The following is a 115343-nucleotide window of genomic DNA, read 5'->3' on the forward strand; positions in this document are numbered from 1 at the left end:
TCAATGAATTCTGATTTTTGATATTCACCTAATAAAAGATGAGATATCGAATTGACTGTGCTGCAACAAGTAAACTTGTTGCTGTTGGTCACTCACTTTCCATTTAAGGAAAAAACATTGAGACTCTAAATTTGTTTGCGTCCCTACCGAAGTAGTTCTGCTGTTAGAACTCAACCTGTACGAGTGCCCACACAGATGATTGCTTCATATTTTTAAAGAACGTTTCGAAATGCTTTCGCGTTTCGAGGGATGTGCATTCTAAGCATTCCCTATTTTTTGTCAACACTTAATTTTTAAGTTTCTTGAGAAGCTTTAAAGTTAAGTTTTACTCGACCCTGACTCAGTTCGATTTGCTTAAGTTGCTTGGCGCTCCGTGTCAGTGGGGTCGCATTATAGGGCGGCGAATAAAAAGCGCAAGCCCTTTTTAAAGGATTTTTGAAGAAAAGTGATAAAAACAGACTGTTCGGACAAAATATATACTAAAACGCCAATAATCTTAAACTTCCCTCTTACTTTACTAATCTCAGCACAAAAAATGCCGCTATATAATAGCGGCATTTATTTATCGGAATGAATTTACACTTTGTATTTTGCAACAGCGTCTCGTAAGACTTTAGCCTGCTCCGCAACTTCCTCACTGCTTTGCGCGTTTGAATTAGCATGTTGAGATGCCACTTGTGCGATATCTCTAATACGAACCACATTTTGATTTACTTCACTTGCTACCTGATTCTGTTCATCTATTGCTGTAGCAATATGCGTACTCATATCCATTATAGTTTGTACGTCTTCTGTTATCATGCTCAGTAACTCTCCAGCTTTCTCCGCCTGCGCAACACTTTCAGCTCCCTGATCACGACACTGCTGCATAATATTGACAACTTCTCTGGTTCTTTGTTGTAAAGTCGAAATAATACTTTCAATCTCTTGTGTTGAGTCCTGAGTGCGCTGTGCAAGTGATCGAACTTCATCAGCTACCACAGCAAAACCACGACCTTGTTCCCCAGCTCGGGCTGCTTCTATTGCAGCATTCAAAGCAAGCAAATTAGTTTGCTCCGCTATGCCTCTAATTACATCAAGAACTGAACCGATGGTTTCACCGTCTTTTTCTAACTGTGATACAACATCAGATGCCCCGCTTAATGATTCTGATAGTGCTATTATATGCTTGATCGTAGCATCAACCTCATTACGACCCTGCTGTGCATTGCCATTGGTTGACTCTGCTTTTTGAGACGCTGCTTCTGTATTGTGCGAGATGTCTTGTATCGTCGCTTGCATTTCGGTGGCCGCAGTAGCAACCATATCAGCCTCATGAAGCTGCTCGTTCATACCTGCGCTTGTCTGGGCTGTAGACTCTGTTAAATGGGAAGTGGCATCATTAATAGTACTTAAAGCACTATTTACCTCCGAAATTAATATTCTAAAGTCATTTATAAGGCTATTAAAATCTCTTGTCATAATAGTAATTTCGTCATTACCACTTTGCTCTATCGTCAGCCCTAAGTTATTTTCTCTACGTATTCTCTCAATTGTAAGGTAAACACGCTCTACAGGTCTGATAATTGAGTTACTGGTAGATAAAACGAGTACCATAACGAACACTGCAGCTACACCAAAGATAATGAAGGCAATGTATTGAACGCTGCTCGAGCTTTCTTCAATTGCACGTTTTGTAAGCTCAACGACGTCGAGTACTAACTTTTCACTCGCCTCAACACTTTTCTTCATTTTGCCTAGTGCACCATCATCAAGATGTAAACCAAGTTTAACTTGAGCATCAACGAGTGCTTTAAACTTCCCCTGATATTCAGACAATAATCGCAGTAAGTCCGATTCATAATTAGCTGGAAAGCCAGCCGCTTTAATTTGCTTTGAAAATGTACTCACTAAATCAGTAAACTTAGATAGGTATTTCAAGTCAAGACGAAGCATAAAGTCTTTCTCAGCCCGACGAAGCTGCAGCATAGTGGCCAGCAGCTCATAATTTTCCCGCTCTTTGAGTAACGTTTCAACTTCATGTACTGCGCTTCTTAACTCACCATACAATGCATCTTTTGGATGTATACCAATTGCTTTTTGTAATTCAACAACATTTTGAAAATCAGCATTGTACTGTTCAGCTAGACGTTTGAACTCAATAAGTTTCTTTTTATCAATATCAAAATCATCAAAGATTTGCTCCAGCTGCCCAACAGTTGCTTGCAATGCATCGTACTCATGCTCAAATTGCTCTATAGCAGTTTCTTCTTTGTAGAATAAGAAGTTCTTTTCATGTTTTCGCATTGTCAGCTCATGGGCATCTAACTCTTTCGAATACTGAATGCCATTATTGAGCTGAAGCATAGTTCTCGCTTCATAAATAATTACAACTAACATTACAATTAATGCAACCCCAACAACCAATGCGTTGAGTTGTAGTCGCCGTTTGATAGTGAGATTTTCTAACAAAGCCATACCTTTACCTAGTTATTGCTAATCTAGGGCAAAGTATAGCTGAGATGTTTCTTTGTCGCTTCTGTTAAAATTGCACTAAATGGAATTTACCGAAAAAACGAACAATCTTATCATGGTTACGCTGCATTGAATGAAGTGTGGCCTACTGACCACCATAACTGATTATGTAAAGATTCAATATCATGCCACTGGCGATTTATAAGCCAATGAACCAAAGGGGCCGGATCAGCTGGGAAATGCACAACACCAGCCATTGGCAACTCCAGAAATTCCTCTAGTGCGTTAGAGCTCAAATAATGCATCACTTTTGCTCTGCCCATATTCTCTAATGTTATTGCATTTGTAAGTTGTTCGAATTGACCACTGAGCGGCTTTAGTAAGAGTTTCTTACCGAATTTCATTGCTTCGCTGGATAGTTCAAAACCAGCATTGGCGACTATTCCACTGGTATTTGCTAGGTCTTTTATAAAACTAGTTCGACTAGGCGCTCGTAAATGTACATTTGACAACGACTGGTCCTGAGCATCTGGGTGGTAACAATAGAATTCCTTATCAGGGAAGTCTCTGAGCAAATCAATAACCTTTGACAGCTCCTCAAAAGGAAGGTAAACGAGTATTTTATTCGCAATGGACTGACATTGAGTATCAGGGGCTTCGTATGGAATAAAAGGTGGGATGATATTTTTAGCAAAAGGCTGCCAATGAACCCCCAAATGGATATCCGCAGGCGCAAATTGCTTCAGTAAACGACGAGTAAAAAATCCCCCTCCTTCTAACGGAACTTCCGGGAATAAAAACGACGCTTGGTGGCTCATTGCGATAACAGGTACCTTTGCGAGTTTAGCCGCCCACGCTGTGATGGGCTCAAAATCATTAAACACAAGATCATATTTAGATAGATTTAGCTGTCTGATATCTTTGAATAGATTACTCAATTTGAGTTGTTTGAGTGTTTCCCACTTATCAATCTGTCCACTTTGAGAAGCAAAACTCAATCCATTCCTGCTTTGATAATTACCAAACACACCCATATCAAAATACTTGTCTCGTGCTCGCCCTGAGAAAAAATAATCTACCTCAACGCCAAGCTCCGCAAAACATGTTGCCATGATACGTGCCCGTGTTGTATGACCATTTCCAGTTCCCTGCACACCATACAATATTTTCATAGCGTTCCTACTATACCAATCGCCAAACTTGCACATCCCACTCCCATCAATGCACCAACAATTACATCTAATGGGTAATGCACACCTACAACAACACGAGATAACGACACGCCAATTGCCCACATAACTAGCGGAATCGATAGAATCGGCAAATGCTCAGATAGACACGTAGCGAATAACCATGCACCCGCGCTGTGCCCTGATGGCAAACTAAATTTATCGCTGGGAGTTAGTAATGCTTTTTGTGCAAAACAATCACATGGACGTACTCTGGCAATACGGTTTTTTACGTAAAAGTAAATTGGCCGCTCCATTGCGAACGCTAGCACCGTCGTTAAAGCAAATAACTGTCCTAATTGCTCTAGAAAGACTGCACATAACAACGCCAAGAGGACATATAATCCGCCATTGCCGCTTTTTGATAATCCTAGTGCTATGATCCTCCACCAATGCGTTGGACTTGGGGTAAAAACTGCAAAATATAACGCCGTATCAAGCTGAGCCAGCTTACTCTTCATAACATTTTACTCACATGCTGCGTATTAACTCAGAATAGAAGAGCTAAATAACAAAACCGTGACAATTTTAAGACACTAATATGTAAGTTACTGTTTACCATTGCTAAGGCGTCATATGCGAGTATACTGGCCTGACTTAATGTTATTTTCAGAGGATAATAGTTATGGATTACAGCACTTCCGACTTATGTGATCACTTTGCCGATGTGGTTGATGTGCTCGAACCTATGTTCATCAACTTTGGGGGACAACCAGCTTTTAGTGGCCGCATTAAAACCGTTAAGTGTTTTGAAAATAACGAGCTTATCCAGAGCATGTTGGAGCAAGATGGAACCGACTGCGTCTTATTAATTGACGGTGGTGGCTCCACACGACGCGCACTGATAGACATTGATCTCGCTGAGCTCGCTGTCGACAATAATTGGCAAGGCATTGTTGTGTATGGCGCTGTGCGTCATGTTGATGAACTGGAAGAATGTGATATAGGCATTCAGGCCATTGCTTCGATTCCTGTTGCAGCTGACAGCGAAGGCTCGGGTGAGCAAGGTATTCCAGTCAACTTTGCTGGCGTATCATTCTTTGAGGATGATTTCTTATATGCTGATAGCACTGGCATTATCATATCTGCTGAAGAATTATTATTAGAACCTGAAGAACAAGAATAACCTCGTATGGCTAGTTGGTTACATGTTTACAGTGAGGCTGATATCACCAGCCTCACTAGCACCCGCGCAAATGAACAACGTTTTTGGCAAGCACTAACTTTTTTGGATCCAAATTCACAATTAGAATCCGCGCTCAAAGATGCAGCTGCGTTTGGTATTAAGTATGTTTTATTGGGTATAAACGAAGACTTTGGTCCTAGAGCAAACTGTGGAAAGGGTGGCGCAACCCTTGGATGGCAAGCATTCTTACAACGTTTTTTAAACCTCCCATGTAATGACTTTCTGACACCAAATAATGTGCTCCTACTAGGTGAAATAGATTGTGATGATCTCCAACAACTTAGCGACCAACTGGACAACTCAAATCCCGAGCAATTAAGTGCTTTAAGAAACTTGTGTGAACAATTAGACTCCCGAGTGTCACAAGTTTTAGCCATGATATTTTCAGCAGGGCTTGAGCCTATTATTATTGGTGGAGGCCACAATAACTGCTATGGCATATTAAAAGCACTTTCTCAAACCACTGGTGTACCATGTAACGCGATTAACTTTGACCCTCATGCTGATTTTCGAGCGCTTGAAGGTAGACATAGCGGTAATGGATTCCACTATGCGTACAAACAATCATTCTTAGGTGATTATCATGTTGTAGGCCTACACGAGCAGAAAAATAATCAAGCTATCGTAACCGCACTTAGGAAGGCAAATTTCAGCTTTATCAGCTATCAGGAAATTCTGGTAAGTCGCAAGTACTCGCTCACCAAAGCCTGTGAGATAGGTTTAAAACGGTTCGCAAATAAAGTACCGTTAGGAATTGAAGTCGACGTTGATAGTATCAGCTATATGCCAGTTAGCGCTTTCACAAACTGCGGATTTAGCGTCAGCGATGCCGAACATTTTGTTTATCTGGGGGCGCAACAGGCCAGCTCACGTTACTTACACTTATGTGAAGCAGCTCCAAGCAATCACCCTCATGGGTTAAGCCAAGGAATGCTGGAAGCGGGTCAGGTTTTAAGTGGCCTCGTATGTAGTTATTTAAAAGGTAAGGCAGCTTAGTTAACGATTACGTTGCAAATGCCACTGGTGCAACCAACTCATCAAATTCTTAGTGTTCATAGGTGAAGCTAAGTGATGTCCTTGTATTGCATCGCAATTCAACTTTTTGGCAAGTACTAACTGTTGTTCGCTTTCCACTCCTTTGCAAATCACTTTAACACCGCGTAGCTGCTGCATAGCTATCATGTCAATAAGAACTTTGTCGCACCCTTGTGGCTGTGGAAGCTGAGTTAAAATCGGCGATAATTTAATATAATCAATTTGCAAGTTCGCCAGCCTATTAAAGGTGATAGGATACTCTCCGAATTTATCAATACCTACATCAACCCCAAGCTGACGTAATTCCTCAATACGACTTTGGCTTTTCTTATCCATATGTTCAAGTAAAGCTGATGGGTATTCTAAATAAATTTCACCTGCCTGAAGGTAATGCTCTAATAATACATGTTCCATAAAATCTAAGAAGCCATCACGAAACATTTCAGGTCCAAATACATTAACCGTCAAAGGCACCTGAATATCTTCCATTTTTAATGCCATCGCTATTTCAGCGGCCCGCTCTATAACAAAGTGGGCGACAGACATTGCTAACCCAGCCAAGCGGACATCATCAATAAACTGGTCCGCATTTAAGAGCCCATGCTTAGGATGTGGCCAACGTAGCAGCAACTCCAAATAGGCAATTTCTCCACTAGGATGGTTGAATGCAGGTTGAAAATATACCTCAAATGCCTCATTTATTGCGATATCAGCAAGCTCTCTGAGTCTCATTTGCTGATCAATTTGAGAAATTTGCATACTTTGTTGATAGGCACAAATGGAGCTTCCAGGCATTTTGTCTAATGCTAAATAAGCACACGCTATGAGACTATCAAATTGGCCTAATTCCTCATCACAATGCACATAGCTAGCCCTTGCTGAGATCTCTAGTGTACAGCTACCAACAAAAAAGGGCTGTAAAGTACATTGCAATATATCATCGATAAGCTGTTCATGAAGGTGCTCATAACGAGCGAGACGGCACACAAACGCAAAGTGAAGCCCTCCTAAATGAGCCAACCTGGATACTGAATTTCCATTTGGAATAGGAAAGATATCATTACTGTGCAACTGTTGCTTGATGCGATTAGCGGACTCTGACAATAAATTATCACCAAATTCACGTCCTAACTGTCGATTAATCTGCTCTACCCCTTCAAGGAATATCACTACCAATATTGCAGGCCCTGGATCCAACTTGCGCTGAGTTTCATATGATTGACGTAAGCTAGCCCTATCAGGCAAGCCAAGATCACTCCCAAGGTTGCCTTTTTCTTGTTCACTATCGTTAAGCTGCGTAATGTTACTATCATCACTTAACGTATACATAAGGCCAAAATAAATAGGAAATAAAGCTATTGCTGTTAGCGTTATGGGCCACTGAGCAAGCAAGTAACCACACAGTAATACCGCATATATGCATGTACATATTGCAATAAGTCGTGCAGGCCAAGGAGATGAGAAAGACAAAGAATAAATAAAATAAACAGCAAATACGATAGCGAGTAAATATATTGCCAGTGGGATATTCAATGACAGAAGCAACAAAGTGATGCTACAAAGGGCTGCATGCAACCCTTTCAATAGCGCTTCTTTTGCTACTATAGTAAGCATAATGCCCGCAGTGCCGATCCCTCCTAGCAACATAGCCTCAAGTAGCGAAACCAAGCCAAGGTTCACATTACTAAAAGTTGGGGCCAACCAAGTCGAAATTAGTACAAACACCCACTTACCATAATAATAATCTATGAGTAATTAGTAAGTTTACCCGAGATCCACAAATTTGACAGGTCGCTGACACCAAATTGATAACTAAGCTGAGCAGGATGATCCACTTGCCACGCCGCGATGTCTGCACGCTTACCTACTTTTAGCACACCACGATCGTTCAACCCCAGTGCTTTTGCAGCATTAACCGTTACTCCTTGCAACGTTTCTAGCGGTGTCATTTTAAATAGTGTACAAGCCATATTAAGCATCAGTCTAAGTGAACATAAAGGTGCTGTACCTGGATTAAAGTCACTTGCTATTGCCATTGGTACTTGATGCTTTCGCAGTAATTCTATTGGCGGCAGTTGCGTTTCGCGTAGAAAATAAAATGCCCCTGGTAATACGACCGCCGTCGTACCGGCTTTTGCCATTGCAATAATTCCAGGCTCATCTAAGTACTCTATGTGATCAGCTGATAATCCAGAAAACTCAGCTACCAGCTCACTACCATGTTGATTTGATAATTGCTCTGCATGACATTTTATCTTCAGACCTAACTCTTTTGCCTTAGTAAACACTCTTTTAGTTTGCTCATAGCTAAATCCTACATTTTCACAAAATACATCAACGGCAACGGCGAGTTGTTGTTTTGCAACCTGTGGCATCATTTCTTCACAAACGAGAGTTATATAATCATCTGCTCGGCCTTTATACTCAGGTGGTAATGCGTGCGCTCCTAAAAATGTACTCTGCACATCAACTGGATGGTGCTCATTGAGCAATTGATTGACTTTTAACAGTTTAATTTCGTTATCACAATCAAGCCCATATCCAGATTTACTCTCAACCGTAGTCACTCCTTCACGCAATAAGCTATTTAGTCGTTCTTTGCCTAGAACAAAGAGCGTTTCAACATCAGCTTCACGGGTCGCTCGAACCGTACTTGCAATCCCTCCTCCTTGTTGAGCTATTTGTTGATAAGAGACACCATTCAAGCGTTGTTCGAACTCGGCAGCACGATTTCCTGAGAACAGAATATGTGTATGGCAGTCAATCAAACCAGGAGTTAAAAGCTGTCCCTTTGCATCATGAAGTGGAGTTGCCAAAGCATCAAACTTAGGCATATCTTGCATGGTACCAAGCCAGACAATATTTCCATCCTTAATCATCACAGCCCCTTGCTTTATCAAACCATAAGGTGCAGGTATATCGGCATCCATTGTTGCCAAAGTGGCGTTGGTGATCACTAAATCTACATCAAGCATAATAGTCTCTGAAAAAATCAAGTTGCTAGCAGTGTAGCAAGCTTACTTGTATATACAATATAAGTGTGCCATCTTTATTTTATAATTATGAAGCATAAGTACCTATGGTATTGGACGCACAACCTAAATTTGCCCAAATAAAACAGTATATAATTGATGAGATCCGCGCAGGTGCTTGGCAAGAAAACCAGCGAGTTCCCTCGGAAAATGAACTTGCTGAACAATTTAAAGTCAGCCGCATGACCGCTCGCAGAGCGCTGAGTGAATTAACCGATACTGGTATTCTAACCCGCAGCCAGGGCCTTGGAACGTTTGTTGCGAGTTTTAAATCGCAATCGTCATTACTCGAGATAAAGAACATCGCGGATGAAGTACAACTAAGAAATGGCCATTATTCATGTACAGTTTTATCGTTGGAATCCATTGCCGCAGTTGCCCCTATCGCAATAGCACTGGGTGTAGAGATCGACAGCCAAGTGTATCGCAGTGTGTTGATCCATAATGAAAACGAAACACCGCTGCAAGTTGAAGAGCGTTTTGTAAACCCAACCTTAGCCAGTGACTATTTGCAACAAGACTTTAGCGATTTTACACCCCACGAATATTTATCTCGAGTCGCCCCTTTAACCGAAGTTCGACATACCGTAGAAGCAATTATGCCCAGCAACGAAGTTTGTGAATGGTTAGGCTTGTTTAATGAGGAGCCTTGTTTGCAAGTAATTCGTCGAACTTGGAGTTCTGCTGGAATAGTAAGTTTCGCTCGCCTCATTTCACCGGGTAGCAAATACCGCCTAGGTGGTCACTTAACCTTTAAGAAAAAATAGAGATAACGAGGAAGGTAAAAACCTCCTCGTATAGTTCATTAATATCAAGGTTGTTTATATTTCATGTTGGTAATGAAAACCTAGCTGACAAATTGCCGCCCCATTTATCACCCGCTCTACTTTCTCATCACTTGCAAAGGTCGGAGTAGCAGTACCTAACTGATGACATTTTTGCTGATAATACGCTTGGCGGCTCGGGTGAGATGGGTGGCAAATATTATAGATATTCTTCGCTTCACTCCAACTGTTAAGTACGGTGAATATAGCATTGATAACATCTTGCTGATGGACCATATTGACGCTACCTTGGGACGAGCTTCGCAACTGCTTGCCTGAAACAAATCGTCCAGGTTCCCTGCCCTCTCCAACTAAACCTGCAAGTCTGAGCACCTTTCCACTTTGGTTCAAAACCTGCTGCTCAGCGTTGACCAGTATACGCTGTCTTGATGAGGCAATGCTTGTCTCGTTCTGTTCACTGTAACACCCGCTGTCATCACTATAAACGCCCGTACTTGAACATAACAAAAAACCTTTACAGTCAAGTTGTTTACTTAACAGCAAAGACTTTTCAAGCGTTTCTAAATAAGTACTTTCTTCACTGCGAGCTCTTGGTGGGATCGCGCATACCCACCATGCATCACGAAGTGTAATACTATGCTGTATAACCCCTGCGTTTAGATGCAACTTTCGCTCAAATCCACTTTCCTGAACAGGTTGCGTCCGCGTACCTTCCACCTGCCATCCTCGAGCTATCGCTTGCAAGCATAACGGCTTACCTAACCAACCAGCCCCAAGTACTACTAGTTTGTTCATAGAAATGCTTTAACCTTAATTAGTTTTTTGTAGTAGGTAACACAACTTCAGCACTTAAACCGCCTTCAGCTCTGTTTCTTAAGCGAACTTTACCGCCATGAGTGGTTACGATACGCTTAATTATTGCTAGACCCAGACCGCTTCCCTCACTGCCTCGCGCTTGATCCCCTTGCTTAAAAGGTTCAAATACACTTTCAAGCTCTGACTCAGGGATACCCGGACCTCTGTCTTTAACTTTGATTGTCACTTCCTTATCCTTAGTACTGTAGTGCGTACTAACTTCTATTGCGGCATCAGAATAACGAATAGCATTTTCTATCATATTGGTCACCACGCGCTTGAGAGCTACCGTATTCATAAGCACAGGAGGTACACTGTCAGCTTGAGTAAACCTTATTGTGCGTTTGTGTTTTTTCTCAGCCTGAACAACATCTTCAATCAGCGCATTAATATCTTCAGCGGTCATTTGCCCACTATGATGATGACGTAGATACTCAATGAACTGGTCAATGATGGCGTTCATATCTTCTATGTCTGCGATGATCCCTTCTTTTAAATAATCTTCTTCATCGGCCATCATCTCAGTAGCTAAGCGAATACGGGTAAGCGGCGTACGCAGATCATGAGAGACACCAGCCATTAGGAGTCTGCGATCGTTCTCTAATTCTGCAATTCCCTTAGACATTTGATTAAATGCCCTTGTAACTTCAATAACTTCTGTGGAACCGTCTTCAACTAAACGGGTTGAGAAATCCCCTACACCTACACGGCCTGCTGCCGTTTGTAAGGCTTTGAGCGGCCTATTCAAGTGACGCGCAAACCACCAGCCACCGAGCACACTTAGAAAACCAATACTGGAGAGGTAAAACACCAAAAACTCCAATTTGGTTTCACTTAGACCCGTTAACGGTACTCTAACCCAGTAGCCAGGTGCTTGTGGTGCTTCAACCCAATATACAATTGGATCACCTTGACTGATCCTCACTCTCGCCGAACCATTCAACTGCTCCGACATACTCTTGGAAAGCAAGCTATACTCTTTCGCTCGATCCAAACCATTTATATAGGCTTGGCGCTGAGTCATCACCTCTATACCAGTGATTTCAAAGAATTTATTTGAAAGGTCATCGTTAACTTCAACCCCATCCTCCCAATCAATAAACACTGTTTTAACTTGCTTGGCGAGCATTAAATTAACTTGCTCAAAAGTGGGCTTAAAAACATACAGAGTGACTGTAATATAAGACACTATCTGGTTTAAGAGCAGTAGTGCCCCGACAAAAAACACCGTTTGCCCAAAGGCACTTCTAGGAAATAGACTCATAGCCAATAACTATTTTTGACCATCTGGAACGAATACATAACCCAGACCCCATACTGTTTGTATGTAGCGTGGATTGGCTGCATCTTCTTCAATCATGCGACGAAGCCTAGACACTTGCACATCAATACTACGTTCAAGCGCACTGTAGTCTCTTCCTCGTGCCAGATTCATTAACTTGTCTCGACTTAAAGGCTCTCTAGGGTGGCTAACCAAGGCTTTTAAAACTGCAAATTCACCGCTGGTCAAGGACAGTACTTCATCTGCCTTATGCATCTCGCGCGTGGCTAAGTTTAATTTAAATATGCCAAACGCAACTTCATTCTCTTCAGCAGAAGGGGCACCGGGCACTTCTTTGGCTCGGCGACGCAATATAGCTTTGATCCGAGCTAATAGCTCTCTAGGATTGAATGGCTTAGGGATATAATCATCTGCACCTAATTCTAACCCGATGATACGATCTACTTCGTCTCCTTTAGCGGTCAGCATCACAATAGGAATGTCATTCTCTTTTTGTCTTAAACGACGACAAATCGACAACCCATCTTCTCCGGGTAACATTAGATCAAGAACCATCAAATGAAAATTTTCACGCTCCAACAACCTATCCATCTGCTCGCTATTTGCTGCAGTACGCACGATAAACCCTTGTTCTACAAGGTAACGTTCTAAAAGACTGCGTAAACGCATATCGTCATCAACAACCAGCACCTTGGTAGTTTCATTTCCCATACTATGTTCTTCTTGTTATTAAACACCTTGGCTTAATATAATTGAAAAATGCCTAACTAGACACCATACCTTATAAGAACTTTTGTTACCGAACGTTACAAGTTGAATAATGGCTGTCATTAACTAAGCGCCTTAAGTACAATTTGGCCTGTATTTTACGTTCACCAACCTGATAAATAGCAGAATATGAAAACCAACCTGATCACCCCTGAGGGCTATCGACAACTTCAACAAGAACATGATCATCTGTGGCATGAAAAAAGACCTGAAATAACTAAGATAGTTTCGTGGGCTGCCAGTTTAGGAGATCGCTCTGAAAATGCCGATTATACGTTTAACAAGCGCTTGCTCAGGCAAATAGACCGTCGTGTACGCTACTTGCGTAAGCGTTTACCTGACTTGAAAATTGTTGAGTATTGTGAGCAACAAGCAGGTAAGGTCTATTTTGGCGCTTGGGTTGAAATAGAGAATGAACAGGGTGACATTAAGCGCTTTAGAATCGTTGGTCCTGACGAGATATACGAACGTAAAGACTATATTTCCATTGATGCCCCAATGTCACGCGCCTTACTTGGAAAACAGGTGGACGATGAATTTAGTGTCCATACTCCAGAGGGAGAAAAAACCTGGTTTATAAACAGTATTGAATATTGTATCTAAGCTTCTTATTCAATGTGGCTATGGTATGATTTGATTTATTTGCGCTTACGCCTGCTGGCAACGCGTATGTAACTGAACTTTATAAGGATTTTGCATGAGCAACATCTCGGCTCGTTTAGCACAAGAGCTAAACGCCAAAGAGCATCAGGTTATCGCGGCAACCGCGTTACTTGACGAAGGAGCAACGGTCCCCTTTATCGCACGTTATCGTAAAGAGGTCACTGGTGGACTTGATGATACCCAATTACGTCTACTTGAACAGCGACTAAGCTATCTACGCGAATTAGAAGAGCGCCGCAGCTTTATACTCAATACCATTGCTGAGCAGGGGAAATTGACGGATTCATTAACTGCTGATATCAACGAAGCTCAAAGTAAAACTGAGTTGGAAGATCTATACCTTCCCTATAAGCCTAAGCGCAGAACAAAGGGACAGATTGCGATTGAAGCAGGCTTAGAGCCTCTTGCTGATGCGTTATTTAACGATCACACGTTAGACCCCCAAAACGAAGCTCAACAGTTTATAAATAAAGAGCAAGGTATAGAAGATACCAAAGCGGCCCTTGATGGCGCAAAATTTATTCTGATGGAACGATTTGCCGAAGATGCTAAGCTGCTCGCTAAGTTTCGTCGCCACATCAAACAAAATGGTCAGCTTGAAGCTAAAGTAATCGCAGGCAAAGAAGAAGCAGGCAGTAAATACCGTGATTATTTCGAGCATAGTGAAAAGTTACTGAAAGTCCCTTCGCATAGAGCACTTGCCATGCTCAGAGCACGTAACGAAGGCGTACTTCAATTATCCATAAACCCAGAGCCAGAAGTGGAAGACGCGCAACAGTTCTGTGCACAAATGATTGCGGATCATTACCAACTCAATGTACGTGATGCCAGCGCAAGTCAATGGCTCATGAACGTTGTACAATGGGCTTGGAAAGTAAAACTCGCTCTGCACTTAGAAAACGAATTTTTAGGTTCATTGCGTGAAAGTGCTGAAACAGACGCCATTGATGTCTTTGCTAAAAATCTAAAAGACCTACTTATGGCTGCTCCCGCAGGTCCCCGTGTCACCATGGGTATTGACCCTGGCTTACGTACAGGTTGTAAAGTCGCGGTAGTTGATGCTACAGGAAAACTGTTAGCAACGAGTACCATCTACCCACACGCCCCACAAAACCATTGGGATAAGTCTTTACGTACATTAGAACAAGTATGCCGTCAGCACAAAGTTCAACTCATTGCGATTGGTAACGGTACAGCTTCTAGGGAAACAGATAAACTTGTCGCAGAACTGCTTAAGAGTGCAGCTGAGTTGAAACTTAGCAAAATCATGGTCAGCGAAGCTGGGGCATCGGTGTATTCAGCTTCAGAGTTCGCTGCAAATGAATTTCCAGATTTAGATGTCTCATTACGTGGAGCGGTCTCTATTGCACGTCGCTTACAAGATCCTCTTGCTGAATTGGTAAAAATTGAGCCCAAGTCAATCGGTGTTGGCCAATACCAACATGATGTTTCGCAAAGCCAATTGGGCCAAAGTCTAACTACAGTAGTTGAGGACTGTGTAAACTCGGTAGGTGTGGATGTAAATACCGCCTCAGTTCCTTTGCTCACTCGAGTGTCTGGGTTAAATAGAACACTTGCAACTAACATCGTAAAATATCGTGATGAAAATGGCTCATTCACCAGCCGCAGTCAGCTCAAAAAAGTCGAGCGCCTTGGGCCTAAAGCATTTGAGCAAGCCGCAGGCTTTTTACGCATCTTAAATGGTAAAGATCCACTGGATAGCTCAGCAGTACACCCAGAGGCATATCCGGTTGTAAAGCAAATTTGCGAAGCAAAGCAAATTCCTGTCACAACATTGATCGGTAATACGGAGTTACTTAACTCTCTAGTTGCAAACGACTTTACTAGCGACACATTTGGTTTACCAACAGTAACTGACATTATTAAAGAGTTAGATAAGCCCGGACGAGACCCGCGTCCCGAGTTTAAAACCGCTACTTTTAAAGCAGGTGTCGAGACCATTAACGATTTGGAAGTTGGCATGATCTTGGAGGGAGTCGTTTCTAATGTTGCTAATTTTGGCGCATTTGTTGACGTGGGCGTACATCAAGATGGCCTCGTCCACATCTCCGCTATCACCAATAAATTTATCTCCGATCCAAGAGAAGTGGTGAAAGCTGGTGATATTGTGAAAGTAAAAGTCATTGAGGTAGATGCTCCTCGAAAACGCATTAGCTTTACCATGCGCTTAGATGATGATGTTCACAATACTCAAAAAGCAGCTCAACAGAATGCTCCGCAGAAGAAAGCAACACATACTAAAGCGGCCAACAAGCCAAAGCCCAAGCGTGACGCAGGTAATGCAGCGATGGGTAATGCTTTTGCAGAAGCCTTCGCTAAGTTGAAAAAATAAATAAAAAAAGCCGCATCTCATGATGCGGCTTTTTTAGTTTAGAAGCTATACCCGAAGCGACAACGAAGCTGGCGTATCAGGTGATGCTATATGTTGATAAAAATTGTTTATCCGAAGTGCTCTAGCTTGAATCTGTGGATCTCGTTCAATTGGTAACGCAACCGCATATGGATCCGCATCATCTCTGAGCGCTGCTCGTTCGCGTTGGACTGGAGTGTCCTCTTCATCCTCATCTTTCAGACGTCTGGTTTGATACGTTCCAATGCCATTCGCAGAATCTTGTTCACCATCGTCGCCACTGATCTGTTGTTTAGCGAGCTCGGCTTGTGCGGCAGATATTTTCTGAGTTGCATCAGCCGCGATAGCTCGGTCAGCGCCAGATGGTTCTGCAGGTGCTAATGCCGCAGCCCTAACCGTTTGCATTTTGTCGATAGTTTGCTTTGGATCCCCAGGAACCTCAGCAACATCAATCATCACCTCACCACCAACGGCATAGTTATTACCATCAGGACCACGCTGATACTCATAGTTTGGTGAACCAGCATACTGACCACCAACACGAGCATGTGCTTGCTCATGCAAGCGGACCTCTTGGTCTCTCGATTTAAGCTCTTGGATCTCTTGTTGCTGCGCTTTTTCCTCACTCTCTGAGCGAGAATCTTGCTTCTCTTCCTTGTCGCTACCCTGCTGCTGACCTTGCTGTTGTCCTTGTTGCTCTTTCTCTTCTATGGTTTTGTTTTTAGCCAACTGACCGTTATTTGTGTACAAAGAAGATTCGTCAGGCGAATTTGCCTTAGTTTTGTCACCTTCATTAGCAGGCTTGTTCTCTGTAAAACTAGCTGCAGAAGGAGGAGCTTTAGGAATTATTTCACGCAGCTGATTGTCACGCTTAACCGTCTCGGTATAAACGTTTGCTGTGTTGAGGTTCATCGCCGGTGGAGGCGTTACTATGTTCATAACATATCTAGGGCTACTAAACTTTAATATCTACCAAAGTACCTAATACTTCATCTGCTGTACGAATCGTCTGAGTATTTGCTTTCGCGTTAAACTCTTCTACCTTAAGGTTCACTAATGACTCATTTAGTTTTGCAGGCTGAGATACGGGCGCTGTAGCGGCTTCATCACTTCCAGCTGCCTGTAATTGACGTTGCTGCGCTTGCTGCTCATCCGTTTGTGTTTGGACAGTAGCACGGTTTATCTCAGCCGTGGCCCGCTCAACCCCTTGACTTGCTCGGTTGAACCCTTCTAAACCTGTGTTTAACACATCACCTATTGGCATACGCAACTCTCGATTCAAATACACATGGTTAATTATTGCGCAAAAAACAGTAAAAATAAAGTATGATTAAATAAAACTTCCACCATCCTAAAGCGCTATTTTTAAAGTATTGATTTTAGGTAAGATATAAATTCTGCTCGGTGTGAGATAAAAGGAGCATGTGATGCTTTTTGGACAACTTCATACTTAAAATTAGAATTCAATCGCGCCATTTTGCTGCCCACGTTCTTAGGAACTAACGCATCCAAACGACCAAAGAAGCCATAAACGGGCTGCCTCAACTGGCTAAATATTTGTCTTAAGTCTTGATTTTTTAGCATGTCTAAACCCGCATTTAAGGCTACCTCATTTGCCTGCGGTTGCTGTCTCAGTAAAGCTTTGAGTTGCTTGATATCTTCTTTAGCATGTTCACTTCCCATTGCTTGAATAGCCAGAAATCGTTCTATTGTCTTTGCACTATCCAGGCTAAGCTGCTGCTTGAAATCATCCAGAACATGCGCTTTTATACCCGCCCAATCAGTACTTTCGACAAAGTATGGCGAAGATGCCAACATAACTAATTTTGATACTTTTTCAGGAAAGTGTTTTGCCAAGTATAGTGCAACTAGTCCACCCAAAGACCATGCAACTAAAATGCTGTTTGGTTGAATCTGTTTTGCTAACATGCTTGCTACAGACGCTAAAGTATACTCACCCTCTGGGATATCAGCTCCACCAAACCCGGGGAGGTTTAAACATTGGATATCTCCGTCATAATGAGTACTGAGCTCCTCAGCACATACCTGCCAGACCGCTTTATTCATTCCCCAGCCATGTAAAAACACCAAGGTATTTTGCATTTCTATACTTCCTAAACCAAACTTCGGAATATGATAACGCCTAAATAAGATAAAGTAACGAAGGGACTCGGTATGGTTATGGAGTGGCTATTTCCCCCTCAGTGTGTCTGCTGTCAAAATTTCACGTCTAATGGGACAAAAATATGTGAGTTTTGCCTTATCGACTTCCCATTCTTTGCATTGAGTCAGAATAATCTATTAATGCGACCAGATATTGCTCGACTGGTGAATTTACCTCATTGCAACGGATTAATGGCCTGTAGCTGGTATCAAGGGGCATTAAAAGTTTGGCTCAGTGAATATAAATTTCATGGCAAAGTACATCACAAAAGCGTTTTACAACAGCTGATCTCTCACCAAATACAACAGTTTTGCCAAACCAGTCACTTCGTACCAGATTTGTGTCTTATTATGCCACTGGCTTACAGAAGGTATTTTTGGCGCGGATATAACCAAGTTACCCAAACGTGGATGACAGCTTTAAAAAACATTGCACCAATAAGTAGCTCTTTAAAGCGCCTAAGAACAACCAAACCACAAAGCAAATTAAATCGAAAACAAAGACGTACCAATATAAAAGGCGCATTCTACGTAGCGCAAAGTCTTCAGGGAAAAAAAGTCGTTATTGTAGATGATGTTATAACGACGGGTAGTACAATGGATGAAGCAGCACAAGCTTGCATACAAGCCGGTGCTGCAGAAGTATGGGCGTTTGTAACAGCCTTAACCCCCTTATTCAGTAAGTAAGCCACCAAAAAACAATGCGTTTGTGACCACTTTGCTGGTTCCATACCAATAGCCCCTAAACACAGGATTGTCTGTCATCGCAATCACTGTTCCCCGGCCCAATCGATGGGCGATGACACTCGCATTGTTTGCAATTTTAGTAACATTCTCAGGTGCTGTATATCCCGCTAATTGTGGACTATCTGCATAACGTCCAACGGTTAGGAATGGCCGCTCTGTAGGCTTAAGCAACCAAGTACTGTTTTTGAAAACTGGTAATAGTTCCCTTTGCAAGCCAAAACTTAAAGGGTGAGATAAATCCATTTGAGTTGCAAAAATAGCGCCGGCAATACGCTGCTTCGCAGATAAATGGTCTCGGTCTTTATAGAGCAACTGTTTAGTATCAAATTGCTCTGACATTTCTTGTCTTGAAATGCTCTGAGCTTTTAGTAGTTGATTATCCACCAGCCACTTCGCTCCACGCTTGTGCCCCCAGATCACCCCTCCTTTTTTGATCCAGTTGTTTAACTTATTTTTCAGCAGCTCAGTGAACTGTGAATAATTACCATCTACCAAGATAATATGACTATAGTCCTCTAGAGAGATCTGCGATATGCGCGCTTGTTCAACTACGCTCGGAGCAAGTTCTAAGTGCCTATCCAAGTGATACCACATTTCTCCTAACTCATACTGGCTTACTCCTTCACCGCCCACCAGCAACACTTGTGGTGACTGCACAGGACGCATAAAGCGCGATCCAAGATCAATTCCGTTACTCGTAAGGCCACTTTGAATAGAGTGGACGTCAATCTCAAACCTACTTTGCGCCTGATTTAATAGTTCTAACCACTTTTCGTTCTTTTGCAAACCTGCAGGAATAACAATACTACCCGCTTTGAATTGAAGCACTCCTGCTGTAGTACTAGCACTGAACTCCTCCAGTGCAACCCGCGCTTCAACGTCATTTTTTAATAAAAAGTTGAGCATTTTAGGCGCATTAAACTGCTGCCACGAAAAGCCAAAGGCGTAGCCGTTCACTAACTCGCTTTTCGACGCTCGCGATGGTTTTTGCCACACATCAGCTCCAAGCTTTAATGCTCGCGTATTTTTAAGTGGTTCGAAAGGTAAATTAAAAGCATGGGGTAGTGTCCACCCAGATACGTCATAAAATGTATTATCTTTGAAGTTCTTTTGCTCAGAAAAAGCGGCTTTCAAAAGACGATATTGTGGCTGCTTTAGAGGAATAAATACATCACCGGCTTTAAAGGTCTTGTAATCACTTTTTAAAGGATAGGCATCAATTTGATGCTGCTTTAGCAAGATTAAAAATTCAGCGAATTTTTGCTCGTCACCATCTGCGGCCACGAGATAACCCGAAAAATCTTCTTTTGCCGCTAACTTTTCAGCCTCACCGTAGAAACTTTGTTGATAGGCTAACAATTGTGCTTTATGTTCTACCACCCCCGAAAAAGTGGACAAGCTCGTTGTTAGCTGATTCTTTATTGTTTGAGCAAAATGCAAAGTGCCATTGATAGTCTCCTGAACATGCCCACGACTGCTGGCCTGTTCAAACAAAATACCCACGGACCCATTTATGTCCGGATAGGTAGAACCTTTACCATAATAGAAGTCATCAAAACTTTCTTGAGTAAAGTACAATTGATTTTCGTCATCTAATGCCTTGGCATGAAAATTTGCCAACATATTCGTGAGCTTGACATTGCCATTTGGAGTTAACGGATGAGTTCGTGACGGGATCCCAGGTTGAAAAAAGTAACTGCTATTTGGCCCCATCTCATGAAAGTCAGTAAGTACATTGGGTTTCCATTCATGGAACTTTGCTATGCGAGCTCTCGATTCAGGGTGTTGCAACAACAACCAATCGCGGTTTAAATCAAATAAATAATGGTTAGTACGTCCCGAAGGCCATGCTTCAACATGCTCCCTATGTTGTGAATCAGCAGACAATGCCATTCCACGGTTACTATTTACCCATTGAGCAAAGCGTGCAAGGCCATCAGGATTCAAAGACGGGTCTAACAGAATAACTGTATTATCAAGTAAGTGCTCTATCTCAGCCCCTTGAGCCGCAGCTAGATAGTAAGCAACTAACATTGCAGCATTACTGCCTGATGGCTCATTCCCATGGACACTGTAGCCCATCCATAACACCGCTGGCCCACCGTTATCTTTAGAAGAATTACTTAAACGGGCCAAATGTTGCTTGCGTATGTTTTCTATATTATCTAACTGGCTTTTGTTAGAAATGGTTAGCAATATTAGCGGGCGTTGCTCGTGGCTGTATCCGATAGTTTCTATATTTATACGCTCACTTTGTTCAGCAAGCACTCGTAAATACTGTACCAATTGGTCATGACGTACATGCCACTGACCTACTTCGTAGCCCAATACTTCACTGGGCTTAGCAATGTTTGGATTAAATGTAATTGAATCTGGAAAGTAATAATCAAGTGGCTTTGCTGTTGCAAAAAACAAGCTTTGCACAAACAGTATTACCAGAGCCAATGAATAGCGCATAAAATTAAACCTTTTTCTTCGTTGGATAGCCACACGCTAGCAGGTGTCATCAAACCCTGCCAAATTTTTACGCTCAACACTGGCGACAATACGACGAGGGGAGTATCATAGGCATTAACCGAGTAATTTAGTCAAGTATAGTCAGAGTTATGATCACAATTTCAGAATCAGCCCAAACGCATTTTGCTAAACTGCTTTCAGATCAAGCTGAAGGCACTAACATTCGAGTATTTGTAGTAAACCCAGGTACATCTCAAGCGGAGTGTGGTGTTTCATACTGCCCGGCTGATGCGGTGGAAGAAACTGATATTCGTTTACCATTCAATGGCTTTGATGCCGTAGTAGATCAAGAAAGCGCACCATTTTTAGAAGACGCTGAAATTGACTTCGTCACCGACAATATGGGTACACAGTTAACCTTAAAAGCGCCAAACGCTAAAGCGAAAAAGTTAAGTGAGAATGCCTCATTGCATGAGCAAGTCGAACACATGCTAACAACCGAAGTAAACCCGCAATTGGCTAACCATGGTGGTCAAGTGAGTCTGGTAGAGATCACAGCTGATGGTGTTGCAGTGGTGCAGTTTGGCGGTGGGTGTAACGGTTGTTCCATGATTGATGTAACGCTAAAAGAAGGTATTGAAAAGGAAATGATCGCCAAGTTTGAGGAGATCACTGGCGTGAGAGATATCACAGAACATCAATCTGGTGAGCACTCATATTATTAAATCATGCTTAAACAGTACATCTATCGTCTAGGGCAACAACCGAAAGTTAGCCTTAAACGTTTTTTAATAGGCATTATTTTGTTTGGCTGCGCTGTCGCAGCCATTGCCTATGGCTACTACTACCAGCCTGTTGTGCAACTAGTTGGTTTGATAATTATGATCCCCGCATTATTCTTTGCGCTTTGGGGTTATCTGGGGATTTTTGCAAATCGCTTCTCTCAGGTTATTGTAACAATGTACCCTGGCGACAAAGTTGATGATAACGATAGACCAAAGTAGCTCCTCTCAATGCCATAAAGCAACTCATGGCAAACCACAAACCATGATTTTGCCATGACATAGTCAGTACAAATGGTAGAAAAAAGCCCAAACCTGCTGAGAATAACATACTATTTCTCATGGCCTTGGCCCTTGTTAAACCGACAAACACACCATCAAAGATGAAGCACCCCATTGCTACGACTGGCAAGAGAGTCAACCAAGGCAAATACATCTGCGCATGGGCCACCACTTCTGGTATATCTGTGAGCAACTGAATAAGTTGCGTCCCAACAGTGGCAAAAAATAATGCGTACAGCAGCGCAAATATGCCCCCCCAAAACACACTGATCCGTACCCAAAGTCGCAAAATTCTCTCATTCTGTTCTCCTTTCGCGTGCCCGACTTTAGCTTCTGCAGCATAAGCGATACCATCTAGCGCAAAACTAACAAGCATTAAGAAATTTAATAGTACTGCATTGGCTGCCAATGTTATTTCACCAAGACGCGCGCCATAAAATGTCATGAAACTAAAACACAGTTGTAGTAACAATGAGCGTATAAAAATATCTCTGTTTAAGCTCAATAATTGGCTAGTTTCTGCCATCGTCGGTAACTTCCAATGCCAGCCTATCTGGTGTTTGATAAATAGCTTACGCACCAAACATAGCGCCAATCCCAAAGCACTATAATCAGCAATCAGTGACGCCCAAGCAGCTCCCGCTACCCCCCACTCAAACACAACAACAAACAAGATATCGAGCACGATATTGACTATATTGGTAAACAACACCAGATAAAATGGGCCTTTACCGTAGTGCATTCCTAGCATAAAGCCCAATAACACCAAATTACATAATGCTGCCGGCGCGCTATAAATTCTAATTGAAAAGTATAATTGCGCTTGATTAACAACTTGTTCGGATGCGCCCGACAATTTGGCTATCGCAGTCAACAATAATGGCTGTAGTAAAATTAACGTAATAGCAAAGCTCACAGCCAAAAAAACGCTACTTTGAAACAGCATTCTTAGCCTGTTAGTATCTTTACAACCAAGAGCTTGTGCTATCACGCCAGTTGTACTCATTCTGAGAAAGCTGGCCAGCCAGAACAATACCGCAATGCTACTTGCGCCCAGCGCAATACCAGCAAGATAATGCGCGGATGATAAGTGACCAATGACGGCGGTATCAACCAAACCTAGCAGGGGAACAGAGATGTTTGATAAAATCATTGGCCCAGCCAAAAACAATAAACTCAGGTGGTAAGATTTATAATGGCTAAAAAAATTCTTCATTTATTGTCCGCGTTGCTGTTGATAAATATGAAATGTGTTTCAGCGGCGGTGATCTTACAGTATCACCATGTGAGCGAAAAGCTGCCTGCTGTTACTTCTTTAAGTGCCGAGCAATTTAGAGCACATTTAAGCTACCTAAGAGACTCTCAGTTCAAGGTGATACCTCTAGACGAACTAGTTGAGTCTCTACGCAAAGGCGATACCTTACCAGCAAAGACGGTTGCCATCACCTTTGATGACGGATATGACAATAACATCGAACAAGCGGCGCCAATTTTGGCAGAGTTTAGCTTCCCCTACACCATTTTTGTGAATCCGAAGCTGATTGACGAGCAACAAAGCTACGTTATGACCTGGTCGCAACTGAAACAATTAGCATCCAAAGGCGCGCTCATCGCCAATCATAGTGCCAAACATGACTATCTGCATAAAAGGCAACCAAACGAAAGTTTAGAACAGTGGAAAGCAAGGGTTAGTCAGGATATCTCTTGGTCGGAGCAACGAATAAAAGAAGAAATAGGTCACCATGCAAAACTACTGGCATACCCGTATGGTGAATTTAATAATGAATTAAGAATGCTGGTTAAATCGCTCGGGTTTATTGGCATTGGCCAACATTCTGGCGCAGTAGGCATAGACTCTGATTTCACACGTATTCCTCGTTTTCCCGCATCTGGCGTTTACAGTAAACTCGACACGCTGAAAGTAAAACTAAATTCTCAACCTTTTGCCATAGCAGAGCTTAGCTATGACGATTCGGTGACGGGCAATCAGCAGCCGACATTACTTATCAATTTTAAAAAGGTTAACTTCAACTCTAAGCTGTTTACGTGCTATGTATCAGGGCAAGGACAAGGTGATGTTAAGTGGTTAAGTGACAAACAAGTGCGCATCACAGCGGTAAAAAGTTTACCTAAAGGGCGCTCACGATATAATTGTACCGCACCAGTAGAAGGACAACCTGGAAAATTCTTTTGGTTCTCTCAGCCTTGGGTAATTAACTGATCCACTACTTTTTGCAAGCATTCAACAGAGCGTGAGTTATCTCATGAAGAGGGGCTATATGCTTGACCGCTTTCAACTCTATCGCGGCTTTTGGCATTCCCCAAACGACCGATGTGCTCTCGTCCTGTGCGACTGTATATGCCCCAGCCTGAAGCAACCGCAACATGGCTTTTGCACCGTCACTTCCCATTCCAGTCAGAAGCGCAGCGTATACAGATTTACCTAAAGGAACGAGTGAATCAAACAATACATCTACAGCAGGCTTGTGGCGGTTAACAGGCTCTGTATCTTCCAGCTCACATAACAGCTTTCCTGCTTTTTTAACTATTTTCAGATGCTGATCACCTGGTGCAATAAACACATGTCCAGCTACCAATTCATCACCCGTTTGTGCCTCTTTCACCTTAACTGAGCAACAGCGGTCCATTCTCAAAGCAAAGGAGGTACTAAAAACTGGCGGTATATGCTGTGTTACAACCACTGGCGGTGAATTAACCGGTAATCGCACAAGGACTTCTTTAATAGCCTCAGTCCCCCCCGTAGAAGCACCTATTGCCAAAACAGCATCATTTCTAAATTGCATACGCAAATTATGACTTTTTGGTGAGTTAACCTGACTTGCCTGTACTTTATATGAACGTACCCGTGCGTGTGCTGCAATTCGCACTTTTTCATGCACCGCTTGGGTATAACTCTTGAGTTGCGATACAACATTCGCAGCAGGTTTGGCTATAAAATCAACCGCGCCAATTTCTAAAGCTTCCAGTGTAGCTGGCGAGCCTTGTTGTGTTAACGTAGAAATCATCACCACTGGCATTGGCCTAAGACGCATCAAGTTGCGCAAAAAACTAATACCGTCCATTTTAGGCATTTCGATATCCAGCGTTAACACATCTGGGTTTAACGATTTTATCATCTCTCTCGCTTGGTAGGGATCTGCCGCAGCCCCAACCACTTTTATATCGGGTGCTTGATTGAGGATCTCTGTTAGCAAGCCACGGATCAGCGGGGAATCATCAACAATCAGTACTGTGATCATAGCTACCTCTAAAACAGCTCAATATCAGTATTGGCATCTTGAGATTCAATGTCATGAAGGTAACGCACCTCACGTTTTTCAATCGTATCATTATGCATTTCCCTGAGTTTTTTAACTTGTGCTTTACCTGTTTGCGGGTGGAATAATACCTTTCTAGGCCATGGTCCACCAACATCGTGAGAAACAAGCTGTAACCCTTCTTCTTGTACATAAGCATTTGCAAAACGAATATTGCCAATTCCAATATCTGTCATAGCGCGAATGATCTTGCCACCACCAAACAACTTAACTTTTAAATTACTGCGAGAAGCTCCATTTTTAATCACTTCATTAATTAGAAACTCCATTGCCCAGTTTCCATAGCGACAGTTTAAATCATCAGCATGAATATCTTTAATATTTTTCGCTCCAGGCAGCATAAAGTGATTCATACCTCCTATGCCGCGAACATCATCATAAATACAAGCAGCTATACACGAACCCAATACCGTGGAAATATACTCATCACTTTTTGACACGTAAAATTCACCAGGTAAGACTTTGGCAATCACTGCTGAGCGTCCAGAGTCCCAAAAACGTTTTACATGTTCAAAGCCACTTAGTACTGGTCCCATATGACTATTCATAGGCCGCCTTTTGATACATAGTCTTACCTAAGTTGGTAAACTCAACGTGTTCTTTTCCCATTGTTTCTGAATGGCCTATAAACAAGTGTCCCTTAGGTGCGAGCAACTTATAATAACCGGCAAACAATTGATCTTTAGTTTCTTTATCAAAGTAAATAAGTACGTTTCTACAAAAAATAAGATCGAAAGGCCCTTTCATTGGCCAACTCTCTAATAAATTAAGTCGCTTAAAAGAAATGAGCGCCTGTAAAGCGGGTTTTACTTTATAAGACTCCCCATTTGGACTTTTTAAAAACCATTTTTTTAACTCTGACTCCTCTACTCCGGTAATATTTCGAGCACTATAGACACCAGTTTGCGCCTTTAACAGTACGTTCGAGTCCAAATCAGTTGCCAGTATTTTTACATCCCAACCAGAGGGAAACCGACCAAGAATCGTCATCGCGATACTGTATGGTTCCTCTCCCGTCGAGCAACCTGCCGACCAAATCCTCACTCTTTTAGATGCGCTATTACGCTCTAGAAGCAAAGGAATGACCACATTCGACAAATAGTCAAAGTGATGTTTTTCTCGAAAAAAAGAAGTTAAATTCGTCGTAATAGCATTTATAAAGTGGCTGAACTCGTCGGTATCATTGCTATCCACCATTTCAATATATTGCTTAAACGAAGTGAGGTTGTTAGCCCTGATCCTACGTGCTATTCGAGAATAAACCATTTCCTTCTTATGTGGCCCAAGAACGATACCACACGCTTTGTACACGCGCTTCGACAATCCATCGAAGTCATCATCCGTAAAGGTAAACTCTCGCATGCTTCCACCTTACACTCATTCTCCAAGCGAGGGCCGAAACAACATTCAGCCCGCAGCTTCGAAACCAGACTAGAATTCCTCCCACTCCTCAGAGCTATCAGAAAACTTATTACCAGCTGGCATCGACTTGTGCTCTAGCTTGTTGTCACTACTTTTTGTCTTTGGTCCCATGCCGACAGCAGGAGCCGCTGAAGACTGTGTTGGTAACATAGAGTGTTCCTTATTATCTATCACAAAAAAGTGTAATAGCTTACGCATATCATTCGCTTGCTCCGCCATTGACTCACCAGCGGCAGATGCTTGTTCAACTAAAGCAGCGTTCTGTTGTGTCATTTCGTCCATTTGGGCAACCGCTTTATTGACTTGCTCAATACCAGAACTTTGCTCAACTGACGCTTCTGCGATATCTGAAATCATTTCAGTAACGCGCTTCACCGAAGCAACTATATCTTTCAAGGTTGCACCAGACTCATTTACCAATAATGTACCATCTTCAACTTTGCCAACACTGTCACGGATCAAATCTTTGATCTCTTTTGCTGCACCGGCAGAGCGCTGTGCCAAATTACGTACCTCACCTGCAACCACCGCAAAACCTCGACCTTGCTCTCCAGCTCTAGCGGCCTCCACCGCCGCATTCAAGGCTAATAGGTTGGTTTGGAAAGCTATTTCATCAATCACGCCGATAATATCAGCAATCTTTTTGCTTGATTCATTAATGGCTGACATACTCTCAACCGCTCTGCTTACAACTTCACCACCTTGGATGGCCTTATCACAAGTTTCTTCAGCAAGCCCATTTGCCACTTTTGCGTTATCTGCATTTTGTTTCACTGTACTTGTCATTTGCTCCATACTTGAAGCCGTTTCTTCTAGTGATGACGCCTGCTCTTCTGTACGTTGACTTAAGTCAGCATTACCTTGTGAAATCTCCTCAGCTCCACTGGCAACAAGACCTGCAGAGGAGCTAATCTTGTTAATAACTTCAGTGAGTTTGTCCGCTGTGCTATTCGCATCACGCTTTAATTTCTCAAATGCCCCTTGATACTCACCTGTAATGCGACGAGTTAGATTACCATTGGCTAAGGCATCAAGCATTTGAGCGGTATCTGAGACAGCATCATCAACTATGCTGACCAACTGGTTTAAGCCTTTTGTTAGACGTAAATAGAACCCTTCTTTTCCGTGTTCATCAAGACGAACTCCTAGATCTCCACCTCCCGCAGATGCAACCAAATCATTCACTTCTTGTTCAATTGCAACTTCATCGGTTCTATCATCCCATTCCACAACAGTACCAATTCGCTCGCCGTCACTGATTATAGGGTTCGCCACTAAACCAAAGGTTCTACCACCAACTACTATTTCTGTGCTGTAGGCTGATGTTAATTTAGCAAGCATACCTCTTTGGTGTGCTGGATTTTTGTGGAACACATCTATGTTGGCACCGATAAGGTTATTTGCATCAAATTGAGGTAAGTCTTTGCGGATATCACGCTCCGCATTACGCATCATTCCTAATACGGCTTTGTTCATATAGACGATGTCATGATTGTGATTTGCAATCATGGTATTTGTAGCAACATTATCAAGCGCTCGTTTGACTCTCAGGTTTTCATATGCGTTTTCGCGCTCTTCTTGCTCCCTGATAAGTCTTTGTGTTTTGTCTTCCCACTCAACAACTGTACCTAAACGATTATTTTCCTCATCGAACACTGGTGTTGCAATGAGCCCAAACGTAAACCCTGCCACTTCTATATCTGTATTGTATGTATTGGTTAAGCCTTCTAGCATTTTACGCTGATGACTTGGATTGGCATGAAATACATCTATACATTCACCAATAAGCTTCTTAGCATCAAAGTTAGGTAAAGCCTCACGAAGCTGAGCCTGATTATCACTTAGCATTTTCAAAACTGAATGATTGGCATAAACAATATTGCAATCCCCATCTGCGAGCATGACATTTGCTTGGCAGACATCCAACGCACTCGTGATCCTCGCATTATTTGCAGCGAGCGTGGCTTGCTTCTGCTCAAAAGCCAGTTTCTCAGTAACATCTTTCCATTCTACCAATGTAGCAATACGTTCATTGTCAGAGTTAAATACAGGAGTTGCAATCAAGTCAAATGTCAAACCAGCAACATTTATTTGCGTGGTATACACACGGTTAAGCGTTGCCAAAATACTTCTTTGATGGGCTGGGTTATGGTGAAATTCGTCGATGTTAGTGCCCACCAAACTATCAACATTAAATTGGGGTAAACTCTCTTGTAATTTACTTTCGTTAGCCTTGAGCATCTTTTTAACAGATTCATTCAAGTAAGTAATATTTAAGTTTGTGTCTGCCATCATAATATTTGCTTGGCAGGTATGAAGTGCATTCAACAAGCTCTCGATATGATCTTTATCCTCAGTATGACCCGTGTCTACCGTATTAACTCGAGCAAGCTCAGGTAAAGCACTTAAATCTAGCCTCGACACCATATCTGGCTCGGTGAGCTGCAAATAAGGTAATGCAGCATTCAAACATGCTAGCTTATTTGTTGCTGTATCAAGTACTCGCTTCAAGTACAGTATAGCGACCAACACTGCAACAACAGGAAAACTGATAATTAAGCCGTTTTCAGCATTAATCGTTACGCCTAAAAATTGAAAAGTACCGATGATGACGGCCACCAGCACTACCCCAACAATTAACAACTTATTATTGATATCACTTTGCATGCTTTCACCTTTTCCGTTATTCCTAACTTTGCGCGACTTGTTTTGAGTTTAGGTCTAGTACTTTTGCTAAGTTAAGCAACACAACCATTTTTTCACCTACATTAACGAGTCCATCTACATATTGCCCGTTATCTGAATCTTGAAAATCCGGCACATCTTTTGCCTTCTCTTGCGAAATGCTATACACATCTGATACGGCATCAACTACCAATCCCATAACCTTTTGCTGTTCCCTGATTTGTACTGAAACAACAATTACAACCGTCAATGGACCATAGCTAATACTCTGTATTCCGAATCTCAACCTTAAATCTATGATTGGCACGATCGTGCCGCGTAAATTGATTGCCCCCTTAACAAAGTTAGGGGAGTTTGGGATGGCTGTTACATCTTCCCAGCCCCGAATTTCTTGCACAGCCAAAATATCTAAACCATATTCTTCATCAGCCATCATGAATGTTAGATATTGATTCTCATCTTGCTGCTTTCTCAAATTTAGCTGATGATTTAAATCCTTTTGTTCACTCATTAAGCCACCTCATTACTATGTTGTTCCACTAGCAACTCTTGTGACCCTGGACGTTTTAATCCACTTAGTTTTATTAAGCCTGATATATCAACTATCAATGAGACTCGGCCATCACCCAATATCGTGGCACCCGATATACCATCAACTTTTTGATAGTTGGCTTCTAGGCTTTTAATCACAACCTGCTGTTGTGCTAGTAAATCATCCACCAATAAACCGACTTTGTGATTATCACTTTCAACCACCACCAGCAGTGTTTTATCCAACTCCTCTATCGCGCCCTGATGATTCAAGATCTCATATAAACGGAGGATCGGAATATACTCATCTCGCAGTCTAAGTACATCAAGATCTTTACCGACTCGACTCACTTTGCTGATATCTATTTGCAGCGATTCAACAATAGATATCAGTGGAATGATATAGGTATGCTGTGCAACTTGGACAAGCTGACCGTCAAGGATAGCCAACGTCAGCGGCAATCGAATAGTGAAAGTAGATCCAACTCCACGCGCTGACGACACTTCAACAGATCCGTTCAAGGCTTGAATATTTCGTCTGACAACATCCATGCCTACACCACGTCCTGAAATATCGCTTACTTCATCTGCCGTAGAAAAACCTGGCATGAATATCAGTTCATTTATTTCATCGCTACTGAGTTCTTCATGCGCTTGTATGAGTCCATTATCAATAGCCTTTTGTCGGATCTTCTCTGTATTTAGACCCTGACCATCATCCATAATTTCAATCACAATATTCCCCCCTTGATGGAACGCATTAAGCGTCACAGTACCCACAGGGTCTTTTCCCGCTGCAATTCGCTGCTCGGGTATTTCTAAGCCATGATCTAGAGAATTTCGAACTAAATGAACCATAGGATCGGATATCTTCTCCATGACTGTTTTGTCTAACTCTGTTTGCTCACCAAGTAACTTCAGCTCCACCTGCTTGTTAAGTTTTTGCGAAATATCTCTTACAAGACGTGGAAATCGACTGAACACAAAGCTAATTGGTAACATTCTGATCCGCATTACATTCTCTTGTAAATCGCGGGTATTATGGGCCAACTGCGCAAGCCCTTCTTGTAAGGCTGTAATTGTCGACTCGGTAATTTCTTGCTCACCTATCTGACTCAACATGGCCTGTGTGATTACCAATTCACCTACCATGTTGATCAATGAATCAACTTTATCTATCCCAACTCGGATAGAATTAGATGTGGAAGAGTCGCTACTCTTTTTACTTTCTGCTTTTTTTACGAGCTCTTTGTTAGTAGCGGGCGATGATCCAGTTGCAGCTGTTGGAGTTGGAGTTTTATGCACTGACTGCTGTTCACTTTCTTCAGATACAGCCCCTCTCTCACCTTCAAAAATACCGCCACACACTCCAATGGTGATTTCGGCATCATCTTCTACCCACTCGAATATTTCCTCAATGGCCCTTTGCTCTTTATCCGTTGTTAAAAAAAAGCGCCAACTTAAAAAACACTCATCAGGGTGCAATTGGTGAATATCCGGCACAGCATCATAAAATGCTTTTGTTTCAATATCTCCAAGCTCTCCTAGCTCACTGATCATAAACAGCGGCTCATTTCCTGTTTTAAAAAGATGAGGCTTAGGTTTGAAATCAATTTGATACGTATTAAGTGTTACTTCTGCTGCTGCACTCGAGGAGTCATCTGATACTGAAGCACTTTGCATACCAAGAATGGCCTCAAATTTCCCCCGTAATGCATCAGCTTCTTCCAGATCTGGGGTTTCTTCAGCTTGCAGTGCTCTGAGCAATGTTCGTAAACAATCAACTGATTTAAGCAATAAATTTACATACTCGGTAGTCAGATCCCGTTGCCCATCGCGGATTTGATCCAAAAGAGTTTCAAGTACATGAGTAAAATCAGAAACAGATGTAAAGCCAAACGTACCACTGCCCCCTTTAATTGAATGGGCTGCCCTAAAAATAGTGTTTATTGTCTCTTTATCTTCAGTGCCTGGTTCTAAATTTAAAAGCTCAGACTCCATTGCGTCCAAACCTTCAAAACTTTCTTCAAAAAAAACCTCAAAAAACTGGCTCAGATCGATACTCATAAACCCAGCTCCTCAGTTTAGCGAATTACTTTTTTTAACACCGCTAATAACTGCTCGGGATTAAACGGCTTTACTATCCAACCTGTAGCACCAGCGGCTTTGCCCTCTGTTTTTTTGTCTAGGCCAGATTCAGTAGTAAGCATTAGTAAAGGAGTAAATTTATAGTTAGGTAAGTTGCGCAACTCTCTAATCAAAGTGATACCATCCATGACTGGCATGTTCACATCTGAGATCACAGCATCAAAGCCCTGTTGTTTTGCAATACTGAGCGCTTCGCTACCATCGCGAGCTTCGGTTACATCAAACCCCGCCTTCTTAAGTGTAAAGCCAACCATTTGTCTCATTGATGCTGAATCATCTACTGCCAAAATTTTCTTCATACCAACCCCTTAATTTGTACCATCCAGAGCTAAAAATTCCGTTAAACCAAGTTCTTCCACTGCATGAGAGAGGGCTTGACTCTGTCCATGCCATAGTATTTTGTGGCTGACTGTAAAAAGGTGCTTTTGCAATGCGCAAAGCAACTGGATTGATGCTGTATCAATACGGCTTACATCAGATACATCGACACATACATCCTGATCAGTCTCTAATTCCTGAAGTAGTTGCTGATGCAGTTCTTCGACCTGACTAACAGCTAATTCTGAAGGAAGTTTTAACATATGTGGGCACAGTTCTGATTTATATACTCATAAATTTAGCTTAGACGCTGATCACGAAAAAGCCATAAAACTTGCGACAAGAAAGACAAATTAATGAAGGTGTTAGGAAAAGTATGTGGTGGCAATGCGCCACCATCAATTACTCAGCATATTGCGAGGCAACTATTTTGAAATCCTCAACTATTAAATCACTATTAATCAATGGGACTTCATTAGGCAAAAACTGTGCTTTAAAGATAGCACTTAACGCTCCACTTGGATTTATCAAGGCAACTGATGCACTATGGTCTACATAATAGTCTTTACTATCACTATTATTAATAGCGTAGATTAATCCCATATTTCTTACTAATGGAAACAGTTGAACATGGTCATTACTCAATGCTTTGAAATCACCATTAAAATAATCGATATACGCTTTGCGCTTTTGAACATCATCTCTTTTGGGATCGACCGAAATAAACCAGACATCGATAGGATAAAAGCTTTTCAGTTGTTCATAGACATTTGTAAGTTTTGCCAGTGTCATAGGGCAAATATCTGGACAATGGGTATACCCTAAAAAGACTAAAGTCCACTGTCCCATTAAAGCTTGCTCTGTGACCAAGTTGCTGTTTTGATCATATAACTCGAAATTGGAAAGTACTTTTGCTTGTTGATAATGAAGTGTATGCTCAGACACCTCGACAGGCTCTGAGCATGATACCAAAAACATTAATATAGCAGCCCAACAAGCCCTCATTACATCCACCATTTATCAATAAATAACGCTACGAATAGTATCAGTAAATAACTGATAGAAAAACGAAAAAGCGCCATAGCCCGTTGCTCACATTGATGCAAATACAGGTTAATACTTTTGCCGACAAATAAGACATTAAGTACCACAGCGGACAGCAAATAAATCCACCCTGACATACCAATTAAGTAGGGCAGCATACATACTATCGCCAATAAAACGCTATAGGCGATAATGCAAAGCTTTGTAAATGCTACACCGTGGGTAACTGGCAACATGGGAATGTTAGCTCTTTGATAGTCATTCTTTCTAGCTATTGCTAATGCCCAAAAGTGTGGAGGTGTCCATGTAAAAATTATCATCACCAACAACCATGGTGGCGCACTTAAACTCCCTGTCTCGCTGACCCAGCCTAATAACGGTGGCATAGCACCAGCTAAGCCCCCAATCACAATATTTTGCGGTGTGGCCCGTTTAAGGAATAGGGTATATACCACCGCATATCCAACCAGCGCCCCAAGTGTTAATAAAGTACACAGCAAATTACTCCAAATCAGCAGTAATGCACAACCAATCACCGCAATAATAAAGGCAAATATCAATGCTGAACCAATGCTGAGCTGTGAGGTTGCAATTGGGCGGTGGCGTGTACGTGCCATTTTTTTATCAATTTCTCTATCTACGACATGATTCACCGCAGCAGCAGAGGCTGAAAGCAAACCAATTCCCAATAAGCTCATCATCTGTGCGAGCCAACCACGCTGCATATCTGGAGCCAAAGCGATGCCAATCCATGCTGTTAGTACCAGCATAAGCACAACTTTGATCTTACAGATTTCTAAATAGTTACTTAGAGTCAGTTTAGAGGCCAAGTGCCACTTTTGAGATAATTCTAATACAGTCATATTGTAGCTCCTTGTTTTGCAGCTAATAAAAAGCATAATCTAACCATGCTCAGTAATAGCAACGCGGCCATCACATTATGAAAAAGAGTAAGTAGTAGTGGAAACTGTAAATGTACTATCAACCCCCCTAGGAAAAGCTGTGCAAAAAGCACACAAAACACTAAAATAACGGCACTTTTTATCTTAGAACAGCTCTGTGCTCTATATATTTTCCAACCAACCCAAACAATGGTAAGCGCCGTAACCATCGCCCATAGACGGTGGATAAAGTGAATAGATAATCTAGTTTCAAATGGCAACACACCGAATTCGTAGTTGCTTTGCCCTACAGGTAAGTGAAATAAACTCTCGATGGAGAAAAGCTCTATGTTGCTACACACTGGTAATCCAGAGCAGTGAGGGGCAGCATAATTTGCAGCAACCCATCCACCTAGGGCAATTTGGATCACTAGTACAATCAATGCACCTATCGACAACAAAAAGTGTGAAGAATTGGCAGCTGCGGCGATGTTAGACGGTTGATGAACGCGCAAATACATAAGTACCAACAGAGCTAAAATTGTAAACCCGCCTAATAAATGTCCCATCACAACAAATGGTTGAAGGTTCATGGTAACCGTCCACATACCCAGCATCCCCTGAAATAGCACCATCACCATCAATAGTAACGAATGCTTCAAAGGCACGGCGGCATCATTGCTGCTCATATTCCTTCGCTGCCTAAAAGCGACAACACACAAAACCACAATCATTAACCCCAACAACGACGCAAAGTAGCGATGTATCATTTCGATCCAGGCCTTTTTTGGCTCTACTTGGGCATTTGGAAAGTTCTTTTCTACAACAGATAATTCATGAGACTCATTCGGCACAGTTAAAAATCCGTAGCAACCCGGCCAATCAGGGCAACCCAACCCAGCATTACTTAGACGCGTGTATGCGCCCAGCGATACCACTAACAAAGCAAGCGTACACGCTGCTAAAATAAGTAACTTATATCCTTTATTCATTTAGACTCCTTAGCTACTACGCGCATATTTCAATAGTTTTTTTAAATCTTTAAGTAAACCTTTTTGCTCAAGTCGATTTTTTTCTTCATCTTGGTAATACTGATATTGCAATACCATAAGCCCACGGTGGTCTATCAAATAAAGATGTGCTTCTGGTAGTTCTTCTTCCAATTGGTAGCTTTGGTATTGGCTAAGAGCTGTTACTTCATGGCTGCGATTTAGTACAGCAAGGCCTACATGTTTTTGATGCTTACCAAGTGCTGTGTATAAATTTTGCAACGCACTTAATTGAGCCTCACATGCATTTAGACAAGAGTCCGGCGCATTGATAGCTATAGTCCACAACTCACTGTTTTGAACATGCCAACTCGGTACACGTACCTCCGATTGTAAAAATTGTCCATGATTGGTTGTGTGCTCTGGTAACCATTCCAACTTTACCGCTGTATAGGCAAGTGCCAAAGGCACGACACAGCAACCAATAAATACACCTAAAGGTTTTGAAATCATTCGTGCTCTCCTTTTTTTATCGCGAAATATGCCACCAAAGCCGCCGCCATAGCGATTAACAACCACTGCAATGCATAGGCTTTATGCTTTTGCGGGGGCATAACCACATGTGTGTAATGAGGAGTGGCAATGATTGGACTGCTTCCATGTTGATAAGCCACCAATGGAAATATTTGCTCATCAGTGCGCATACTAAGAAAATCAATATCGATGTATTGCAGAAGTTGTGGCTGTATGGGATCCATACTAGGTTCTGGCGCAAGCGTAAAGCCAGCTATATCCTTGGACTTAATGACTACCTGCAGCGAAACCTGTTGCTCTGGCAACTCAATATTGGGGATCTGACGTTCACTAATAGGTCGAATAAAACCAAGATTAACGAGTACTTTTTTCTGGGTGAACCCATTTAAAGCAAACAACGCAAGTACATCAAACCCCACTTGACCGTTTAAAGTTTGGTTATCTAAAAACCAAATAAAAGAAGGTAAAAATCGACCGTTGATGGTGGTTAAAAGACCATTATTTTGCGAGGCAGGTAACGCTAAAACTTGCTCAGCTGCAAAGTTTAATTGCTTTTCCTGTTGTGCTAGCAAGTGCGCCTTATCTTGTGCCCTTTGCCACTGCCATGCGGCCAGTGCTAAACAAGTACATATTACGATTGTGACTAACAACAAAGTAATAACTGAACTAAACTTGAGCTTAACTTTTTGCTGCATAAGGACTCACTATGCTTATTAAAATTATTATTATTTTTTTACTACTTTTTATTATTTTTAACTTATTTAGAGCGCTATTTCTGATGCTGAAAAACCCAAGTGATGGTAAACCAATGTCTTTCTATTTGGGCCGCCGTGTAATATTCTCCGCCATTGTTTTGTTGATAATAATTGTTGCTGCACAGTTGGGTGCGATTAAACTTAACCGCACCCCAGTACTTACAACACATATACAAATACAAATAAGCACAACCACACAACATCGACAAAATGCCAATACCAAGCCGCTGCTTGAAATGCAAAATGTTGCTTAGAATCTAAGTGACCTTTGAAAATACGTATTAACACTATCAGCAATAACACGGTCCCTAATGTCACGTGCATACCATGAAAACCAGTTAGCATGAAGAATGTGTTGCCATAGATACCAGCCTGTAATGTCAGGTCTAAATCCTGATAAGCGTGAACATATTCAAGTACCTGCAAAGCTAAGAAGATACTCCCTAACACCACGGTAGACCCGAGGAATAGCTTCACTTTTGCTCGCTGATCTTTTTCAATAGCTACATGCGCAAAATGTATTGTGACCGATGAACTGAGTAGAATTAAGGTATTGATAAGTGGTAAGCCTTCCCATCCCATAGCCTGGGTTGTCTCACCAGCTGGCGTCGAAAGTAATGGCCAAACGGCTTCAAAAGCTGGCCACAGCACTTCATTAGTCATCGCATTATTGCCTTCCCCTCCAAGCCAAGGTACCGACAACACTCGCGCATAAAACAAAGCGCCAAAAAACGCACAAAAGAACATGACTTCCGAAAATATAAACCAGCTCATGCCTTGTCTAAATGAGCGATCCATTTGCTTTGAGTACAAACCTGTTTGCGACTCGTGAATGACGTTTTTAATCCATCCATAGAGCATGTAAAAAAGTATACCGAGCCCAGCATAAAGGACATACTGACCGCTACTCGCGTCACTGGACAACTGCATGACAGTTAAGCCAGCTCCCGCTGCAATTAAGAACATTGCCACAGCACCTACAATCGGCCAATGGCTTTGCTCCGGAACATAGTAATTCTCATATTTTTCCATAATTATCTCCTAACCTGCCTGTTGCTTAGCCTCTACCGTGCTACGAGCGGTACTTTCGCTAATATCAAATACGGTATACGACAGGGTAAGCTCTTCAATTTCTTCTGGAAGCTCGGTATCCACATAAAATACTAATGTGAACTCAACCTCCTGATTCGCTTCAAAGGCCTGTTGATCAAAACAAAAACAAGCCATTTTGTGTAAATACTTAGCAGCCTTACCAGGGCTCACCGAAGGAACAGCTTGCATCACGCGCGCTTGGGAACTCATATTCTTTGCACTGAATTTAACTTCCGCCATTTCCCCGGGCTTAACGTTTACGCTGTATTGATGAGATTTAACCTCAAACGGCGCGCTTTGCTGACTGTGCGTCGTAAAGCTCACATCGACGCTTCGAGTGTTAACCATGTTTTGGCTTGCATTGGCAGCTTCAAGCGATGGCTTGCCGTTGAGTCCTGTGACATCACAAAACACGTCATATAAAGGCACTAGAGCAAAAGCAAAGGCAAACATGCCAATGACCACCAGTGTCAATTTTTTTAACAAGCCACTGTGCACCATTACTTCACCTCTGGCGGTGTTGAGAAGGTATGATAAGGAGCAGGTGATGGTACTTCCCACTCAAGACCTTCTGCTCCATCCCATACTTTGTTTGGCACCGACTCGCCACCTTTTGCACATTTATATACCACCAGCACAAAGAGTAGCTGTGATAGTCCAAAGGCAAAGCCGCCAATACTGATGATCGCGTTAAAATCAGCAAATTGCAGCGCATAATCAGGGATCCGTCTTGGCATTCCTGCCAGACCAACAAAGTGCATAGGGAAGAACAGCACATTGACACTTACAAGAGATAACCAAAAATGCCATTTTGCCAGCGTGGTGTTGTACATATGACCTGTCCATTTAGGAAGCCAATAGTAAGCTGCAGCCATAATAGAAAAGATAGCTCCCGTCACTAAAACATAATGGAAGTGCGCGACCACAAAATAGGTATCGTGATACTGGAAGTCGGCAGGAGTAATAGCCAGCATAAGTCCAGAAAACCCACCTAATGTAAATAACACGATAAAAGCGATGGCAAATAACATCGGTACTTCGAAGCTAATCGATCCTCGCCACATTGTCGCAACCCAGTTAAACACCTTAACGCCTGTTGGTACCGAAATCAGCATTGTGGCGTACATAAAGAATAACTCGCCTGCCAATGGCATTCCTGTTGTGAACATGTGATGAGCCCACACGATGAAAGATAGCAGTGCGATTGAAGATGTGGCGTATACCATCGACGCGTAACCAAACAACTTTTTGCGCGAAAATGTAGGTATTATGGTCGAAATGATGCCAAATGCCGGTAGGATCATGATGTACACTTCAGGATGCCCAAAGAACCAGAAGATATGCTGGAACATTACAGGGTCGCCACCACCTGCAGCGTCAAAGAAACTCGTACCAAAGTATTTATCGGTTAACACCATCGTGACCGCACCAGCCAATACTGGCATGACGGCAATTAACAAGAATGCTGTTATCAACCAGGTCCACACGAATAAAGGCAACTTCATCCATGTCATCCCTGGAGCTCGCAAATTCACTATGGTAACGATAACGTTAATCGCCCCCATGATCGAACTGATCCCCATAATATGTACAGCAAACACAAACAAGGCGGTATTATCATTGCTATAGGTGGTAGATAGTGGCGCATAGAAAGTCCAACCAAATGCAGGGCCGCCGCCTTCCATAAATAGTGACAACAATAGGATGGCAAATGCAAAGGGCAGTATCCAAAAGCTCCAGTTGTTCATTCTTGGTAATGCCATATCTGGCGCGCCAATCATCATAGGTACCATCCAGTTTGCCAAGCCGGTGAATGCGGGCATCACAGCACCAAAGACCATTATTAAGCCATGTACAGTGGTCATCTGATTAAAGAAATGTGGATCAACTAATTGCAAACCGGGCTGAAAGAGTTCGGCGCGGATCACCATTGCCATTGCCCCACCGACTAAGAACATGGTTAGTGAAAAAATCAGGTACAATGTACCTATATCTTTATGGTTTGTTGTATACAACCAACGTTTTATGCCCTTAGCGCCGTGATGTTCATGATGACTGCTCTGTGATTCTGCTACTGTACTCATTGGCTGGCCTCCTTATTCGCATCTATGCGCGCTTGCACTTCGCTAGGTTGTATTACTTGGTCTAAATCATTCCCCCAGCTGTTACGCTTAAAGGTTACAACGCCTGCTATTTCTTTAATTGATAACTGCTTGGCAAATGCCTGCATTGCAGTTCCTGGTTTACCGTGCAAAATAATATCGATGTGATCTTTAACGTCACCTAACACAATAGGGCTATTTTTAAGTGCGGGGAATACTCCAGGAAGCCCCATGCCTGTAGGCTGGTGGCAGGCTGAACAATACGCCATATACACTTTTTCACCCGAGCTCATTAATTCCTCTTTGCTTAATGTCTGATCCAACAATGCCGCACTTGCCGCTGCCTCATCAAGCTTCTGCTGCTTGGCGTCTTGAAGCCAGCTATCAAACTCCTCAGGAGAACGTGCATCTACGACAACTGGCATAAAACCGTGATCTTTACCACACAGTTCAGCACACTGTCCGCGATATATGCCTGCTTCGTTTACTCTCGTCCAAGCCTCATTAATGAACCCTGGGTTAGCGTCTTTTTTAACTGCGAAATCTGGCACCCACCAAGAGTGAATAACATCATCAGAAGTCATTAAAAATCGTACTTTTCTATCTGTGGGAATGACGAGAGGCTTATCTACCTCCAGAAGATAATTTTCTGTTTTCGCCTCTTGATCATTGATTTGCTCTACTGGCGTGGACAAAATGGAATAAAAATCCACGTCATGACCCATGTACTCGTAGTGCCATTTCCATTGAGAGCCAGTCACTTTTATGGTCAAGTCCGCCTTACTAACGTCTTCCATAGCTATCAACGTTTTTGTGGCTGGAATGGCCATCACTACCAAAATTAAAAAAGGAATTGCAGTCCAAAGAATCTCTACTTTTGTACTCTCATGAAACTGCGCGGGTTGCGCCCCTTTTGACTTTCGGTGATGTATCATTGCCCAAAACATCACAGCAAATACAACCACTCCGATCGCACAGCAGATCAAAAATATGGTCATATGAAGCTGATAAACGTTCTGGCTGATATCAGTAACACCTTCACGCATATTGAATGCGCTATTGCCATAGGTGACTAACGGATTAGTAAGCAATAAAGCACTCACTAACGATAGGTATTTTTTCATTTGACGTCTCCTGCGTTATCCATTTGCTGCCTGGGCCAAACGATGAATAACCATTATTATTATTTGGATGACTGTCTAACCGTGTGAAATGAATCACAAGTCAACTACACGACACTTAAACAATTAGACAATAAATAAACAATTGGCAAGTTTTGTCTGTTTTTCAAATAAATTCACGGAAGTGATTGATTGCTAGAAGAAGAGCTGCTCATTAGATTACAAAGAATATGGCTCCTGAAGCCTTAAACCGCGCGCTTAATGCCCTATTTTTGTATGGTTTAACTACCTTGTTAGACCAGTTATAGACTTTGCCACACAAACAGCAAATTTTATTACCCTGCATGGGCCGCAAATAATGATAGATAGATTATTGCAGTTTCTAGAAATTCCTTTTGCAATATATAGTTAGTTTATGCACATACAACATATTCTTACCACACAATGCTTCTCCTCTTAGCTGCCTTAAGTGAGTCGAAAAAACAACTATCACCAAATTGGTGATGCCACACCTGTAAACAATTCAGCACAAACCCGACACTTGACATCGAACAAAAAATAAACAATTAATTTACAAATAATGCACAACGACAGTATGGTTAAACGGCAATTGAATAAAAGGGATACAACATGAAAAAGACATCAACTCTCATATTTCTGACAACTATAAGCGCATCAGGCATGGTTGCTGCGCAAGGGCAAGACAGCCATGTTAATGATTTTAAGTTCAGCGAACTTGAGCTTGCAACACTGCCAGCATACTCAGTGCAACTCATCGATGAACAAAGCTTTTTATTTAACAATACGCTACAAGATTACGATTGGGATAGCTTTTTCCAAAGCTATGCGCCTCATCTATCGGACAAAAAAGAGGTTATCCTACACTGGGCAGGTTATAGCAGCATAAATCCTAAGCTGTTGATCGCGTTAATGGAACAACAAAGTCTGGTTATCAGCAATCCGACTAAGCAAAGCTTAACCGCTCCATTTGCCACGTTATCTTCTCGCTCTGGATTTAACAATCAGGTAGAAGATATTGCGCTATCACTAAGTAAGCGCTATTACTCATATCTAGAGCTAAGTGAAAAACTTGATGCTCGCAATACACCTTCGACTAATGCTGCCACCGTTGCACTTGTAAGCCTATTACAAAAACAGCCTCTTGGGCTGACCAAAGTCATCGCTCAGTATGAACAGTTATTTGACTATGACTCTTTGCTACTGAGTTCAGACTCGCAAGCAAATACAGCCATGGCGTCAGATTTTAAAGCACAAGCGGCATTCGGTATGCAACTACCTTGGCCATCTGGCTACGCATGGTACAGTGGTGGAGCTCATTCCAATACCGGTTCAGGATACCCGTACTCCTCACTAGACTTCAACAATGGGTCTGGTGGCTGGGGAAGTAACACTCCATGGGTTCAGGCTTCTCATGGAGGCACGGTAACCCGCTACTCCTCATGTAATATACGAGTTACTCACTCAAGCGGATATGCCACCCAGTACTATCATATGGATAGCCTGCAATATCAAAGCGGAGACGTGATCTCTGCGGGCGCATGGCTCGGTAGGTATGCAAACAGTCGCAATCAAGCACTCTGTCAGGGTGGCAGCTCAACTGGCCCACACGTACATTTCTCATTGCTCAGCAATGGTCGTTTTATTTCATTGCATAATTGGTATATCAGTGGCTACCGTATTGATGTCGGTAACAGTAATTATGACACCAATTGTTGGAATTTTTACTTTGAAAAAAATGGCTACAAGACCTGTGCTTGGAATCGACTGTATAAATAATTTAATCGCACACTCGCTAGCTATACTCCGGTGAGTGTGCACGTTTGATAGTAATTGTTTGCACAAGAGATAAATGTGCAATAAGTTCTACCATACTTTCGCTAGCTAAACGGTACTCGGCTTCCTCCAACACGCCTTTTTTGGTCCATGCAGATAGCATGATAGGCTGTATGAGCAAATCCTTTACGTGATAACACAGCGGGTGTTCAAATTGTGACAGTTGTTCATTTTGTGCCACCTGTGATTGTATGGCCTCATAAGGTAAGGATTGTAATGAATTTGATAGTGGCAGTAACCTAGCTACATAATCACTGCATTGCGGCTGTAACTCTACGAACAAAGCAACGATTGTTTGTGCTTGAATACTCAGCGCATCACTGTGCTTTTGAATGACACGAACATCAGCACCAATTTTCAATGACTCTAATAACTGCTGTGCCTGCTTATCAAAAGATTTCAGCAGATTAATAAAAGTGTCTGTCTGTTGTGATGCTTGTGCGTTTTGCCGCTCAATCGTCTTAGTAACAGACTCGCTGCAGCCAATACTTAAACCACACAGTAACAACACGATTGCCTGCTTATACATAAAATATTCTCACTTGTGCTCATAAAAAAAGCCGCTTAATGCGGCTTTTTTTAACTCGAAAAATTAAGGCATCGCGTCAAGATCAGCGCCTTCTTTTTCAACTTCTACTGGTATTAGATCTTCTTTACTCACACCCATCGCCACCGCAACAGAGCTGGCAACATAAACTGATGAATAAGTACCGATGAAAACACCAAACAACAAGGCTGTAGCAAAACCGTGAATAGTCTGACCACCCCATACAAACAACGCTATCAATACCAAAATGGTGGTAATTGAAGTAACTAATGTACGGTTAAGTGTTTGTGTTAGTGATATATTGATAATCTCTAAAGTATCGTCGATTCGCACTTTCCTGAAGTTCTCACGAATACGGTCTGAAACAACGATAGTGTCATTCAGCGAGTAACCTATTACCGCTAAAATTGCAGCTAATATGGTTAAATCAAACTCTAAGTTGAGTATAGAGAACAAACCCATGGTCAATATCACGTCGTGAAACAAGGCTGCAACCGCACCAACAGCAAAACGCCATTCAAAGCGAAATGCTACATAAAGCAAGATACAAATAAGGGCCGTTAGCATCGCTAATCCCCCCTGCTCTTTAAGATCTTCACCGACACTCGGTCCGACGAATTCAATACGACGCATTTCAACACTACTGTCAGCTTGTTTCAGAGCGTCAATCAACTGGTTACCAATTTCCTCTGCTTTAACATCATCACCGCGTGGTGCCAAGCGTACTAGCACTTCCTGACTTGTGCCAAACAACTGAACAGATGCATCTGCAAAACCATTTTTAGCTAACACGTCACGAATTTTGCTCAGATCAGCAGGTTGTGAGAAGCCAACTTCAACGGCTGTACCACCAGTAAAATCAAGGCCAAAATTTAGCCCTCTAATTGCCATAGATGCAATTGACGCTACTATCAACAACGCAGAGAATGCCATTGACAACTTGCGCGCTGACATAAAGCGGATAGTGCCTTTTAATTTTAATAACTGCATTACCCGTCCCCTTAGATAGAAAGCTTATCAATACGTTTACCACCAATACATAAGTTGATCACCGCTCGGGTACCAACAATGGCTGTAAACATAGATGTGATAATACCAATTGCCAGAGTTACCGCAAAACCTGCAATCGGACCTGTACCAACAGAGAACAGGATGATCGCTGCAATTAGCGTAGTAATATTGGCATCAAAAATCGTACTAAAGGCGCTGTCATAGCCATGATGAACCGCTTGCTGTGGGCTACGTCCATCTAAAAGTTCTTCACGGATACGTTCAAAGATCAGCACGTTTGCATCCACCGCCATACCTACGGTCAGTACGATACCTGCAATACCTGGTAACGTTAGAGTTGCGCCTGGGATCATTGACATCACGCCAATGATTAATACCAAGTTAGCCGCCAATGCTAGATTTGCTACCAAACCAAAACCTTTGTAATAAATCAACATGAATGCCAATACAAAAGCAAAACCCAACACCACAGCGGTCATACCCGCTTCAATATTTTCCTGACCTAAGCTTGGGCCTACAGTACGCTCTTCTACAATTTGAATTGGTGCAACAAGTGCACCTGCACGTAACAATAGACTTAAATTATGTGCTTCAGCTGGATTATCAATCCCGGTAATACGGAAAGAGTTATTTAAGCGTGCCTGAATGGTCGCTACGTTAATTACTTCTTCAACCTTAATTGGTGGTAGAGCCTTGCCGTTGGCATCTTTCTTACCCGATGGCTTATATTCGATAAATACCGTAGCCATACGCTTGCCAATTGCACGCTTAGTGAACGCATTCATTTTCGCGCCACCTTTGCTGTCAAGGTTAATACTCACTTGTGGACGCTGATATTCATCCATTCCAGATTGCGCGCCGGTGATATGACTACCTTCTAAGATCACACGCTTTTTCAATACAACAGGATAACCATCTTTGTGGTTGATCACCTCAGTACCTGGAGGTATACGACCCGCTGCGGCTGAACGTACATCTGCATTCTCATCCACTTCGCGGAATTCTAGCGTTGCTGTTGCACCTAAAATTTCTTTAGCGCGTGCTGTATCTTGTACGCCCGGTAGCTGAACTATAATACGCTCAGCCCCCTGGCGCTGAACATTTGGCTCAGCAACACCAAGCTGGTTGATACGGTTACGAATAATCGTTTCATTTTGCTTGATTGCGTAATCTCGAATCTCTTTTAATTTCTGATCACTTAAATTCACATAGAACGCAAGATCGTTACCGCTGTCATCAACAAAATTGTAAAGTGGGTAACGACTTTTTAAGAACCGATCCGCTGCATCTTTATCTTCTTCACTGCGCATGATCACTTGAAGACGTTCACTTCCTGCAACACGACGAACTGAACGGTAACGTAATTTCTCGCCACGCAGGTCACTTTTAAAGTCCTGCTCCATCGTCTCTAACGCGTTATCAAGTGCCGTCACCATGTCTACTTCCATGGTAAAGTGCACTCCACCGCTCAAATCGAGGCCCAATTTCATTGGGTTACCACCCAAGTTCTTTAACCATTCTGGTTGTGCTGGACTCATGTTGATTGCAGAAATGTAATCTTCACTTAACGTGCTGCGTAAAAGATCTTGTGCTTTGAGCTGATGCTCAACATTTTTAAAACGCACAAGCACTTGACCGTTTTCAAGAACTGATGACTTTACTGTGATGTTGTTCTGCGCAAGCGTATTGTTAACTTGATCTAGTACGCTGAGATCGGCACTAGCACCCTTTGTGCCAGAAACTTGTATGGCCGGGTCTCGGCCATACAAGTTAGGCGAGGCATATAAAATACCTACCGCCAACACAGCAAGTACCAGCAAGTATTTCCACATTGGATACTTATTTAACACTGGACTATCCCTTTGTTTTTTATTTTTATTATCTTATAACGACTTCATCGTACCTTTTGGCAGTACCGCTGATATCGCTGATTTTTGTACCGTCACTTCAGCTTGGTCATTCAGTGCAATGACAACAAAGTCTTTGTCATCAGCAACCTTGGTAATTTTACCAACCAAACCACCTTGAGTGAGTACTTCATCACCCTTTGCCAATGCGCTCATTAAGTTTTTGTGTTCTTTCACTCGCTTGGCTTGTGGGCGGTAAATTAGGAAATAAAATACCAAACCAAAAATGCCCAACATAATTAGCATTTCCATGCCACCACCCGCAGGTGCAGCACCAGCTGTACTTGCATGCGCACTAGAGATAAACAAACTCATAACACTTCCTCTTTAAATTTTATATTCAATTCTATTTAGTTTCGGCCAGCGGCGGTACATCTTGCCCGCGGCGAGCATAAAAATCTTGTACAAATGCGTCTAACTGACCTTCACTGATAGCATTACGCAGCCCTTCCATAACACGCTGATAATAACGCAGATTATGGATTGTGTTGAGTCGTGCACCTAAAATTTCATTACACTTATCTAAGTGATGCAAATAGGCACGAGAATAATTCTCGCACGTATGACAATCACATTCAGGGTCCAATGGACCAGTATCTGTTTTATGGACAGCGTTACGGATTTTAACCACACCGCCGGTAATAAACAAATGACCATTTCGTGCATTACGTGTTGGCATTACGCAATCAAACATATCAATACCACGGCGAACAGCTTCAACCAAATCTTCTGGTTTACCGACTCCCATCAAATAACGAGGTTTGTCTTCTGGCATTTTATAGGCACAATGATCAAGAATGCGGATCATATCTTCTTTTGGTTCACCCACCGATAACCCACCTAATGCATAACCATCAAAGCCGATTTCTTCCAAACCTTTTTGAGACTCAGCACGTAATTCAGGGTACATACCCCCTTGAATAATACCGAACAATGCCGCAGGGTTATCACCATGACCTTCCTTTGAACGCTTAGCCCAACGAAGTGATAACTCCATTGAATCCCGCGCTTCTTTCTCTGTGGCAGGGTAAGGTGTGCATTCATCAAAAATCATGACGATATCTGAACCTAAGTCGCACTGAACTTGCATTGCTTTCTCAGGTGACAGCATAATTTTTTCACCATTAACTGGGGACTTAAACAAAACGCCTTCTTCGGTGATTTTGCGCATCGCACCTAAACTAAATACCTGGAAGCCACCAGAGTCAGTTAAAATAGGTTTATCCCAATTCATGAAATCATGTAGATCACCGTGTTGTTTGATGATCTCGGTACCTGGACGCAGCATCAGATGAAAGGTATTACCCAAGCAAATTTGCGCACCAGTGCCTTTTAACTCGTCGGGCGTCATGCCCTTTACGGTTCCATAGGTTCCCACAGGCATAAATGCTGGTGTTTCTACAACACCACGTTCAAAAATCAAGCGACCACGACGGGCTTTTCCATCGGTACGATCTAATTCAAATTTCATTGTTACCTCAAAGTCGGAAAAACAGTCCAACTGTTAATAGTTGCTAACATCAAACCTCGTTAACAAACAGGTGAAAAAAACCGCCCAATTCTACCTTGTTTGACAAAGCAATTCTAATTATTGGGTCAAAATTTGTGTTTTAAAGTAAACCCTCAATAAAACACCATAAATAGATACAAAAAACCCAGCGAATGCTGGGCTTTCTTTATGAGCGAGTTTGCTTAGTTAAAAACATAGCGTCACCATAACTGAAAAAGCGATATCGCTGTTCAATCGCACTATGGTAAGCATCCATTATGTGTGTTTGACCCGCAAACGCACTGACCAGCATAATCAAAGTGGACTCTGGTAAATGAAAGTTTGTCACCATGGCATCCACGACTTTGAATTGATAACCTGGATAAATAAAAATGTCGGTATCGCCGGTAAACGCTTTAAGCTCTCCACCATGTACTTTAGCTGCCGATTCTAAAGAACGAACAGAAGTCGTTCCTACTGCAACCACACGTCCTCCTTTGGCCTTAGCTGCTGTAATGGCTTCAACAACCGCCTCTGGAACTTCAATGTATTCAGAGTGCATCACATGCTCATCAACTGAATCTACTCGCACTGGCTGAAAAGTGCCCGCGCCAACATGCAAAGTAATAAACGCAGTCTCTACGCCCTTATCTTTGATCTGCTGCAATAGCTTTTCATCAAAATGTAGACCAGCCGTAGGAGCTGCAACAGCCCCTGGCTTCTCATTATATACAGTTTGATAGCGCTGCTTATCTTCTTCCTCATCAGGCCTATCAATGTATGGCGGTAATGGCATGTGACCAATTTCTTCTAAAATGGCCAGCACCCCTTGTTCAGACTGAAACTCTAACTCAAACAATTCACCTTGACGGCCCAACATAATTGCTTCAGCTTTACCTTCTAAGATCAAGGTAGCACCAGTTTTAGGAGACTTACTTGAGCGAATATGTGCTAATACTCTGTGCTCATCTAGTACTCGCTCCACCAAAACCTCAATTTTCCCACCTGTGGACTTTTGCCCAAACATACGTGCAGGGATAACTTTGGTATTGTTGAAGATCATGATGTCATTGGGTTGCAGCATTTCCAAAATGTCAGTAAAAACTTTATGTGAAATTTCGCCACTATTACCATCGAGTGCCAATAAACGACTACTTGAACGTTCTTTTTTGGGGTGACGAGCAATTAATTCATCGGGAAGTTCAAAACTAAAATCAGCTACGCGCATGACAACATCTCATGTAAGAAAATAGGCGCCAAGTCTAGTGATCCTATTGGGGTAAATCAAGTGCTTGTAACCTTGTACAAATAGCATTAACCTAGCGGGGCTGCGGTTAACCTAGATAAACTAAAACTGCCAGTAAGGTTAAAAAACCAACTTTGTAATTTATTAATTTTTAAAACAGCAACTTATGGGTAGAAGTTGTTCTGAGGTGTCGCTTGTTGTTGAATAAATACGTGGAGTAAGGCGTTAATCGTGGCCAGACAATTAAATTTATTGATTGTAAACTCTAGTGAGCAAGAGCGAAACACAATAAAAAATACATTACAGAAACTGGACGTTTTCACATTTATTGAATGTGAAGACAGCCAAAGCGCACTACAACTGTTGAAAAAACAAGCAGTGGATGTGGTGATTTCTGGATTGGATGTCGGAAAAATTGACGGCTGGCGCTTTTCACGTATGGTGCGCTCTGGACTACTCAATACCCCTAAAAATACTCCTATTGTTCTCATACCACCTATCTATTGCGAGCGCATTGCCGAGACGACTGCGCGTAGTTATAGCATAGATGCTGTACTACCCTTTGAACGCCATACCGCATTACCCCAGATACTGGCAAATGTACTGTCTACTCACTTAGAAAAAAGTAGCCGCCTGAACTTGCTACTGATGGAACCCAACCAACAGCGCGCTGAGGAAATATGCGACCATTTAGCGCTCAATTTTGCTTGCACCCACGTCAACACAACGCATGATGCGCTATCGCTATTTAGGCAAAGTAACTTCGCTATTATTTTGCTAGATGCAACAGCGACGCGAGCACCAGCAGCCAAAGAGCTGGTTACGAATATATTAAAGCAAAAGCCCAATCAAGCGATTGTAACAATCATTGATAGCCGTGATGCTGACTATGCCGAGCAACTTTTGTTACTAGGTGTGACCGACTTTGTCCGCGAGCCTTATGACATATCTATTTTGAGTAAAGTCTGTGATCATGCTGCGCGACGCGAAGATTTCATGGTTAGTTATGCCGAGTTTGAAGAAAAAGTATCGCAATTAAGTCGCAGTGAACAAAGTTATAAAGAATTATTTTCAGCACACCAACGAATTCTACTCCATCTCAATACCGTTGTGATGGAGCTCGATCAGGAAGGACTGATCCGGTTTATCAACCCGGCTTGGGAAGCGCTGTCCGGCTTTGGTATAAAAAGCAGTCTCAATAAATCGTTGTGCGATTTTGTCACCGCTGAATATCAACACACCCTGCAACAGATCCTTGAAAAGATAGTTACGGGCTCACAACATCAAGCAAAAATTGAGCTGCAGATTGGCCACCAGAAACAGCGACAAATTTGGGTCGAGTGTCGTTTCCAATTGATCAAAAACAGTACCAGCAAAGCAACGATTACTGCAACTTTAGATAACATTCACGAGCGTAAACAGGCTGAGTTGCAGCTTAGACATTTAGCGTTACATGATACCCTCACAGGACTGCATAACCGATATTATTTTGACCAACAGCTGCAGTACATTTGTTCATCCGTGGCTCAAAATAGCGACACTGAACATGCATTGCTATATATCGACTTAGATCATTTTAAAATCATAAATGACAGCAAAGGCCATCAACAAGGCGATATTGTGCTCAAAGAAGTATCACAGTTGTTTTGGGAAAACCTTAGTGAAGAACAGCTGATCTTTCGAATCGGTGGCGACGAATTCGCTATTATTTTAAGCAATACAAATCTGCTAGATGCGCACTTAGCCGCTGAAGGCATATGTATGGCAATAGAAAAACATAAGTTTCATTCGGAAGAACACAGTTACTCAATTAGTTGTTCCATCGGTTTGACGCAAATTACGATTGAAAACCATGATGCTAACGAATGTCTCAAGCAAGCTGATATAGCTTTGTATGTAGCGAAGAGTCTAGGTCGAAATTTAGTACATTGTTACAGCAAAGAAGATGCAAAAAACAGCACATTACAATCAGGCTTAGAGTGGGGTCATAACGTTCGTGAAGCCTTACAAAATAACCTTATTGAATTGTACTACCAACCAATATGGGACTTTAAAAATAATAATATCGCCTACTACGAAGCATTGCTGCGCTTGGTCGTCAAAGGAGAGTTAATATATCCAAATCAGTTCATTCCAGCATTAGAGCTGCTCAATGACACCTTTCTTATGGATCAGTGTGTTATTAAGCATGCTATTGCTGCTGTCGCGCAGCATCCAGAGCTCAATCAAGTGGCGATTAATTTATCTGCCCAGTCGTTTTTAGACGAACGTTTGCTCCCTCATATTCAGACATGTTTAGTTGAGTATCAGGTGGCTGCCGAGCGCATCATTTTTGAAATTACAGAATCCGCAAGTATTAAAAATTTAAGTGCAACTCAGGCTATGATAGCCAAGCTCAATCAACTAGGTTGCCATTTCTCTATTGACGATTTTGGCACTGGATTCAGTACATTTAGTTATTTAAAACAACTACCTGCGCAGCATGTAAAAATAGATGGCTCATTCGTACGAGACATGCTCAATGACCCCATAGATTTGGCGTTGGTTAAAGCCGTACATGATATTAGTCATTCATTAGATAAGCGCTCTGTGGCGGAATACGTTGAGAATTACGAAATATTTAAAGCACTCAAAGATATTGGTGTCGATTACGCTCAAGGCTTTTATATTGCCAAGCCGATGCCGATTGAAAAATTAAAAGCGGCGATCCCAACTATTTTAGCCAGCAAAACAATCCGATAACAAATATATACAAAAGTCGACTTTTCCTTCCTGCAAATTCATCTATAATTACTCTACATGAGGCTGTCCAGCTAAGTTGTTGATTTTACCATTTTGACTGGACATTCAAAGGATTGAGTTACATCACCTTATGGACGTCTAGGAGTGTAATTATGAGCCAGTTAATGATTTTTCTTTTTGTTATCAATATTTTGGTAGCAGTGCAGTGTTATAGAAATGCTCGAATAAAGGGCTATCCAAGTAAAGTGTTTACTTTATTGGGCCTTATTCCTTACTTTAATTTGGTTGTTTGGGTCTATTTACTGTTTTTACCGGACCTAAGCTCAGCCAGTAAGTTTGAACCTTCCTAACGAATTTTTGGGCGCTGTGCGCCCTATTTTTTCAGTCTTTTGACTGTGCACATTGCAATTGTACGAACTCAGAAACTTGTTCACTGAAAAGACGAAAGTCTCTGATCCTGCCCGTCGTTTTGCGCCACAACAAACCAATTTCACGGTATGCATCACCCAGTGTATCACTGGCCACCATAGGCTTGCCATTTAAGATCCCCGCATTCAGCGCCATTTGCGGCAAAAACGTCACACCATTTTGGTATTCAACCATGCTCAGTAGAGTATGCAAATTAGCCGCTTCAAACGGATTAATACAATCGCTTCGGTTAAGGTGACAAGCACTTAGCGCATGACCCGTCATACAATGCTCTCTTTCTAGTAAAAATACACTTTGCTCTGGCAGCAGGTTAAAGTCAGTCACATTATCCGCAATGTGATAATCCTTATGGTGGACCAAAGAAAAATGATCTTTAGCTAATACCTGCGTATGAAAACGCTCGGTGTGATAAGGTAGCGCGAGCATCGCCATATCTATGTGTCCATGTTCCAGCTTATCAAGCAGCCTATCGCTCGTATCTTCCACAAGCACCAATTGCAACTGCTCAAACTGTTGTTTACAGAACTGATAAAGCGGTGCAGCAATAAAACTGGCAACCGTAGGGATCACGCCCAATGTTAACTTGCCACTAAGAGGATGTTTGTAGCTTTTGGTGAGTTCTTTCACACTCATGGTGTCAGCAATGATCTTCTTTGCCCGCGTGACCACTTCCTCACCAATGTCAGTAAACATCAAGCTACGATTCTCACGCTCAATTAACTGACAACCTAAAGTTTCTTCTAAAGTCTGAATTGCACTACTTAATGTGGATTGACCTATAAAACAGGCTTCTGCTGCACGGCCAAAGTGTTGATGCTGATGTACGGCAATAAGGTATTGGAGTTGCTTAATACTGGGCAGGTTATTCACTATGGGCAAGATTTATCAGAATATACAATGGTGTCAGTATACCCCTGATGTAGAACGAGTAAAACCTTCTTTAGGTCCCCATAAATAAAAAGACCCCAGCACTGGTGTGCTGAGATCTTTTCAAGCTAAAAGTCTGTCTTTCTAAGTTACACGCCGAACGCGAATCTCAGAACATAGAATATAACAATAGCAAGAGCTGCACCAACTGGCAATGTGATTACCCAAGAAACTACAATGTTTCTGATCACACTCATGTTTAATGCCGCAATACCACGCGCCATACCCACACCTAAAACCGCCCCTACCAACGTCTGAGTGGTTGAAATAGGCAAACCAGTACCTGATGCAATTACCACGGTTGATGCAGCAGCTAGCTCAGCTGCGAAGCCGCGACTTGGTGTTAAGTGTGTAATACCTTCACCAATCGTTTTGATTACTTTCTTGCCCAAAATTGCCAAGCCAGCAACAATCCCTAAACCACCTAGCGGTAAAATCCACCAAGCAAGGGCTGCTTTCTTAGCCATTACACCATCATTTTCGACGATGTTCACAACCGCAGCTAGAGGACCGATTGCATTCGCTACGTCATTTGAACCGTGAGCAAAAGCCATACAACAGGCAGTCAGTACCATAAGTACAGCAAACACTTTCTCAACGTTGTTGAATTGCATTTGTTTATCAGCTTTAGGGTCCATCTTAAGACGTGCGATAGCTACCTTACCAATGAGACCGACAAATACAGCAATACCGATAGCTAGAGCATAGCCCTCGACAGTACCAAGGTTAATACCAACATGCTTAAGACCCTTTTTAATGGTGACAAGCGCCATTACGAAGCCCGCAAGTCCCATATAAACGGGTACATAGCGTTTTGCATTTTGTAGTGGTGTTGAGGTGTCAAAAATAAGTTTTTGTGCACTCATGAAAATTAGATACGCGATAAAACCAGATATCGCAGGTGTTACAATCCAACTACCTACAATCCCCGCAACCTTACCCCATTGAATTGCTTCGCTGCCTACAGCAACCAATGCAAAGCCGATGATAGCACCAATGATTGAATGTGTTGTTGATACCGGCCACCCTAAAACAGAAGCCATTAGTAACCAAGCGCCTGCCGCAAATAGTGCCGAGATCATCCCCAATACCATTAGCTCTGGAATATCAACAAATGGCGCAGCATCAATGATCCCTTTACGGATCGTCGATGTTACCTCACCGCCCGCTAGATACGCACCAGCAAATTCAAAGACCATAGCAATTAAGATTGCTTGTTTAATGGTTAGTGCTTTCGAACCAACCGATGTACCCATCGCATTAGCAACGTCATTTGCGCCAATACCATAAGCCATAAAGAAACCAACCGCCGCTGCTATAAGCACCAGCATGGTACCGTAGGATGCAATGATATCCATTGTAAAACCTTACTTATTAAACTTCTTAATTTGAATTAACGTGCGAGCATCAGCTCTAAGCGAGAACCAACGCGCTCAGCGATATCGGCAAGTTCACCGACCCACTCAATGATCTTGTATAAGAACATCACATCAACTGGATTTAACTCTCCCTCAACAGTGCGTAACTCTTGGCGGATTCTGATTTGCATTTCATCCGTATCTTGCTCGATCGCATCCAATTCGACCAACATATTTTCTACCAAGGTTACTTCGCGACCGCGGAAACCAGTTTCTAATAGCTCATCAAGTTCATTAATGGCTTTAGAAGCTTGCTTTGTCGCATCAACACACCGCTTTAAGTAAGCTAGGAACTCTGTTTGAATTGTTTCTGGAATTACCATTTCACGACCAACAACGCGACCCGCGATGTCTTTCGCTTTATTAGCTATTTTGTCTTGATGAGTAATAAGTTCAAGTAGATCTGTACGTTCTACAGGCATGAATAAACCACGAGGCAACTGTAAACGAACTTCTCGTTTTAATTTATCTGCTTCGCGTTCATAATTGCGGATTTGTACACGTAGCGCTTCGGCTTCGGTCCATTCCCCTTTAAAAACATGATCAAAAAACGGCACTAAAGCTTTACTTGCTTTGTGAACAATCTTGATGTGTTCTTCGATTGGTTTAATAGGTGATTTTGCAAAAACCCCTAAAAACGCATTTGTAGGCATAACTGACCCTTAAATCATATTTATATGCTTTGCGGTAGGTAATTTTACAGCATTGAGCAATATTGTGAACGATTTTTATCGGTAAGATAAATTAAGTTGACCTTAACCTTAAAAGCTATGGTCAACTTAGATGATGTGAATTACAGAGTTTTCTCTATATCTTCTTGAGATATATGGCGAATATCTTTGCCATTAACAAAGTATATTACATATTCTGCAATATTCTGACAGCGGTCGCCAATGCGCTCTAAAGAGCGAACAGACCAAATTAAATCCATAATTTTTGGAATAGAGCGAGGGTCTTCCATCATGTAAGTCATAATTTGACGTGTCAACGCTTCATATTCTCTATCAACTTTGGCATCTTCTTTATGTACTTCGAAAGCACGCTGGGCATCCATTCTTGCAAATGCATCAAGTACATCATGAAGCATTTTCGATACTTGGCGACCCATATTTTCGATATTAACCAGTAAGTCTTGCTGATCCTTGGTAAAAGAATCTAGTGCCACTCGCGCAATGCGTTCGGCTTCATCGCCTATACGCTCTAGATCTGCAATGGTTTTTGCTATTGCAACCACCAGACGCAAGTCGCTCGCTGCAGGTTGACGCTTAGCAATGATGCGCGTACATTCTTCATCAATGTTCACTTCCATAGCATTGACTTTGTAATCATTTTCACTGACTTTACGCGCTTTTTCAGCATCGCATTCATTCACTGCATCAAGTGCTAAATTAAGCTGTTGCTCAACCAAGCCCCCCATGCTAAGTACATGGTTACGAACATTTTCTAGCTCTTCATTGAAACGACCAGAAATGTGTTTATTTAAATTATGTTCCATATTTTTCCCCTATGTCAGCCGCTTAACCGTAACGACCCGTAATGTAGTCTTCGGTTTTCTTCTTCGATGGGGTTGTGAATAGCGTATTGGTATCCGCATATTCAATCAGCTCACCCATATACATAAACGCGGTCTGATCCGAAACACGAGCAGCTTGTTGCATGTTATGCGTAACAATAACTACAGTGTATTTGTTCTTAAGATCGTTTATTAATTCTTCTATAACCAAAGTAGAAATAGGGTCCAATGCCGAGGTGGGTTCATCAAGTAGCAACACTTCCGGCTCAATTGCAATTGAACGCGCGATAACCAAACGTTGTTGCTGACCGCCAGATAACCCAAACGCACTATCGTGTAGACGGTCTTTTACTTCATCCCATAACGCCGCACCACGCAAAGACTTTTCCACTACTTCATCTAGCTTACGCTTATCTTTGATCCCTTGTAAGCGTAACCCATAAACTACATTTTCGTATATTGATTTTGGGAAAGGATTTGGGCGCTGAAAAACCATTCCCACATTACGACGCAGCGCTGCAACATCGACGCGTTTATCGTAAATATTTTGGCCATGCAAAATAATCTCGCCTTCAATACGACAACTATCAACCAAGTCATTCATACGGTTGATACAACGTAACAAAGTCGATTTACCACAACCAGATGGACCGATAAACGCGGTTACCTGACCTTTAGGGATCAACATATTTACTTTGCTCAGCGCTTGCTTGTCACCATAGTAAAGATCTAGGTCTTTGATTTGCAGAGACGTTTGCTCTGGAGTCAAATTTGCAAGATCGAGCTTTTTTTGGCCGTTGGCCTGATTAACTTCTGGAGCTACTGTAATCATTACTTTTACCTACTTAAAATCTTTACTATTAATGTTCAAGTGATCTGAATTTTTCACGCAAGTGGTTACGAATACCAATTGCCGTGATGTTCAGCGCGATGATCACCGTCACTAACAAGAATGCAGTTGCATATACTAACGGTCGCGCGGCTTCAACATTCGGACTTTGAAATCCTACATCATAAATATGGAAGCCCAAGTGCATAAACTTACGGTCTAAATGAATGTATGGGAAGTTTCCATCCAACGGTAACGTGGGTGCCATTTTAACAACACCTACCAACATCAGCGGAGCAACTTCACCCGCAGCCCGTGCGACTGCCAAAATCAATCCAGTCATAATTGCCGGACTTGCCATAGGCACAATGATACGCCATAGCGTTTCAGCTTTTGTGGCACCTAATGCCAATGACCCATGACGTACCGTACTTGGAATTCGTGATAAACCTTCCTCGGTTGAAACGATGACCACAGGCAAGGTCAGTATTGCAAGGGTTAATGCAGACCAAATCACCCCAGGCGTACCAAACACAGGACTTGGCGCAGCTTCTGGATAAAATAATTGGTCAATTGAACCGCCTAACATATAGACAAAAAAGCCCAGACCAAATACACCGTATACAATTGACGGCACACCCGCCAAGTTAATTACCGCGATGCGGATCATTTTGGTCACTGCATTTTTAGCAGCATATTCATGTAAGTAAATTGCAGCAACTACCCCAAATGGAGTCACGATTACCGCCATCAACATTACCATGAACACCGTACCAAATATCGCAGGGAACACCCCACCTTCCGTATTTGCCTCACGTGGGTCATCACTAATGAATTTTCCAATCTGCGAAAAATAGTGTCCAACCTTGGCAAAATAACCCATATCATTTGGGAACCAAACATCAAGTACTTGGTATAACGGTAATGTAACTAATTCTCCACGCATGTCTCGAACGATCACTTGGTCACGTTTAGCCAACTTACGTAATTCAAATAGGCGCTCTTCGAGTACTTTATATTCTTCTCGCAACTGCGCTCGACGCGCTTGTAACTCAGCCATGCGCTCATCAGTGAGCGCATTATCAAGTGCATAGCCCTTTTCTTTTAGGCGCATACGCTCAAGTTCATAGTTAATATGGCCAATATCACCATTTTGCAGATCTAGCGCTTCATCATTTAGATCAACTGCACGTTCGACCAGTTCATAAAGACGTTCTGTTGCATTCTCTTGCACAACTTTGCCATCTTCGATGACCTGCTCGACATAGCCATAAAAATTACCATTCTTGCTACGTTCAAATACCGCTAGGTTTGCTGGCGCTGATTGTTGTTTAATATCCGTCGAAAGTACCCAACGGAAATCCAACTCAACATATTCACGGTTACCCGTTTTAACCAACATACGCTCAATAAATTCTCGATCGTAAGCTGATAAATCGAAACCTGCCGCTTCTAATCGTGATTTGGGTACTTGCTCACGATCGTAAATCTCACCAATTACTATTTGCTTAGGAACTGAACCCTCTAAATGCAGCTCAACAACCTGAGATGGCCAAAAAAAGCTTAAACCTTTCCAAGCTATCATTGCCAATAAGCCGAGTACCGAAATCAAGCTAATACTTACTGCACCACCTGTCATCCAGATCCACGGAGACCCTGACTTAAACCACTGTTTTACCATGTCATGAACTCCAACTATTACATCGAGCTGTATTTTTCACGTAACTGCTGACGAACAAATTCAGCAACCGTGTTAAATACAAAGGTGAAAATAAACAACACAAACGCTGCGAGGAAAAGAATACGATAGTGTGAACTACCTACCTCTGATTCGGGCATTTCTACCGCGATGTTTGCAGCCAACGTACGCATCCCTTGGAAGATACTCCAGTCCATAATTGGAGTGTTACCAGTGGCCATCAATACAATCATGGTTTCACCCACTGCACGTCCTAAACCCATCATAACCGCAGAGAAGATACCTGGACTTGCGGTTAGCAAAACGACTCGCACAAGCGTCTGCCATTGTGTAGCACCGAGCGCTAACGAGCCATTTGATAAGTGCTTAGGTACGCTGAAAACAGCATCTTCAGCGATAGAAAAGATTGTTGGTATGACAGCAAAACCCATAGCGATACCAACGACCAATGAATTTCGCTGGTCAAAGGTTAAACCCAACTCATTGGTCAAGTATTGACGCACGTTACCATCGAACATCCAATCTTCTACACTGCCGCTAATAGCGAATGATATCCAACCGATAAACAGTACCACTGGGATAAGTAATATCGAATGCCAACCATCAGGTAAAAGATGTTGAATCTTTTCAGGCAACTTAGTCCACATAAATGCCGTACCAATAATGGCTAAAGGCAACAGTAGTAGTAAAGCCACAATCGCAGGCAAATGGGTTTCAATTAATGGCGCTAACCAAAGCCCAGCGAGAAAACCCAAAATAACCGTTGGTAAAGCTTCCATTATTTCAACCGTAGGTTTTACTACGCGACGCAACTCACTAGACATAAAGTATGCTGTATAAACTGCTGCTGATAGCGCTATCGGTACGGCGAACAGCATGGCATACATAGCCGCTTTAATCGTACCGAACGAGATAGGGACTAATGAAAACTTTGATTCAAAGTCATCGGATGCGGAAGTCGACTGCCAAATGTAATCTGGCTCAGGGTAGCCTTCATACCAAACTTCCTGCCATAGCGCTGACCAAGTAACTTCAGGGTGTTCGTTATGCACATCAAACACTGACAATTTGCCATCCGCTACAATTAATACTGCATTGGCGCGCGGAGAAACTGCAAATGATTCAATTGCACCCTCACTGATTTTTCCCTGCCACAAATGCGCTTCACTGGTTGTATAATAAAGGCCTAAATCACCATTGTTGTTGGTAGTGAAGAATGTACGACGATAATACTCACTGTAGATATCAACGTCGCTGTTTTTGCTCGTTTCAAATGCTCTGATCTTTTGGAATTTGCGTCCTGTGTCTGAGTTTACTTCAAACCATTGTGACACCTCTCCATTATCATTCGCTAACATTAGTGAGTTAGCACCTGCTAACAGAGTTGCTCCTACCAGATTCGCGTTTTCTTCATTTGCTGCTAGAACTTGTATTTGTTTAACATCACTCGGGTAGCGGGTATCAAAGATATAAACTTGATTAGCCGAACGGACAAAGGTTCGAGTTGTGTCTGGGGTGATCAGTAATTCATCGATGCGGCCATCAATTTCTAATTCCGTACGCTCAACTACCCATTCTACTTCACCGCTAAACATATTTTCTTCTGCTACAAACGACGCAAAGACAAGACGTTTATCAGCAGTAAGAGCCACCACAGCCGTCTTATCTTCATAATGGCTAAAAGCAAAACGTTTTATTGCCTTTTCCTGATCATCGACCATCAGTTGTTTACCATCAAGAGGGTAACTTAAACGAGGTGAAATCACGCGTTCATTACCTGGGAAAGTAACTAAAAACGAAGGTTTGACCAACTTAACTTGACCATTATCCAGTCCATAAGCATATTGACCTAAGAAAGGCGCACTTTTTGCTGCACTGGTTACCTGACCATCTAAGTTAACAGATAAACGCTCAATCAACCCGCCTGCTTGCTGTCCCTTTACCTGATAAAAATTGACATGTCCGGTACGGCTAAGCAAGTATGCTATCTCTGTTTGCTCCTCAATACCAATGCCCACATATTGTTGTGTGCTATTCAACGTCACATCAACTCGTTTCTCTACTTTTGCGGACTCAAATATAGGCTGAACAACATAGAGTAAATAGAAAAAGATCAGCAACAATGCGATCAGTACCATCACTCCACCAGCTGATATACCAAACTGTGCAAACCGGTCTTTTAATAGACGGCTTCTATCCGTTCTAAAAGACGGTTGCTGCGGATTTGAAGACATCAAAACACCCTTTCATTTTAAAGTTGGCGGGCATTATATTTCATCAAGATGACAGTTATGTTACACCAGGCTCGGGAGAATATTATAATATCGGGTACGATTTGTGACTGAATTATTGCTGACTTAACACAAAACAGATTGTTTTCATTTCTTTACAAACCAACATGTAATTGGGTTGGACATCATAAATTGGTGAACTAATCTTAGAACGCGGAATCTACCATTGAGGCTATGCATAAGGATCGTCCCCTCAATTATCGAAGCCGTTTTTTTTCCACCGCTATGTATTTATTCATGGCAAAAATAATAAGAGACACGCATTATGAAGCAGTTAGTTTTAACAATAATAGGAAAAGACCGTACAGGTCTAGTTGAAGAAATCTCTTCGGCCGTGCTTGCACATCACGGCAATTGGCTCACCAGTAACCTTAGCCACTTGGCGGGACAATTCGCAGGGATAGTTCAAGTTGAGGTTGCCGAAGAACACTTACAAGAACTTCGTGATGGTTTAGCTGCCTTACCTGGATTAGATGTCAGAATGGAAAGCGGTGACATATTACGCGAGCAAGAGACACCAGAGACTATTAATTTGGTGATCACTGGCAATGACCGCCCTGGCATTGTTCAAGAGCTCGCATCAGTTATCCGTCATAAAGGTGCTAATATTACGCACTTAAACTCAAGACAACAGAGTGCTCCTAACTGGGGAGTCCCAATATTCAGTGCCTTTGCCACCGTCACCTTACCTATTGGCATGAATAAAGACAATGTTATTGATGCGTTAGAGTCGATAACTAGCGACCTCATCGTCGATATAGAAACAGAGTAATGCCTCTTACATACTAACAAGCGTTTTGATTTTATTGCCACGAACAAATCGTATGACAAGTCGTCGTTTTCGAAGACACTTGTCATACCGTCGTCACATTATGGACCTATATTTGACGCAGCTTATTTGTCGAGGGTATCAAAATGCAAGCATTCCCTTCCCAACCGAAAACGGTTAGTTATTTTGCAAAAGAACTAAGCTGGCTGTCATTTAACGAACGTGTATTACAAGAAGCTAAAGATAGCAGCAATCCTATAATTGAACGAATACGCTTTCTTGGGATCTTTTCAAGCAATCTTGATGAGTTTTTTCAGGTGCGTGTTGCCGATGTAAAGCGTCGCGTTCTACTCAATAACTTGCCCAATACTAACTTTGATGAAGATGAATCTCTGCTAAGTCAAATAAATCAAAAAGTTCTGCAACTGGGTAAAAAGTTTACATACATTCACAAGCAAATCTTGAGTGATCTCGAGAAATATCATATTCACTTAAGTCAACCTCAAGAGTTATCCGAATTCCACCAAAATTGGCTGAAAAGCTATTTTGAAGATCAGGTCCTACCCAATATGTCGCCAATGTTGCTTAGCGAAAGCAAAGACTATTCGGACAATATGAATGACAATATGACCTATCTATTTGTGCACATGAATGGTGAAAAACAACACTATGCTTTATTAGAAGTGCCCACAGATAGACTTGCTCGATTTGTACAACTACCACCAGAGCGCTCACGTCGACAAAAACACATAGTGATGTTAGATGACATCGTGCAATTCTTTCTTCGTGAAGTGTTTAATAGCTTCTTCCATTTCGATAGCATCGAAGGCTATGCAATAAAATTGACTCGAGATGCTGAATACAATCTTGATGATGAGATAGAAGAAGGGCTGCTCGACAAAATGTCAAAAGGCCTAAAACAAAGGCTGTATGCGGAGCCTGTCAGACTGGTATACGATGAGTTGATGCCAGAAGAAATGTTAAAGGTGATGAAAAAGCGCCTTGGGGTTACCCATCAGGATGCACTGATCCCTGGAGGTCGTTATCGTAATTTTAGGGATTTTATTGCCTTTCCTAACATTGGCCGCCGTCATTTAGAAAACAAACCCCTGCCACCACTACAGAGTCAAGCATTTAAGCAACATACAAGTGTGTTTTCAGCAATCGCTGAGCAAGATATTTTACTCTATTACCCCTATCACACCTTTAACCATTTACTGGAATATGTGCGCCAAGCAGCCTTTGACCCCTACGTTACACAAATCAAGGTAAACATTTACCGCGTTGCCAGCAATTCCAGAATGGTTGCTTCACTCATCAATGCAGCAAAAAATGGCAAACACATCACGGTAATGGTCGAATTAAAAGCTCGTTTCGATGAGAAAAATAATATTGAGTGGGCCAAACGTCTAAGTGAAGCTGGGATCAAGGTTATGGTGGGGATCCCCGCGCTCAAAGTACATAGTAAACTTTGTGTGATCCATCGTCGTGAGAAAGGGAAAATAGTCAAATATGCACATATTGGGACAGGTAATTTCCACGAGAAAACCGCTAAGGTATACACTGACTTCAGCCTATTCACTCAACACCAGGATATTTGTGAAGAATGCGACAGTGTTTTTCGCTTTATTGAAAGCAGCTACCGTTCATTCCATTTTGAGCATTTAATGATATCCCCATTAAATGCCAGAGATCGTATTCTTGATTTAATCGATCAAGAAATGAAGCATGCCGAACAGGGGAAAATTGCCAAAATAACCATTAAAATAAATAATTTAGTCGACAAACAGCTTGTTGATAAGTTGTACTCTGCAGCACGACTTGGCGTTAAAATCAGGGTTATTGTTCGAGGTATGTGCGCTCTGGTTCCGGGGTTACCACGCTTTAGTGAAAACATTAAAGTGATCAGCATCGTTGACCGGTTTTTAGAGCACCCTCGTGTTATGGTATTTGAAAACTTAGGACACCCTTTAGTTTTCATTTCATCCGCAGACTGGATGACACGTAACCTTGATCATCGTGTTGAGGTTGGTGTACCTATTTACAACGAAACACTTAAACAACTCATTATTGATATCCTAGAGCTACAATTCCGCGACCGTACCAAAGCCCGTATCATAGACCCTGAGCAAAAGAATCAATACGTGAGACGCGGAAATCGTAAAAAAATCCGTTCACAAATTGCCATATATGATCACCTTAAAAAGTGGGAAAGTAATAAGAGTTCGCTATGACAGAATACTCCCCTATTGCGGCCGTAGACTTAGGTTCAAACAGCTTTCACTTGCTGGTTGCCAGAGAAGTTGATGGCAGCTTTCAAGTGCTTCATAAAGAAAAACAACGCGTTAACCTAGCGGCCGGGCTCAATGCTGATATGACGCTCAGCCTACCCGCTATGGAAAGAGCACTGACGGTACTGAAACAATTTGCAGCAACTTTGAATAATTTCCCACATAGCCATGTACAAGTTGTGGCGACTTATACACTGAGAAACTGCAAGAATATTCAACAGTTTTTAGTCAAAGCGAAACAATGTTTCCCTTTCAAAATCAATGTTATTTCAGGTCAAGAAGAGGCTAGGCTCATTTATCAAGGAGTCGCCAACTATGAACACAGCGAAGGTAATCGTCTAGTCATTGACATCGGTGGAGGGAGCACTGAGCTGATCATTGGTGAGCATTTTACCCATAAGCTACTTACCAGTAGAAATATGGGCTGTGTAAATATCAGTAAACAGTTTTTTAATCAGGGACGTCTGTCTGAAAAACGCTTTAATAAAGCACAAATTCGTGCCGAGCAATTATTAGAACCCATCACCGCTAGTTACAAAAGAATGGGCTGGCAACGCTGCTATGGCACCTCAGGAACCATCAAAGCATTGCATGCTATCGCGGTACAATTCGGCCACAATACACTGACAACTGAGATACTACTAAAAATAAAAGCGCTTATTTTACGGTCTCATAATTGTGATTCTTTGCTCATTGAGGGTTTATCAGAAGAGCGTAAAGCCACAATAGCTGGAGGACTTACGGTACTGCTTGCGGTATTCGCACAACTAGACATACATGAACTTCGCTACTGTGATCATGCACTGCGCGATGGCCTATTACATGAAATATCACAAAATGACGAATTTGATATACGCACTCGTACCATTCAAACACTCAGCGAACATTACAATGTAGACACTCAGCATAGTGCGAACATATGCCATACTCTAAAACAGTTTTACCAACAGATCTCTGTAAACTGGTCATTGCAAAAGCTAGACCTACAATTGCTGTGCTGGGCTGCCCAACTCCATGAAGTAGGTCTAGTTATCAACTCCTCAGGGCTACATCGTCACAGTGCTTATATTGTGAGTCATAGTCAACTGCCTGGCTTTACACAAGAACAGCAGCAAGTATTGAGCTATCTCATCCGCTTTTATCGGAAAAAAATCAAAATGCGTGAACTGAAATTGTGTAGTGCAATAGAAATGGTCAAGTTTTCACGCCTGTTAAGCCTGTTTAGACTAGCGATATTGCTCAATGCCAAGCGTCAGGACACACTCTCTCCTGAGGTCAAGCTGAGCAGTTATGCAGACACCTTACTTGTTGAGTTTACCAATGGCTGGTTGAAAGAGCATACTTTGATGGCGGCGGATCTAGCTCAGGAGCAGCATCATTTGAAAAAGTTAAATCTGACCCTGAATTATATTTAACTTTTGACGACTGAAAATACATCATCAGCGTAGTCACGGCTACCTAGAGCCAAGTCATACAGGTACTTAGTTTTGGTTGCAGGGCGAATAGCCTTGAGGATCATTTCTGCATCTTGCCAATCATTTTTTTCAATAGCTAAGGTCAGTTTCAACGCGCCGCCTAATAGACCTTGATAGTTTAACAACGCACTACTGAGCGAGCTATCTAATGAAAATTCAGCAACTATGATAGATAATTCAACTTCCAAAACAGCATCCAATACTGACATTAAGCCAATTAAATAGCCCTGCTCTGCCATTTCTTCACCACCAGGATGCAAAAATAGCTGCATAAATTTCGCTCTCATTAAACCCATTTTGGTCAGTTCGGCTGGTTTATCAACACCTAACTCACTTAACGCAAGCACCCTGACAAATTGACGAATAGCATCTTCTCCCAAATAAATAACCGCTTGAGAAATAGATTTCATTTCTATCTTCTGACCACCCGCTTTAGAATTCGCCAACTTAAGTACTCGTGCAGTTAAACTTAAATCTTTCGCGACGCGCTCTTGTATCTCTCTAAAACACAAGTCCGGTTTAGCAGTACAGCGCAGCAGGTCAAATACAATAAATTTAGAAGGCTCAATATTACCGTGATTGAGCATTTCTGGGCGAGCAAAATAAAAGCCTTGAAAATAATCAGCGCCTGCATTTTTAACAAATGCGTAGTGCTCTTGTGTCTCAATTCGCTCGACGATGATCTTGATGTCGGGATAGCTACGTTTGAGTTTTTTAATCATCATCGTAGTTTTAATGATAGGTGCTTCAATTTCGAGCTTGATATAAGACATGAGCTCGATAAGAGGCTGCCATTTAGGATCACCATCATAATCATCCAATGCGAAACGGTAGCCACGCTTTTTCAACGCAGCCACAATTTTTACCAGCTCAGGAATATTCTTAGAGCGCTCAACTATTTCTACCACCAAATTATCAGGTTTTAGGAGGTTGGGTAATTCTTGTAATAAGGATTCATCAGATAAATTAATAAAAGCGCGTTGACCGGCAGCTAATCGCTCTACACCAACAAACATCAGTGAATTAAAGAACATTCTCCCTGTTGCTTGAGCATCAGATACCCCCATTGGAAAGGCATTGTTGTTAGAATCCCGATACAGCAACTCATAAGCGTATATCTTGCGATCTACATCAAGGATAGCCTGACGCGCTATATATTGTACGGCTGTATTTTTTACTTTCGTAACGGTGCCACTCATTAACATCTACATCCTTCTCTAGCACATCAATAGCCGTATTCTGTGATTGAGAATACGTGATGCTCTGGTGTCGGGCAAATAAAAGTTTAACTTCAACATCTAACCTTACAAACAACTTGGTCTTTTTGATAATTGCTCATAGTCAGATTGTTGGGCTAGTATAAGCATATGAGAACTTTAATAATGATAGCTGCTTTTTGTTTTTTAAGCTCGCTGAATGCCAACACCAATACACAGCTCACTTACAGTGTAAGTGGCTCAGGCAACTATTACCCTTATTATACACATGATCCACAGCACCCGGGCATTTTACCTGAAGTTGTAACAGCTATTTTGAACACCGCCAATATTGAAGGTACCAATTTACTTTTGCCCGCCAAAAGAACAGTTTTATATCTTGAGACAGGCAAGATAGACTTTGATCTTATTAGCCCCAGCTGGCTTAACAAACAACAACGAGATGATCCCAGATTTATATTTTCTGATGCAATTTTATCGGTGGATGAATACATAGTTTCAACTAAAAAACTGGCATCTGTTCCACAACTAAAAGGAGCCGAAATTGGCACTGTTCGAGGTTATTACTATCACGATGATGATCACTATGAGCGCGTTGACTTTAATTCTGAAAAGGAGTTGTTACAAGCGCTGGCCAGAGGTCGTGTTGAGCTTGCCATCATCGGTGATCTCCCCGCTATTTATTGGGCTAAAGAATTAGATATACCAATTTATTTAAATTCTCTGCACTCTCAAGGTGAGATGCATATGCGCTTACAAGCCAAGCACGAAAAATTGCTACCGATTATCAATCAGGCGATTGAAACTTTACATCAACAAGCCTTTTTTAAAAATATAACCCAACGATACGTTCAATCGATCCCCACCGCTGGCGTGCTGAAGCATTGAACAGTATAATGCGGCTTTTGCCTACGGGAATAAGTTATGAGTATCGAGGCCACCCTCCAAACACGCAGCAACCATCAATGTGAACTTTGCACTAGCACGAATGAACTATCCGTTTATGAAGTTCCACCCGTTGCGGAAGCCCATTCAGACAAATGTGTGTATCTTTGTGAAACTTGTAAGGCACAAGTTGAAGGCAAAACTGATTTGCTTGCAAATCATTGGCATTGTTTGAATGACAGTATGTGGAGTCAAGTACCCGCGGTACAAGTCGTGGCTTATAGAATGTTAAAGCGCCTGGCCAGTGACAACGGTTGGGCTCAAGATGCCCTTGATATGCTTTACCTAGAAGATGATACTCGCAGCTGGGCAGAGCAAGCACTGGCTGTGGAAGAAGATATTGTACATCTTGATAGTAATGGCGTGCGTTTAAACGCAGGTGATACTGTTGTGTTAATTAAAGACTTAGATGTGAAAGGTAGTTCTTTGGTCGCTAAGCGTGGCACAGCTGTACGCAACATAGGCTTAACCTCCAATCCTGAGCATATCGAAGGGCGAGTTGAAGGTCAACGCATTGTTATCCTTACAAAATATGTTAAAAAGTAGCAAGTTTTAAGCCCCTCTTAGGGGCTTAACTGTGACTTTCGCATCTACTATTATACTGTTTTACTACTCGTCTACTAGCTGTTCACTACGATAGAACCCACCCGCTCTGCTCAAATATTTAACCAATTCAGGAAGCACCTCATCTAGAGATTTTTTTAAAGTCCATGGTGGGTTGATAACTATCATGCCTGAGGCAGTCATGCCATGTTGCTCAGTATCCTGCTCCGTTGCCAGCTCAAATAACTGAATATTTCGTATCCCAGAATCAATCAGTGTCTGTTCAAGCAAGTCGATACGACTGCGTGAAACCACGGGATACCAGATCATGTATGTACCAGAAGAGAAACGCTTATGTGCTTTGGCTATCATAGTCACCGCTTGTTGATAGTCCGTTTTTATTTCATAGGGTGGGTCCATAAGCACCACTGCGCGTTTAGAAGCCGGTGGAACAAGCGCTTGTAATCCCTTGAAGCCATCTTCACCACGCACCCGTAAGGATTTTTTACCTTTCATATTTTGCTCAAGCAAAGCTAAATCTTTGGGATGCAGCTCAAAGAACCACCCTTTATCCTGACGTCGTAGATAGTGCTCCGCTATCTTTGGAGAGCCCGGATAGAATGACAAGGTGTTGTCGTTAAATGATTTAATTAACTCGACATAATCTCGTAACGCGACATTATCGCCCTGATAATCCCATAGCTTTGCAATACCATCCAAGTATTCTTGAGTTTTTTGAGCATCTGCACTGTTAAGCTCGAATAAGCCAGCACCAGAGTGAGTATCGATATAGTCAAAACCCGACTCTTTACGTGTCATGTATTCAAGTACCTGAGAAAGTACAAGGTGTTTAAGAATATCCGCCGGGTTTCCCGCATGAAAGGAGTGTCGATAGCTAAGCATATAGTCGCCTGTTACTAAAACGGTACATTTCGCTGAACCGCTTCTGAATAAAATAGGGTGTTAAGGCCATTATCGCTTAAAGTTACACAAAAATCAGTATAAAGCCGCGTATTCGCTAGCATCCGAAGCCACTTTGTTTTACATTTGCATGACAAAACACTGTGATAAGAGCGCATTTATGAATAACGAAACACTTCCCCAACTCGAACAGCTAATTGATCAACTAATTGCTCGAAACGAGCGGTTAAATAATGAACTTTCTCAGCTTAAAGAGCAAAACTCTAAGCTAATAGACGAAAATGAAACACTTCAACTGGAAGTGCTGGAAAGTGAAGAGAAGCAAAAAGACACCAGCACCACTTTGTCTAACCTTCTTGAAAAGCTACAAAGTGCTACTCAGGCTAGCTAATGACTGAAAAAAGCAATCAAGTTGAAGTCACCTTACTAGGTAAGACACATCAATTTGCCTGTACTGAGGGGCAGGAACAACTGCTCCTCGATGCTGTTGCGTTGTTAAATCAAAGGGTTGATGAAATGAAGCAAAAATCTTCAGTAAGAAATGAGCAAAATGCATTATTACTGGCAGCACTGCACTTGTGTCACGACTTACAAGACCTGCAACGCATAAAAAATTCTCAGCAAACTCAACAACAAACCCTCATTGATAAGCTACAAATGCATTTGGATGGTAATTAGTTGCTTCCCAAAAAACGCATTATCGGTTAAATTATCACCTCTTTTGTTGTAATACTTGGGCGATTATGCGTTTTATTTTTGCTGTCGTTGTCAGCCTGCTCACTAACCAGTCCTATGCTAATCAATGGCATAAAGTTGATGCAGCCACTTGGCTTATATCTCCTTCGGAGCAAGCCCGTTATATACAAGTCAACCAAGCAGTTATTCAAGGTCAGCGATGTGCAGTGGTCATTAATGCACATGGTGATTTTGTGAAACTAGAACAAATGATCCACACCCTAAAAAACAAACTCTCTGTGCCGGTATGTTACTTGCTGAGTACTTCAGCGGAGCAAGACCAAGTGCAAGGCATGGCTTTGTTACAGCGCGCGTTTCCAAGCGCTAAGTGGTATGCAAACGAAGCCATCACAAAAAAAATTTCCCAATATCAGCAGGGGCTGTTAGAAAAGCTGTTGATGCTCCAGCAAAGCTTGACTATCAGTAAAGAACGGGTAAATAAACTCACTGATACACAGCTAAATCAATGGCAAGCTCATCTAGAGATAGCACAACAAAGAATAAACGACTGGCGTACTTTACGGCTGACACCGCCTATTGGCATAAAACAACCTTTCTCCTTAGAACTTGGTAACTATCCGATCACGTTACATGCCAACAGCGCATATAGTGCTGGAGATATGTATATTTTTAGTCATCGCAATGGCGCTTTATTTGCTGGAAATACAGTCGATGAATTACCATACGTAAAGCATGATCAGCTGACACCTTGGCTGATAAACCTGCAAACTTTCAATCAAGATAGCGCCATAAAATGGCTACTACCCGCACATGGTAAACCATATAAAAGAGCCGCAATTGAGCGCCCAATAGCATTTATTCAAGCATTATTGAAAAACGAACCGCATAGTGAATTCGTGAAAAAAATGGTGTCACTATATAGCACCGACAAAACAACGCAGGCTCGCTTAGTACATTACTATAAACTAGCGCAGCGACGTTTGGCAGCTGTAAAAGAGTCTGAATCCAATGCTGCCCTTTAATCAATCTTTGTGTGTAAACATACTACGCAGTGCACTCATCGCGGGATTTGGCGTATTAATAAGTGCTTGCCAAACTACTCAAACCGAGCTGCATAGCGGTACAATAGTCAGCAATGATGTCGCGGCTATCAGCTCATCTTTGCTCAACGAAGACCCAATTAAGCTGCCCGATACAAAAAAAATACCGCAAAAGCTATCAAAGCCAAGCAAAACTAAAGAAGTATCAGAAAAAGAACCCTTGAAGGCCGTGAAACCTGTAACGGATCTATGGCAGCGGATCAGCGAACAGTTAAGTTTTGACATTGAATTAAATGACAGGTTAGAGAATAGAGTCAATTGGTACCTATCTCAGCCGCATTATCTATCAAGTGTATCCAAACGTGCTGCCCCATACTTGTATCATATCGTTCAAGAAGTCGAGCGCCGTCGCTTACCTATGGAGTTAGCACTTCTACCTTTTGTTGAAAGTGACTTTAGACCTAAGGCCATTTCCTCCCAGCAAGCAGTTGGTGCTTGGCAGCTTGTTAATGCAACCGCCTATCACTTTGGTATAAAGACAGATCAGTGGTATGACGGTCGCCAGGATGTACTCGCCTCTACAAATGCGGCTTTAGACTATTTGAGTTATTTGTATAAACGCTTTCATGGTAATTGGCTGCATGCTCTAGCGGCTTATAATAGCGGTGAGGGCCGAGTAAAAAATGCCATTGCACACAATCGACGTAAAGGAAAAAGCCGACATTTTTGGAGTCTATCTCTTCCTAAAGAAACTGAAGATTATGTACCAAAGCTGATTGCGCTAAGCTATTTATTGCAAACTGAGCACCCTAAATTTAAACGTCCACACTTACCCAATTACGCACTTACCAGCCCGCTTGATATAGGCCAGCAGTTTGACTTTTCAGTGTTAGCGTCATTAACTGGGATTGAAAAAGCAGCCCTTCACCGATTGAATCCTGGGTACTTAAGACACAAAAGCTCTCCAGATGGACCGCACAAAGTGCTACTTCCATTAACAGAAGAGCAACTGCTTAAAAGCCATTTTTTCAAACGATACTTTAGCCAAACTTATGTTGTGCAACCTAACGATACGCTTTACAGGCTTGCTCGACGTTTTGATACCAGCGTAGCAACTATAAAGTTACTCAATAACAAAAAGGGTAATATGATACGTATAGGTGAAAAGTTAAAAGTGAAACAGGCACAAAAATTCGATAGCTTATTAGAGGATTATCAAATAAGTCCTTATGTTGCACAGGCTCAAAAACCTAAGCAACGCACCATGGAACTTCACCATACCATCGCAGAAGGCGAGTCATTATGGAAAATCAGCAAACAGTACAAAGTTTCTGTGCGCGATATCGTCGTATGGAACAAGCTAAAAGAAAATAAGGTGCTAAAGCCTGGCAAGGTACTTGTGTTACACCTACCCAAAGGCAACGAAACGCTGCAAAAGCCAGCCAGCGATGTGTTGTTGTCTGATTTAGAGAGGCTTGTTAAACCAGAAACTCGCTCTAATCGCTAGCCCTCATGGCCTTGCTCACGTAAAATGGTGTCACACATTTGAAAAAACGAGATAGTCATGCAGATTGCAAAAGATACCGCTGTTGAATTTCACTACACTCTAAGCGAGGCTGGTGAACAAATTGAAACCAGCACCACTGGTGAACCACTAACTTACTTACATGGCAATGACAGCATGTTACCTGGCCTTGAAAATGCTCTTGAGGGTAAGAACTCAGGTGATAAGTTCAGTGTTACACTCACACCAGATGAAGCCTATGGTGAATACCAAGAAGGCTTAATTCAACGTATTCCAATCAAGCACCTGCAAGGCCTTGGAAACAACAAAGCTTGGCAAGCTGGCATGTCTGCTATTGTGGAGTCAAACCAAGGACGTCATCAGGTTACCGTTGTAAAAGTTGGCCGTTTCAATGCAGATTGCGATCTTAATCACCCATTTGCAGGTAAAACTCTAACATTTGATGTAGAAGTCATTTCTGTGCGTGAAGCTACTGCTGAAGAGTTGGCACATGGGCATGTGCACGGTGCAGGCGGGTGTGGACATTAAGGAGCACAAAGTGAGCAAAGTTGCCATAGTTACAGGTGGCAGCTTTGGCATTGGTTTAGCCATTGTCGAAAAGCTGCTTAGTCAAGATTATCAAGTATTTAACTTAGACATTCACCCTTCCCAGAGTGGTGAATTTGTCCACTGTGATGTGAGTAAGGTTGCGGATGTAGAAAAACATATTACAGAGATTGTTCGCCAAACAGGTCGTATTGATGCACTGGTCTCTAACGCAGGAAAACACCTAAGCGCCAACATTGAAGATACAGACGAAGCAACTTTAGATAGCTTATTTGCTCTGAATGTTAAAGGAGCCTACGCTGCTACTAAAGCTGTACTGCCAACCATGAAGCAACAAAATCATGGTGCGATTGTCTATATTTCTTCAGACCAAGCGCTAATTGGTAAAACGAACTCATTTGCCTACAATCTTACTAAATCGGCACTAGCTTCAATGGCGCGTACCACGGCTTTAGATTACGCATCTTTCAACATTCGCGCTAACGCAGTGTGTCCAGGTACCATTGAAACCCCCTTGTTTCATAAAGCCATTGATAGCTATTGTCAGAAAAGTGGTGCCATCAAAGATGAAGTGGTCGCCGATGAAGCGAAAATGCAACCTCTAGGGCGGCTGGGCCAAGCTCATGAAGTAGCTGCATTAGTTGCATTTGTGCTCAGTGATGAGGCAGCATTTATCACAGGAAGCTTGCAGAGCATTGATGGAGGCTATACCGCCCAATGACTCCGATTATTGACCCTCATCTACATTTTTTTGATCTGCAGGCGGGTCAATATCAGTGGCTGCTTGGCCCCAACCCTCCGCCATGGCCAAACCTTGATAAAATTAAACAAAATCATGGTTTAGCACAGCTCACTTTAAGAGATGGCCTTTATCTAACTGCTCTGGTGCACATCGAAGCTGGGTTTGACAACCAAGACCCTGTAGCCGAATTGCAATGGTTAGCGACTCAAGTTTCCACACTGCCATACAAAGCAATTGCCTATATTGATGTCACTCTAGCGACTAAGGACTTTTGCGCGCAACTACAGCCTTTATTAGACTGCGAGCACTTTATTGGAATTCGAGATATCAGCGAAGGGCAAGACGCAGATAAGCTTCTACACCCCAATGTTAAACACAACCTTGCTGTTTTGGCGAACCATAACCTGATATTTGAAGCGCAGTTTGAATTGCATCACAACACCGTAACCAAGCACTTTTCAGCAACATGCCAGCAATTACCTGCCTTGCAAATAGTCCTCAATCATAGCGGCTTTTTAGAGCAACATACAGATTGGCAAATCGGCCTTCAACAAATGGCCGAATGTAGTAATGTAGCGATTAAATTTTCTGGGCAAGAACATGTCAACGCCCCTTTAGACAGTCACACGCTGTTGGATGTTTTAATTGCAGCCTTTGGTGATAGACGTGTGATGTTTGCGTCAAATTACCCTGTGAGCTTAATGAGGGGTGATTATTCAGAGATATGGCATCATTACCGCCAACTGGTGAATGACGACAGACTGTGGGAAAAGCTTAGCTACAGTAACGCTAAGCGGATATATCGACTTTAAGAGCGGATCTGTACGAGATCGTAGGCAGCTAAGCTAGGCACAATAGTTTGTAAGCGCGTTTCTGTATTTTCCAGCGTATTGAGGCATTCACAGTACTCTTCTGCTTTTTCTTCCAGTTGCTGTGCTTTCTTTTGTAACGACTTGTCTATTTCTTTGGAGATGATTTCCATACGCTGCCCCATGTCGGTGATCCTATCTTCAATATTTCCCTCACGAGATTTAAACGCATCTCCCAACGACATTAAGATAGCACCCAACGAACCATGTACCGCTGAATGAATTTTTTTGCTGATCTCTTTTGTGAAAAAATCATCAATTTTCGACAGTGACTGAGGCGCAATAAAGAAAAAGTCATCGCCCCGTTTAAACTTGTCCATTAACGCGCGCTCTACATATTGCAGTTGCGTTTTAAGTACTTCTGGTTCTTTATCAGACATACCTTCAACCACTTGCTCTATCGCACTTAATCCCAAATTTACACCATCCGTTGCAAGGCTCACCAATTCAGGTACTGTGTCTCTAATTCCTTTTGAGTATTCATACAATACTTGGGTTTCTTGTTCAGATAACTCAACCCAATAGCCACGGATCAATAGCTGATTATCGTTGTTGATTTGAACGCGTGTTTGACCATTATCAACAATACGGATTTCACTGTCAGTGATAATAAGGCCATGACTTAACTCAACATCGCATTTATTTTTTGCCGATGTTGGCAAAGCACTTAGTAACAGTAATGTTGCGAAACTCAATGAACGAAACAAAGCTTTATTACTCCCCGTCAAGAAACGAGAAGAAGAGTAGCAAACTTTTATCTAATGCCAAAGCTATTTGGCATAGCGGACTAAACGCAAAAAAATGTCTGAGGTTTTGGCCTTCAAATTATTCTTACCATCAGCCAGTTGATACGCCCAAGCATGATCTTGCTCAGAGATAGCCGTTGTACTGCTCCAATAGTTGTCATTTTGCGTTGATAGAAACACTTCTTGATTGATGGCAGGCTCAACACAACTATGCTCAATAATGCTAGCTAACTCTTTTACGTTGGGCACGTGCCAATCGGTAAAGCCGGCATAATTACTGTTTTTTGCCGCAACCAACGCTTGCTGCCAATTTACCTGCAGCGCCGCACTGTTGCAGGTAATATTTACAGCATCATAATTTTGTCCAAATTCACAGACTTGCCACATGAGGCCTGTCTCATTGTCGGTTGCCGTACCATCACCATTAAACGTAAAACGTTCAGTCGGCGTGGTACTTGGGGCGTTAGTAGCATCAACACAGGTTTGCTGAGCAAAAGCTGTGAATGAGCCCAATAGTACAAAACCTGATAACAACAGTTTCATATTTTCTCTCATGGTGTTCTCACTAATCGCACATACGCGGTATTCGCTTTTGGATATGCCAAATCATTACCCGTTTGCATATCAAGTATGAATGCTTGGCTAAGGCTACGGCCATCAACACTGGTTTGCGCGGTCCAATAGTACAGGTGCCCCAATGCAGAAACATCCGGCAGGTTAGGGAAAAAGTCAGGGTCAAGCATATGTGAACCCGTCTCTCTGCCAAAATCCATCAGACTGAGTAACTCAAAGTAAGTGGGTAACCGCCAATTACTACCTCCACAAAAGTTACTGGCGTTCACTTCGTCAATAAACGTTTGAATACCACAGCTTGAGTCACTCGGACAGGTAGTGTTTGCGGGACTAATTACACTGCCAGGATACGCCGCGCCACTGACCTGATCTACATACCAGGTGTAATGATTAACGCCGTCACGAGTATCTGTGTTAGGTAAAGTTCCAGTTTCACTGAGTTTTACCTCCCAAATAAGGCCGTTGACGTTGTCTCTTACACAACTAAACTGGCTGGCTGTATCTGGTAATTCATCAGCAAATTCGTTTAACTTCGTGTAATCAAATGCTGCGCGCCCTTGTCCTACTTTATCTAGAAAGTCAGCAACACTATCTCTGCCTATATCGGCATCTTGTTCGGGGTAATCAACATCATCACAGTCAATTTCAGTGCTGGCGTCATAACATTTGCTCAAACCACTGTCTTGTATAAGTCCCAGTGCCTTAGGTTCGAGATTAACGGTTGTCGTGTCTGTCGCGCTATATCCATTGGGATCGGTCACCGTGACTTGAAATGACAGCGCGGTAGTTACATCCACGTCTGGGGCCACAAATTCAGTTGCGCACTTGTTCGGTTCGCTGATCGTAACCGTGGTGTTTTGCCCCGTTTGCGCAATTTGCTGCCATAGACAGCTAAACTGGCCTGAGGCAGTTTTGCTTTGTGATGCATCGAGCATAACGGTATCGAACTCTATGGCAGTTTGCGTTTCACCAGCCTCGGCAATCACGGGTTTATCAGCCTTTAGCAAGGTTACGCTGTACTCTGTACTCGTGCTGCCATCTTCGTCATCTGTCACTGTTAGCCTAAATTTTGCAGCTTGATTGGTCACTAATAAGGGGTGTACAAATTGAAGTGTTTGTTCTGTAGTACTGTTAAAGCTTAATGTCGGCCCAGAGAGCTGTTCCCATAAATACCCTACCACCTGACCATTTTCATCGGGGTCTAAGGATTCCGCGGCACTTAACTCAACAATGTCTAAATATTGTGATTGGCCTTCACTGGGCAGAGTTTGTGTAACAACAGGGATCGGTAATTGGTTTTGCGAAGTAATGAATACAGACACTTGGTCAGAAACAACTTGCCCATTAGGCGCAAGATAGTCCACTTTGAATGCGACTTCGCTATCGGATTTAACGTCAGGAGCCGTGACTTCAATTTCCATTCCTTCAAGTGGAAAACCTTCAACGTTGGGCCCACTTAGAATTTGCCAACTCACAGTACCACCAGAGGGTGAAACCAATGCAGACAAAGTAAACACCGATTTTTCCAGCACCGTGATATCTTCACCTGCATTGATGCTGGCATTCTCAGTACCCGTTTCAGAGTCTGAACCACCACCTCCCCCACAAGCAACTAATAACAAGCCCAGTAAAAAGGGAAGTATTTTGGTTCTTTGCATTGCCACTCCTTGTCGAAGCCTTATAAATAACTATCTTGGTGTATTCTTACAAATAGCTTGGTGCCTATTTTTGAATAGTCAACTTTATACTCTCGCCCATCTAACGCTTGAATAAACAACAAACGCTTTACTTCGCCAAATATATCCACACTTGAGATGTGTACCACTTCAAGATAACGCTCTTTAGCCTCTCGACGATTTCTCGGCAACTCTTCTTTGAATGGCACTAAACCCATCGGAGTGACTTTAATCTTAGGGTGCGCTTCACCGTTCACAATAACTAAATCGAGCTTCTTCTCTTTATGAATAATGGTGTTGCGGCCACTTTTAATAAAGGCTCTTTCTGTGCTCATGAATTGATCCTGTTACTTCTTCGTTAGGGTGGTTTGCTACTCTAGCAAAGATCCTACCACCTCATCTGGATTTAACTTCCAGCGATTCAATAATGTCGAAAAATGCCATATATCCCTATCCAAAACGTTTGCTGGTAACAATAATTCGTATCCTGTTAACGCTTTAAGATTATGCATTCTATTTGCAAACATCGCTATCAGACCTGTATAAACATTGCCAGACGCTGAGCGATAATCACTCGGTTCAACCAGCCATTCTGGTGGGCAGTTACCGTTTTCACAATATATTTTAACAGCTTGTAAAAAAATATACCTCTGTTCTATCAACAATTTTCCCGCTAACCTTGGACTCAAGTCGTGTAAAAAGGTGTCGATATTATTTAGTTTAATACCAACCGCATTTAACTCAAGAATTTCAAGCCCCTGTGTTACTGATGGAATACCTGCGGAGTGAAAATTATCACGTTCAATGTGCATGCTTCCAAATCGGTGAACATAACATATTTCTTTATTATCAATAAGTAAACTATAGAATGGCTGCTGACTTTTTAAAAAACCCAGTAAAATAGCCATTACAGCCGTACTTGATAATAAAATTTCAACTATGCTGATTGGGGAACTTCGTAACGCGACAAACGTCATGATCACAGCCAAACATATTGCTCCTACAAGCATAAACTCCATGCCGTGCCGGTTTGCCGTTGCTCTTAGTTTAGCTTGCTTAGTCGACATAAAAACCAAAATAAAAGATAAACATCAGCACAGTCCAAAGCAGTACATAACGTATTGTGATACAGGTTTTGCAGGGGCGTTGTTTCGTCACTTCATATCTCACAGACTAGCGAAATTGTTTCTAATCATTCAATTTTTCGGCCAACTCACAAAATTACGAGATACCTAACTATATGTATACGGGCCGTATTTTGTACACTATTAACATTACTATTTGCGGTATATTTTTATGTTTACTCAACAGTCAGGCAAAGCACTTTTTCCATTTATTATTTTAATTCTCGTTGCCATTATAAGCTATTTATACCTGCCCTCTAGCCAAGGTCAAATGAATAGAGCAGCCGGCGCACCAACGACAGTCAGTGCTCAAACCGCATCGATTCAGGAAAAAACGCTGTTTATTTCTGCAGTTGGGAGCGCCCGAGCGAATCAGGCTATTCAAATATCTAGTTCACAAAGCGATTATATAACAGACATTTACTTTAATGATGGTGACGTCATCAAGCAAGGTGAAAAATTGGTACAGCTGCAAAATGAGCAGGAGCGTTTGGCCGTAAAAGAGCTAAAAATAAACCTCAAAGAACAACAAAGACAGCTAAAGCGACTAGAAGACTTAGCAAAGAGTCAGTCAGCTGCCCGCTCACAATTAGAAACGCAACGTTCGGTAGTTGAGGCGCTTCAAGCCAAATTAGAACTAGAACAAACACATCTGAATGAACTGCTAATCAGCGCACCATTTACAGGCATACTAGGGAAACGTTTGGTGTCAGTCGGCAGTTTTGTCAATTCATCTACCTCCCTGACAACATTGGATGATATCAGCATCATTAAAGTTGATTTTCAGGTACCTGAAAAGCACCTAGCGACACTCCATACGGGCATGGCTGTCAAAGGTAAGAGTGACGCATATGGTGAGCGTGAATTTACTGGCCACATCTCTCATGTTGATACTCGTATCGACAGTGCAACCCGCAGCTTGCAGGTCACCGCAAGTTTCGATAACACTGAATCTTTACTACGTCCTGGTATGCTAATGCATCTGGAATTAGAGCTTCAGACATACAACGCCATCATGCTACCTGAGAAAAGTATTATCCCGCGTCAAGAAAAGCATTACGTGTTTATTATTGATGAGCAGCAAAAAGCTAAACAGGTTGAAGTTAATATCGTTGCCCGTTTCAATGGTTGGGTGGCCATTTCTTCCGGTGTTGAGCAAGGCCAGCAGGTGATAACCGAAGGTGTGATCAAAATTCGCTCTGGCAGCAACGTATCGGTTAAGAGTTAGGAGTAGCCTGTGAAAATCACTGATACCGCTGTAAAGCGTCCCGTTTTTGCGATCGTCGTAAACCTGTTATTGCTTACTTTTGGCATCGTTGCATTTACTATGCTGCCCCTTAGAGAGTATCCAGACATTGAAACCCCAATAGTTAGTGTAAGTACTCACTACACAGGTGCCTCCAGCGAAGTAGTGGAAGCTAAGATCACTCAAGTGCTCGAAAACCGTATTTCAGGTATTGAGGGCATAAAAAGCATCAACTCATCCAGTCGCAATGGCCGCTCTAATATCACCATAGAGTTTAATATTGACCGTGACATTGACGCCGCAGCTAATGATGTGCGCGAACGAGTCTCACGTGCATTGGATAGCCTACCTGAGCAAGTTCGTCCGCCTGAGGTGTCGAAATCAAACTCAGATGAGAGCCCCATTGCTTGGTTTGTATTGAACAGTGAAACCATGAACACACTACAACTGTCCGATTATGCGCAACGTTTTATCGTAGATCGCATCGCGGTTGTTGATGGCGTATCTAACGTACGTATTGGCGGAGAGCGTCAATACGCAATGAAAATATGGCTCGACAGACGCGCCATGGCTGCACGGAGTGTCACCAGCAGCGATATCGAACGAGTACTTAGAAGTGAAAATGTAGAGCTACCAGCAGGTGAAATCGAGTCGTTAGATAGAGACTTTGCCGTTCGTATTGCTCGCAGCTACAAGACGCAAGAAGATTTTGCCAACTTAATCATCAAACGAGGTGAACAAGGTTATCTAGTGAAATTAAGCGAGGTGGCAGATGTTCAGCTTGAAGCAGTGGATGATGAGAGCACTTTTCGTGGTAATGGCCGTAACATGATTGGTCTTGGCATCGTCAAACAAGCAAAGGCAAACACATTAGACGTGGTAGACAATGCGCGTCGAGAGCTTGAAAAAATCAAGCGAAACCTGCCTGCCGGCACAACCATAGAAGACAGCTATGATTCCTCAGTGTTCATACGTGAAAGTATTTATGAAGTATATCGCACACTAGCAATCGCTATGGGGTTAGTGGTACTCGTCATCTTTATGTTTCTGGGAAGTATACGAGCCACACTGGTACCGGCAGTGACCGTGCCTGTTGCACTAGTGGCAACTTTTATGTTTTTACTTGCAATGGGTTATTCTATTAACTTACTGACATTACTTGCCTTAGTATTGGCAATTGGATTGGTTGTTGATGACACCATAGTTATGTTGGAAAACATTCACCGTCGCATTGAACTGGGTGAGCCACCTCTACTGGCCGCATTTAAGGGGGCGCGACAAGTGGGTTTTGCCATTATTGCCACCACATTAGTGTTGATTGCCGTATTTGTCCCCCTTGTTTTTATGGATGGGCGGATCGGGGCATTGTTTACAGAATTCGCCATGGCTGTCAGTGCTGCGGTACTGTTTTCAAGCGTGACCGCGTTAACACTCTCACCCGCTTTATGCTCTAAAGTGCTTAAGCCCAGCACCAAAGAGAATCGTTTTAGCCAGTGGATGGAAAAAGTGCTATCTCGATTAGAACAAGGTTACAGAAAAGTACTTCAGGATAACTTAGCCCGTCGCTACAGCTTAGTAACAACCTTAGCGCTAGCTGGATTCGCAAGCTATGCTCTTCTGCAGCAAATCCCCTCTGAGCTAACACCAAAAGAAGACAGAGGAACCTTTTTCATCATGATGAATGGCCCTGAGGGTGCCAGTTATGAAAATAATTTGGCCAACATGGAACAAATTGAACAGCGCTTGCTGCCATACGTAGATAAGGGGGAGCTGAGCCGTGTGTTAGTACGCGTACCAGGTTGGGGCGGACAAGGTGGGGTTGCAATCGTCGGTATGCCTGATTGGGATGAGCGAAAACGCTCAACATGGGAAGTTATCGCAGAAGTCAGTTCAACGATGCGTGAAGTCACCGATGTACGCGCATTTGCGATCATGCGCCGAGGCATTGGCGGTGGTGGCCAATCTAGGCCCATTGAATTTGTCTTACAAGGGAATGATTACGACGAGTTAGCCCAGTGGCGTGACCGAATAATAAACAGAGCACAGCAGAATCCTGGACTAGTTAGAATTGATCACGACTACAAAGAAACCTTCCCACAATTTCTGATCAGTATAGACAAAACCAAAGCGGCTGATTTAGGCGTATCAATTAGCGATATCGGTCGCACCCTTGAAACCATGTTAGGTCAGCGCCGCGTAACCACCTTTATCGACCGTGGAGAAGAGTATGACGTGATCCTAAAAGGTATTAAATCTGACTTCTCGGCACCAAATGACATCCACAATATCTTTGTTAAGTCACGCACTGAAGAGCTGATCCCACTAGATAGTTTGATAACGATTCGCGAAGAAGCAACCGCTGCACGCTTGAACCGCTACAACCGTATGCGTGCTATTACTATCTCAGCCAACCTTGCAGACAACTACACCCTAGCTCAAGCACTGGAGTTTCTAAATAAGGTAGCTGATGAAGAGAATGATATTGACGGCGCTGTTGATTATAAAGGAGAGTCACAACTATTTTACGAAGGTGCCTCTGCGATGACGTATGTATTTATTTTGGCACTCACTGTCACCTTTTTAGTACTGGCCGCACAGTTTGAAAGCTTCGTTCACCCTCTTGTTATTATGCTCACAGTTCCCCTAGGTTTGGTTGGTGCCATGTATGGCCTGTACATTACAGGCAATACCCTTAACATCTATAGCCAAATTGGCATCGTTATGTTGATAGGATTAAGTGCCAAAAACGGGATTCTTATTGTCGAGTTTGCTAACCAACTTAGAGATAAAGGTATCCCTTTCGAGCAAGCGATTTTAGATGCAGCAGTGCAAAGGCTTCGCCCGATAGTGATGACTTCACTGACAACCGTAATGAGTGCCATTCCATTAGTTTTAGCAACAGGTCCCGGAGCTGAAAGCCGCATGGTAATCGGTATCGTGATTTTCGCTGGAGTGAGTGTTGCCACTATACTAACCTTGTTTGTGATCCCATGTGCCTATAACCTACTCGCTAAACGCACTCAATCTCCTGAGTTCATCAGTCAAAAACTTGCCACTCAGGAAGCCGAACATAAGGAACTGAAACATGAATGATGTACACATTGCCACTTTTGGTGGCGGCTGTTTTTGGTGCATAGATGCCGCATTTCGTCGCGTGAAAGGTGTTTTAGAAGTACGCTCGGGTTACTGTGGTGGGCATACACAACAACCTACTTATGAGCAAATTTGTCGCGGTGACAGTGGCCATGCTGAGGTGGTAGAAATTAAGTTTGATCCTCAACAAGTAACATACGTACAGTTGTTAGAGATGTTTTTTACTTTACACGATCCAACTCAACTGAATCGTCAAGGTAATGACATTGGTACTCAATATCGTAGCGTCATATTTTACCATAACGAACAACAGCTCCAACAAGCTCAAATGGTGATAGAGCAAGAACAAGAGCACTATATGGATCCAGTGGTTACCGAGCTCAGTGAAGCTTGTCAGTTTTACAGTGCTGAGAGCTACCATCAAGACTACTACACAAACAACTCAAACCAAGGGTACTGTAGTGTAATGATAGCACCAAAGCTGGCTAAATTTCAGCAACGCTTTAGTGAGCAGCTACTAGATAGCAAAACATAGAATGCAAGCAAGCAAAAAGGCGGATTGTCGTATCATCCGCCTTTTTAATATACTGTTGAAAGCCTTATTTAGAAGCTAAAAGATACACCAACATAAGCCTGTCGACCCAATGGCACGTATCCCAATATTTGCCCATCACTTGCAAGCCCTGTGGCAGCTGTTAAATAGGTCCTATCGGTCAGGTTTTCCAATCTAGCTGACAGTTTAATATTCTCAAACAATGCATAATTGGCGGCTAAATTGAAGACTGTGTAGCCACTGAGCTCTTTGTTATGGGTATTAAATTGGCTGTCATACAAAGTGATGGTTGGTCTTGATGAACGGTAAAGCATGGTTAGGCTGGCATCGAGCTTATCCCATGACCTTGAAAGCGTGTAATTAAAGGCTGTATCAGGACGACGCACTAAGTCTTTACCCGTCGTTTTATCCTTTGCATCTAACAGCGTTAAATTAACTCTATGTTCAAAACCCCAAACTGAAGCCGTGGCCGATAACTCTACGCCCTTCATCGTAGCTTGATCAACGTTAGCAGCAATATATTTACCGCTCTCATTTGGCAAGCTAACAATCATCTGATCGATTTTGTTGTTAAATAGTGCAACGTCATATTTACCCCATCGAGTATCTAACGTTACGCCCAATTCACTGTTACTTGCTTCTTCTGGCTTAATATCCGGATTTGGCAAATACCAAGGGCTATTCTTAACATATGCATGCGTCAGAGTTGGCGCTCTAAAAGCAGTACCGTGATTTACTCTGAAGGTAACAATGTTGTTGGCCTGATAACCAATACCAGCAGTGTAAGTGTTGGCCCTACCGTGAAAATCATAATCATCACTTCTGAGCACCGCATTTGCTAACCATGGCCCTTGCTCAAAGAAGCCACCCACAAATATGGCTTTATTGGTACGATCTGAGTGACTAAATTCGGCAGAAGCATTACTCAAATCTTCATTAAGCTGACTCACCCCCGCAGCAAGTTGTAATGCTTCAGACCAGCGATAAAGTGCACGATACTCAAGCTCTACACGCTCTGTACTGTAGACATCATGGTTTGGTGTACCTATTTGCGTATTCTCCTGCTGGGAAACACTCACGCTAGCATATTGTTGTAACTGTTCCTGTTGCTTTTCCCATGCAAGCTTGGTGATGTAGTTTTCAAATTCGTACGCATCATTGCCCCAAGAATTGTCATACTCACCTTCCCCCTCACTATACTGCGCACGTGCCGAAACAGTACCTATATCAGCGTGATCATAGCTTAAGTTAAAGCCTATGTTTTTAGTGTTATAGCCATCGCTATCATGATTTTTGCTCAATGGAAGCTGAAGGTCTTTACTTGTTACATCATAACCATCAGTGTCTTCGTAGCCCAAATTAAAGCTTAACGAGAGTGAATCTGAGTTAAATTGGCCTGTTTGTTGATAGTTCACATAGTTGTGGCTACCTGAAGTAAGGCTAATTTCCTGCTGTTGTGCTTTACGCGTAATGATGTTGATCACTCCTGCCAGCGCATCAGAGCCATAAATTGCTGCTTTAGCTCCTTTTACCACTTCAATACGCTCAATGCTATTGAGAGGAATGTTGGTAAATGATACATCGCCAGAGTTAGCATCACTCACTCTTACACCATCAATCAACACCAACACATGTTTGGTTGTTGCACCACGAACAAAAACACTGGCTTTTTGACCAAAACCACCATTTCTGACCACATCGACACCAGCAACGGTATTAAGTAATGAGGGTAAGTCTCTAAGATTACTTTGCTCAATTTCCTCGCGTGCAATCACACTCACGCTCGTTAGGGTGTTATTTATTGACTGCTCAAATTTATTCGCTGTAACGGTAATGTGTTCAATGTGCTCATTGTGACCTTGTGCCCAGACGCCAGAAGATACAGCAGCTAAGATAGCCACTGCCAAAGTAGATTTGTTTTGCATGATATCCCCAAACTTGCGCCCACCGCACAAGTAATACAAGTAAGTCGACTTCAAGGCCGGTCTCCGGACTTAGCCTTTTAGGCATCACCGTTGCGGGGGCAGTGTTGGATTTCGCTCAATCCCATGATTGTCACCAACTTCCCGATTATCTTAGCAAACCAATTGATACAAACCGATCAGGGTAACATTACATCACCAAGCTAAGCACCTTGAAAAGAGGCGCTATTGTGCGAAGTTTATGGATGATTGTCAATGGACGTCTAGAAATCTAAAGCAAGTAATAGGTATTACTTGCTTTAGTTGTTGACTGACGAGTAAAACCACAATCGATAGATTGCGTTGCTTGTATTAATCGCGGAAATTCTTGAACTGAAAAGGCTGGCCTAATTCACTGCTGCGGATCAACTGCATCACTTCTTGTAAATCGTCACGCTTTTTGCCTGTGACTCGAACTTCTTCACCCTGAATCGCAGCCTGAACTTTAATTTTCGAGTCTTTAATAAGCTTGACCAACTTTTTGGCCATCTCTTTCTCGATCCCCTGCTTCAATCCGACTTTACGCGATACATGCTTTCCCGCACGCTCAATGTCTTTAAGCTCTAAGCTCGCCACATCTAAACCACGCTTAGACGCTTTACTGGCAAGAATATCAAAAAGCTGCATGACTTGTGGATCCGCTTCAGCTTTTAACGTGATCACATCATTACTTAATTCTATAGATGCATCAACACCACGAAAATCATAGCGGGTTTCCAACTCTCGTTTTGCGTTATCAACCGCATTTTTTGCTTCTGTCATTTCAATTTCAGACACAATGTCAAAAGAAGGCATGTTATTCTCCTAAAATATGAATATCACGATTATATCAACCTAAATAAGAATGTGGGAAAAAAGTGATATTCACCCACCAGCCAGTTTTAGATGATATACTTGACCCCAAATTAGCGGCTATTTATCTTTAGGAAGTATAGTGACAAGGCGCGTTTATCAAGTTTTATTATTAGTTACCCTCGCTGTGTGTACCTACCTGTTTGCTAAAGAGTTTCAACATTCAGGTATTCGCTTTCAACATGCGGACAAAGTAGTTCATTTTGCAATATTTTTTGCATTAGCATTTATCATGCATCATGCCTTTAAGTGGCCGATGATCACGCAGCTCGTGTTATTAGCAAGCTATGGCATTGGTATTGAAGTGATGCAGAATAACTTGCCCTATAGGCAGGCTTCTCTTGGAGACTTCATCGCTGACTTTTTAGGGGCTCTGAGTTACTATGCTATCTATGTAGTACTAAGTAAGTGGCGTGCAAAAAGGTATGACTGATGTTCACATTGTTGGTGCTGGTGCTATTGGTTTGTCATTTGCTCATTCACTGAGTCAGCGCCATAATGTTTCGGTTATTACACGCACTTTTCCAAGCCATAAATGGAACATCAGCGAACACCAAGAGACTAAACCGATTAACGCAACACCCGTTGCACTAACACCTTCTCTATCTCTGTCTATCACAAACTGCTTTATTTGCGTAAAAGCCTATCAAGTGTCGCAGGCTATCGCCGATGTACTTCCCTACTTATCTGACAATGCAAATATATTCATTAGTCACAATGGTATGTATGACTTAAGTGAAGTTATCAAACAACTAACACCAAATCAGGCTTTGTTTTTTATTAGTACTGCTCGTGGCGCGTTAAAGTTGGATAACCACCATGTCAAAATAACAGGGTACGGCGATACTTATATAGGGGCGTGTAATTTACGGGCTCATACCATGATTACACGTGTATTTGAGACATTTTTTAAAGGCATATTGTCTGAATGCTTTATTCACGAAGACATCACACTGTTACGCTGGCAAAAATTGTTAGTCAATATCGCGATCAATCCTTTAACAGCAATACACCAAATCCCAAATGGGCAACTACGCCAGCCAAAATTTAGTGCAACAATTCTAGCTTTACTCAATGAAGCATGTACGGTAGCCAATAAAGCAGGCGTTAAAATACCTTTGTCTGCGGCCTTAGATAGCGCATACCTTGTGATGTCGCGCACGAGTGTTAACTTTTCTTCTATGGCTCAAGATATAAAACATGGTAGAAAAACAGAAATTGAGGCAATTTGTGGTTATGTCGTTACGCAGGGTCAATCGCTAAATGTGCCAACGCCGCGCAATGCACAAATATTGCAAGCACTGACAAACAAGCACTAAAAAGCCGAGACTTGCTCGGCTTTTAGCTAATACGCTTATTCAGGCTTGTACACTTTGACGTTTTTGAAGCCATTTTCATGTAATATTAATGCTTGTAACTGACTCATTACGCCCTTAGCACAATAAAGATAATATTCTTTGTCTTGTGGTAAATCTGCAAACTTGGTCGCGAGTCTAAAGAATGGTAGGTGAACCACTTCCACCCCTTCAATTTCCAATGGGTTCGCATCTTCCTCATCTGGCGAGCGAATATCCAAAACAACACCATTTTCAGGTAACTCACTGGCGGTTTCAGCCTCTTTTACTTCCTCTTTTGCCTCAACTTCTATATCTCGAATATCTTTCACAGTGGCATTTGCCACAACCGTGTCCAAGACATCAAAATCGAACTTTTGTTCCTCTTCTAAGATAGTTTCAAGCTTGGCTTTCACTGTCGGCTTTTTAGAAATAACACCACAATACTCTGGCATCGCCTCCGCCATTTCTATGGTACCAATTTCACGGGCAATCTTGATGATATCAGCCTTATCGTGCTGAATAAGAGGACGCACTATTAATGTTTCCGTCACTCTATCTATCACATTCAAGTTCGCCAATGTTTGGCTCGATACCTGACCGATACTTTCACCTGTGACTAATGCTGGAATATTGAAACGCCCAGCAATTTGGCTTCCTGCTCTCATCATCATACGCTTGAGAACAACGCCCATTTGTCCATTTTCAATATTTTCCAAAATTTCAGCAACAACAGGCTCAAAATCAACCGTAATAAACTTCACTTTGTGGGTAGAGCTATATTGCTTCCAAAGATAGTGACTGACCTGCTTAACCCCTATTTCATGTGCCGCACCACCGAGATTAAAGAATAAGAAATGTGTGCGCGCACCTTTACGGATCATCTGGTAGGTGGCAACACCTGAATCAAACCCACCCGAGATAAGCGACAGCACATCTTCTTGTGTTGGCAAAGGGAAACCGCCTATACCATAGTGCGTATGCGTGACGATATAAGCTAAATCATCTTTGATTTCTATTTTCACAGTCACTTCAGGCTTGCTCAGTTTAACACTTGCGCCTGATACATTTTGGTTTAGACCACCACCAACATAGCGCTCTACATCACTTGAAGTAAAGTCATGGTTACCTCTTCGTTTCACGCGGACACAAAAAGTTTTGTTTTCAATCGTGTGACCTGCAAGTGCCAAGGTACGCTGATAAATGTCGTCAATACTTTCAAAGAGTGTTTCTTGCACTTCAATAAATTGCACGATTCCAGGCACACGCTTTAAATTATCTATCAGTGCTTCACGTGTTGATTGATCCGATTTAGCGCTGGTAACCGTAATATTGTCCCAGTTATTCTTTACTTTGATTTGCTCGTCAACACGGCTTAGAAGAATTTCAATATTCTTCTCTAGTAGTTTGGTGAAGCGTTTACGAACTGATTTGCTTTTGATGGCAATTTCAGGGTGTAGTTTGACGATAAATTTAAACATAGAAATAACTCTTTTGCGTGGCGATTGCGCGCCTAGACATCGGGCGCGCGAGTATATCAAATTTCTATGCGTCTAGGAAATAAACAAACTAATTAGCTGTCTATATCATGCAATACTCGGTAATGATTCATCCGCAAGACGTTGATATTGATCTTGTAACTCCTGAATTTTAGCTGAGCTTAAATCTGTACAATATGGCTTAAATAACATCAGTACTTTCACGATACCATTGTAGATATCCTGCTGCTCTAGCACCCCTGTCATTCTGCGCGCCTTTACATATGGCGTCCAAAAGCTCACCGTCATTTTCAACATATGTGCCAGCTCTTTTGCGTCCTCATCGCTAATATCAATAACGCGACTTGTGCGTAAACCAATAACGACTGATCGCACCTGTTCAAACAGGTCAGTCTGAAACTCAATATATTGCTTTTTCAGTACGCCGTCTCTTGCCAAAATATCAGTAAGATTGTCGTAAAAGAAATGGTAGCGCCACATCAAATCAAATAGTGAGTCTAGGTACTTTGTTAACTGTTCTAGAGGCTCAAAATCGGTATTAAGTGGTTTAAAGTGCGTACTTAAATGTTCTCTATATAAAGAAAAGATATTACGAATAATGTCTTCTTTATTTTTGAAATGATAGTACAAGTTACCGGGACTTATGCCCAGGTTTGAAGCTATGTGATTCGTTGTAATTGCCCGCTCTCCATGTAAATTAAATAGAGCGATGCTGGTACGAATTATTTTTTCCTTGGTATTCATATCCTGATCTCTATGACACGCGATTAATATTAGGATGTGTTGCGCTAATTGGGTCAGTATAGCCAATTAGGCTAAGTGAAAATAGCACTAAAGGGTATATGATATAAGTGCAGATAGTGCAAAGCAGACCAGTGAAATATCTGTAAAACATTGCTACCATATGCCAAATTTTATTGACGACATAGTGTTATGAAAGTCACAGCTTTATATCCAGGTACTTTTGATCCATTAACCAATGGTCACGCCGATTTAATCAAACGTGCTGCAAAAATGTTTGATGTCGTGCTACTTGCCATTGCACATAACCCGAACAAAAAACCTTGCTTCTCTTTAGAAGAGCGAGTTGCTTTGGCCGAGGAAATTCTTGCTGAACATAAAAATGTAAAAGTAATTGGTTTCTCTGGGCTACTGGTTGATCTGGCGAAGCAACATAAAGCCAATGTGTTGATCAGAGGGATACGAGCAGTGTCAGATTTTGATTATGAATTTCAACTGGCTAATATGAATCGGCGTCTAAACCCAGACTTAGAAAGCGTATTTTTAACCCCTTCTGAGCGTAATTCATTTATTTCTTCCACTTTGGTAAAAGAAGTGGCACTACACAAGGGTGACGTCAGTGAATTTGTTCACCCACTTGTAGCAAAAGCTTTACAGGAAAAATTACACGGATGAAATTATCGTACCTCAACGCAGCCTTGTTATTCGCAACAAGCTGTAGCAGCATCGCTAGTCCTTGGATCAACACCAATGAAAGTGAGCTAAAACACTCAGTTGATATGCTGGTCAGTGCTGGTTTAATTAACCGCCCAGTAAATCAATACCCGCTGTTATGGCAGGGCCTAATTCAAGATCTAGATAAAATCGATCAAAAGCAGGTTGCTGTTAATGTACAATTTGCCCTCACACACTTGCGCCATGCCCTGCATCAAGCCAAACGCAGCCAATACTCTAGTGTCACAGCACATTTTGACGATGAAGCATCATTACCAGAAGGTTTTGGTGAGCGTCAGGCTGCTAAGTCTGGCATATCAACTTATAGCATTATGACAGGCGACCATGTCAGCGCAAAAGTGCAGGTCAACTATGCTGATGACGCGCTTGATGGTAAGCAAATCAATCATTATGGAAGTCATCTTGCTATACTCGTAGGTAACTGGTCATTCAGTGCTGAGCGCCTTAATTACTGGTGGGGACCTGCCAACGAAAATGCCTTACTGCTATCAAATAATGCGGCACCTATGACAGCGGCACGTATCAGTCGTGCTAATAGTAATTACGAAGGACCAAGTTGGTTATCGTTTATAGGACCATGGCAAGTCACTGCTTTAGGCGCGAAACAAAAGCCCACGCTTAGCGACAAACGAGATGGCGAGTTCTGGGGAATACGCTTATCCAGTTCACCACTTCACGGGTTAGAGCTGGCATTTAGTGCCACAGCAAGTGATTTTGTGCTTGAACTACCTTTAAACGCTGAGCTACCAGCTGCAAAACAAAGATTAGCGGGTGTTGACGTAAAGTATTCAAGGCTAATTCTGGGCCAACCTATTTCAGTATATGCAGAGATTGCTGGTAATAATGACAGCGGCATACTACCTACAAAAAACACTTATACCGTAGGGTTTGAACATTTTATAGGTAATACTGATTATCGCCTCAAAAGTTACCTAGAGTTCAGTGACAACACCATGAATTGCCACGCGCTGGAGGCAAACTTTCAGTGTAACTTCACAACCCCACAAGGTGGCTCTGAATACACTGAGCGCGATCAGTGGCTAGGCGCAGCCATTGGCCCTCAAGCAAAAAGCCTAACTGTGGCTAGTGATTACTATCAAACCGGAGGCTATGGTGGGTTTGCAAAACTCAAGTTCATAGAGTTAGAAGCTTTGAATACTGAACGAACATTGTTAGAACTAGGTTATCAACAAGGTTTGTTTAGCGGCTTGTTAAAAGCAGGTGTCTCTGTGTGGCAAGATAAACAAAGCAATAATGAGAATGAACAAACACGAAGTGCCGCCAAATTAAGCTGGGAATATCAATTTTAATGTAAGGGAGTAAAGATCCTTTAGGATGCTTTACTCACTTTTTCGTTTTGAAGTCTTTATACTTGGCTATCCACTTTTGGCTCATTGTAATAAGCCTTAGATAATCTTTGTTGATGAACAAAGATATAACTATCAGAAAGTCTGATAATTTTATGAGCATGCTATATAGGTACCAAAACCACCATGCTTCTTGGTTGTCTCGAATCACAATATCCGCATACATTAATAGAAACAAAAGGCTGTTGAAGCTTAAACAAAAAACCACATAGTAATAAGTTGGTGAAAACTTGAGCTTGAGTATTCTATGCAAGACCCACACCAAGGCAATTAGCTCTAAATCGTATATGACCCAAAGCAAGAACTGATTCACTGTGCCAGTAAATAAATCATATGAAAAGCTACTTAAGCCGTAAGATGCAGCAACTAAAATCGATATCAGTAGCACCGATGAGCTAGTTGGCTCTCTATACTTCAGCTTGTGAAATAACTGATATATGACCGAAAAAACCATCGCAATGACGATAAACTTATCAAACAAAAAGGGGATATCTATAAAAAAGTTATTATCCACAAACTATCAATACCCTGTAGGAAACAGAAAATATAAAAAACAAAGAGCACAATCGATTCGGCCAACTTTAGGGGGGGGTAAAACTCCACTCGTGACTCATTTGTTATGTGTGTTTAAAACGCTTGACGTTCTTGAAAGCGCTTTTATTTTATTCAAAAGACTTCCTATAAATAAAAAGTCTCGATTTAAAATAAGCACAGCAACCATCATTAAGTCCAAGAAGTTGACTGAAACGCTGTAGACTGTCCAAAACCACCAAGGTTCACTATTTTCCAAAACAAACCTATCAATATGCATAGCAAAGAATAACAAGCCGTTCATTGATAAACCGAATATAACATACCAATAAGCTCTTGATGGCACGAGCGAAAAGAGTTTATGCAGCAGCACGATAGCACTCACTGTTAACAAATCACTTAGAAAGAGTATGAAGTAAGGATATGTTGCTGCTAGTATTTCTGATAAAAAGTGGTTACTCAAGAAGTAAGAGGTTGCAATGATGCCGGCAGTGATCACTAACGAGTCATTTTTGATTATGTTAAGGACACGAAAGCTAAGATTAAACACAAAAGCCAGTATTAAACCTAACAGGATAATTGTGTCAAAATGTAAAGTTAGATCACCAAACAAAATTCAACCTCTTTAAACCTCTCGGTATCTTAATCGTAACTTTTAACGATAACACCAGCGGCGCGGGCACCACTCACTTGACCGAGTAATTCTTTATTTGATAGTACCTTAGCAGAAAGAACAGTCGCTTGACTAGTATTACCGTTTAAGCTTGAATGTTTTTTACCCGCCATTGTTTTTTTTAGTAGTTTCATATTTTCCCCTACAACAAATTTTAAACATTTATAATATGTTTATAACATTAAAATTACAAACCAAGCTTTTTTGTAGCAAATATCAAGCCACCATTATTTGACACTTCTAACTTGTGAGTTGAATCTACAAAAGATAGGGATAAACTGAATCTAAGAGCAAAAAAAAAGGGCGCCTGGGATCAACCAGACGCCTTTTACGGTCTTTCAGGGAGTTCAGGCGACAAACTTACACGGGATCACCGTACTTTTTGCCGCCTTTAATAGGAATTCCATTGCCACTTCGTCGCAATGGTCTTTACGCAAACACAAGTCACAGTCCTTCATTACCTTTTCAGGTAACGTGTCTTTAGTGCAATAACTAAAGCCTTGCTTAGTAAAAAAGCCCGGTACGCGCGTTAACACAATCACTCTGTTAAGCGCCAGTTTACGCGCTTTGATCAGTAGATACTGAACTAACTGCATACCTTGCCCTTTAACATGAGTTTGCGGGTCGACCCCTAGAGAGCGAATTTCAGCTAAACCAGTGTCATAAATGTACAGCGAGGCGCACCCCGTGATCTTGCCATCCACCACCGTCACAGCAAATTCGTTAATGGAGTGGATCATGTCACTTTTTGCCCGCGGCAAGTTTTCGCCGACCTTTGCCCAGTGCTGAATGAGCCCCGCAATAGCATCCACATCATCCAAATTAGCGTCTCTAACTAGGATTTGCTGTTTTTTTTTCGCCGCTCGTACGGCTTGCTCTACTTGCGTGACCGATGTACCACCTAACGCCTGACGTGCAGCAATGCCCGCATCCAACTCCAATACTGGATACACATCGTCGGTGATCACAGAGCAAACCTGCTGGAATGTCTCAAGGCTTAACTGCTCTAGGTTTTTACCCTCAGCAATGGCTATTTGTACCAATTGGCCAACAATGTGATGTCCCTCTCTAAATGGGATCCCTTTCGCAACTAGATAATCAGCCAATTCTGTGGCATTGGCGTGCCCACCTTGTGCCGCCTTACGCGTCGTTTGAGCATTTACCTTTAAGCCTTTAATACAGGCCTCTGCCATATGAATACAAGCAAGCCAAGTAGGCATCGCATCAAACAAGCCCTCTTTGTCTTCCTGCATATCTTTATTGTATGCCAGTGGTAGTGCTTTGAGGGTCATCATCATGGCACTAAACGCCCCAAATACACGTCCGGTTTTACCACGAATTAACTCCAGCGCATCTGGGTTTTTCTTTTGTGGCATTAATGACGAACCTGAGGTGACATTGTCTGCCAGTTCAATAAACGCAGCTTCACCTGAATTATAGAAGATCAAATCTTCTGCAAAACGTGACAAGTGCATCATCGAAATACTGGCGCAAGCAAGTAGCTCAACCACAAAGTCCCTATCTGATACTGCATCTAAGCTATTACGGCTCGCATGACTAAAACCCAAATTGGTCGCCAAAGTTTCTCTATCAATCGGGTAAGCGGTGCCAGCAAGCGCGCCGCTACCAAGCGGACACACATTTAAACGAATGAGCGCATCTTGCAGACGAGATTCATCCCGCTCAAGCATTTCAACATAAGCCATACACCAATGACTAAAAAGCACAGGTTGCGCACGCTGCAGATGGGTGTAACCCGGCAAAATAGTGCCAAGTTCACGTTCCGCCAAATTCACAAAGGCAGATTTTAAAGAGCCTAAGGCAGCCAGCAACTGCTCAGCACATTGACGACTCCAAAGTCTAAAGTCTGTCGCCACTTGATCGTTGCGACTGCGCCCTGTATGTAGCTTTTTAGCTAAGTCGCCCACCTGTTCGATAAGCTTTGCTTCAACATACGAATGAATATCCTCATACCCAGCATTTGCAACCGCACTTATATCTTGCTGTACGCTTTCTAGTAAAGCATTCAACGCTGCAACCAGTTCCTGATGTTCTTGCTCATTGAGCACGTTCACCTGTTGCAGCGCGCCAGCCCACGCAATGGAGCCAACGATGTCCTGCTCCGCCAATTGATAATCAAAAGGCAAAGAGTCATTAAATTGTTTAAATGCCGCATCCGGACCCGATGAAAAACGCCCGCCCCATAACGCCATAATGTTTCTCCTAACGATCTGTATTACGACTTTTTGTTTAATGCTGCTATCCGGCTGGATAACGAGAATAAACGAATAAACCCTTCGGCATGAGATTGATCGTAAACATCATCTTCGCCAAATGTTGCAAAGTCTTCACTGTATAAACTGTTCACTGATTGCTTTTGCACAGCACTCACATGTCCTTTATATAGCTTCAAAACCACATCTCCGGTAGCAACACCTGATAGTGCTTCAGCGCCCGCTAAAATCGAATCTTTCAGTGGCGTAAACCAGCGACCGTCATACACTAAATGTGCAAATTCACAGGCCAAGGTCTCTTTCCATTTACGACTAGATTTATCTAACACCAACTCGTCAATGGCTTGCAACGCCGCCATGATCACAGTACCTCCTGGTGTTTCATAACAGCCGCGAGACTTCATACCCACTAAACGGTTTTCGACAATGTCAACGCGACCCACACCATGGGCAGAAGCTATCTGATTTAATTGCACCAAACACTGGTAAGGGCTAAAACGCTCACCGTTAACAGCTACCACCTGACCCTCTTCAACTCTTACCGATACAAACTCGGGTTTATCTGGCGCTTGCTCTGGTGACACAGTCCAAGTCCACACTTGTTCACTCGGTTGGTTCCATGGGTTCTCTAGCTCACCTCCCTCATGAGAGATGTGCCATGCGTTGGCGTCACGACTGTAAATTTTGGTTGCTGATGCAGAACATGGAATGTTGCGCTCAGCTAGATATTCCAATAGTGATTCACGGCTGGATAAATTCCACTCACGCCATGGCGCAACAACCTTAAGATCCGGTGCCAACGCCGCAAAGCAAGACTCAAAGCGAACCTGATCATTACCTTTGCCGGTACAACCGTGCGATAACGCATCGGCACCTACTTTACGTGCTACTTCAACTTGCGCTTTGGCAATGATAGGACGCGCCATTGATGTACCCAGCAAATAGGTGCCCTCATAGATAGCGCCCGTTTTCAGCGTTGGATAAATATAATCACTAACAAGCTGCTCTTTTAAATCCACGATGTAGCATTCAGATGCACCTGAAGCGATAGCTTTTTCTTCAACACCTGCTAACTCTTCCTCACCTTGACCAACATCAGCCACAAACGCCACAACTTCACAGCCATAGTTTTCTTTTAACCAAGGAACAATCGCCGATGTATCTAAACCACCAGAGTAGGCCAATACAACTTTTTTGATTTCGCTCATTTGCTTTACATCCTTACACGTAATTTGGATTTAATAGAGATACCAGCAAAGCATTCTGGGCATGCATGCGGTTTTGTGCTTGTTGAATTATTTTTGAATTTTTGCCGTCCATCACCTCAGAGGTGATCTCATACTCTCTATGCGCAGGCTGGCAATGCAATACGGTACTCGCGCCTGTTTGCTTAACTAATGCTTGATTGATTTGATAAGGTAAAAAGGTCTGTTTCACTTGCTCCAGCGACGCGTTATTTCCCATAGAAACCCAAGTATCTGCATACAGCGCATTCGCGCCTGCTGCGGCTTCAATTCGGTCACTGATCAATACAGACGCCCCATTTGCGGCTGCGATCTGTTCTGCTTGCTTAACTATTTGCGCATCTGGCGAGTGTCCTTTGGGACAGACCGCCACAAAGTCGGTCCCTAAAGTAGCCGCCAACAACATTAAGGAGTGAGTAACATTATTACCCTCCCCCAAATATGCCAGTTTCAATTGGCTTACATCACCGTGTACTTCTTGCAAGGTTAAAAAATCTGCCAATGCCTGACACGGGTGATATAAGTCACACAAACTATTTACCACTGGAATGGAGGCATGTTCAGACAATGTAGTTAAGGTGCTGTGATGATTTACCCGAGCAACCAATGCATCAGCCCAAGCGGAGATATTCAACGCGAAGTCTTTTACCGACTCACGATTGCCTATCGCACCATTTTGCTGATCTAAATAAACGGCATGTCCACCTAATTTATTGATGCCTATATCAAACGACAAGCGCGTCCGTAGGCTAGGCTTCTCATATAGCGTCACTATCGATTTGCCCGTCAACGCATTCGCATATTCTTGTGGCTGACTTTTAATATTTTGTGCAAGTTGTAGTAACTTTAAAATCTTTGCTTGGTCTAACTCTAGACCCGTTAAAAAATGTTGTAGCATGTTTAATCCTATGGAGTGATTTTGGTTCCGATATGCGCACCTTCAACGAGCGCCCCCAAGTTTTCTGGCTTTTGCCAACTTGAGATATACACTCCACGTCGTAAGTGTTGGGCTGCGCGAAGGCTGGTCTTAACTTTGACCTCCATTCCGCCCACTATCACTCCTGTTGCAATTAACTCTTCTATCTGTGACTTATCTAATTGGTGAAGCGGTTGCTTATTGGCATCCAATACCGCTTCTACGTCTGTCATAAATATTAATTCCGCATTGAGTTGACTCGCTATGGCGGCCGCCGCTTCATCCGCATTCACGTTATAAAGCTGTCCATCTTCACCAATTCCGACAGAACTAACTAAAGGAGTACGCCCCAGCTCCAATAAAGCCGCTAAAATCCCTTTGTCATGTGTAATACACTCACCAACCTGACCCAATGCCTTAAGTTTTTGCTGTGCCATCAAGCCTGCTTCATACAAACAGCACCCTACCGGCGATAAACTCTCATTGATGGCATGCGCCATCAGTTGCTTATTGGCACATCCTGCAAGTGCACCAACAATGTAAGGCATTTGTTCTTTTGGGCTGATCCGCAAGCCCTGATGTTTTGCAGTTGCAAACCCTGCATCATTCAACCAGCGGTCCACCAAAGAGCCGCCACCATGAACAAGAACAAATTGTTTTGACGCATCACTGTTGCTGATCTTCGCAAGTTGTGAAAATAACGCCTGAGCTGCACCTTCCGCATCGAGCACCGCTCCACCTATCTTGATCACCCATGTTTGCATTACCACACTCCTTTTAAGCCAAGTTCGCTACTAAGCGAACAGGCTAAGTTCATGCACTGCAGCGCTTGACCAGCCGCGCCTTTAAGCAAGTTATCAATCGCAACCACAACAATGAGTTGCTGACCTTGCTGTTGCCAACCTATATCTACAAATGGTTGTCCAGCAACGCTTTTGATGGAAGGCAACTGCGCGCCCTTGAGGCGTATAAGCGGCTCATCTGCCAGTACCTGATAAGCTTCACTGATCTGTGATGACGTCACTTGTGGCTTAAGTTCTATATAGATAGTTTCTAAGATGCCGCGCGAAAAATTCCCCAAGTGAGGTGTAAACAACACGTCATGACCGAGATGTTGACTGATCTCTGGGGTATGACGATGATTGAATAATCCATAGGGTGCCAAAGACACTTCACAAAAATGTGTATTTAAACTGGCCTTTCTTCCTGCACCAGTGACCCCAGAGACGGCATTGATGATAATTTGACGATCCGCCAATAAATTTGCCTGTTTCAAAGGTTTTAAAGCATTTAGAGCGGCTGTTGGATAACATCCTGCAACCGCAACCAATTGCGCGCCACTGATAGCTTGTGCATTCCATTCAGCTAAACCATATTCAGCTTGCTCTAACCATTGCGGGTAAGGGTGGCTAAAACCGTAATAACGCTCGTAATCAGCACTGCTTGCTAAGCGAAAGCCACCTGAAAGGTCAAATACCTTTTTACCCATTGCTAAAAATTTGGGTGCCAGTTCAACACTCACTTGATGATCTGTGCATAAGCAGACGAAATCCGCCTGCTCGGCAATGTCTGCAAAAGCTTGTTCGGTTAAAGGGAGTAAGGGCGTGTCGAGCAAAACTCCATGCTCGGGATACAACAGGCTCAATGACTTGTTCTTATCCAAGCTTTGCTCTGACACGTAACAACCCGACAGGGAGAAGTTGGGGTGTTTGGCTATAAGGCTGGCAAGTTCTGCACCGCTATATCCGCTGGCGCCGACTACCGCTACTTTCTTGTTCACATTCATCATTTTTAATCAAGGTCTCTTATTTGTATTGCGTTTACAGGTCAAAATGAAATTAAATAGTGAATGAGTATCGTCGCATGCCAGCCTCTAAAATATTTATGCTAAAAAAGTGAATTGATATTCATACTAAACACCTTTAAATTGTTATGCAAACACTTTGAATAAATATTTTGGATTTTTTATGGCAACCCCGACTTTTTTAGCTATGTATCAGCAACTCATCGCCAACCCATCCGTCAGTGCTTTGGACGAGTCTCTTAATATGAGCAATCGTCCTGTGATAGAGCTGCTGGCGCACTGGTGTGAAAGCCTTGGCTTTACAGTGGAGATCACCGAACTGCAAAGCGCCCCTGGTAAATTCAACTTACTCGCCAAGCGCGGTACTGGGGAAGGAGGTTTAATGCTTGCGGGCCATACCGACACCGTACCATTTGACGATAGTCGCTGGAACTTTGACCCATTTCAGTTAAAACAACATGACAACCGACTCTACGGTTTAGGCTCAATAGATATGAAAGGCTTTTTCGCCTTTGTATTAGATGCCATCAAAACACTCGATGAACAGGGTGCAAAACAAACAGAACCACTGTTAATTTTGGCAACCGCCGACGAAGAAACCACAATGGCTGGCGCGCAACAAATTGCCAGGCACCCTGATTTAAAACCCGCACGCTGTATCATAGGCGAACCCACAGATATGACGCCGGTATACACGCACAAGGGGCATATGAGTAGTGCGATTCGAATCCTTGGTCGCTCGGGTCATAGCTCCGATCCTGACAGAGGACTAAATGCAATTGAAGTCATGCATTTGGTGATTACAAAATTATTGCAACTAAAAGAACAGTTAAAGAATAAATATTCACTTTCTGATTTTGCTATTCCCTACCCGACACTGAATCTGGGACATATTCATGGCGGTGACAACGCCAACCGTATTTGTGGCTGTTGTGAACTGCATATTGACCTGCGCCCTCTACCTGGGTTGAGCATTAAAGAGCTACAAATATTACTGTTAGAAGCAATCGCTCCTGTTAATGCACAATACCCTAATAGTGTTGAAGTCATTGACCTGCATGACCCAATCCCAGCATTTAGCGGTAGCACTGACAGTGCATTGGTTAAATTGGCCGAACAAGTATCAAATTCTAAAGCTGTGGCAGTTAACTACTGTACCGAAGCGCCATTTATTCAACAGCTTGGCTGTGAAACCATCGTTATGGGTCCTGGCAGCATTGAACAAGCACACCAACCCGATGAGTTTCTAGCAATAGAGAAAGTAGCACCGGCACAGCAGCAGATCAGCTATTTGATAAATGAGCTGTGCTTTAGTTAGCACCTCAAGTCATCATGTGCTGACGTAAACTTGGGAAAAAACCAAATAACCCGAAGCCAATGACCAAAAAAAAGCTGGCAACCTGCCAGCTTTTTTTATCTCGGTTAGATCGGTGAGCCAGGCGGCATCTTCAGTGCTTTAAACCCTTCTGGCCACTTACCACTTTCAAGAAATACATTGACCTGTCTTGCTAATTCATGACGATAGGCAGTTTCTTCGCTGACGTTGCTAAATAACGACTGCTGATCAAACTGCTTAGCAACACGCATTAGTTGGAACCTAAGCTGCGCTTGAACCTCAGGTTCAACCTTGTCGGAGCTTGCCAATTGCGCCATGCGTACAGCTGTTAAATACTGAACACGTTGCACCAGCTTTTGCGCCATACCGGTACTTGCATTTGCCTCAAACACCTTGTGGTACAAAGCATTCATCACCTGCTCAACACCTAAGTGCTTAGCATCTCTTGCTTTATGCTGAGCCAATCGGTTTAATCGTTCAGCGTTGAGTAGTAAGTTAAGGCTGTGATTCGCTGCGACTTCAGGTAAGGCCATCGCATCGAGTGTGAGCCCTGTTCTACCATACACACTTTCTCGCGTTTTGCTCTCGCCATACGCTTTTGGCGGGATCAGTGCCAAAACACTTTCAGGAATACGCAACTGCTCAGCGTCGAGCGTTTTCAAAATCGCCTGTAATGCTTTCTTTTGAATTGTTTTATCAACGACTTTAGCCCCTTTGACGGCATTGGCTGTGCGAACTTCATAGTCATAATCAACTCCACCAATTAATTTAACAGCGGATTCAACTTGATAGCGATGAAATAAAAACAAGGGTACCAGCTTTTCTTCCAATTGAGACAAGGCAACACCAGTTTTTATATTATTGATACCAAAAGTGTTTAGAGCTTGCTGGCGAACATCTAACACACGCAATAGCTCTGCCGCTGGGTCCGCACCGTTATCCCACAAATGCGCCGTCGGATGTGCACCGCCTTGCGCTCTTGCATCGCTGTCAGAAATAAACTCTAAGCCCAATTCACGGTTTTGTGCCAAAATATCAGCCAACCCCTGTGCTTCATCGGCATCACTAAAATCACTGTAACCATACTTAACAACTTGGGTATCCCATGCCCCCATGCCTTTGGCATAACCCTGCGTAATATCTAGTTTTCCGTTAGCATCAAATGAAACCAGTGGATGTGGATAATCCATCACCGACGCTCTGTCTTTGATTGAGGCAGAGAAGTTATGGGCAATGCCCAAAGTATGACCGATTTCGTGCGCGCTGAGCTGGCGAATACGATCAAGCGCCATATCATGTAAGCGACTGACCACTTCATCGCCTTTCACAAATGGTGCAGCCAGTGCCTCGGCGATTAAAATATCTTGGCGCACACGCAAAGAGCCGAGCGTCACATGACCTTTAATGATCTCACCTGTACGAGGGTCAATTACCGATGCACCGTATGACCAACCTCGTGTTGCACGATGCACCCATTGGATCACGTTATAGCGAATATCCATCGGATCTGCGCTTTCAGGCAAAATTTTAATTTGAAAGGCATTTTTATAACCTGCTGCGGCAAAAGCATCATCCCACCATTTTGCGCCGTCTAGCAAGGCTGTTTTTACCGGCTCTGGCACGCCTGGGTCAAGGTAGTAAATAATTGGTTCAACCGGTTCGCTCAGCGCTGCGCTGGGGTCTTTTTTAGCCAAACGATGGCGCGGAATGTAACGCACCAACATAGGCTCCCCTAATGGTGCCGAATAGTCTTTATGCTCAATGCTCCAATACCCCGATTGAGGGTGGAATTTACGAGGCTGATAGTTATCATCCGGCAGCTTAATCAGCGAGTGATGCTGATGAACCGTAATCGAATATGGATCTGCCACTGCTTGGCGTACGTATTCACCCGGTTTATTACCGGTAAAGGTCAACACGGCTTCTAGCTCAGTATTATCAACAAACGCTTTACTGCGCTCCATAAACACGGCGCTGCGAGTGCTATCTAGATTAAAGCTGCCCTGTTCACGCTGTGCGAGCGTGCGGCTCACCGCATGTACGTCTGACAAAAGGTATGGTGTGTAGTCTATCAATACGCTATCGCTATCTTCAGCAACCACATTAAAGCCCTGCAAAATACTTGATGCAAAGGCTTCATTGACACTTTGTTGCTCCGCAGGATTCGACGAGCTGGCACGATAATAACTATTTAACGCACGTAACATTACTTTCTCACCAAAGCGCTCAAACTGTACCAAGTAAGTACCGCCAAGCTGTCCTCTATCTAATCCAATATCATTAGAGCCAACACCGTAAGGTAAGCTATGCTGTAGAAGAAATGGTTGCTTTAGCTTATCGACATCCAGATAGATTTTGCCGCTGGAAGTGTCAGCATAAAAGGAATAATACCCCGGAAAACGATTTAACTTGTCAGTAAACTCGTCAATAGACTTAATTGCTGCGACAGCTTGAGTTATCATAGCGCCTAGCAAAGTACAGAATATGACGGATAGCTTGGCTATTTTTCGCATGATCTTACCTTGTTATTAGTGGTTTTAATGGCTGATTCAAACCCAGTATATAAAATTGTATACAAAGTTCAGCCATTTTAAGACGAAATTAATTGCGGCCTGAGATCTCCTCTCACATTATATAGACTCAAGCCACAACGTTATCAGGATCAAAAACTATGCGTAGACTCCCTCCAGTGCTTATCGAAGATGGTTGCTCAAGAGAGTTACTTTCTCTTATCCGTACAATTTTAGCGGCCTGTAAAGAGATTTCTTTTCGTGTTGGTCAAGGTGCCCTCTCTGGCGTACTCGGTTCAACATTGGATGAAAACATCCAAGGCGAAACCCAGAAAAAGCTTGATGTACTATCAAATCAACTTTTAAAAGATATTCTACTTGAGTCTGGCTACGTTAAAGCCATTGCATCAGAAGAAGAAGACTACACCGTTGCAGGTAACCCCGACGCTGAATATATCGTGGCTTTTGACCCGCTAGATGGCTCATCGAATACAGATATTAACTCACTGGTAGGCACGATTTTCTCAATCATGCGTGCACCAAAAGATTCAGACCCAGCCGATGAGCGTATTTTCATGCAGCCTGGCCATCAGCAAGTAGCGGCAGGCTATGTATTGTATGGCCCATGTACCACATTAGCATTGACCATTGGTAAAGGCACTCGTATCTTCACCTTAGATAAAACTCACGGCAGCTTTATGCTCACGCAAGAGTTCGCTAAAATTCCTGAAGATACCAAAGAGTTCGCTATCAACGCCTCAAATCAGCGTCACTGGCAGCCTGCTATGCAAAATTACGTCAACGATTTATTGGCGGGTGACACAGGCCCTCGTGGTAAAAACTTCAACATGCGCTGGATTGCGGCCATGGTAGGAGACGTACACCGTGTATTATGTCGTGGTGGTTTATTCACATACCCAGCTGATACCAAAGATCCTAACAAGCCATTCAAGCTACGTTTATTGTACGAAGCTAACCCAATGGCCTTGCTCGTTGAGCAAGCAGGCGGTATGGCCCACACAGGTGATGCGCGTATTTTGGATATCGACCCGCAAGAGATCCACCAGCGTGTCAGCGTGATCTTAGGCTCGAAAAACGAAGTTGAGGCTTGCTTGGCGTATCACAAATGAAGTAAAACTCAGTGATAAAAAGCGAGCATCAGCTCGCTTTTTTCATGTCTTGCCACTGTTCAAGTGGTATCTCTCGGCCAACCAAAGCCGGGGTTTCAAACCCCCACTTCTCTTTTAGCCAAACTAGCATGCTTTGTTCTAACACAGATTCTAGTTCAATCAAGCTTTGATCTAGCCAGTAGTGCAGCTCGCAGTCGTAGCCGTCGACGTTACTGGCATCAATGTACACCGAACCAATACATTTTTTTTCTTCACTATCGAATACGCAAAAGCTATAAGCGATGTTTTCATTAAACTCTCGTAAATGATGTTCCATCGCAGCGGTATTATCTGCCACTGTCATATTAGGCTTTGGCCACTCGGTTTGCCCTGCAAATAACTGACGGAGTCTAACTTGATTACGCATCACCAACTCATGATCTATTTCACTAAATTTTGGGTGCATTACATGTAAGGTAAAATTGGCATCTTGGTAATATTGGAAAATCGCTTTTGCTCTAAGCGGCATTAATACATTCCTTTTATTTCAATAGAGTGAGTAGTTGCGCTACTTTTTCGTGGGTTATTTCCCCCATCTGTTCAGGGTTTGCCAAAGCATACAGTAGCCCTTCCACTTGGGTGTGTTCAATATCGCCACGCATTTCCAAAAGGCTGGCCCACATTTCCAACTCGTCGATATCAACCGCACCATTTTGTACTTGTATCAACGCTAAGCACACATCTTCAGTGGTGACACTATACACAACATCCGTCTGCGGATAGCTTATCAATCGCCCATACACTTGCTGGTAGCCGGTGGCTAAGCGCGCAATCGTTGCTAAATCCTGATAGTGAGGTGTGTTATTATCGATGTTGTTATTGTTCATTCTGGTATTTACAAATGTCTTGTTCAAACTGTGGGAAAGCCCTGACGTGCGTTGCCGATCAAAATTGTTGGTGCATGGCTTTGCCCAATATTCTGCCCTTGTCTCAAACTGACGGATGCCTTTGTCGAGTCTGCCTGACTGCGAAACTCAAGGCGTATATTGAGACAATAAGTACACTGCCGATTGAAGAGCAACTAGCCCTAGCTCAGCCATTTAAACATTCTAACACGATAGAAGGCTTAGACTATGATATTGAAAATGGCCTGCTGGTCATGAATCGCTGGGCACATTTAAAACGTGGGAGCTGTTGTGGCAACGGCTGTCGCCACTGTCCATACAGCTAACTTCCTGTCGCAACGGGCAGCTCACTGGGTAAGCCCCATTCGCTCCATGAACCATCATAGACACTCAATTTCTGATAACCACACTCATCTGCCGCCATTGCCAAAATACAGGCTGTCACACCCGAACCACAACTAAACTGAAGGGCTTGCTGCGCAACACCACGCTCTGCGAATAGGGCCTTGAGCTGTGTGATGCTTTTCATCAGTCCTTGCTCATCTAAAAGTGCAGTGTAAGGCAGGTTTTTACTATTTGGTACATGACCGCTGCGCATATTCTCGCGTGGCTCAGGGTCTTCACCACAAAAGCGTTTAGCTCCCCTTGCGTCTAATAAACAAATACTGTCATCGTCTATCGCCGCTAAGACCTGTTGACTATCAATAAAGTAACCACTTTGCGGGTTAGCCACAAAATTACCAACTTGCTCACTAAGTGCATAATTTTGCGTAGTGGGTAAACCCAGCGCTTGCCAACGTGGCAAGCCACCATCAAGCACAAAGACTTGCTCAAAACCCATACTTTTGAACATCCACCAAGCCCTCGCGGCACTAAACAACCCTAAATCATCATACACCACGACCGTGTCGTTCTGATTGATACCTAACTGGCGCATATTTGCCTGAAATTGCGCGCCATCACACATGGTGTTTGGCAGTTGCGCATCGGGCTTAGCAAGCGCACCACTGATATCAAAACGCTTAGCGCCTTGAATGATGGCAGCAGGCGAGTAAGGCGAAGTGAGGCCAGGCTTAACAATCCCAGCATCTAGCACCTGTACTTGGTCAAGGTGCTTTGCCAGCCACTCACAACTTTTCAAGTTTTTCATTTTAAATCCTTTATTGATTTATAACGGGTGAAATTGAAACCCAGCTCACGTTATACTAAGCACCTTGTGAGAGCGCAATACAGCAGCAATATTATTTTGAAACAACTACAAACAAATCAGGTCTCAGGGGCAATTTTAGTGGTGCTGCCCAAATTTATCGGCGATGCTATTAATACTCTGCCCGCCGTGGCTATGTTACGTGAATTGTACCCAAACAATGATATTCACTTGTTAGCCAGGCCCTACATGTGCGATATTTTTGTTCGAGATACGCAATATCGTATTAATATCATTCGTGATACACGCTATGACAAAGAGGATAAGCAATCCACCTTTGCGCTTGCCAAGTCTCTTAAACAATATCAATTTAGCATGGCCGTCTTGTTAAGAGGCTCTCTGAGCGAAGCTGTAGTGTGTAAGTTGGCCGGGATCAGATTTGTTTTAGGCTACAAGCAAAATGGCCGAAGCCCACTGTTGAGTCATGGCTTAAAACTCAATCAAAATCATCACTACATCCATCGTTATTGTCAGCTTATCAATGACTGTCACAACAAACCGTTTGAACAGTATGGGTTGCCTCAGCTAAGCTATGAACATACTGACAAAGTAGTTGCTGATAGCAAGAAAACACCTATAGCGGTCTATTTTGGCGGTAAAAATAAGGGCCCACGTCACTACCCCCTTGCGCTTGCTAAACAGGCACTTATCGCCCTATCTGAGCAGGTCGACGCACACTTTTATCTAGTTGGTGACCCATCGGAAACAACAGACAACCAGCAACTGTATGATGCCTTACAAACACAGCATATTACTGTCACTGATCTGACAGGTAAAACCAGCTTAGTGGAGCTAGTAGACTGTATTGCAGCTTGTAACTTAATGATTAGTATCGACTCTGGCCCAATGCACATGGCCGCTGCCGTGGCGACGCCCTGTGTTGCAGTGGTGGGGTTTGGCACCTCCCCTTGGTCTGTGGTGGCCCCGAAAAACCAGCAATTTCTAGCACTCACTAGTCAAAGTTGTAGTTTGTCAGAGGAGAAGATCATCGAACAAATCCGCCCCACAGCCATCGCAGCGGCTTGCACACAGCTCCTAAAAGAGTGCTCTAAATCTTGATGATCTCAGAGCGCATCGGAGCCAGCTTGGCAAGAATTTGATTCTGTACGGGGTGGGTAATACCTACCTCGTCCATTGCGGCTATCAACAGCTCTACAGCATGGTTAAAGTCATGCTCATTAATGTTCATTCCGGTATGAATTTGCACCATGGAATCGCCATCATATTGACATGGTCCATCCAATACATCGCATAAATGACTAATAAAGCCCGCGCGAAAATGGCTCACATTAGTTTGTTTGAAATAGTGAAAAATAACTTTATCCTGTCCAATTTGATTGATAAACGCATCCACTAAACGCTCCAGTCCAGCTTGCTCACCAACCTTTTGGTACAACGACTGCGGAGCGCTTTGGCAAGCTGACAAGCTGGCCGTCATCAGTAATATAACCATCAACTTTTGTGTGTACGCAAAATACTTCATTTAAAAATACCCTGTTATCGACACATACCAGCCGGTTTGTTTCTCCACGCCTGCAATTGAACCTAGATCTAACCAAGCGCCAGTGACGCTTATTGATTTGTTAGGTAGCCAAGCGATAAATACATCTCGCCAATGACTCTCTCCCAACCCTAGGTTATTTTGTTTTTCCCTAAATTCAACTCCTATAGCAATTTCTCTGGACAAAAATATCGCCGAGCTGGCTTCAAGCAACCAGTGTTTATTTGCTTTGTTGCCGCCAAACCCTAGCAGGCCGATTTGGTTGGCATTGCTATATCGAGCTGTCACATTCCAAAACCAGTTATAACCACTCAATGCGCCTAAATGTAGCTTACTCATCGCCACATAAACATCATTTCCACTAGTATGCTCAGCACCTACCAAGGTTGCTACGCTGCCATCTTGCAGAGATTTATGTTGTACGCCAACACTCAACTGCGGCCAGTCACTGTATACGATATCGCCATAAAGACGAACTTTGATGGCACTGATATCTTGCTCAATGTTGGTATTGAGACTGGGGACGTCAAAATCTTGCTCAGCGTAGCTCAACTCAATGCGATCGAATATGTTGGCCTGTACACCACATACATCCAGCGTGTAGTTTTTCACATTTCCTCTACTGCAAAAGCCGCTTATGGCCCATTCATCTTCACTTGCATAGCCCGCTAACTGCGCCCAAGGAACAATGCCCCCTCCAGCACTCCCCTCTATCTGAGATACCCCTGGCGTGGCTAAAAGCTTACCACCTGCCAAAGCACTCAGAGGTAAAACCAATAGCAGCAACACGCTAAACCACTTCATGGTAACTCCCCAGCCAGTTAATGAACTCTTTTGCTGGTAACGGGCGACTCAAGTGATAGCCTTGCGCATAGTCGCAGCGCATTTGTTTAAGTAACGTCAGTGATTCGCTGTTCTCGACCCCTTCTGAGACAACTGAAAACCCAAGTTGATGACCAAGGGATATCGTCGATTGCACAATACATTGATCCTGATGTGATTCATTGAGTTTTAAAATAAACACTTTATCGAGTTTTAACTCATCAATGGGTAGCATCTTCAACCTGCCCAATGAAGTCTGACCAACTCCGTAATCATCCAAAGAAATCATAACGCCTAGCGCTTTGAGTGCCTTCAGCGCGTTAATACCACGTTCTTCATTTTCAATCATGTCACGTTCGGTCAGCTCTATGGTGATCAAATTGGCGGGAACACCATGTATTGCTAACATGTCTTCTAAATGCGGCAGAAAAGCACTGTCGGCAATATCTTGTGCGGATACATTAATAGCTGCCTTCATTGTCAGTCCTTCACGCAGCCAAACCCCCACTTGTGTAATAACAACCCGCACAACCCATTTGGTCAACTCAACTATCAACCCTGATTGCTCTGCTAAATCAATAAACAACTCTGGAGAGACCCAGTCACCGTTGTTACGCTTCCAACGAATGAGTGCCTCAACTTTGTCTACCTGACCACTGTTCATATTTAGCTTAGGTTGGTAGGCCATAAATAATTGCCCATCATCTAGCTGCAATGCCTGCTTGAGTTCATCAATGATCTCCAAGCGTTCAAGGTGTGCTTCATCCTCGCCGTTTTGATAAAAGTACACTTCATGGCCATCTTGAGCGGCGGTATCAACAGCAATAAGCGCCCGTCTGATCATATCTTCTGGCGTGTACGCCTGCTCTGGATAACACACAACCCCCATGCTAAAACGTAAACTGATCTCCAGCTTTTGAATTACATAATGCTTGTTCAGCGAAGACTGTAACTGTGCAATGCACTGCTCCATAGAAGTATCTGGTTTGGCTGCAATAACGCTGAGAAACTCATCTCCGCCCACTCGGGCATTAAACCCATTGATCCCTTCGGTAGTTTCTTTTATACGCTGCGCTACCGCTTGAATACAGCTATCTCCAACTCTTGGGCCCAGTTTGTCATTGATATGCCGAAGCCCTTTTATATCCAACGCAACTAAGTAATATGTCTGCTTATCGTCAAGCTGATGCGACAGTAAATCTAGTGCTGCGGTACGGTTATAGAATCCGGTTAAGTTGTCATGTCTGGCCTGAAAGCTAATTTTCTTTTCCCGAGTCTGAATGTCTTCCCCCATCTCTTGGAAAGCATTGACCAGCTCACATACCTCTCTACTAGGACGAGATTCTGGAATGCTCGCTTTATAGTTACCTTTTGCGAATTGTTTTGCCATTACCGTTAATTGCAAAATAGGCGTGGTCAAGTTGTTGGCTAATATGCCACTGGTGATAAAGCCTAAAATAATGGTACCAAACGACAAAGCAATTACCGTAAGCACTAGCGTATCAAACTCTTTGTAGTGTTCACTTAAGTCCGCACTGAGCACCACACTGATAGGATTATTCTCTAAGCCTGGTAATTGCACTTCGGTGCTAAGATAAACTGGGTCTTCACTAAACCAACGATTAACAATTTGGTTGTCTATATATTCAAGCAAACTTAAATGTTCGGGATGGTTCAAAATGGTAGTCGCCTTTAACCCCGTGCGGTGAGCAATGAAACTGACCTCCATACCTGTAAGTTCTTTTAGCTCTGCTGCCACTGCCGCATCTATCACAAACCCCACCATGCTATATGCTATGGTACGAGGTGCCTTTACCGGTAGCACAATCACTTGGTATAGTTTATCGCCAATCACCATAAACGTAGAGCTATTACCTTGAGCAAGTATTTTTTGCATGAGTTTAGGGGTATCGGGTGATAATTGAATATTACTTTGGTTTGCTGAAATCAATTTCCCTCGGGTATCAAATAACAACATTAGATCAGCATCAATACGCTGACTGTGGTTAAACAGCACGCTACTTATTGTATCCGCATCGCGTGTTGCAACGGCTTGCTTAAAACCAAAATCTGCAGTCAGTACAGTAGCCGCCGTTACCAATAGACGTTCTTTTGCCTTTAGATATTGCTGGTATACATTCTGACCCACTTCGATGTCTTGCTGTACCTGGCTTTCATTAAAGTGACTGGTAGACCACCAAAAGCTCACTAAGCTGGTCACGGTTGTCAGCAAAACTAGCCCTACGCAAAGCAAAATAATGCGATGTTTTAAACTACTGCCCATGATGTTCCTTAAATTTTTCACCAAAGGTATTACGTGGCACTGGCGTCACTAATTTGATTTTAACCCGTGCGTCAGTACCGGTATCAGGCCAGCTCATTTTGGCGCGCTCGTTGATGTTACTGGCCTGTTCTGGATGCCAAAAAACATATTCGCCGACATTATCCGGCAAGTTAATTTTACCTTGATCATCCGATACGAATACTGCGTTTGACTGCCCCACATAAATATAGCCCACCATGGAATCATGAATGTTACAACCCAGTACAACCACACCTGATTGGCCAAACGTAATTGGCGCTTTTGGGGTGCCCGCGTAAAGTTTTAATTCAAAAGGTTTTGCCTCAGAAAACGAGTACACATGATGACGAATATCATCACTGTTGGGAAATGACACCTGTTGACCTTGCATCACGGTCAACAGCCTAGGCGAAAACTGCTTATTGACCTGATCCATTATTGCTATTTGCTGCGGTGGCTGTTTATCTGTTGCTACATTCAACAGCTCCACCACTGCGTTCTTAACGGGCGAGCCATGTTGATCAACCACGGTGAGTGTTTTTGCCGATACGGCAACACTCAAGCACCCAAGTAATGCAATACTGAGCTTAACAATCAAGCGCTCCTGAAGCACAAAGAATGGCATACCTTGCCTTATATTTTTAACACACTAACTCTAAGTAAAATTGACTAGGAGTATAATTGCAAGGCATTTACGAAGGCATTTGCGAGATAACAGCCAATAAACAGTTCAAACACTGTTCATTGGCTAAGTCTATGGCAGGCTAGTGATTTTCAATCAAGCCATATTGGGCGTCAAGGACTGCTATGACCTCAGAGCGAGGGTCAGTTGGGATCACAAGATCTTGGCCAACTATTTTACTGGCGATACCCACATAAGTTTCCGATACCGCCATCATCACATCAACTGGTAGCTGATAATGTTTGGCCAGTTCTTCACGTTCATTCATGCGATCTTTGTTTAACAATACATCACTGTCAGGCACGTTGTTGATTAGTAACTGACGGAAACCTTCTTTAGAGTTTTCGATGATTTTACCATCTCGATATGCAGGACCATCCCAAATACGAGATGAATCAGGTGTTCCCACCTCATCAATGTAGATAAGTTTTTCCTGACCATCTTTATCTTCGACATAGCCAAATTCAAACTTGGTATCCACAAAAATTTGATCCAATTTGGCAAGCTCATCACTTATCAAGGCAAAGCCTTGCGCCAGTAATTGTTCATATTTAGCCACATCACCCTCAGACTTGAAGTTAAATGCTGCTAAATTGTCAGTGATGTTTTTACGGCTGATATTCACATCATCTACTGGTGGCACATCATCAAGGCCAGTAATAATGCCTTTTGTTGACGGTGTGATCAAAAGCTCTGGTAACTTTTGATTTGCTTGTAGTCCCTCTGGCAGCTCAATACCGCAAAAATTGCGAATGCCTTTGGCATAGTCTCGCCACATACTACCCGTTATGTACTGACGGGCAATCGCCTCGACTCTAACCGTGCTTGCTTTTCGCACGATCCAGACGTAAGGGTGTGGAATATCAACAATATGGTTACCAGCAAGACCTGCATCATCAAACAACTTAAACCAATGTGCTGCAACACTGTTAAGTGCGATACCTTTACCCGGTACGCCATTGAGGCCATTTTCGCCTTGCCAAATACAGTCAAAAGCCGAAATTCTATCTGAAATCACCATGATAGCCAGCTCTGTATCTGATGGGACATCATAGCCTTTTTCTGCAATTAGGCGTGCGCTGTCTTCATCAGTAAGCCAGTAAACTGAACGAACTTTACCGCTGTGAACTGCACCTTTGGTGCGAATTGGTAGATCGTCATTGACGTCTAAAACTTTGTAGCTACTCATTATTACTCCAAGGGCCGGATGCACCTTGCTAAAGGGTGCAAAAAATGAGGGGGTTAGAAGGCGTTATAATAATCGTTCAGCGACAAAATCACAATCACAACGCCGTTTGCCGCAGAAAGTTTAGAATTTAACGATGCAAGGTTTTGCCTTCTCCCAATCTGATATACCATCGCTAACATTATAGCGGTGAAGGTTTATTGATGATTGAAATTAGCGATTTAATCTACACATGGCAAAACCATGCCCACCCAACGTTGCAGATTAAGCACTTGCAAGTCAACGACGGGGAGAAAGTGTTCTTGCACGGTCCAAGTGGTAGTGGCAAGTCTACACTCCTGGGTTTATTGACTGGTACTACGCCTATTCAGCACGGTTCGGTGTCAGTACTAGGTCAATCTTTGGCTAAGCTTTCAGGGACTAAGCGAGACCGCTTTCGTGCTGATCACATAGGCACTATTTTTCAAAACTTTAATTTATTGCCTTATTTAAGCCCATTAGAAAACGTTACTTTAGGATGTGAATTTTCTCCTAGACGAACAAAAAGGGCCTGTGATGAAAGAGGACAGGTAGTAGCACAAGCCCACTATCTGCTGAACGCTTTGGGCCTTGATGATAATTTATTGTCACGTAGTGTTTCTGAGCTCAGTATTGGTCAACAACAACGCGTTGCCGCTGCACGCGCTTTTATCGGACAACCTGAGGTCATTATTGCCGATGAACCAACTTCTGCACTTGATGCCGATACCAGAGAAGCGTTTATTGCTACTTTATTTGGACAAGCTGAAAAGTATCAAGCCACTGTTATTTTTGTAAGTCATGACAACAGCTTATCTCATCTTTTTGATCGTAAAATCAGCTTGCCGAGCATTAATGAGGCCAGCCAATGACCTTACTTAAACTAGCCCTCAAGAGCTGCTGGAACCGCCGAGCGAGTGTACTTTTAACGCTTTTTACTATTGCTATCAGTGTGATGCTGTTATTGAGCATTGAGCGTGTGCGCATAGACGCCAAAAGCAGCTTCAGCAATACCATATCAGGCACAGATTTAATCGTAGGTGCCCGTACTGGCGACATCCAATTATTACTCTCAAGTGTGTTTCGCATCGGCCACAGTAATAACGCGGTAAGTTGGCAAAGCTACCAAGACATTAAAAAGCGCAGAGGCGTCGCTTGGAGTATTCCAATTAGTTTAGGCGATAGTCACAAAGGTTACGCTGTGCTGGGCACCGATAGCAGCTACTTTGAATATTACCGCTACGCTAAAAAGCAAGCTCTGCAATTTAGTTCCGGTCGTGCGTTTCATAACGCTAAGGAACTGGTACTAGGTAGTGAGGTTGCTAAAAAGCTTGGCTACCATCTAGGCCAAAATATCGTGATATCACACGGTATGGGAAATACAAGTTTTCATCATCACGATGACAACCCAATGACCATTGTGGGTATTTTAGCCCCAACTGGTACACCTGTAGACAAAACTGTACATATACCATTGATTGCGATCGATGCTATTCATGCCACCAATAGCAAGCCACGCGCAATTACTCGTAACAGTAACAAACAGCATGAGCATGGCTCGCATAGCGGACAAGACCATGAACACGGCCCACATGATTTGGACAATGGTTCTCTCAATAGTGAGCCATCTGATTTGATTGGTAGTCCAAAACAAATTACAGCCTTTTTAATGGGCTTTGACTCTCCGTTATACACTTTGCAAGTACGTCGCAATATCAATCAATATAAAGCTGAGCCTTTATTGGCGATTATGCCCACGGTCACGCTCAAAGAGCTTTGGGATATGCTGGACATCGTTGAAAAGATACTACTGTTGTTTTCCATGGTTGTAGTCATCATCAGTTTGCTTGGTATGTTAACGACCCTATTGGCCACTGTCAGCCAGCGACGCAGAGAATTGGCTATCCTGCGCTCTGTTGGTGCCAGACCTTGGCACATATTCAGCCTACTGAGCTTTGAAGCCATCATTATCACACTGTTAGGTTGTGTATTTGGTACTTTGTTATTTTACGCGGGGCTACTCACTGTAACCCCTATGCTGCAAAGTCAATTTGGCATCAGTCTGAGTCTGACGCCTTTGTCACCCTATGAACTCACCTTGTTAGGCGTTATCATGCTTAGCGGTACACTAATGGGCCTATTTCCTGCCGCGCGCGCCTACTATTATTCGTTGGCCGATGGTATGAGCATTAAAATTTAAGAGAGTACGTATATGCGATTTATTTCCCTGTTACTAATCAGCATGTTAAGCATCAGTGCACATGCTAACCCACCGAAAGAAATTTTCTGGGAAGACTTAATACCAAAAGGCCATGTCCAAATAAGTAATCA

Annotated in this window: 109 protein-coding genes and 1 riboswitch (1 of these 110 running past the window's edge); of the genes, 39 read left to right on the forward strand and 70 right to left on the reverse strand. The window is 42.7% G+C overall.

The genetic code is table 11. The features are described 5' to 3' along the window. Positions 1–576: 576 nt before the first annotated feature. The 3 genes from BIW53_RS05960 to BIW53_RS05970 form a co-directional block, all read right to left on the reverse strand. Entirely contained in the window at positions 577–2457 is a 1881-nt protein-coding gene (locus tag BIW53_RS05960) for a methyl-accepting chemotaxis protein (protein WP_070990964.1), read from the reverse strand. Positions 2458–2573: 116 nt separating this feature from the next. Then, positions 2574–3626 (reverse strand): MJ1255/VC2487 family glycosyltransferase, encoded by a 1053-nt coding sequence (locus BIW53_RS05965; protein ID WP_070990965.1) that lies wholly within the window; start codon positions 3624–3626, stop codon positions 2574–2576. Next, complete coding sequence (locus tag BIW53_RS05970) at positions 3623–4144, reverse strand: phosphatase PAP2 family protein (RefSeq protein ID WP_070990966.1); 522 nt, start codon at positions 4142–4144, stop codon at positions 3623–3625. Before BIW53_RS05970 ends, BIW53_RS05965 begins: the two co-directional genes overlap by 4 nt. Positions 4145–4308: 164 nt before the next feature. Here BIW53_RS05970 and rraA point away from each other — a divergent pair, with 164 nt between their 5' ends. Continuing rightward, positions 4309–4809 (forward strand): ribonuclease E activity regulator RraA, encoded by a 501-nt coding sequence (gene rraA / locus BIW53_RS05975; protein ID WP_070990967.1) that lies wholly within the window; start codon positions 4309–4311, stop codon positions 4807–4809. Between the two features lie 6 nt (positions 4810–4815). Beyond that, positions 4816–5865 carry a formimidoylglutamase gene (locus tag BIW53_RS05980; RefSeq protein WP_070990968.1) on the forward strand — a complete coding sequence of 350 codons (1050 nt, stop codon included), beginning with the start codon at positions 4816–4818 and terminating at the stop codon, positions 5863–5865. Here BIW53_RS05980 and BIW53_RS05985 read toward each other — a convergent pair whose 3' ends face one another. Together BIW53_RS05985 and hutI are read right to left on the reverse strand one after the other, a co-directional pair. After that, the gene (locus BIW53_RS05985; RefSeq protein ID WP_084228087.1) at positions 5866–7629 is read right to left on the reverse strand and encodes a GGDEF domain-containing phosphodiesterase; all 1764 of its coding nucleotides are present in this window, start codon (positions 7627–7629) and stop codon (positions 5866–5868) included. Between the two features lie 20 nt (positions 7630–7649). After that, the gene (gene hutI, locus BIW53_RS05990; protein WP_070990969.1) at positions 7650–8879 is read right to left on the reverse strand and encodes an imidazolonepropionase; all 1230 of its coding nucleotides are present in this window, start codon (positions 8877–8879) and stop codon (positions 7650–7652) included. Positions 8880–8983: 104 nt separating this feature from the next. On the opposite strand from hutI, the gene hutC reads away from it, so the two are divergent. Then, positions 8984–9703 carry a histidine utilization transcriptional repressor HutC gene (gene hutC / locus BIW53_RS05995; RefSeq protein ID WP_070990970.1) on the forward strand — a complete coding sequence of 240 codons (720 nt, stop codon included), beginning with the start codon at positions 8984–8986 and terminating at the stop codon, positions 9701–9703. A gap of 54 nt (positions 9704–9757) precedes the next feature. On the opposite strand, the gene BIW53_RS06000 is transcribed toward hutC, so the two are convergent. From BIW53_RS06000 to ompR, 3 genes are read right to left on the reverse strand one after another with little or no spacing between them, the layout of a single operon-like run. Beyond that, positions 9758–10516, reverse strand: a complete 759-nt coding sequence (locus BIW53_RS06000; protein ID WP_070990971.1) for a Rossmann-fold NAD(P)-binding domain-containing protein — start codon at positions 10514–10516, stop codon at positions 9758–9760. Positions 10517–10535: 19 nt separating this feature from the next. Further along, positions 10536–11840: a two-component system sensor histidine kinase EnvZ gene (envZ, locus tag BIW53_RS06005; RefSeq protein WP_070990972.1), complete on the reverse strand. Its 1305-nt coding sequence runs from the start codon at positions 11838–11840 to the stop codon at positions 10536–10538. A 9-nt stretch (positions 11841–11849) separates the two neighbouring features. Further along, entirely contained in the window at positions 11850–12569 is a 720-nt protein-coding gene (gene ompR / locus BIW53_RS06010) for an osmolarity response regulator transcription factor OmpR (RefSeq protein WP_070986160.1), read from the reverse strand. 186 nt (positions 12570–12755) lie between these two features. Between ompR and greB the strand changes: the two genes are divergently transcribed. Both greB and BIW53_RS06020 read left to right on the forward strand, forming a co-directional pair. Continuing rightward, positions 12756–13229, forward strand: a complete 474-nt coding sequence (gene greB, locus BIW53_RS06015; RefSeq protein ID WP_070990973.1) for a transcription elongation factor GreB — start codon at positions 12756–12758, stop codon at positions 13227–13229. 94 nt (positions 13230–13323) lie between these two features. Then, positions 13324–15642: a Tex family protein gene (locus BIW53_RS06020; RefSeq protein WP_070990974.1), complete on the forward strand. Its 2319-nt coding sequence runs from the start codon at positions 13324–13326 to the stop codon at positions 15640–15642. 45 nt (positions 15643–15687) lie between these two features. Here BIW53_RS06020 and BIW53_RS06025 read toward each other — a convergent pair whose 3' ends face one another. From BIW53_RS06025 to bioH, 3 genes are all read right to left on the reverse strand, one after another. Beyond that, positions 15688–16599 carry a putative metalloprotease CJM1_0395 family protein gene (locus BIW53_RS06025; RefSeq protein ID WP_070990975.1) on the reverse strand — a complete coding sequence of 304 codons (912 nt, stop codon included), beginning with the start codon at positions 16597–16599 and terminating at the stop codon, positions 15688–15690. A 16-nt stretch (positions 16600–16615) separates the two neighbouring features. Further along, entirely contained in the window at positions 16616–16924 is a 309-nt protein-coding gene (locus tag BIW53_RS06030) for a hypothetical protein (RefSeq protein WP_070990976.1), read from the reverse strand. Positions 16925–17025: 101 nt separating this feature from the next. Continuing rightward, positions 17026–17763, reverse strand: a complete 738-nt coding sequence (gene bioH / locus BIW53_RS06035) for a pimeloyl-ACP methyl ester esterase BioH (RefSeq protein ID WP_070990977.1) — start codon at positions 17761–17763, stop codon at positions 17026–17028. A gap of 201 nt (positions 17764–17964) precedes the next feature. Between bioH and BIW53_RS06040 the strand changes: the two genes are divergently transcribed. Further along, a complete protein-coding gene (locus BIW53_RS06040; protein ID WP_217495704.1) occupies positions 17965–18510 on the forward strand; it encodes a ComF family protein in 546 nt (181 codons plus the stop codon). On the opposite strand, the gene BIW53_RS06045 is transcribed toward BIW53_RS06040, so the two are convergent. Then, on the reverse strand, positions 18496–21027 hold the full coding sequence (locus BIW53_RS06045; RefSeq protein WP_070990979.1) for a M14 metallopeptidase family protein: 2532 nt from the start codon (positions 21025–21027) through the stop codon (positions 18496–18498). The genes BIW53_RS06040 and BIW53_RS06045 overlap by 15 nt on opposite strands. A 149-nt stretch (positions 21028–21176) precedes the next feature. On the opposite strand from BIW53_RS06045, the gene nfuA reads away from it, so the two are divergent. Beyond that, a complete protein-coding gene (gene nfuA / locus BIW53_RS06050) occupies positions 21177–21752 on the forward strand; it encodes a Fe-S biogenesis protein NfuA (RefSeq protein ID WP_070990980.1) in 576 nt (191 codons plus the stop codon). A 3-nt stretch (positions 21753–21755) separates the two neighbouring features. After that, positions 21756–22031, forward strand: coding sequence for a hypothetical protein (locus BIW53_RS06055; protein ID WP_070990981.1), 276 nt, complete (start codon positions 21756–21758; stop codon positions 22029–22031). Here the strand turns inward: BIW53_RS06055 and BIW53_RS06060 are convergent. Next, on the reverse strand, positions 21976–23307 hold the full coding sequence (locus BIW53_RS06060; protein WP_175442098.1) for an MATE family efflux transporter: 1332 nt from the start codon (positions 23305–23307) through the stop codon (positions 21976–21978). The genes BIW53_RS06055 and BIW53_RS06060 overlap by 56 nt on opposite strands. Between BIW53_RS06060 and BIW53_RS06065 the strand changes: the two genes are divergently transcribed. Next, complete coding sequence (locus BIW53_RS06065; RefSeq protein WP_070990982.1) at positions 23287–24312, forward strand: polysaccharide deacetylase family protein; 1026 nt, start codon at positions 23287–23289, stop codon at positions 24310–24312. The two genes, BIW53_RS06060 and BIW53_RS06065, sit on opposite strands and share 21 nt — an antisense overlap. A 4-nt stretch (positions 24313–24316) precedes the next feature. Here BIW53_RS06065 and BIW53_RS06070 read toward each other — a convergent pair whose 3' ends face one another. From BIW53_RS06070 to BIW53_RS06130, 13 genes are all read right to left on the reverse strand, one after another. Beyond that, on the reverse strand, positions 24317–25351 hold the full coding sequence (locus BIW53_RS06070) for a protein-glutamate methylesterase/protein-glutamine glutaminase (protein WP_070990983.1): 1035 nt from the start codon (positions 25349–25351) through the stop codon (positions 24317–24319). Positions 25352–25359: 8 nt separating this feature from the next. Beyond that, positions 25360–25977: a chemoreceptor glutamine deamidase CheD gene (gene cheD / locus BIW53_RS06075; RefSeq protein WP_070990984.1), complete on the reverse strand. Its 618-nt coding sequence runs from the start codon at positions 25975–25977 to the stop codon at positions 25360–25362. Continuing rightward, positions 25970–26791 carry a CheR family methyltransferase gene (locus BIW53_RS06080; protein ID WP_070990985.1) on the reverse strand — a complete coding sequence of 274 codons (822 nt, stop codon included), beginning with the start codon at positions 26789–26791 and terminating at the stop codon, positions 25970–25972. The genes cheD and BIW53_RS06080 overlap by 8 nt, the downstream gene beginning before the upstream one ends. Positions 26792–26860: 69 nt before the next feature. Further along, on the reverse strand, positions 26861–29518 hold the full coding sequence (locus BIW53_RS06085) for a methyl-accepting chemotaxis protein (protein WP_070990986.1): 2658 nt from the start codon (positions 29516–29518) through the stop codon (positions 26861–26863). Between the two features lie 22 nt (positions 29519–29540). Then, entirely contained in the window at positions 29541–30047 is a 507-nt protein-coding gene (locus BIW53_RS06090) for a chemotaxis protein CheW (protein WP_070990987.1), read from the reverse strand. Continuing rightward, positions 30047–32134: a chemotaxis protein CheA gene (locus tag BIW53_RS06095; protein ID WP_070990988.1), complete on the reverse strand. Its 2088-nt coding sequence runs from the start codon at positions 32132–32134 to the stop codon at positions 30047–30049. Before BIW53_RS06095 ends, BIW53_RS06090 begins: the two co-directional genes overlap by 1 nt. A 17-nt stretch (positions 32135–32151) precedes the next feature. Next, positions 32152–32514 (reverse strand): response regulator, encoded by a 363-nt coding sequence (locus BIW53_RS06100; RefSeq protein WP_070990989.1) that lies wholly within the window; start codon positions 32512–32514, stop codon positions 32152–32154. A 9-nt stretch (positions 32515–32523) separates the two neighbouring features. After that, a complete protein-coding gene (locus tag BIW53_RS06105; RefSeq protein WP_070990990.1) occupies positions 32524–32796 on the reverse strand; it encodes an STAS domain-containing protein in 273 nt (90 codons plus the stop codon). A 139-nt stretch (positions 32797–32935) separates the two neighbouring features. After that, a complete protein-coding gene (locus tag BIW53_RS06110) occupies positions 32936–33538 on the reverse strand; it encodes an SCO family protein (protein ID WP_070990991.1) in 603 nt (200 codons plus the stop codon). Further along, a complete protein-coding gene (cyoE, locus tag BIW53_RS06115; protein ID WP_070990992.1) occupies positions 33538–34440 on the reverse strand; it encodes a heme o synthase in 903 nt (300 codons plus the stop codon). The genes BIW53_RS06110 and cyoE overlap by 1 nt, the downstream gene beginning before the upstream one ends. Next, positions 34437–35450 carry a COX15/CtaA family protein gene (locus BIW53_RS06120; protein ID WP_070990993.1) on the reverse strand — a complete coding sequence of 338 codons (1014 nt, stop codon included), beginning with the start codon at positions 35448–35450 and terminating at the stop codon, positions 34437–34439. The genes cyoE and BIW53_RS06120 overlap by 4 nt, the downstream gene beginning before the upstream one ends. Positions 35451–35459: 9 nt before the next feature. Continuing rightward, complete coding sequence (locus tag BIW53_RS06125) at positions 35460–35960, reverse strand: transmembrane cytochrome oxidase associated protein (protein ID WP_070990994.1); 501 nt, start codon at positions 35958–35960, stop codon at positions 35460–35462. Beyond that, the gene (locus tag BIW53_RS06130) at positions 35957–36676 is read right to left on the reverse strand and encodes an SURF1 family protein (protein WP_070990995.1); all 720 of its coding nucleotides are present in this window, start codon (positions 36674–36676) and stop codon (positions 35957–35959) included. Before BIW53_RS06130 ends, BIW53_RS06125 begins: the two co-directional genes overlap by 4 nt. Before the next feature lie 11 nt (positions 36677–36687). Between BIW53_RS06130 and BIW53_RS21255 the strand changes: the two genes are divergently transcribed. Further along, positions 36688–36990, forward strand: coding sequence for a DUF2909 family protein (locus BIW53_RS21255; protein WP_084228088.1), 303 nt, complete (start codon positions 36688–36690; stop codon positions 36988–36990). Here the strand turns inward: BIW53_RS21255 and BIW53_RS06135 are convergent. From BIW53_RS06135 to coxB, 4 genes are read right to left on the reverse strand one after another with little or no spacing between them, the layout of a single operon-like run. Next, entirely contained in the window at positions 36896–37771 is an 876-nt protein-coding gene (locus BIW53_RS06135) for a cytochrome c oxidase subunit 3 (RefSeq protein WP_070990996.1), read from the reverse strand. The two genes, BIW53_RS21255 and BIW53_RS06135, sit on opposite strands and share 95 nt — an antisense overlap. Before the next feature lie 6 nt (positions 37772–37777). Beyond that, entirely contained in the window at positions 37778–38329 is a 552-nt protein-coding gene (locus BIW53_RS06140) for a cytochrome c oxidase assembly protein (protein ID WP_070990997.1), read from the reverse strand. After that, positions 38329–39912, reverse strand: a complete 1584-nt coding sequence (ctaD, locus tag BIW53_RS06145) for a cytochrome c oxidase subunit I (RefSeq protein ID WP_070990998.1) — start codon at positions 39910–39912, stop codon at positions 38329–38331. Before ctaD ends, BIW53_RS06140 begins: the two co-directional genes overlap by 1 nt. After that, entirely contained in the window at positions 39909–41054 is a 1146-nt protein-coding gene (gene coxB / locus BIW53_RS06150; RefSeq protein ID WP_070990999.1) for a cytochrome c oxidase subunit II, read from the reverse strand. The genes ctaD and coxB overlap by 4 nt, the downstream gene beginning before the upstream one ends. Positions 41055–41681: 627 nt before the next feature. Between coxB and BIW53_RS06155 the strand changes: the two genes are divergently transcribed. Continuing rightward, entirely contained in the window at positions 41682–42848 is a 1167-nt protein-coding gene (locus BIW53_RS06155; protein ID WP_070991000.1) for a M23 family metallopeptidase, read from the forward strand. A 16-nt stretch (positions 42849–42864) separates the two neighbouring features. On the opposite strand, the gene BIW53_RS06160 is transcribed toward BIW53_RS06155, so the two are convergent. From BIW53_RS06160 to queA, 6 genes are all read right to left on the reverse strand, one after another. Continuing rightward, the gene (locus tag BIW53_RS06160; protein WP_070991001.1) at positions 42865–43434 is read right to left on the reverse strand and encodes a hypothetical protein; all 570 of its coding nucleotides are present in this window, start codon (positions 43432–43434) and stop codon (positions 42865–42867) included. 63 nt (positions 43435–43497) lie between these two features. Further along, positions 43498–44442, reverse strand: a complete 945-nt coding sequence (gene secF, locus BIW53_RS06165) for a protein translocase subunit SecF (protein ID WP_070991002.1) — start codon at positions 44440–44442, stop codon at positions 43498–43500. Positions 44443–44453: 11 nt separating this feature from the next. Further along, entirely contained in the window at positions 44454–46313 is a 1860-nt protein-coding gene (secD, locus tag BIW53_RS06170; protein ID WP_070991003.1) for a protein translocase subunit SecD, read from the reverse strand. A gap of 33 nt (positions 46314–46346) precedes the next feature. Continuing rightward, positions 46347–46685: a preprotein translocase subunit YajC gene (gene yajC, locus BIW53_RS06175; protein WP_070991004.1), complete on the reverse strand. Its 339-nt coding sequence runs from the start codon at positions 46683–46685 to the stop codon at positions 46347–46349. Positions 46686–46716: 31 nt separating this feature from the next. After that, complete coding sequence (gene tgt / locus BIW53_RS06180; RefSeq protein WP_070991005.1) at positions 46717–47841, reverse strand: tRNA guanosine(34) transglycosylase Tgt; 1125 nt, start codon at positions 47839–47841, stop codon at positions 46717–46719. A 205-nt stretch (positions 47842–48046) separates the two neighbouring features. Further along, complete coding sequence (queA, locus tag BIW53_RS06185) at positions 48047–49087, reverse strand: tRNA preQ1(34) S-adenosylmethionine ribosyltransferase-isomerase QueA (RefSeq protein WP_070991006.1); 1041 nt, start codon at positions 49085–49087, stop codon at positions 48047–48049. A gap of 249 nt (positions 49088–49336) precedes the next feature. On the opposite strand from queA, the gene BIW53_RS06190 reads away from it, so the two are divergent. Continuing rightward, positions 49337–51847, forward strand: a complete 2511-nt coding sequence (locus BIW53_RS06190; RefSeq protein ID WP_070991007.1) for a GGDEF/EAL domain-containing response regulator — start codon at positions 49337–49339, stop codon at positions 51845–51847. Positions 51848–51999: 152 nt separating this feature from the next. After that, complete coding sequence (locus BIW53_RS06195; RefSeq protein ID WP_070991008.1) at positions 52000–52197, forward strand: hypothetical protein; 198 nt, start codon at positions 52000–52002, stop codon at positions 52195–52197. A gap of 31 nt (positions 52198–52228) precedes the next feature. On the opposite strand, the gene BIW53_RS06200 is transcribed toward BIW53_RS06195, so the two are convergent. The 7 genes from BIW53_RS06200 to BIW53_RS06230 all read right to left on the reverse strand — a co-directional run bounded on the left by BIW53_RS06200 (position 52229) and on the right by BIW53_RS06230 (position 60896). After that, the gene (locus tag BIW53_RS06200; protein ID WP_070991253.1) at positions 52229–53146 is read right to left on the reverse strand and encodes a hydrogen peroxide-inducible genes activator; all 918 of its coding nucleotides are present in this window, start codon (positions 53144–53146) and stop codon (positions 52229–52231) included. 146 nt (positions 53147–53292) lie between these two features. Further along, positions 53293–54561, reverse strand: a complete 1269-nt coding sequence (locus BIW53_RS06205) for an inorganic phosphate transporter (RefSeq protein WP_070991009.1) — start codon at positions 54559–54561, stop codon at positions 53293–53295. A 35-nt stretch (positions 54562–54596) separates the two neighbouring features. Beyond that, positions 54597–55274 (reverse strand): TIGR00153 family protein, encoded by a 678-nt coding sequence (locus tag BIW53_RS06210; RefSeq protein WP_070991010.1) that lies wholly within the window; start codon positions 55272–55274, stop codon positions 54597–54599. Positions 55275–55414: 140 nt separating this feature from the next. Further along, on the reverse strand, positions 55415–56116 hold the full coding sequence (gene phoU / locus BIW53_RS06215) for a phosphate signaling complex protein PhoU (RefSeq protein ID WP_070991011.1): 702 nt from the start codon (positions 56114–56116) through the stop codon (positions 55415–55417). 22 nt (positions 56117–56138) lie between these two features. Further along, a complete protein-coding gene (pstB, locus tag BIW53_RS06220) occupies positions 56139–56966 on the reverse strand; it encodes a phosphate ABC transporter ATP-binding protein PstB (RefSeq protein ID WP_070991012.1) in 828 nt (275 codons plus the stop codon). Positions 56967–56994: 28 nt separating this feature from the next. Further along, on the reverse strand, positions 56995–58644 hold the full coding sequence (pstA, locus tag BIW53_RS06225; RefSeq protein WP_070991013.1) for a phosphate ABC transporter permease PstA: 1650 nt from the start codon (positions 58642–58644) through the stop codon (positions 56995–56997). A 17-nt stretch (positions 58645–58661) separates the two neighbouring features. Then, complete coding sequence (locus tag BIW53_RS06230; RefSeq protein ID WP_070991014.1) at positions 58662–60896, reverse strand: ABC transporter permease subunit; 2235 nt, start codon at positions 60894–60896, stop codon at positions 58662–58664. A gap of 322 nt (positions 60897–61218) precedes the next feature. Here BIW53_RS06230 and BIW53_RS06235 point away from each other — a divergent pair, with 322 nt between their 5' ends. The 3 genes from BIW53_RS06235 (at position 61219) to BIW53_RS06245 (ending at position 65428) form a co-directional block, all read left to right on the forward strand. Next, positions 61219–61725 carry a glycine cleavage system transcriptional repressor gene (locus BIW53_RS06235; protein WP_070991015.1) on the forward strand — a complete coding sequence of 169 codons (507 nt, stop codon included), beginning with the start codon at positions 61219–61221 and terminating at the stop codon, positions 61723–61725. Between the two features lie 143 nt (positions 61726–61868). Next, positions 61869–63956 carry a polyphosphate kinase 1 gene (gene ppk1, locus BIW53_RS06240; protein ID WP_070991016.1) on the forward strand — a complete coding sequence of 696 codons (2088 nt, stop codon included), beginning with the start codon at positions 61869–61871 and terminating at the stop codon, positions 63954–63956. Further along, complete coding sequence (locus BIW53_RS06245) at positions 63953–65428, forward strand: Ppx/GppA phosphatase family protein (protein ID WP_070991017.1); 1476 nt, start codon at positions 63953–63955, stop codon at positions 65426–65428. Before ppk1 ends, BIW53_RS06245 begins: the two co-directional genes overlap by 4 nt. Here the strand turns inward: BIW53_RS06245 and BIW53_RS06250 are convergent. Further along, on the reverse strand, positions 65425–66693 hold the full coding sequence (locus BIW53_RS06250) for an EAL and HDOD domain-containing protein (RefSeq protein ID WP_070991018.1): 1269 nt from the start codon (positions 66691–66693) through the stop codon (positions 65425–65427). The two genes, BIW53_RS06245 and BIW53_RS06250, sit on opposite strands and share 4 nt — an antisense overlap. A gap of 162 nt (positions 66694–66855) precedes the next feature. Here BIW53_RS06250 and BIW53_RS06255 point away from each other — a divergent pair, with 162 nt between their 5' ends. Both BIW53_RS06255 and BIW53_RS06260 read left to right on the forward strand, forming a co-directional pair. Next, on the forward strand, positions 66856–67593 hold the full coding sequence (locus tag BIW53_RS06255; RefSeq protein ID WP_070991019.1) for a substrate-binding periplasmic protein: 738 nt from the start codon (positions 66856–66858) through the stop codon (positions 67591–67593). A gap of 36 nt (positions 67594–67629) precedes the next feature. Continuing rightward, a complete protein-coding gene (locus tag BIW53_RS06260) occupies positions 67630–68196 on the forward strand; it encodes a PhnA domain-containing protein (protein ID WP_070991020.1) in 567 nt (188 codons plus the stop codon). 63 nt (positions 68197–68259) lie between these two features. On the opposite strand, the gene BIW53_RS06265 is transcribed toward BIW53_RS06260, so the two are convergent. Further along, a complete protein-coding gene (locus tag BIW53_RS06265; protein ID WP_070991021.1) occupies positions 68260–69096 on the reverse strand; it encodes a 23S rRNA (adenine(2030)-N(6))-methyltransferase RlmJ in 837 nt (278 codons plus the stop codon). 178 nt (positions 69097–69274) lie between these two features. Between BIW53_RS06265 and BIW53_RS06270 the strand changes: the two genes are divergently transcribed. The 7 genes from BIW53_RS06270 (at position 69275) to BIW53_RS06300 (ending at position 74475) form a co-directional block, all read left to right on the forward strand. Further along, positions 69275–69505, forward strand: coding sequence for a cell division protein ZapB (locus BIW53_RS06270; protein ID WP_070991022.1), 231 nt, complete (start codon positions 69275–69277; stop codon positions 69503–69505). Continuing rightward, the gene (locus BIW53_RS06275) at positions 69505–69792 is read left to right on the forward strand and encodes a cell division protein ZapA (RefSeq protein WP_070991023.1); all 288 of its coding nucleotides are present in this window, start codon (positions 69505–69507) and stop codon (positions 69790–69792) included. The genes BIW53_RS06270 and BIW53_RS06275 overlap by 1 nt, the downstream gene beginning before the upstream one ends. 65 nt (positions 69793–69857) lie before the next feature. Then, the gene (locus BIW53_RS06280) at positions 69858–70832 is read left to right on the forward strand and encodes an MBL fold metallo-hydrolase (protein WP_070991024.1); all 975 of its coding nucleotides are present in this window, start codon (positions 69858–69860) and stop codon (positions 70830–70832) included. Further along, positions 70819–72357, forward strand: a complete 1539-nt coding sequence (locus tag BIW53_RS06285) for a LysM peptidoglycan-binding domain-containing protein (RefSeq protein WP_070991025.1) — start codon at positions 70819–70821, stop codon at positions 72355–72357. The genes BIW53_RS06280 and BIW53_RS06285 overlap by 14 nt, the downstream gene beginning before the upstream one ends. Before the next feature lie 57 nt (positions 72358–72414). Next, positions 72415–72903 (forward strand): FKBP-type peptidyl-prolyl cis-trans isomerase, encoded by a 489-nt coding sequence (locus BIW53_RS06290; protein ID WP_070991026.1) that lies wholly within the window; start codon positions 72415–72417, stop codon positions 72901–72903. Positions 72904–72913: 10 nt separating this feature from the next. Further along, the gene (locus BIW53_RS06295) at positions 72914–73642 is read left to right on the forward strand and encodes an SDR family NAD(P)-dependent oxidoreductase (protein ID WP_070991027.1); all 729 of its coding nucleotides are present in this window, start codon (positions 72914–72916) and stop codon (positions 73640–73642) included. After that, entirely contained in the window at positions 73639–74475 is an 837-nt protein-coding gene (locus BIW53_RS06300; protein WP_070991028.1) for an amidohydrolase family protein, read from the forward strand. The genes BIW53_RS06295 and BIW53_RS06300 overlap by 4 nt, the downstream gene beginning before the upstream one ends. Here BIW53_RS06300 and BIW53_RS06305 read toward each other — a convergent pair. From BIW53_RS06305 to BIW53_RS06325, 5 genes are all read right to left on the reverse strand, one after another. Continuing rightward, positions 74472–75239 (reverse strand): YggN family protein, encoded by a 768-nt coding sequence (locus BIW53_RS06305; RefSeq protein ID WP_070991254.1) that lies wholly within the window; start codon positions 75237–75239, stop codon positions 74472–74474. The genes BIW53_RS06300 and BIW53_RS06305 overlap by 4 nt on opposite strands. 63 nt (positions 75240–75302) lie before the next feature. After that, entirely contained in the window at positions 75303–75821 is a 519-nt protein-coding gene (locus tag BIW53_RS06310) for an Lcl C-terminal domain-containing protein (RefSeq protein ID WP_070991255.1), read from the reverse strand. An 8-nt stretch (positions 75822–75829) separates the two neighbouring features. After that, positions 75830–77509 carry an Lcl C-terminal domain-containing protein gene (locus BIW53_RS06315; RefSeq protein ID WP_070991029.1) on the reverse strand — a complete coding sequence of 560 codons (1680 nt, stop codon included), beginning with the start codon at positions 77507–77509 and terminating at the stop codon, positions 75830–75832. Between the two features lie 20 nt (positions 77510–77529). Further along, the gene (locus BIW53_RS06320) at positions 77530–77862 is read right to left on the reverse strand and encodes a hypothetical protein (protein WP_070991030.1); all 333 of its coding nucleotides are present in this window, start codon (positions 77860–77862) and stop codon (positions 77530–77532) included. Positions 77863–77898: 36 nt separating this feature from the next. After that, the gene (locus BIW53_RS06325) at positions 77899–78594 is read right to left on the reverse strand and encodes a DUF2982 domain-containing protein (RefSeq protein WP_070991031.1); all 696 of its coding nucleotides are present in this window, start codon (positions 78592–78594) and stop codon (positions 77899–77901) included. A gap of 229 nt (positions 78595–78823) precedes the next feature. Between BIW53_RS06325 and BIW53_RS06330 the strand changes: the two genes are divergently transcribed. The 3 genes from BIW53_RS06330 to msrA are packed head-to-tail and all read left to right on the forward strand — an operon-like array spanning position 78824 to position 83525. Then, positions 78824–79879, forward strand: a complete 1056-nt coding sequence (locus BIW53_RS06330; protein WP_070991032.1) for an efflux RND transporter periplasmic adaptor subunit — start codon at positions 78824–78826, stop codon at positions 79877–79879. Between the two features lie 9 nt (positions 79880–79888). Then, on the forward strand, positions 79889–82990 hold the full coding sequence (locus tag BIW53_RS06335; protein ID WP_070991033.1) for an efflux RND transporter permease subunit: 3102 nt from the start codon (positions 79889–79891) through the stop codon (positions 82988–82990). Next, positions 82983–83525 (forward strand): peptide-methionine (S)-S-oxide reductase MsrA, encoded by a 543-nt coding sequence (gene msrA, locus BIW53_RS06340; protein WP_070991034.1) that lies wholly within the window; start codon positions 82983–82985, stop codon positions 83523–83525. The genes BIW53_RS06335 and msrA overlap by 8 nt, the downstream gene beginning before the upstream one ends. 68 nt (positions 83526–83593) lie before the next feature. On the opposite strand, the gene BIW53_RS06345 is transcribed toward msrA, so the two are convergent. After that, complete coding sequence (locus tag BIW53_RS06345; protein WP_070991035.1) at positions 83594–85468, reverse strand: TonB-dependent receptor domain-containing protein; 1875 nt, start codon at positions 85466–85468, stop codon at positions 83594–83596. 37 nt (positions 85469–85505) lie between these two features. Next, a riboswitch (cobalamin riboswitch) is annotated at positions 85506–85660 on the reverse strand. A 156-nt stretch (positions 85661–85816) separates the two neighbouring features. Next, entirely contained in the window at positions 85817–86299 is a 483-nt protein-coding gene (locus BIW53_RS06350; protein ID WP_070991036.1) for a YajQ family cyclic di-GMP-binding protein, read from the reverse strand. A 139-nt stretch (positions 86300–86438) separates the two neighbouring features. Between BIW53_RS06350 and BIW53_RS06355 the strand changes: the two genes are divergently transcribed. Continuing rightward, positions 86439–86789: a VanZ family protein gene (locus BIW53_RS06355; protein WP_070991037.1), complete on the forward strand. Its 351-nt coding sequence runs from the start codon at positions 86439–86441 to the stop codon at positions 86787–86789. Then, positions 86782–87675, forward strand: a complete 894-nt coding sequence (locus tag BIW53_RS06360; protein WP_070991256.1) for a ketopantoate reductase family protein — start codon at positions 86782–86784, stop codon at positions 87673–87675. Before BIW53_RS06355 ends, BIW53_RS06360 begins: the two co-directional genes overlap by 8 nt. Before the next feature lie 35 nt (positions 87676–87710). Here BIW53_RS06360 and thiI read toward each other — a convergent pair whose 3' ends face one another. Both thiI and BIW53_RS06370 read right to left on the reverse strand, forming a co-directional pair. Continuing rightward, positions 87711–89171, reverse strand: a complete 1461-nt coding sequence (thiI, locus tag BIW53_RS06365; RefSeq protein WP_070991038.1) for a tRNA uracil 4-sulfurtransferase ThiI — start codon at positions 89169–89171, stop codon at positions 87711–87713. 105 nt (positions 89172–89276) lie between these two features. Further along, complete coding sequence (locus BIW53_RS06370) at positions 89277–89933, reverse strand: TetR/AcrR family transcriptional regulator (protein ID WP_070991039.1); 657 nt, start codon at positions 89931–89933, stop codon at positions 89277–89279. Positions 89934–90122: 189 nt separating this feature from the next. On the opposite strand from BIW53_RS06370, the gene coaD reads away from it, so the two are divergent. Continuing rightward, positions 90123–90605 (forward strand): pantetheine-phosphate adenylyltransferase, encoded by a 483-nt coding sequence (coaD, locus tag BIW53_RS06375; RefSeq protein WP_070991040.1) that lies wholly within the window; start codon positions 90123–90125, stop codon positions 90603–90605. Further along, positions 90602–91975 (forward strand): capsule assembly Wzi family protein, encoded by a 1374-nt coding sequence (locus BIW53_RS06380; RefSeq protein WP_070991041.1) that lies wholly within the window; start codon positions 90602–90604, stop codon positions 91973–91975. Before coaD ends, BIW53_RS06380 begins: the two co-directional genes overlap by 4 nt. Positions 91976–92642: 667 nt before the next feature. Here BIW53_RS06380 and BIW53_RS06390 read toward each other — a convergent pair. The 7 genes from BIW53_RS06390 to argC all read right to left on the reverse strand — a co-directional run bounded on the left by BIW53_RS06390 (position 92643) and on the right by argC (position 99410). After that, the gene (locus BIW53_RS06390; RefSeq protein ID WP_070991043.1) at positions 92643–93176 is read right to left on the reverse strand and encodes a hypothetical protein; all 534 of its coding nucleotides are present in this window, start codon (positions 93174–93176) and stop codon (positions 92643–92645) included. Between the two features lie 29 nt (positions 93177–93205). Further along, positions 93206–93370, reverse strand: coding sequence for a hypothetical protein (locus BIW53_RS20855; protein WP_175442099.1), 165 nt, complete (start codon positions 93368–93370; stop codon positions 93206–93208). 213 nt (positions 93371–93583) lie between these two features. After that, positions 93584–95449, reverse strand: coding sequence for an argininosuccinate lyase (gene argH, locus BIW53_RS06395; RefSeq protein ID WP_070991044.1), 1866 nt, complete (start codon positions 95447–95449; stop codon positions 93584–93586). 23 nt (positions 95450–95472) lie between these two features. Beyond that, complete coding sequence (locus tag BIW53_RS06400) at positions 95473–96678, reverse strand: argininosuccinate synthase (protein WP_070991045.1); 1206 nt, start codon at positions 96676–96678, stop codon at positions 95473–95475. A gap of 13 nt (positions 96679–96691) precedes the next feature. Continuing rightward, positions 96692–97612 (reverse strand): ornithine carbamoyltransferase, encoded by a 921-nt coding sequence (locus BIW53_RS06405; protein WP_070991046.1) that lies wholly within the window; start codon positions 97610–97612, stop codon positions 96692–96694. An 8-nt stretch (positions 97613–97620) separates the two neighbouring features. Continuing rightward, entirely contained in the window at positions 97621–98400 is a 780-nt protein-coding gene (argB, locus tag BIW53_RS06410; protein WP_139158792.1) for an acetylglutamate kinase, read from the reverse strand. Next, positions 98394–99410, reverse strand: a complete 1017-nt coding sequence (gene argC / locus BIW53_RS06415; protein ID WP_245699371.1) for an N-acetyl-gamma-glutamyl-phosphate reductase — start codon at positions 99408–99410, stop codon at positions 98394–98396. The genes argB and argC overlap by 7 nt, the downstream gene beginning before the upstream one ends. A gap of 187 nt (positions 99411–99597) precedes the next feature. On the opposite strand from argC, the gene argE reads away from it, so the two are divergent. Continuing rightward, positions 99598–100752, forward strand: coding sequence for an acetylornithine deacetylase (gene argE / locus BIW53_RS06420; protein ID WP_070991049.1), 1155 nt, complete (start codon positions 99598–99600; stop codon positions 100750–100752). A 104-nt stretch (positions 100753–100856) separates the two neighbouring features. Here the strand turns inward: argE and BIW53_RS06425 are convergent, their stop codons facing one another. Further along, positions 100857–103283, reverse strand: a complete 2427-nt coding sequence (locus BIW53_RS06425; RefSeq protein WP_070991050.1) for a zinc-dependent metalloprotease — start codon at positions 103281–103283, stop codon at positions 100857–100859. Positions 103284–103441: 158 nt separating this feature from the next. Here BIW53_RS06425 and BIW53_RS06430 point away from each other — a divergent pair, with 158 nt between their 5' ends. Next, positions 103442–104410, forward strand: coding sequence for a class 1 fructose-bisphosphatase (locus tag BIW53_RS06430; RefSeq protein WP_070991051.1), 969 nt, complete (start codon positions 103442–103444; stop codon positions 104408–104410). Positions 104411–104438: 28 nt separating this feature from the next. On the opposite strand, the gene BIW53_RS06435 is transcribed toward BIW53_RS06430, so the two are convergent. Next, entirely contained in the window at positions 104439–104918 is a 480-nt protein-coding gene (locus BIW53_RS06435; RefSeq protein WP_070991052.1) for a GNAT family N-acetyltransferase, read from the reverse strand. A gap of 13 nt (positions 104919–104931) precedes the next feature. Beyond that, a complete protein-coding gene (locus BIW53_RS06440) occupies positions 104932–105276 on the reverse strand; it encodes a hypothetical protein (protein ID WP_070991053.1) in 345 nt (114 codons plus the stop codon). A gap of 74 nt (positions 105277–105350) precedes the next feature. Between BIW53_RS06440 and BIW53_RS20500 the strand changes: the two genes are divergently transcribed. Then, complete coding sequence (locus BIW53_RS20500; RefSeq protein WP_245699374.1) at positions 105351–105620, forward strand: C1orf53 family protein; 270 nt, start codon at positions 105351–105353, stop codon at positions 105618–105620. On the opposite strand, the gene BIW53_RS06445 is transcribed toward BIW53_RS20500, so the two are convergent. Continuing rightward, positions 105617–106444, reverse strand: a complete 828-nt coding sequence (locus BIW53_RS06445; RefSeq protein ID WP_070991054.1) for a sulfurtransferase — start codon at positions 106442–106444, stop codon at positions 105617–105619. The genes BIW53_RS20500 and BIW53_RS06445 overlap by 4 nt on opposite strands. 96 nt (positions 106445–106540) lie before the next feature. Here BIW53_RS06445 and BIW53_RS06450 point away from each other — a divergent pair, with 96 nt between their 5' ends. Then, positions 106541–107560: a glycosyltransferase family 9 protein gene (locus BIW53_RS06450; protein WP_070991257.1), complete on the forward strand. Its 1020-nt coding sequence runs from the start codon at positions 106541–106543 to the stop codon at positions 107558–107560. On the opposite strand, the gene BIW53_RS06455 is transcribed toward BIW53_RS06450, so the two are convergent. The 5 genes from BIW53_RS06455 to BIW53_RS06475 form a co-directional block, all read right to left on the reverse strand. Then, positions 107550–107984, reverse strand: a complete 435-nt coding sequence (locus tag BIW53_RS06455; RefSeq protein ID WP_070991055.1) for a group I truncated hemoglobin — start codon at positions 107982–107984, stop codon at positions 107550–107552. The genes BIW53_RS06450 and BIW53_RS06455 overlap by 11 nt on opposite strands. Next, positions 107985–108806 (reverse strand): DUF3034 family protein, encoded by an 822-nt coding sequence (locus BIW53_RS06460; RefSeq protein ID WP_070991056.1) that lies wholly within the window; start codon positions 108804–108806, stop codon positions 107985–107987. Next, entirely contained in the window at positions 108793–111108 is a 2316-nt protein-coding gene (locus BIW53_RS06465) for a bifunctional diguanylate cyclase/phosphodiesterase (RefSeq protein WP_070991057.1), read from the reverse strand. The genes BIW53_RS06460 and BIW53_RS06465 overlap by 14 nt, the downstream gene beginning before the upstream one ends. Next, positions 111098–111751 carry a methylamine utilization protein gene (locus BIW53_RS06470; RefSeq protein WP_070991058.1) on the reverse strand — a complete coding sequence of 218 codons (654 nt, stop codon included), beginning with the start codon at positions 111749–111751 and terminating at the stop codon, positions 111098–111100. The genes BIW53_RS06465 and BIW53_RS06470 overlap by 11 nt, the downstream gene beginning before the upstream one ends. Positions 111752–111890: 139 nt before the next feature. Continuing rightward, positions 111891–112997 (reverse strand): phosphoribosylaminoimidazolesuccinocarboxamide synthase, encoded by a 1107-nt coding sequence (locus BIW53_RS06475; RefSeq protein ID WP_070991059.1) that lies wholly within the window; start codon positions 112995–112997, stop codon positions 111891–111893. 200 nt (positions 112998–113197) lie between these two features. On the opposite strand from BIW53_RS06475, the gene BIW53_RS06480 reads away from it, so the two are divergent. The 3 genes in view from BIW53_RS06480 to BIW53_RS06490 are tightly spaced (at most 12 nt apart) and all read left to right on the forward strand, a layout consistent with a single transcriptional unit that may run on beyond the window. Next, positions 113198–113884, forward strand: a complete 687-nt coding sequence (locus tag BIW53_RS06480; RefSeq protein ID WP_070991060.1) for an ABC transporter ATP-binding protein — start codon at positions 113198–113200, stop codon at positions 113882–113884. Next, a complete protein-coding gene (locus BIW53_RS06485; protein ID WP_070991061.1) occupies positions 113881–115212 on the forward strand; it encodes an ABC transporter permease in 1332 nt (443 codons plus the stop codon). The genes BIW53_RS06480 and BIW53_RS06485 overlap by 4 nt, the downstream gene beginning before the upstream one ends. A 12-nt stretch (positions 115213–115224) precedes the next feature. Then, a protein-coding gene (locus BIW53_RS06490; protein ID WP_070991062.1) for a DUF3299 domain-containing protein crosses the window boundary here: on the forward strand, positions 115225–115343 show its start. It continues 361 nt past the right edge of the window; 119 of the gene's 480 nt are visible here — the first part of the coding sequence; it begins with the start codon at positions 115225–115227; its stop codon lies beyond the right edge, outside the window.

It is taken from the genome of Pseudoalteromonas byunsanensis (genome assembly GCF_001854475.1).
GTDB lineage: Bacteria > Pseudomonadota > Gammaproteobacteria > Enterobacterales > Alteromonadaceae > Pseudoalteromonas > Pseudoalteromonas byunsanensis.

Bases quoted from the DNA above. Each gene is read 5' to 3' on its own strand.
- BIW53_RS05960 (WP_070990964.1), bottom strand. From the start codon at position 2,457: ATGGCTTTGTTAGAAAATCTCACTATCAAACGGCGACTACAACTCAAC.
- BIW53_RS05965 (WP_070990965.1), bottom strand. From the start codon at position 3,626: ATGAAAATATTGTATGGTGTGCAGGGAACTGGAAATGGTCATACAACA.
- BIW53_RS05970 (WP_070990966.1), bottom strand. From the start codon at position 4,144: ATGAAGAGTAAGCTGGCTCAGCTTGATACGGCGTTATATTTTGCAGTT.
- rraA (WP_070990967.1), top strand. From the start codon at position 4,309: ATGGATTACAGCACTTCCGACTTATGTGATCACTTTGCCGATGTGGTT.
- BIW53_RS05980 (WP_070990968.1), top strand. From the start codon at position 4,816: ATGGCTAGTTGGTTACATGTTTACAGTGAGGCTGATATCACCAGCCTC.
- hutI (WP_070990969.1), bottom strand. From the start codon at position 8,879: ATGCTTGATGTAGATTTAGTGATCACCAACGCCACTTTGGCAACAATG.
- hutC (WP_070990970.1), top strand. From the start codon at position 8,984: ATGGTATTGGACGCACAACCTAAATTTGCCCAAATAAAACAGTATATA.
- BIW53_RS06000 (WP_070990971.1), bottom strand. From the start codon at position 10,516: ATGAACAAACTAGTAGTACTTGGGGCTGGTTGGTTAGGTAAGCCGTTA.
- envZ (WP_070990972.1), bottom strand. From the start codon at position 11,840: ATGAGTCTATTTCCTAGAAGTGCCTTTGGGCAAACGGTGTTTTTTGTC.
- ompR (WP_070986160.1), bottom strand. From the start codon at position 12,569: ATGGGAAATGAAACTACCAAGGTGCTGGTTGTTGATGACGATATGCGT.
- greB (WP_070990973.1), top strand. From the start codon at position 12,756: ATGAAAACCAACCTGATCACCCCTGAGGGCTATCGACAACTTCAACAA.
- BIW53_RS06020 (WP_070990974.1), top strand. From the start codon at position 13,324: ATGAGCAACATCTCGGCTCGTTTAGCACAAGAGCTAAACGCCAAAGAG.
- BIW53_RS06025 (WP_070990975.1), bottom strand. From the start codon at position 16,599: ATGAACATAGTAACGCCTCCACCGGCGATGAACCTCAACACAGCAAAC.
- BIW53_RS06030 (WP_070990976.1), bottom strand. From the start codon at position 16,924: ATGCCAATAGGTGATGTGTTAAACACAGGTTTAGAAGGGTTCAACCGA.
- bioH (WP_070990977.1), bottom strand. From the start codon at position 17,763: ATGCAAAATACCTTGGTGTTTTTACATGGCTGGGGAATGAATAAAGCG.
- BIW53_RS06040 (WP_217495704.1), top strand. From the start codon at position 17,965: ATGCGACCAGATATTGCTCGACTGGTGAATTTACCTCATTGCAACGGA.
- BIW53_RS06045 (WP_070990979.1), bottom strand. From the start codon at position 21,027: ATGCGCTATTCATTGGCTCTGGTAATACTGTTTGTGCAAAGCTTGTTT.
- nfuA (WP_070990980.1), top strand. From the start codon at position 21,177: ATGATCACAATTTCAGAATCAGCCCAAACGCATTTTGCTAAACTGCTT.
- BIW53_RS06055 (WP_070990981.1), top strand. From the start codon at position 21,756: ATGCTTAAACAGTACATCTATCGTCTAGGGCAACAACCGAAAGTTAGC.
- BIW53_RS06065 (WP_070990982.1), top strand. From the start codon at position 23,287: ATGGCTAAAAAAATTCTTCATTTATTGTCCGCGTTGCTGTTGATAAAT.
- BIW53_RS06060 (WP_175442098.1), bottom strand. From the start codon at position 23,307: ATGAAGAATTTTTTTAGCCATTATAAATCTTACCACCTGAGTTTATTG.
- BIW53_RS06070 (WP_070990983.1), bottom strand. From the start codon at position 25,351: ATGATCACAGTACTGATTGTTGATGATTCCCCGCTGATCCGTGGCTTG.
- cheD (WP_070990984.1), bottom strand. From the start codon at position 25,977: ATGAATAGTCATATGGGACCAGTACTAAGTGGCTTTGAACATGTAAAA.
- BIW53_RS06080 (WP_070990985.1), bottom strand. From the start codon at position 26,791: ATGCGAGAGTTTACCTTTACGGATGATGACTTCGATGGATTGTCGAAG.
- BIW53_RS06085 (WP_070990986.1), bottom strand. From the start codon at position 29,518: ATGCAAAGTGATATCAATAATAAGTTGTTAATTGTTGGGGTAGTGCTG.
- BIW53_RS06090 (WP_070990987.1), bottom strand. From the start codon at position 30,047: ATGAGTGAACAAAAGGATTTAAATCATCAGCTAAATTTGAGAAAGCAG.
- BIW53_RS06095 (WP_070990988.1), bottom strand. From the start codon at position 32,134: ATGAGTATCGATCTGAGCCAGTTTTTTGAGGTTTTTTTTGAAGAAAGT.
- BIW53_RS06100 (WP_070990989.1), bottom strand. From the start codon at position 32,514: ATGAAGAAAATTTTGGCAGTAGATGATTCAGCATCAATGAGACAAATG.
- BIW53_RS06105 (WP_070990990.1), bottom strand. From the start codon at position 32,796: ATGTTAAAACTTCCTTCAGAATTAGCTGTTAGTCAGGTCGAAGAACTG.
- BIW53_RS06110 (WP_070990991.1), bottom strand. From the start codon at position 33,538: ATGAGGGCTTGTTGGGCTGCTATATTAATGTTTTTGGTATCATGCTCA.
- cyoE (WP_070990992.1), bottom strand. From the start codon at position 34,440: ATGACTGTATTAGAATTATCTCAAAAGTGGCACTTGGCCTCTAAACTG.
- BIW53_RS06120 (WP_070990993.1), bottom strand. From the start codon at position 35,450: ATGAATAAAGGATATAAGTTACTTATTTTAGCAGCGTGTACGCTTGCT.
- BIW53_RS06125 (WP_070990994.1), bottom strand. From the start codon at position 35,960: ATGATTTCAAAACCTTTAGGTGTATTTATTGGTTGCTGTGTCGTGCCT.
- BIW53_RS06130 (WP_070990995.1), bottom strand. From the start codon at position 36,676: ATGCAGCAAAAAGTTAAGCTCAAGTTTAGTTCAGTTATTACTTTGTTG.
- BIW53_RS21255 (WP_084228088.1), top strand. From the start codon at position 36,688: ATGCTTATTAAAATTATTATTATTTTTTTACTACTTTTTATTATTTTT.
- BIW53_RS06140 (WP_070990997.1), bottom strand. From the start codon at position 38,329: ATGGTGCACAGTGGCTTGTTAAAAAAATTGACACTGGTGGTCATTGGC.
- ctaD (WP_070990998.1), bottom strand. From the start codon at position 39,912: ATGAGTACAGTAGCAGAATCACAGAGCAGTCATCATGAACATCACGGC.
- coxB (WP_070990999.1), bottom strand. From the start codon at position 41,054: ATGAAAAAATACCTATCGTTAGTGAGTGCTTTATTGCTTACTAATCCG.
- BIW53_RS06155 (WP_070991000.1), top strand. From the start codon at position 41,682: ATGAAAAAGACATCAACTCTCATATTTCTGACAACTATAAGCGCATCA.
- BIW53_RS06160 (WP_070991001.1), bottom strand. From the start codon at position 43,434: ATGTATAAGCAGGCAATCGTGTTGTTACTGTGTGGTTTAAGTATTGGC.
- secF (WP_070991002.1), bottom strand. From the start codon at position 44,442: ATGCAGTTATTAAAATTAAAAGGCACTATCCGCTTTATGTCAGCGCGC.
- yajC (WP_070991004.1), bottom strand. From the start codon at position 46,685: ATGAGTTTGTTTATCTCTAGTGCGCATGCAAGTACAGCTGGTGCTGCA.
- tgt (WP_070991005.1), bottom strand. From the start codon at position 47,841: ATGAAATTTGAATTAGATCGTACCGATGGAAAAGCCCGTCGTGGTCGC.
- queA (WP_070991006.1), bottom strand. From the start codon at position 49,087: ATGCGCGTAGCTGATTTTAGTTTTGAACTTCCCGATGAATTAATTGCT.
- BIW53_RS06195 (WP_070991008.1), top strand. From the start codon at position 52,000: ATGAGCCAGTTAATGATTTTTCTTTTTGTTATCAATATTTTGGTAGCA.
- BIW53_RS06205 (WP_070991009.1), bottom strand. From the start codon at position 54,561: ATGGATATCATTGCATCCTACGGTACCATGCTGGTGCTTATAGCAGCG.
- BIW53_RS06210 (WP_070991010.1), bottom strand. From the start codon at position 55,274: ATGCCTACAAATGCGTTTTTAGGGGTTTTTGCAAAATCACCTATTAAA.
- phoU (WP_070991011.1), bottom strand. From the start codon at position 56,116: ATGGAACATAATTTAAATAAACACATTTCTGGTCGTTTCAATGAAGAG.
- pstB (WP_070991012.1), bottom strand. From the start codon at position 56,966: ATGATTACAGTAGCTCCAGAAGTTAATCAGGCCAACGGCCAAAAAAAG.
- pstA (WP_070991013.1), bottom strand. From the start codon at position 58,644: ATGGTAAAACAGTGGTTTAAGTCAGGGTCTCCGTGGATCTGGATGACA.
- BIW53_RS06230 (WP_070991014.1), bottom strand. From the start codon at position 60,896: ATGTCTTCAAATCCGCAGCAACCGTCTTTTAGAACGGATAGAAGCCGT.
- BIW53_RS06235 (WP_070991015.1), top strand. From the start codon at position 61,219: ATGAAGCAGTTAGTTTTAACAATAATAGGAAAAGACCGTACAGGTCTA.
- ppk1 (WP_070991016.1), top strand. From the start codon at position 61,869: ATGCAAGCATTCCCTTCCCAACCGAAAACGGTTAGTTATTTTGCAAAA.
- BIW53_RS06245 (WP_070991017.1), top strand. From the start codon at position 63,953: ATGACAGAATACTCCCCTATTGCGGCCGTAGACTTAGGTTCAAACAGC.
- BIW53_RS06250 (WP_070991018.1), bottom strand. From the start codon at position 66,693: ATGTTAATGAGTGGCACCGTTACGAAAGTAAAAAATACAGCCGTACAA.
- BIW53_RS06255 (WP_070991019.1), top strand. From the start codon at position 66,856: ATGAGAACTTTAATAATGATAGCTGCTTTTTGTTTTTTAAGCTCGCTG.
- BIW53_RS06260 (WP_070991020.1), top strand. From the start codon at position 67,630: ATGAGTATCGAGGCCACCCTCCAAACACGCAGCAACCATCAATGTGAA.
- BIW53_RS06265 (WP_070991021.1), bottom strand. From the start codon at position 69,096: ATGCTTAGCTATCGACACTCCTTTCATGCGGGAAACCCGGCGGATATT.
- BIW53_RS06270 (WP_070991022.1), top strand. From the start codon at position 69,275: ATGAATAACGAAACACTTCCCCAACTCGAACAGCTAATTGATCAACTA.
- BIW53_RS06275 (WP_070991023.1), top strand. From the start codon at position 69,505: ATGACTGAAAAAAGCAATCAAGTTGAAGTCACCTTACTAGGTAAGACA.
- BIW53_RS06280 (WP_070991024.1), top strand. From the start codon at position 69,858: ATGCGTTTTATTTTTGCTGTCGTTGTCAGCCTGCTCACTAACCAGTCC.
- BIW53_RS06285 (WP_070991025.1), top strand. From the start codon at position 70,819: ATGCTGCCCTTTAATCAATCTTTGTGTGTAAACATACTACGCAGTGCA.
- BIW53_RS06290 (WP_070991026.1), top strand. From the start codon at position 72,415: ATGCAGATTGCAAAAGATACCGCTGTTGAATTTCACTACACTCTAAGC.
- BIW53_RS06300 (WP_070991028.1), top strand. From the start codon at position 73,639: ATGACTCCGATTATTGACCCTCATCTACATTTTTTTGATCTGCAGGCG.
- BIW53_RS06310 (WP_070991255.1), bottom strand. From the start codon at position 75,821: ATGAAACTGTTGTTATCAGGTTTTGTACTATTGGGCTCATTCACAGCT.
- BIW53_RS06315 (WP_070991029.1), bottom strand. From the start codon at position 77,509: ATGCAAAGAACCAAAATACTTCCCTTTTTACTGGGCTTGTTATTAGTT.
- BIW53_RS06320 (WP_070991030.1), bottom strand. From the start codon at position 77,862: ATGAGCACAGAAAGAGCCTTTATTAAAAGTGGCCGCAACACCATTATT.
- BIW53_RS06325 (WP_070991031.1), bottom strand. From the start codon at position 78,594: ATGTCGACTAAGCAAGCTAAACTAAGAGCAACGGCAAACCGGCACGGC.
- BIW53_RS06330 (WP_070991032.1), top strand. From the start codon at position 78,824: ATGTTTACTCAACAGTCAGGCAAAGCACTTTTTCCATTTATTATTTTA.
- msrA (WP_070991034.1), top strand. From the start codon at position 82,983: ATGAATGATGTACACATTGCCACTTTTGGTGGCGGCTGTTTTTGGTGC.
- BIW53_RS06345 (WP_070991035.1), bottom strand. From the start codon at position 85,468: ATGCAAAACAAATCTACTTTGGCAGTGGCTATCTTAGCTGCTGTATCT.
- BIW53_RS06350 (WP_070991036.1), bottom strand. From the start codon at position 86,299: ATGCCTTCTTTTGACATTGTGTCTGAAATTGAAATGACAGAAGCAAAA.
- BIW53_RS06360 (WP_070991256.1), top strand. From the start codon at position 86,782: ATGACTGATGTTCACATTGTTGGTGCTGGTGCTATTGGTTTGTCATTT.
- thiI (WP_070991038.1), bottom strand. From the start codon at position 89,171: ATGTTTAAATTTATCGTCAAACTACACCCTGAAATTGCCATCAAAAGC.
- BIW53_RS06370 (WP_070991039.1), bottom strand. From the start codon at position 89,933: ATGAATACCAAGGAAAAAATAATTCGTACCAGCATCGCTCTATTTAAT.
- coaD (WP_070991040.1), top strand. From the start codon at position 90,123: ATGAAAGTCACAGCTTTATATCCAGGTACTTTTGATCCATTAACCAAT.
- BIW53_RS06380 (WP_070991041.1), top strand. From the start codon at position 90,602: ATGAAATTATCGTACCTCAACGCAGCCTTGTTATTCGCAACAAGCTGT.
- BIW53_RS20855 (WP_175442099.1), bottom strand. From the start codon at position 93,370: ATGAAACTACTAAAAAAAACAATGGCGGGTAAAAAACATTCAAGCTTA.
- argH (WP_070991044.1), bottom strand. From the start codon at position 95,449: ATGGCGTTATGGGGCGGGCGTTTTTCATCGGGTCCGGATGCGGCATTT.
- BIW53_RS06400 (WP_070991045.1), bottom strand. From the start codon at position 96,678: ATGAGCGAAATCAAAAAAGTTGTATTGGCCTACTCTGGTGGTTTAGAT.
- BIW53_RS06405 (WP_070991046.1), bottom strand. From the start codon at position 97,612: ATGCTACAACATTTTTTAACGGGTCTAGAGTTAGACCAAGCAAAGATT.
- argE (WP_070991049.1), top strand. From the start codon at position 99,598: ATGGCAACCCCGACTTTTTTAGCTATGTATCAGCAACTCATCGCCAAC.
- BIW53_RS06425 (WP_070991050.1), bottom strand. From the start codon at position 103,283: ATGCGAAAAATAGCCAAGCTATCCGTCATATTCTGTACTTTGCTAGGC.
- BIW53_RS06430 (WP_070991051.1), top strand. From the start codon at position 103,442: ATGCGTAGACTCCCTCCAGTGCTTATCGAAGATGGTTGCTCAAGAGAG.
- BIW53_RS06435 (WP_070991052.1), bottom strand. From the start codon at position 104,918: ATGCCGCTTAGAGCAAAAGCGATTTTCCAATATTACCAAGATGCCAAT.
- BIW53_RS06440 (WP_070991053.1), bottom strand. From the start codon at position 105,276: ATGAACAATAACAACATCGATAATAACACACCTCACTATCAGGATTTA.
- BIW53_RS20500 (WP_245699374.1), top strand. From the start codon at position 105,351: ATGGCTTTGCCCAATATTCTGCCCTTGTCTCAAACTGACGGATGCCTT.
- BIW53_RS06445 (WP_070991054.1), bottom strand. From the start codon at position 106,444: ATGAAAAACTTGAAAAGTTGTGAGTGGCTGGCAAAGCACCTTGACCAA.
- BIW53_RS06455 (WP_070991055.1), bottom strand. From the start codon at position 107,984: ATGAAGTATTTTGCGTACACACAAAAGTTGATGGTTATATTACTGATG.
- BIW53_RS06460 (WP_070991056.1), bottom strand. From the start codon at position 108,806: ATGAAGTGGTTTAGCGTGTTGCTGCTATTGGTTTTACCTCTGAGTGCT.
- BIW53_RS06465 (WP_070991057.1), bottom strand. From the start codon at position 111,108: ATGGGCAGTAGTTTAAAACATCGCATTATTTTGCTTTGCGTAGGGCTA.
- BIW53_RS06470 (WP_070991058.1), bottom strand. From the start codon at position 111,751: ATGCCATTCTTTGTGCTTCAGGAGCGCTTGATTGTTAAGCTCAGTATT.
- BIW53_RS06475 (WP_070991059.1), bottom strand. From the start codon at position 112,997: ATGAGTAGCTACAAAGTTTTAGACGTCAATGACGATCTACCAATTCGC.
- BIW53_RS06480 (WP_070991060.1), top strand. From the start codon at position 113,198: ATGATTGAAATTAGCGATTTAATCTACACATGGCAAAACCATGCCCAC.
- BIW53_RS06485 (WP_070991061.1), top strand. From the start codon at position 113,881: ATGACCTTACTTAAACTAGCCCTCAAGAGCTGCTGGAACCGCCGAGCG.